The sequence below is a fragment of the Arthrobacter sp. 05T420 genome, from assembly GCF_056396305.1.
Map to the genome: position 1 here is coordinate 1 of NZ_JBFTLG010000008.1, position 113,050 is coordinate 113,050.

A 113,050-nucleotide genomic window follows, 5' to 3' on the forward strand; every position below is an offset into this window, starting at 1 on the left:
TCACACCCCCGAGGACCTCCGGCAGGTCGCCGCGAAACTCAACCGCCGGCCCCGGCCCACCCTGAACCTGGAAACCCCAGCCAACCGGCTGAACCAGCTGCTGCACGCAGCCTAACCCCCTGCGTTGCTCCCACTGATTGACTTTGCCGTGCCTCCATGGGCCGTATCTGACCCCGCGTTGCTTCTCACGGCTCGAAACGGCCAATGGCGCCGGGGAGACTAAACTCAATCCAAGCCCACCCATCACCATGCGAGGAGCCCCCATGCGCGCCACCATCATCCACGGCCCCGGCGACATCCGAGTCGAAGACCGCGACTACCCGACAATCCAGCTGCCCACCGACGTCGTCGTGAAGGTCACCGCCTCCTGCGTCTGCGGCTCGGATCTGTGGCCCTACCGCGGGGTCAAGCCCACCCACAAGCCGTCCGCGATCGGCCACGAGTTCATCGGGACGGTGGAAAGCATCGGCGAGGACATCAGGGACCTGGCCGTGGGCGACCTCGTGATCGCCCCCTTCGTGGTCAGCTGCGGCAAGTGCCCCCAGTGCCTCAACGGCGTCACCGTCGCGTGCGACCACCTCGCCGGCTGGGGCGGCAAGGATGACACCGGCCACGCGATCGACGGCGGCCAGGGCCAGGCTGTCCGCGTGCCGCTCGCCGAGTCCACGCTGGTCAAGGTCCCAGGCGTCACCGATCCCGACGACGCCCTCCGCGCCAGCCTGCTCACGCTCTCCGACGTCATGGCCACCGGCCACCACGCGGCCCTCGCCGCCAAGGCCGGCCCCGGCCGGACTGTCGTCGTCGTCGGCGACGGCGCCGTCGGCCTCTGCGGCGTGCTGGCCGCCAAGCGCCTCGGCGCGGAGCGGATCATCGCCATGTCACGGCACGCCGACCGGCAGGCGATCGCCCGCGAATTCGGGGCCACCGATATCGTGGCCGAGCGCGGGGACGACGGCGTCGCCAAGGTCCGCGAACTGCTCGGCGGCGTCCTGGCCGACTCCGTGCTGGAGTGCGTGGGGACCAAGGAATCCATGGAGCAGGCGCTGCACAGCGTCCGCCCGGGCGGCGCCCTCGGCTTTGTGGGCGTCCCCACCGGCGGGGCCGAAGCCCCGCTGCGCTTCCTGTTCGACACCAACATCTCGATCGGCGGCGGCATGGCCCCGGCCCGGACGTACATCCCGGAACTGCTGGCCGACGTGCTGGACGGCACCATCAATCCGGGCCGCGTGTTCGACTCGGTCATGCCCCTTGAGGAGGCGCCCGAGGCCTACCGCGCCATGGACGAAAGGCGCGCCATCAAGGTCCTGCTGACCCCGTAGCCGGACTCCCGACGGCAGCGGCGCCGGATGCCGCGCAACTGCTTGCCGCCGCCCTTGCACGGGCAAGGGCGAAGGTCTAGCGTGAAGCGCATCAGCATCCGCCGCCGTCGAGGAGCCGTCATGGCCAGGTTTGTGCAGATCATCGAATTCCAGACCTCCCGCATCGAGGAGATCGAACAACTCGGCCGCCCGTCAAGGACCGAGGGGTCCACGGCCCCGACCTTCCGCCGCATCATGGCCGCCGCCGACCGCGACCGCCCCGGCACCTACCTCACGATCGTTGAATTCGACTCCTACGAGTCGGGCATGGAGAACTCCAACCGGCCCGAGACCTCCGAATTCGCCGCGAAGATGGCCGCCCTCTGCGACGGTCCTCCGGTCTTCCGCAACCTGGATCTCATGTGGGAGGACACCGGCGAGGCCGACGCCGGCCAGTAGGCCGGCAGCCGCTCTCGTCAGAGGGACTACCGAAGGGACCGCACCGGGCCCAGGACCGGCAACCGGCCATGGCGTGAAGCCATGGCGTGAATACGCGACTTGGATACGCGGACAGGACGTGGGAGCAGGGAAATGGGTTCTGCAGAGGGCAGGGCGCCGGAAAGCTTCGTTGCGGATCAAGGGCTCGTCATAGATCTCAGCGCGCTGGGCTCCGCTCCCCTGCAACTCGTGGGCGGCAAAGCCGTAAACCTCGGCAAGCTCACCGCGGCCGGGTTCCCGGTGCCGCGCGGCTTCTGCCTCACCACCGCCGCCTATCGGAAGGCCGCCCCGGCCGAACTGGACGCACTGGCGGCCAGCCTGGACGCCGCGCAGCCCGCATCCTTGAACGGCGGAGAACCGGGCGGCGGCCCGCCAGGCCACGACGAGCCAGTCCACGGCTTGAACCACCCCGAACCTGACTTGGGCGAACTGGCGAGGCAGGCGCGGGAAATGATCGTAACCGCGCCGATTCCCACCGACGTTGATGCCGCCCTCCGCGCCGCCTATGCCACGCTCGGCAGCGCCGCCGCCGTGGCGGTCAGGTCCTCCGCCACCGCCGAGGACCTGCCCTTCGCCAGCTTCGCCGGACAGCAGGATTCCTTCCTCAACATTTCCGGAGCCGATGCCGTGGTGGAGTCGGCCCGGCGCTGCTGGGCCTCACTCTGGACCGAACGGGCCGTGGCCTACCGCTGCGCCAACGCAATCAGCCACCGCGACGCCGGACTCGCCGTCGTCGTCCAGGACCTTGTCTCCGCCACAACCGCCGGCGTGCTGTTCACCGCCAATCCCGTGACGGGCACCCGGAGCGAAACGGTCATCGATGCGAGCGCCGGGCCCGGCCAGGCGGTGGTCTCCGGCAGCGTGAACCCTGATCATTTCGTGGTTGAAACGGCCACGGGACGCATCCTGCTCCGCTCGCCGGTAGGGACCGCGGCCAGGCGACGGCCGAGCCTGAACGACGCGCGGATCCGCGAACTCACGGCGCTGGGCGATACCGTCCAGCGGCTGTTCGGTGCACCTCAGGATGTGGAATGGGTGATCGACGCCGCGGGCAAAATCTGGGTCACCCAGTCCAGGCCCATCACCACGCTGTATCCCCTGCCGGACCCGGCCGCCGCCGAACCCCTTGGCGCGGAGTCGGGGCCCGCCGCTGAGCCCCGCGTGTACCTGTGCGGCACCTTGCTTCAGGGCCTGACCAGGCCATTGACTCCCATGGGGCTCTCCGTGCTGGGCTCAATGCGGAACCGCAACGGGCCCTGGGCGTACGTCAACCCCGGCCTGCGCATGTACGTGGATGTGACGGCCATGGTGCGCAACAGGTACGGCCGCCGCTACTTGCTGCGGATGCTCCCGCTGGCAGACGGGAGGTCCGGCGCGGTTTTCCCGGCGCTCCTGGCTGATCCGCGGTTCAGCGTGCGCCTACGGCCGCCCCGGCGGAAACGACCCGGCGCAGCCATCCGGCGGGTCCGGCAGAAACCGGAGCCCGGCAGCCCCGCAGCGCACAGCACCGCAGGGCGCAGTCCCAACACTCTGGCCGGCCTGGGCCTGACGGTCCGGCTGGTTCCGTCCCTGCTGCGGGCCGCGGTGCGGCCGGCCGCCGAACTGCGCCGCGCCTTCGATTACGGAAGGCGCCTCGAAGCCGAGCTTGTCCTGTCGGAGCCGGTCACCGCCTTCGGCCGGCTCGATCACGCCCAGCGGATCCTGGACCGCACGGTGGACGGTCTGATCCTGGCGACGCTGCCCGGACCGTCCGTCGGTTACCTCATGCTGGCCTGGGCCCGCAGGCTGTTGCGCGGCATCGCGGAACCGAGGGAACTCGAGGCAGTGTTGCGGGGGCTGCCCAACAACGTCACCACCGAGATGGACCTTGAGCTCTGGCATCTGGCCGTCACGATCCGCGCGAATGACGCGTCCCGTGAAGCGTTCCTGGCCCACGGCCCGAAGGAACTGGCCGCCCTGTACGCGGCCGGATCCCTGCCCGCAGTGGCGCAGACCGGCCTGCGTGTGTTCCTGGACCGGTACGGCCACCGCGCCGTGGCGGAGATAGACCTTGGCATGCCGCGGTGGGCGGAGAAACCGGACCATATCCTCGGCATGATCTCGAACTACCTTCACGTGGAGGACCCCGAGCAGGCCCCCGACCGGCAGTTCGCCCGCGCCGAGGAACACGCAGAGGCGAGGATCCGCAGCCTGGTGGAACGGACCAGGACCCGGAGCCAGCTCCGCGCCCGGCTGGTGGAGTTTTGCCTGCGCCGGACCCGGCAGCTATCGGGACTGCGCGAACTGCCCAAGTTCTATATCGTCCTCGCCCTCGCGGAGATGCGCCGGCAGTTGAACGCGATCAGCACCGAACTGGTCCGGACCGGTGCGATCGCCGCGGCGGCCGATGTGTACTTCCTGGAATTCGATGAGGTCCGCGTGGGTTTGCGCGGTGCCGACCTCAAGGGCATCGTCGCGGCCCGGCGCCGGCTCTACGACGTCGAAATGCGCAGGCGCCGGATTCCCCGGCTGCTGCTCTCCGACGGTACGGACGTGGAGGCTGCCGTGATGGCCAAGTCCCCCGCCTCCGGCGCCCTCGCCGGGACTCCGGCGTCGGCCGGTACCGCCACCGGAACGGTCCGGGTCATCCTGGATCCGGTCGGCGCCCACCTCGAACCCGGGGAAATCCTCGTGGCGCCTTCCACCGACCCCGGCTGGACACCGCTGTTCATGACCGCAGGCGCCCTCGTGATGGAGATGGGCGGCGTGATCTCGCACGGCGCGGTGGTGGCCCGCGAATACGGCATCCCGGCCGTGGTGGGCGTGCCGGATGCCACCACCCGGCTGCGGACGGGCCAGAGGGTGACCGTGGACGGGTCCGCCGGAACGGTCCGGCAGGTGGATGCCCCGCTCTCCCCCGCGAAGGCCGCCGGCAGCCTGGCCAGCTGAGCACACGAAAGGGCTATGTTAGGGCTATGGTGTCTGTTGGCCGCAAGGCACATGGCACCCCGTTTCCCGAGCCCGAGGGCTTCGGTTCGGGGCTGGTGGACGACGCCGCCCGCCGGGACTCCACGCTGCCCGACTTCGACTGGGCCGTTCTTCCCGAAGGCGTGGTGCGCGGTGACTTCGCGGCGCCCAGCGGCACCCTGGCGACCATCTCCACCGGAGATCCCGGGAAGCCTCGAGTCCTGCTCATCCCGGGCGCCACCGGCTCCAAGGAAGACTTCATCCTCATGCTGCCGGAGCTTGCCGCGGCCGGCTATTTCGTCCTCAGCTGCGACATCGCCGGGCAGTATGAATCCGCCCAGGCCGGGCCCGAAAACCTCGTTCCGCCCCGGCGCCGCTACGACTACGAGCTCTTCCGCGACGACCTCCTCGCCATGCTGGACGCCGAAGACGGCGCGGTGCACGTTGTGGGGTACTCCTTCGCGGCGATCGTTGCCCAACTGGCCTTCGCGCAACGGCCAGAGAAGTTCCGCAGCCTGACCTTGATCAGTTGCCCGCCCGAGCCGGGGCAGAGTTTCCGCGGCCTGCGCCTCGCCGGCTGGTTCAGTGGCTGGGTCAACAACAGGGTGGGCACCGCAGTGATGATTTGGGGTATCCGCAGGAATGTTGCCCGTGTGGCGCCCAAACGGCTGCGGTTCGTGAGGAGCCGGTTCGCGTTCACGCGCCGCTCCTCGGTCATTGACATCATCGGCCTCATGAAGCACACACCGGATCTGCGGCGGGTCCTGGCCGCCGCGACGCTGCCAAAGCTTGTCGCCGTCGGCGAAAAAGACCTCTGGCCGCTGGCGCTGCACCGCCATTTCGCGCAGTCGATCAATGCACGGATTGCCGTCTACCGCGGCGGCCACAGCCCGTCCGAGACCTCGCCGTACCAGATAAGCCGGGACCTGATTGCGCTCTTCGACGCCTCCGTCTCGGCGTGACTGAAGCCACCTGCCGAGACGAAGACCCGCACTAGACCCTTGCACCGCGGCCCGTGGCACCGTACGTTGGGGACAGCGGACGAATGTCTCCGCAGCCGTTGGCCCCAGGGCCGCCGGAGATCAGCAGCATTTCAGAAGGATAAAGGCATGGCTACAGGCACAGTTAAATGGTTCAACGCCGAAAAGGGTTTTGGCTTCATTGCCCCGGATGACGGGTCGGCCGACGTTTTCGCCCACTACTCGGCAATCGCCAGCAGCGGCTACCGCTCGCTGGACGAGAACCAGAAGGTCGAATTCGACGTCACGCAGGGCCCGAAGGGCCCGCAGGCTGAGAACATCCGCCCGCTCTAAGTACTCAGGAAAAAGCCCCGGCCGCCCGGCCGGGACACTTTCCCCGAAGACCACAACGCCCCTCCGGAGGATTCCTCCGGAGGGGCGTTTGTGTTTGCCGGGCGGCTCACGGGCACCGCTGCCGGGCGCCCTGCTGCAGAGTCCCCGGCGTCAGCCGACGTGGACCCACGGGCGCCGCGTGACGTCCGGTTCGGCCTCGCGCAGCACTTCCCGCGTCACCGGGGCGATCTCGCCTTCGCCGAAGGCCAGGAACCGCAGGAGGTTGGTGAACGGGTTTCCCTCCGTCCAGCGGAAGTAGATGTGCGGCATCAGCCCGGTGACATCGCGGATGTGCAGCAGCACGGAGGCGATGGTGTTCGGCACGACAGGCCCGTGGACCTCCAGGATCTGGTACCCGTGCCGGGTCACCCCACGGACCTCAAGCGCGGTCTCGAAGTCCGACGAGTCGTCCACCACGACTTCGAGGAACAGGGCCTGGTAGTCCACCGGGAGGTGGCTGACCTCGATGGCGGACGTGAGCTTGTCCTGGTACGCCTCGGCGCTCAGCCGCCGTGGCTCGTGGGCAATGATCGCGATGGGACCGGTTTCGTTGGCGGCCAGGAACTCCAGGGCCGGGGTGTCCATCCGCACGTGCGTCGCGTGGAGCTCGAAGGAGCGCCGCAGGCGCGAGAGCAGCGAGATCAGGATGATCCCGAGGATGAAGAGCGCCGCGATCCGGATGCCTTCGGGCCGCTCGAAGATGTTGGCCACCGTGGTGTAGATGAACACGACGGCGATGACGCCGAACCCGACTGTGCGCTTGCGTTGCCGCCGTCTGCGCGCGGAGAAGGTTACGGCAACCGCCGCCGATGTCATCAGGACCAGGACGCCGGTGGCGTAGGCGCCGCCCTGGGCGTCGACGTCGGCGTCGAAGAGCCAGGTGATCAGGAACCCCACGAGCGTGAACACCAGGACCAGCGGCCGCACGGCGCGGGCCCACGACGGGGCCATGCCGTACCGGGGCAGATAGCGCGGTACGAGGTTCAGCAGCCCGGCCATGGCGGAGGCGCCGGCAAACCACAGAATCGCAATGGTGCTCAAGTCATAGACGGTGCCGAAGCCGTTCCCCAGGTATTCGTGGGCCAAGAACGCCAGGGCGCGGCCGTTGGCCGGGCCGCCGGGCTCGAAATCCTGCGCCGGGATCAGCACCACCGTGGTGAAGCTGGTGGTGATGAGGAAGGCGCTCATGATGACGGCGGCCGTGGTCAGCAGGCGGCGTGCGCCCTTGATCCGGCCCTCGGGGTTGTCCTCGGTGTCTGTGGCGTGACCGCGGATCTGCGGCATGACGGCGACGCCGGTCTCGAAGCCCGAAAGGCCGAGGGCCAGCTTCGGGAAGACCAGCAGCGCGATTCCCACCACCATCAGCGGGCTGCCGTGGGCCGTGGTCAGCGCCAGCCACCAGTTGCTCACGGCAACGGGGTGGGCGAAGACCTCGAAGATCGTTGTGACGACGACGATGACGTTCAGCCCAAGGTAGAGCCCCACGAGGACGACCGCGACGCCGATCGCCTCCTTGAAGCCGCGCAGGAACACGGCGGCGAGCAAGGCCAGCAGGAACAGGGTGACCGCGACGTTCTGGCCCTGCATCCAGGCGGGGGCGAAGGGGTTCTCGATGGCGTGGGCTGTTGCGTCGGCTGCGGAGAGCGTCATGGTGATCATGAAGTCGGTGGCGGCGAAGCCGAGCAGTACCAGAACGAGTAGTTTCCCGCCCCAGCGCGGCAAAAGCCGCTCCAGCATGGCGATGGACCCTTCGCCGCGCGGGCTTTCGCCAGCCACCCGGCGGTACACCGGCAGCGCGCCCAACAGGGTCACGGCGACCAGGACCAGGGTGGCCAGCGGCGAAATCACCCCGGCCGCGAGAGCGGCGATGGCGGGCTGATAGCCCAGCGTGGAGAAGTAGTCCACGCCTGTCAGGCACATGACCTGCCACCACGTGTGTTTTTTCAGGTGGCTGTCGCTCACGGCCCCGGGTCCCTGATGGATTCCCTTGGCATCTTGGAGGCCGAACAGCAGCCAGTTCCTGAAGTGCTCCCCGGCGCCGGGCCGGGGCGCCGAAGGGTCTGCCGGAGGCCGGCTGAGGGTGGTCATGATGTCCTTTCCACGCGGCGCACAGCACCGCTTCCATCCGGGACAGTACCAGCGCCCGCCGCCGCCGCACCCGTCCGGCGGGCAATCCTGATGCTTCCTTAACGCGGCCCTTAGCCGGGCCTAACGCGTTCTTCGGGCCCGCGGGGGTCCCAGGCGGTCGCTCCGCTAAGGCCGCGTCAAGATCCGGGCCACAACCATCAAGGAAGCGTTAAAACCGGCGCTGCGGGCCGGCGTCAGGGTTTGACTGGAGCTGTCCCCGCAACGGGGTACCGAAGAAAGGAACTTGCAATGGCCGACCTGGCTGTAATCGGAATTCTCCTGGTGGCGATGGGGTTTGTGATGTGGATCGGCCACGCCCTGGCCGGGATGGTCGGCGGTCCCGATGACCGGGCGGAGGGCGGGCAATGAGCGCCGATGCGATCATGTGGCTCGTCCTGCTGATTGTTGGGTTGTGCCTCTTCGGCTACCTGCTGGCTGTCCTGATCCACCCGGAAAAGTGGTGAGCGGCACGTGACGTTCAATACTGCATCGTTCTTCACCCAGCTCGCAGCCCTCCTCCTGGTCCTCGCCGCCGTACACAGGCCGCTCGGGGTCTACCTCGCAAACGTTTTCGAGGGCACCACCTCAAGCAGGCCGGAGCGGCTGTTCTACCGGCTCGCCGGTGTCGACGCCGGCACCGAACAGACCTGGTCGGTGTACCTCCGCAGCGTCCTGGCGTTTTCGGCGGTTTCCATCGTTGTGGTGTACGGTCTCCAGCGGCTGCAGGGTCTCCTGCCCGGCCGCGGCGCCCTGACCGGGGTGGACCCGTGGGTGGCCATGAACACGGCCATCTCCTTTGTCACCAACACCAACTGGCAGGCCTATGCCCCCGAAACCACCGTCGGCATTTTCGTGCAGATGTGCCTGCTGGCTGTGCAGAACTTCCTCTCCGCCGCCGTCGGGATCGTCGTCGCCGTCGCCCTCATCCGCGGCATCACCCGCACCCGGACCGACCGGCTCGGCAACTTCTGGGTCGACCTGGCCCGGACCACCTTCCGGGTCCTGCTGCCGCTCGCGTTCGTGGCGGCAGTGGTGATGGTGCTCGGCGGCGTGGTGCAGAACTTCTGGCCCACCGGGGTCACCAACCAGGCCACCGGTGTTTCGCAGCTCATTCCGGGCGGACCCGTGGCCTCCCAGGAAGCCATCAAAATCCTGGGCACCAACGGCGGCGGCTACTTCAACGCCAACTCCGCCCACCCGTTCGAGAACCCCAACGCCATCATCAGCCTGTTCGAGGTATTCCTGATCCTGCTCATCCCCTCCGCCCTGCCCTACGCCTATGGCCGGATGGTGGGCGACCAGAAGCAGGGCTACACGGTCGTGGCCGTCATGGGCACGCTCTGGCTCGCCTCGACGGCACTCACCGGCTGGGCCGTGGCCTCCGCAGAGGGGACCGCGACGGCGGCGGCCGGCGGCCTCGGCGAAGGCTTCGAACAACGCTTCGGAGCCGCCCCGAGCGCGATCTTCGCCGCCTCGACCACCCTGACCTCCACCGGGGCCGTCAACGTCGCCCACGATTCGCTGCCACCGCTGGCCGGCGGAGTGGCCATGGTGAACATGATGCTCGGCGAGGTCGCCCCCGGCGGAACCGGCTCCGGACTGTACGGGCTCCTGATCCTGTCCATCGTCTCCGTCTTCATTGCCGGCCTCATGGTCGGACGCACACCGGAATACCTGGGCAAGAAGGTCGGCCCCACGGAAATGAAACTCACGGCCATGTACATCCTGGTGACCCCGACCCTGGTCCTGGCCCTTGCCGGTATCACCGTCCTGCTCCCGGACATCATGGCCAACGCGCCGGCCACCGGCCCGCACCAATTCAGTGAAGTCCTCTACGCCTTTACCTCAGGCGCCAACAACAACGGCTCCGCATTCGGCGGCATCACCACCTCCGGCCCCTACCTCTCGAGCATGCTCGGTATCGGGATGCTGCTGGGCCGGTTCCTGCCGATCGTCCTGGTCCTCGCCCTGGCCGGGTCCCTCGCCCGGCAGGGCAAGGTTCCCGCCTCCGCCGGGACCGTGCCCACCCACGGCCCGCTCTTCGGCTCACTCCTGCTCGGCGTCACCGTGATCATGACCGCCCTGAGCTACTTTCCGGCCCTCGCCCTGGGCCCCCTCGCAGAAGGACTCCTGAAATGACCCGGCCCAGCACGGCACTAGCCACGGACGCCGCCGTCGCCGCAACCCTCGCCGACGGCAACCCCCTCGGCACCCCCGGCGAACACAAGCACCACACCAAGGCCCCGGCGAAACTGACGCTCGCATCCGTCGCGGCCGCCTTGCCGCTCGCGGTCCGGAAACTCTCCCCGGCCCAGATGATCCACTCCCCGGTCATGTTCACCGTGCTGGTCGGGGCCGGACTGTGCACGGCGATCTCCCTGTACCGGCCTTCGCTGTTCGGCATCGCGGTCACCGCCTGGCTGTGGCTCACCGTCCTGTTCGGAACCCTGTCCGAATCCATCGCCGAGGGCCGCGGCAAAGCCCAGGCCGACAGCCTCCGCGCCAGCCGCAAAGGCGTTCAGGCCAGGCTCCGCCAGCCCGACGGCACCACGAAGGAGGTCCCCGGCACCGAGCTGCGGCTGGGCGACGTTGTCATCTGCGAAGCCGGCGACGTCATCCCCTCGGACGGCGAAATCATCGACGGCCTCGCCAGCGTCGACGAATCGACCATCACCGGCGAGTCAGCCCCGGTCATCCGTGAATCCGGCGGCGACCGCTCCTCCGTCACCGGCGGCACCCGCGTCCTCTCGGACCGCATCGTCATCCGGATCACCGCCGAACCGGGCCAGACGTTCATCGACCGGATGATCAAGCTGGTCGAAGGCGCCGTGCGGCAAAAAACCCCCAACGAAATCGCCCTCCACGTGCTGCTGGTCTCCCTGACCATCGTGTTCCTGGCCGTCACCATGTCCCTGGCCCCGTTCGCCGCCCTCGCCGGCGCCACCCCGTCCCCGATCGTCCTGGTCGCCCTGCTGGTCTGCCTTATCCCCACCACCATCGGGGCGCTGGTCCCCGCGATCGGCATCGCCGGCATGGACCGCCTGGTCCAGCACAACGTGCTCGCCACCTCCGGCCGCGCCGTGGAAACCGCCGGAGACATCACCACCCTCCTGCTCGACAAGACCGGCACCATCACCTACGGCAACCGCCGAGCCGTCAACTTTTTCCCCGCCAGGGATGTGGAACGGACCGACCTGATCGACGCGGCCCGGGTCTGCAGCCTGGCCGACGACACCCCGGAGGGTCGCTCGATCGTGGACCTGGCCGCGGACAAGGGCGTCGCCGGACCCGATCTGGCCGCCCTCGAACGCAGCTCCGCCGATTTCGCCGTCGTCTCCTTCAGCGCCACCACCCGCATGAGCGGGCTGGACGTTGACGGGCTGCAGATCCGCAAAGGCGCCGCCGCCGCGGTATCGGCCTTCGTCGCCGGCTACGGCGGCCACACACCGGCAGAGGTCGAGCACCGGGTGGAAGGAATCTCCGCCCAGGGCGGCACACCCCTGCTGGTCGCCCGGGTGGGTCTCGACGGCCGGGCGGACGTCCTGGGGACCATCCACCTCGCCGACGTCGTCAAACCAGGCATGCACGCCCGCTTCGCCGAACTGCGGAAGATGGGCATCCGGACCGTGATGATCACTGGTGACAACCCCATCACGGCCAAGGCGATCGCCGCCGAAGCCGGGGTGGACGACTTCCTTGCCGAAGCCACACCGGAGGACAAACTCGACGTCATCAAAAAAGAGCAGGCCGCAGGCCGGCTCGTGGCCATGACAGGGGACGGCACCAACGACGCCCCGGCGCTGGCCGCGGCGGACGTCGGCGTCGCGATGAACTCCGGCACCCCGGCCGCCAAGGACGCCGCGAACATGGTGGACCTCGACTCCGATCCCACCAAGCTCATCAACATCGTGGGCATCGGCAAGCAGTTACTCATCACCCGCGGGGCGCTGACCACCTTCTCCGTCGCCAACGACGTCGCCAAGTACTTCGCCATCGTCCCGGCCCTGTTCACGGCCGCCTTCCCGGGACTCGGACTGCTGAACATCATGGGACTGGCCACCCCGTCCTCGGCCATCCTCTCGGCCGTAATCTTCAACGCCCTGATCATCATCGCCCTGGTGCCGCTGGCGCTCCGCGGCGTCAAATACCGCGCGGTCTCCGCCAACCAGGCACTGGGACGGAACCTGCTGATCTACGGACTCGGCGGGCTCATCGCACCCTTCATCGGCATCAAGATCATCGACCTGATCCTGTCCCTCATCCCCGGCATCGGCTAGGAACGCCCCATGAATACACTCACCGGCTATCTCCGGCAGGCCGGGACCGCACTGCGGTTCCTCGTGCTCGCCACCGTGGTCCTCGGACTCGGCTATCCCCTGGCCGTCTTCGGTGCGGGCCAGTTGATCGCCCCTTACCAGGCCAACGGCTCCATCATCAAGGACTCGGCCGGAAACCCCGCCGCGTCGACCCTGATCGTCCAGGCGCCGGCCGACAAAGCCGGCGCCCAGGACCCGCGCTGGTTCCATGCCCGGCCCTCGGCCGTAAAGTGGGACCCGGCGTCGTCGTCGGCAAGCAATCTTGGCCCCAACGACCCCAAACTGGCAGAGGCCATCGCGGCCAACCGTGCAGCCGTCGCGGCGGCAGAATCCGTCCCCGAAGCAGAGGTCCCCGCCGATGCCGTGACCGCCAGCGGCTCCGGACTCGACCCCGATATCTCCCCCGCCTACGCCCGTCTCCAGATCCAGCGCGTGGCCGCCGCGCACGGTCTCAGCACGGAAGCCGTGGCCGCCCTCGTGTCGCGGCAGACCAGTGGCGGCGCCCTGGCGTTCCTGGGGCAGCCTGCCGTGAACGTGACTGCCCTGAACCTTGCAGTCGCCGCCGCGTCGCCCGTGTCCGCCTCCAAGTGACAGAATGACGACATGGCACGTGGAACGCTGCGGATCTTCCTGGGGGCCGCGCCCGGAGTGGGCAAAACCTACGAGATGCTGGAGGAAGCCCACCGCCTCGGTGAGCGGGGCGAGGAAGTTGTCGTCGCCTTCGCGCTGGACCACGGCCGCGCCGACACAAGGGCCCTCATGGCGGGCCTCGAGATCATTCCGCCCCGGCCGCTGAGCTACCGCGGCGCGGAATTCGAGGAAATGGACGTGGACGCAGTCCTGGCCCGCGCCCCCGAAACCGCAGTGGTGGACGAATACGCCCACTCGAACGTCCCGGGCAGCCGCAACCAGAAACGCTGGCAGGACGTAGACGACCTCCTTAACGCCGGGATCAATGTACTGTCCACTGTCAATATCCAGCATCTGGCGTCCCTAGGCGACGTCGTCAGCGCCATCACCGACGTCCGGCAGGCAGAGACGGTGCCTGACGACGTCGTGAGGCGCGCCGACCAGATTGACCTGGTCGATATTCCCCCTGAGCTGTTGCGTCAGCGACTCAGCGACGGAAAAATCTACGCCGCGGACAAGATCGATGCGGCCCTGTCCAACTATTTCCGGCTGGGCAACCTCAGTGCGCTGCGCGAGCTCGCCTTGCTCTGGCTGGCCGACCGGGTGGACGAAGGCCTGGCGAAGTACCGGGCCGAGAACGGGATCCAAGAAAGCTGGCCGGCCCGCGAGCGCATCGTCGTGGGCCTGACCGGCGGCCCTGAGGGCGAGGCACTCATCAGGCGCGGGGCCCGCATCCTGACCCGAGTCAGCGGCGGCGACCTTCTGGCAGTCCACGTGCGCGCCGCCGACGGTGTCGCCTCGGAGTCGCCACAGGCGCTCGAACGGCAACGGCGGCTGATCCAGGAGCTGGGCGGCAGCTACCACATCGTGGCCGGAGAAGACCCTGCCACCGCCCTGCTGGACTTCGCCCGCAGCGTCAACGCCACCCAAATCGTGGTCGGCATCTCGCGGCATAAAAACTTCGTCAGCCTGCTGGGCGGCCTCCTGGGCGGCGGGGTCGGTACCCGTGTGGTGCGGGGCTCCGGGGACATTGATGTCCACATGGTCTCGCATCCGCTCGGCGGCCAAGGCACGGGGGTGCCGCGCCCCCGCGATCTGGGCCGGGCCCGGGTTGCCGTGGGCCTAGTCCTGGCCGTGCTCTTACCTGTTCTCCTGCAACTGCTGCTCGTGGCCGTAAATCCGGACCACAGCGTTGCCACCGCAATGCTCGTCCAGCTCAGCGGCTCCGTGGCGGTTGCCTTGGTGGGCGGGCTGTGGCCCGCGGTCCTGGCGGCCCTGTGGAGCAGCCTGCTGGTGAACTACTTCTCCACACCCCCGATCGGCAACCTGACCATCAGCGATGCGCAGAACTTCCTGGCGCTCTTCGTCTTCCTGACAGTCTCGGCGGCCGTCGCCGTGGTGGTGGACCTGTCCGCCCGCCGCTCGAAGGAGGCCGCCCGGGCCAGGGCCGAGGCCACCACTCTCAGTGACCTCACCCGCGGTGCGGCAGGTTCCGAAGATACCGTCCAGTCGCTGCTCGAGCAGGCCAGGACCGTTTTCCAGGTCCGGGGGACGGCTCTCTTCGGCCAGGGGAACGACGGCGACGCACCCTGGCAATTCCTGGCGTCCGCCGGCGAGGTCCCGGCCGCCGCGCTGCGGACGGCCACGGAGGGGCAGAATACCCAGCGCCAGGACACAGAGCCCCGGGACCCGGCCGCGGGCGAAGGCACGGAAGGCGAGAACATCGAGGAGATCGACCCCACCACCCGGCTGGTCCTCTACGGCCGGATCCTGCCGGCCAGTGACCGGCGGCTCCTCGCGGCATTCGGCGTGCACCTGGCCGCCCAGCTGGAACGCCAGCAGTTGGTGGCCAGCCGACGCGAAATGATGCGCCTGGCCGAGAGCGACACCATGCGCACGTCCATTCTCCGCGCGGTCTCCCACGATCTGCGGACGCCGCTGGCCGGGATCAAGCTCGCCGTCGGGGGCCTCCGCCAGACCGGCGTCCCCTATACCCCGCAGGAAGAGCAGGAGCTGCTGGCCACGATCGAGGAATGCTCGGACCGGCTCGACCTGCTGGTCGGCGACCTGCTGGACATGTCCCGCATCACCTCCGACTCGGTCCGCCCCCAGCTGCGCCCCCTCCGCTGGTATGAGGTCATCCCCGGCGCGTTGCACGGCGTCCCGCAGGGCCGGGTGCGGGTGGAGCTTCCAGCCAACATGCCCGAGATCGATGCCGACCAAGGCATGCTGGAGCGCGTGATCGCCAACATCGTCGAAAACGCCGTAAAGTACGCCCCGGATTCGGACATCGTGGTGGTGGGAACCGCCGGCGGGCTCAGCCCGGCCACGCTCGGGGGGCGTCCCGCCGGCGAGTTGCGCATCATCGATCATGGCCGCGGTGTCCCGGCGGAACGGGTCCTTGACATGTTCCGCCCGTTCCAGCGCCTCGACGACGACGCCCGGGGCGCCGGCGTTGGGCTCGGCCTGGCCGTAGCGAAGGGATTCACCGAGGCGATGGGCGGACGGCTCGCGGCGGAGGCGACTCCGGGCGGCGGCCTGACCTTGGTGATCACCCTGCCGCTCTCCACCGGCGCGCCCTTTGACGCCGCGCCCGGCCAGGCCCCGCTGGAGCCGCAGTCTGCGCTGACGGGCCGCAGCCACCGGCCTCCGCTGGCCGTCACCGGCCAGGAAACCAGCGAAGACGCCGGGCCGGACCCGCTGTGAGCGCGGTCCTGGTGGTCGACGACGACCCCCACCTGTTGCGGGCGCTGCGCATTACGCTGCAGGCCCATGGCTATGAGGTCTCGACAGCTGCGGACGGAAGGACGGCTCTGCTGAAGGCCCGGCAGGAGCCGCCGTCGGTGGTGATCCTGGACCTCGGCCTACCGGATCTGGACGGCACAGCGGTGATCCGGGAGCTGCGCGGCTGGAGCACTGCACCGGTTCTGGTGCTGTCCGCCCGCCACGGCTCAGACGACAAAGTCCAGGCGCTCGACGCCGGCGCGGACGACTACATCACCAAACCCTTCGGCCTGGACGAGCTCCTGGCCCGACTCCGCGCTGTGCTGCGCCGCAGCATCGAACCGGAGCACGACGCCGTGGTCAGCACAGAAAACTTCACCGTGGACTTGGGCAAGCGCAGGGTCATCCGGGATGGCCAGGACGTCCGGCTGACGCCTACGGAGTGGAAAATGCTCGAGGTGCTGGTCCGGAACCCGGAAAAGCTCATCACGCAGCAGCAGTTGCTCTCCGACGTCTGGGGTCCGGCCTATGCCAAGGAGACCAATTACCTCCGGGTCTACATGGCCCAGCTGCGGCGCAAGCTGGAGCGGGACACCGCCAACCCGCGCCACCTGCTCACTGAGGCAGGCATCGGCTACCGGTTCATGCCCTGACAGCTTTCCTGATGGTTTTCCGATGCCGCGGCGCGCCATGGATACTGGGGCAATGACTAATCCCAGCCCGCTTAACAGGGACGACGCCGGCCCGTCGCCACTGCCTGAGATCCCAGCACAGCTGCGGGCCGTCCTCAACGGGATACCAGCACTCGTGGGCTATTGGGACACGGGGCTGCGTAACCGCCTGGCCAACGATGCCTACTGCGAGTGGTTCGGGTTCGGGCCCCGGCAGCTGCACGGCATGCATGTCCGGGACGTGCTGGGCGAGACCGTCTTCGAGGCCAACCGACCGCACATCGAGGGGGCGCTCGCCGGAGAGCAGCAGCAGTTTGACCGGACGCTGGTGGACGCCGCGGGCGAGGCCCGTTTCACCGAGGTGACCTACACCCCCGACAATTGCGACGGCGTGGTCCAGGGCTTCTTCGTCGTGGTCACGGACATCACCGAGCGGGTGCTGGCCGACCGGCGCCGGCAACGGGACATGGACCGGTACCGTACCCTCGCGCGAAGCGTCCCCGGCGTCTTTGTACTCCTCTTCGACGCCGAGCTGCGCTACCTGATCGCCGAAGGCCGGGAGCTGGAGACCTTCGGCTACCGCAGGGAAGAGCTCGAAGGCCAGCGCATCCAGGACGTGCTCAAGGGCGATCTGGCCACTGAGCTGGAGCCGCGCTACCGTGCGGCCCTCGCCGGCCGCGAGGTCTCCTGGAACCGGCAGATCGGGCACCGTACCTACCGGCTGAATGCCCGGCCTGTCTACTCCGACGACGAGGCCGCGGCGGGCATGGTGGTGGCCGTTGACATTACCGAGCGCCTGCAGCAACAGCAGGTTTGGCAGGCCCTGCACGAAATAGCGACCGAAGTCGCGCGCAATGCGGCCCCCGCAGACATTTCAGAACGGGTCGCCGCTATTGTCCGCGATCTGTTCAACGTGGATTCCGCCGCCGTCGTCCGATTCACGGGCGCATCCTCGGCGGAAATCGTCGCCATGGCCCCGACCCTCCCGCCGACCCTGAGCCGGCGCCAGATCTTCGCCCCGACGGACGAGTCCGCCACCGTCCGGGTGGCAGTGACCGGCAAGCCGGCCCTCGTTCTCTACCGGCCGGAGGGCGGACAGGCAGCCAAGGAGATGCGCGCCGGCGGCTTCCAGTCAGCGGCGGCGGCGCCGATTCGGGTCCGCGGCAGCCTGTGGGGTGCGCTCAGCCTGAGCTCAAAATCGCGCACCGGGGTCACGGAAGCGATGATGGAGCGGCTGGCCCAGTTCGCGGAGCTGGTCGAGATCGCCATCGGCAACACGGAGGCATGGACCGAGCTGGAGCAGCAGGCCACCACCGATGCCCTGAGCGGCTTGCCCAACCGGCGGGCCCTGGAACGGCACCTCATCGAACACGTTGCGCAGGCAGGGAGCCGCGGGACGAGGCTGAGTGCCATTGTCCTGGATATCGACCACTTCAAGAGAGTCAACGACACCTATGGTCACTTGATGGGCGACGCCGTCCTGGCGGAGGTCGCGGCCCGGCTCCGGACGGTCGCCCGCGCCAAGGAGGTCGTGGCCCGATTCGGCGGCGAGGAGTTCGTGTGGCTGCTCCCGGAAACCGACGGGGCCGAGGCCCTGCGCGCGGCCGAACGTGCCCGCGAGGCCATCGCGTCCGAACCGTTCGGGAAAGTTGGTTTCCTGACCATCTCCGCCGGAGTCTGCGAGCAGAGCGACGCCGCGGCCGGTTCCCTCCTGGACTGCGCGGACCGGGCCCTGTACGAGGCCAAGAACGGCGGCCGTAACCGCACGTCCCGGTACGGCCACCCCAGCCAGGCGGTTCAGTCTGACCAGGCCGGCCGGGCGCTGGACGGCACTGACACACGGTTAGCCTAGATCACGCGCGGAGCCTAGACGAAGGCTGACTTCCCCGTCACGGCCCGGGCCACGATCAACGAATTGATTTCGTAGCTGCCCTCGTAGGTATAGAGAATTTCTGCGTCGCCGAAGAGCTTGCCCATCTCATAGTCGCTGCTGATGCCGTTGCCGCCCATGAGCGAGCGGCCCATCGCCACCGACGCACGCGCCAGCCGCGTGGTGGTCGCTTTGGCCATGGCGGCCTGGACCATCTCAAGCTTGCCGTCTTCCTGGATTCGCGCCAATTGAGCCATCAGGGCCAGGGAGGCTGTCGCGTTGCCCAGGATCTCGGCGAGTTGCTGCTGGATGAGCTGAAAGCGGGCCAGTTCCTTGCCGAACTGGCGGCGCCGCAGCGAATATGCGCGTGCGACGTCGAAAGCGGCCAACTGGATGCCGGCGCCCTGCCAGCCCACCCAGGCCCGTGAATCGCGCAGCAACTCATTGGCCTTGGAGAAGTCGGTGGCGCCGGGCAGCAGGTTGGCCGCCGGAATGCGGACCTCGTCCAGGACAATGTCGGCGTTCTGCATGATGCGCAGGCCGATCTTGTTGGCGATCTTCGTGGCGGTGTAGCCGGCGCGGTCCGTCTCCACGATGAAGCCCTTGATGTGCTGGTCAGCGACGTCCCGGGCCCAAACGAGGGCGAAGTCCGCGATGGTTCCGGCGCCGATCCATCGCTTGGCACCGTTGAGGACCCACTCGTCGCCGTCCAGCCGCGCGGTGGTTTCCAGGCCACCGGCGATGTCCGAGCCGTGGTCCGGTTCCGTCAGGGCGAAAGCTCCGAGCTGCGTGAACGCGGTGAGGCCGGGGAGCCAGCGCGCCTTCTGTTCCTCCGAGCCCAGCTCATCGATCATGCCGACGATCAGCTCATTGTGGATGCCTACGAGCGCCGAAAGGGAAACGTCGGCGCGGGCCACCTCGACGTACATGAGCCCTTTGAAGAGCTTGGACGTGCCGTCCGTTTGCAACCCGCCCAGCCCGTATTTGCCGAGTTCCGCGAGCAGGCCGAAGGGAAACTCCTCGCGGTTCCAGTAGTCGATCGACGCGGCCCGGATCCGGGACTGCAGGAATTCCCGGACCTCCTGGTAACGGAGCTGTTCGTCCGGCGGCAGCAGGTCCACGATGTACATCAGGTCGGCGTCGGGAAAGGGCGGCAGCGCTGTGTTTGTTTCGACCGCGGCAACGGCTGTTTGGGCTGCGGCTGCTTCGGCTGCGGCTGTGTCCGATTCGGCTGTGTTTGTTACCGCTGGCGCCGGTTGTCCGCTGGCACGTCCTTGTGGCTGCACGGGCACGTTTCCCTTCGTCATGCGCCGCTTGCAGAGCAGCGCCGCTCTTCCAAACCCTTGGATGTCCTAGTATATTGCACAGTGACGGGGATCACTAGCCAGGCACCGTGCCGGGCCGGCGGACCCCAGGCAACGGCGCTGTGCCACGGACCGCCCGGAACGGCAGCGCCAGAGGACTTCGAAAGGTGCACCCATGACCGTGACTGAGGAATTCCGGGCCGCGCGGGACCGGCTGCTGGCCCTGCGGGGGGACTACGACGGCGCCCGCAGCGAATTCCAGTGGCCGCGCTTCGAGGAATTCAACTTCGCCCTGGACTGGTTCGACCAGCTCGCGGCAGACCCGGCAAAGGCGGACAAGCCGGCGCTGGTGATCGTGGAACAGGACGGGTCCGCGACCCGGCGTAGCTTCGCGGACCTCTCCAGGCGCTCGTCCCAGGTGGCCAACTGGCTGCGCGGACAGGGTGTGAGGCGCGGGGACCGGATGATCATCATGCTCGGCAACCAGGTGGAGCTCTGGGAACTCATGCTGGCCGGCATCAAGCTGGGCATCGTCATGATCCCCACCACCACCCTGATGGGTCCCGCCGACCTCCAGGACCGGGTGGAGCGCGGCGGCGCGTCCTGGGCCGCCGTCGGCAGTGCCAACATCGCCAAGTTCGCCGACGTCGCCGGTGACTACATACTGATCGAAATCGGCGGGGGCCCCACCGATCCCGCCGCAGCGCCGGACAACGCCCGGCAGTACGCGGAAGCGGCGGCTGCCAGCGCGGACTTCACCCCGGACGCCCCCACCCTGGCCGACGAGACCCTCCTGCTCTACTTCACCTCCGGCACCACGTCCAAGGCCAAACTCGTCGAACACACGCACACCTCCTACCCGGTGGGGCACCTGTCCACGATGTTCTGGATCGGGATGGAACCGGGCGACGTGCACCTCAACGTGGCGTCGCCGGGCTGGGCCAAGCACGCCTGGTCCAATGTGTTCACACCCTGGATCGCCGAGGCCTGCGTGTTCATCTACAACTATGAGCGCTTCGACGCCAAAGCGCTCATGGAACAGATGGACCGCGAATCCGTGACCAGCTTCTGCGCCCCGCCCACGGTCTGGCGGATGCTGATCCAGGCCGATCTCACGCAGCTGTTGAACCCGCCCACCAAAGTGGTATCCGCCGGCGAACCGCTTAACGCCGAAGTGATCGACCAGGTCCACCGTGCCTGGGGTCAGACCATCCGGGACGGCTTCGGCCAGACCGAATCCACCGTACAGATCGCCAACACCCCGGGCCAGCCGATCAAGATCGGCGCCATGGGCAAGCCACTGCCCGGCTACGACGTCGTGCTCGTGGACCCCGCCACCGGCGAAGAGGCCGACGACGGCGAGCTCTGCCTGCGCCTCGACCCCCGCCCCGTGGGCCTCATGAAGGCGTACCACGGCGACCCGGAGAAGACCGCCGATGCTTTCCGCGACGGTTACTACCACACGGGGGACATGGCGAGCCGGGACGAGCGCGGCATCATCACGTATGTGGGCCGCGGCGACGACGTTTTCAAGTCCTCCGACTACCGGCTGTCCCCGTTCGAACTGGAGAGCGTGCTGATTGAGCACCCGGCGGTGGCGGAGGCCGCCGTCGTCCCCTCCCCCGACCCGCTCAAGCTGTCGGTGCCGAAGGCCTTTGTGGTCCTGGCGGCCGGGCACCAGCCGGGCCCGGAGCTGGCCGAGGACATCCTGCGGTACTGCCGGGAGCACTTGGCCCCGTTCAAGCGGATCCGCCGGCTGGAGTTTGCCGAGCTCCCCAAGACGATCTCCGGCAAGATCCGGCGGGTGGAGCTGCGGCACAGCGAGGAGCTGCGGCACGGCGGCGGGGCCGTGCCCGAGGGCTTCGGCGTCGAGTACTCCGACTCCGATTTCCCAGGGCTCAAGGGTCAGGGCTGAGCATGGGGACACCGCTGCCGCGAGACCCGATCGCCGACGCCCGGCTGAACTGGGAGCGCCACGGCTGGTCCGACGTCGCCGCCCCGATGGCCGCGATCACCGCCATCATGCGGACCCAGCAGATTCTGCTGGGCCGGATTGAGGCCGTCCTCAAGCCGTTCGGACTCACCTTTGCCCGGTACGAGCTGCTGGCGTTGCTCAGCTTCGCCCGCAGCGGGGCGCTGCCGATGAACAAAGCGAGCGCGCTGCTGCAGGTCCATCCCACCTCGGTCACCAACGCCGTGGACCGGCTCCAGAACGCCGGGCTGGTGATCCGCTCACCGCACCCCACGGACGGCCGCACCACCCTGATCGAGCTCACCCCCGACGGGCGCGCCCTGGCCAAACGGGCGACGGCGGTACTGAACTCAGAGGTCTTCGGCCAGTCCGGCTTCGGGGACCAGGACGTGGACCAGCTGATCCGGATCCTGGGCACGTTCCGCCGGAACGCCGGGGATTTCAGCTGAGCGGCGAAGGCGGGCCCGGCGGTATCGTCGGTGGCGGCGTCTCCCGCGCCGCCGGTTCCCTACGTTCCGGCACGGGCTCGGCCGTGTGAAGCACCCGCCACGCGGTTACCCCGGCGAGCACCGCAGCAATGGCGGCGCCCACGATTAGCCAAGGTTTCCCGGGCCGGCGTCCGTGGGTTTTACCAGTTGCCGGAGTTTCCACCTCGGGAAGGATCCGCGCAATGTGCTCGTGAACCCGCGGGGTCACGGCTTCCACTCCCCCGGCCAGTTCGTCGGCAATGGCCCTCAGCGTGGCTTGGAGTCGGGGCGACGCTACGTCGATGCCGGCATCAACTTGTCCCAGAGCACGGCGGAGGGCGGCTTCGACGCCGGGTGTCGCCCATTCCCTGCCCTTTGCCAGACGGGCGATAAGGTTTTCTTCGAGATGGCGGGCTTGAGCCGCCCGGTCAGTTTTTTCGGACACACGCACAGCAGCCTCCACTGGTTGATAGGTGTGAGGCAAAGCCTAGGGTTTGATCCCGGCGAAGAACAGCCTTGATTTTCAACTGCGGGCCCTTGTCTGGATTCCAAGCTTTATGCAAGGAGGTTCAGGCAGGATACGGGTCTGAGGGTATCCCGATTGAACATGGGGTGGTTGTTATGGGTGCAGACCAAAGGCGGAGCCCGTCCGTCCTGTTTTGGGTTGTTACCGCTGTCATTCTCGGCGCCCTCGTGGCCTTGGGCTCGTATGCGGTGAGCGTCTTGGCTCCCCTGTTCTTCCCTGTCTGAGACAAATCGACGTCATTGTCTCGATAACCAGGGACCACGTGGCAGCGCCTCCTCCAGTGCGCCCACCGGCAGTGCCCCGGCCGTTCAAATGAAAACCTGTTTTGCCCGGGAACCGTCCGGAGTATCGTGGTTCGGAGCCGGACAGTGCCGTCCGTCAGGCAGCAATTAGTGCTCACAGAGCGTCGATTCGCAATCGCCTAGGAGGGGCCATGACTCCGCCCACCATCCCCATCCCCCAGCCTCCCACGAAGCCGGTGGTCGGCAACTTGCCGGACATTGACTCCAGCAAGGGAATCCTGGGAATAGTCGAGGTGGCCGAGCGGTACGGCCCCATTGTCCGCATCCAGTTCTTCAACCGCAGCATCATCGCCATCTCCTCCCAGGAGCTCGTCAACGAAGTGTGCGACGAATCCCGTTTCGGCAAGGTGCTGGGCGTCTCCCTTCGGCAGGTGCGGGAATTCATCGGCGATGGATTGTTCACCGCAAGAACGGATGAACTGAACTGGCAGAAGGCGCACCGGATCCTGATGCCGGCATTCGGGCCGGCGGCGCTGACGCGGATGTTCAGCGGCATGGACGACATCGCCGAGCAACTGCTCCTGAAGTGGGAGCGGCTCGGCCCGACGGCCCGGATCGACGTGCCGGACAACACCACCCGGCTGACCCTGGACACCATTGCCCTGTGCTCGTTCAGCTACCGGTTCAACAGCCTCTACCGGGAAGAGATGCATCCCTTCGTCGGGGCCATGGTCCGTGGCCTGGTCGAATCCGGGGATCGGGCGCGCAGGCTCCCGGTCCAGAACAAGATCATGCTGCGCAGACGCCACCAGCTCGAGGAAGACCATGCCCTGATGTTCGAGGTCGCCGACCAGATGATCAGCGACCGTCGGCGCAACCCCAGCCCGGCGGGCAGCGAGGACATCCTGGACACCATGCTCAACGCCGCGGACCCGGTGACCGGCGAGCGGTTGAGCGAGGAAAACGTCCGCTACCAAATGGTCACTTTCCTGGTGGCCGGGCATGAGACCACCAGCGGCCTGCTGTCCTTTGCGCTGTACGAACTGCTGCGCCATCCGGCCGTCCTGGCCAAGGCTCGCGCCCAGGTGGACGAGATCCTCGGCACCGAGAGCGCCCGGTTCGAACACCTGCCCCGTCTCGGGTACCTGGACCAGATCCTCAAGGAGACGCTCCGGCTGTGGCCCACCGCCCCGGCCTTCAACGTCGCCGCGCACGAGGACACGACGCTTGGCGGCCGCTATGAGGTCCCGGCAGGCCAGCCCATCATGGTCCTGATCCCGCGGCTGCACCGGGACAAGGCTGCCTGGGGCGAGGACGCCGAAATCTTCGATCCGGACCGGTTCTCACCTGTTCGGGCCGCAGAAATCCCGGCCAATGCCTGGAAGCCCTTCGGCAACGGACAGCGCTCGTGCATCGGCCGGGGCTTTGCCCTGCAGGAGGCCATGCTCTTCCTGGCCAAGCTCCTGCAGCGCTTCGAGGTCACGGCGGCGGACCCGGGCTATGAACTGCAGATCAAGCACACACTGACGATGAAGCCCGAGGGGCTGTTCATCCACGTGCGCAGGCGGGACGTCGCGATCGCACCCGGTCCGCAGGCCGCCGTCGAACACGCCCGGCAAACCGAAGCGGCAGCGGCGGCCGCCGCGCCCAACGGTGTCCCGATCCGTGTGCTCTACGGTTCTAATGCAGGCACGTCCAAGGACTTCGCCCAGCGCGTCGCCAACGACGCCGGACGGCGCGGCTACAGCCCCACCATCGGTCCGCTCGATGAGGCGGCCGGCGGACTGCCATCGGAGGGGCTCGTCGCAATCGTGACGTCCTCCTACGAGGGGCAGCCGCCGGACAACGCCCGCAAATTCGTAGCCTGGACCGAGGGCCTGCAGCCGGGCAGCCTCGCCGGGGTACGGTATACGGTCTTCGGCAACGGCAACAAGGACTGGGCGCGAACGTACCAGGAGGTGCCCAAGGCCATCGACGCCCGGCTCGAAGCTGCCGGCGCCACGCGGATCTATGCCCGGGGCGAAGCCAACGCCCGCGGCGACTTCTTCGGCGATTTTGAAGAGTGGTACGCCGGACTTTGGCCCGCCGTGGACGGCGCCCTCGGGCAGCGGACCAGCCCGCCCACCGCGCAGCCCCAGCTTGAACTCCAGTTCGTCGGCAATGTCCGGGATCCGCTGCTGCGCCAGAACGGGCTGGCACTCGGCACCGTCGTCGCGAACCGGGAACTGGTCGATCTGACCAAGCCCGGCGCCCGGTCCAAGCGGCATGTGGAGATCGCCCTGCCCGAGGGGATGAGCTACCAGACCGGGGACTATCTGGCCGTGCTGCCGCTGAATCCCAGCGCCCTCGTGCAGCGTGCCCTGGCCCATTTCAACTTTGACTACGACTCGCATATCCAGCTGAGCATGGAGCGGGGGGACACTTTCCTGCCCACGGGTGCTCCCGTGGCCGTGGGCGAACTGCTGAGCAGCTACGTGGAACTCGCGGTCCCGGCCACCCGCCTCCAACTGGAGGACCTGGCTGATGTCGCGGCGGATCCCGCACACCGTGCCGAACTTGAGGCCCTGGGCCAGGACCGCGGGCGGTACGCGGCCGAGATCCTCGAGAAGCGGGTCTCCCTCCTGGACCTGCTGGAGACATATCCGTCATGCCAGCTGTCGTTCACCTCGTTCCTGCAACTCCTGACACAGCTGACCCCCCGGCGGTACTCCATTTCCTCGTCCCCGCTATGGAGTCCCGACCATGCGACCCTGACCTTCACCGTCATCGAGTCCCCGGCGTGGTCGGGCCGCGGCGTCTTCGAAGGCGCCTCGTCCACGTACCTCGCCCAGGCCAGGCCCGGGTCCAGGGTCGCGGTCACTGTCCGTCCCTCGAATACGGCTTTCCACCCGCCCCCGTCACTGGAGGTCCCGCTCATCATGGTCTGCGCAGGGACCGGACTGGCACCCTTCCGCGGCTTCGTCCAGGACCGGGCGCTGCGGGCCGAGGCCGAGGACACGACGCCGGCGCCTGCCCTGCTGTTCTTCGGCTGCCGGGCCCCGGACACCGACTTCCTCTACCGCGCCGAACTCGCGTCGTGGGCGGAGCAGGCCAACCTGGATCTGCGGCCGGTCTTTTCCACCGCTCCCGAAGACGGCCTGAAATATGTCCAGGATCGGCTCTGGGCCGACCGGGCCGACGTCGTCGAGCTGGTCCGGCAGGGCGCCACGGTCTACGTCTGCGGCGACGGCAAGCACATGGCGCCGCAGGTCCGCGGGACGTGCACCCTCATTTACCAGGAAGCGACCGGCGCTTCCAAGGAGGAGGCCGAGGCGTGGATGGATGAAGTGGAACGCACGCACGGCAGGTACGTGGCCGACATCTTCACGTAGGCCGAGCCCACATATTTGGCGCATATTGCCGCCATTTGGCGCCGCCGCGCCGTGTCCGGTTCCGCCTAACGGTGGTTGAACTCCGGCTGCCGCTTCTCGGTGAAGGCGGCCATGCCTTCCTTCTGGTCCTCGGTGGAGAACAGCGAGTGGAACACCCGCCGTTCAAACAGCACGCCCTGGGCAAGCCCGGTCTCAAACGCCGCGTTCACCGCTTCCTTGGCCACCATCGCCACCGGTTTGGACTTGGAGGCGATCACCTCGGCAGCCTTCAGCGCCTCCTCGACGACGTCCGCGGCCGGGACCACACGGGACACCAGGCCCGCGCGTTCGGCCTCCTCGGCGTCCATGAAACGCCCGGTCAGGATCATGTCCATCGCTTTGGATTTGCCCACGGCGCGGGTCAGCCGCTGTGAGCCACCCATGCCGGGGAGCACACCGAGGTTGATTTCGGGCTGGCCGAACTTGGCGTTGTCCCCCGCGATGATGAAATCGCACATCATCGCCAGCTCGCAGCCGCCGCCCAGCGCAAAGCCGGACACGGCTGCCACGACGGGGATTCGCAGCCTGGTGAAGTCCTCCCAGCCGCGGAACCAGTCCGCCGCGTACATGTCCATGTAGCCCTTGGACTGCATCTCCTTGATGTCCGCGCCGGCGGCGAAGGCCTTCGCGGAACCTGTCACCACCACGGCACCGACCTCCGGGTCCGCGTCCATTTCGGTGACGGCCTTCACCAGCTCCTCCATCGTGGCCTTATTCAGGGCATTGAGGGCTTCGGGCCGGTTGAGCGTCACGAGGCCCACGCGGCCGCGGCGCTCCACCAGGATGTTCGCATACTGTTCTGTCATGAGTGGTCCCCTTAGGTGGTGCTCGTCTGGTTCTGCTTGTGGTTTCTGCGTGTGGCTTCCGGGACTAGTGCCCCGACGTGCCGGATTCTGATGTGCCTGCTTCCGACTTGTCACGGATGTCGGTGATGATGCCGGAGAAGTCTCGGCCGGCACCGCCTTCCGCGGCAAAGGTATCGTAAATTTCGGATGCGAGGGGGCCGAGGCGGGCCGCGACGCCGGTGCTCTGGAGCGCGTTGAGGGCCAGCTTGAGGTCCTTGGCCATGAGCGCCCCGGCGAAGCCGGGCTGGTAGTCCCGGTTGGCGGGGCTGGTCGGGACCGGCCCGGGCACGGGGCAGTTGGTGGTCAGTGCCCAGCACTGTCCCGAGGCGGCGGAGGCGACGTCGAACAGTGCCTGATGGGTCAGTCCGAGCTTCTCGCCCAGCACAAAGGCCTCGCTGACGGCGATCATCGAGACGCCCAGGATCATGTTGTTGCAGATCTTGGCCGCCTGGCCCGCACCGTGGGCGCCGGTGTGGACCACCCGTTTGCCCATGACTTCCAGCAGCGGTTTGATGGCCTCGAAGTCCTCCGGGAGGGCGCCGACCATGAAGGTGAGCGTGCCGGCCTCGGCCCCCACCACGCCTCCGGACACGGGGGCGTCGACGGCGCGGTGGCCCGCCGCCACCGCGAGTTCTGCGGCCTCGCGGGCCTCGTCCACGTTGATCGTGGAACAGTCCAGGAACATGGTGCCCGGGGCGGCCAGTTCAAGCAGGCCGGGCTCACCGCCGGGGCCGCGGTAGGCGTCGAGGAGGTGCTTGCCGCTGGGCAGCATGGTCAGCACGACGGCGGCGCCCGCCGCCGCTTCGGCTGCCGTCCCGGCGGTTGGAATGCCGTGCTCCCGGGCGGCGTCAAGGGCGGCCGGCACCACGTCGAAGCCGGTCACCCGGTAGCCGGCCTTGACCAGGTTGACGGCCATCGGGCCGCCCATGTGCCCCAGGCCGAGGAAGGCGATGGTGCCGGTAACGGCGGCTCCTGCTTCAGACATGGTTCTTCTCCTTGTTCTTCTCCGTCGCAGAGAGCTTCAGTTCGCGCCCGCCCAGCGGGGCGAAGTAGGCCGCGACGTCCTCTCGCGTGACCTCCGCGAGGGTGGCGGGCTTCCAGCGGGGATTGCGGTCCTTGTCCACCACCTGGGCGCGGATCCCTTCGCGGAAGTCCGGTCCGGCGAGGAAGCGCAGGCCCACGCGGTACTCCTGCTCGAGCGCCTGCTCCAGGCTCAGTCCGCGGACTCGGCGCAGGGACTCCAGGGCTACCTTCACCGCCGTCGGCGACTTGGCCTCGATGGTGTCCGCGGCGCCCGCGGCCTCCCCGCCCACCGTGCGCAGCCGGCGCAGGACTTCCTCGGCGTCGTCGCTGGAGTAGCAGGCGTCGATCCATTCCTGCTGTGCGGCGAGGACTGACTGCGGAGCCGGTTCCCCGAAACGGGCGACGGCGGCGTCCGCCGCCTCGGTCTCGAGCGCCATTGCGAGTTCAGCCAGGCTGGCGGAGGGCACGAAGTGGTCGGCGAGGCCCAGGAACAGCGCGTCTGCGCCGCTCAGGTGGGCGCCGGTCAGGGCCGCGTGGGTGCCGGTCTCCCCCGGCGAGCCGGAGAGCAGCAGGGTGCCGCCGACGTCGGGCACGAACCCGATGGTTGTTTCGGGCATGCCCGTGCGGGTGCGTTCGGTGACGATCCGCACGGAGCCGTGGGCCGAGATCCCCACGCCACCGCCGAGGACCAGCCCGTCCATGAACGCCACGTACGGCTTGGGGTATTCAGAGATGAGCAGGTTCAGCCGGTACTCGTCCGCCCAGAAGTCCGCGGTGGCGTCCCCGCCGTCGAGCATGTCCCGGTAGATGGCGACGATGTCGCCGCCGGCGCAGAGTCCGCGGTCGCCGGCGCCGCGGACCAGTACCGTGGCGACGGCGTCGTCATCGGCCCAGAGCGTGAGTTGTTCGAGCATGGCGGCGGCCATCCCGGCCGTCAGGGCGTTGACGGCCGTGGGCCGGTTGAGGGTCACTACGCCGAGGCTGCCGCGCCGTTCAAACAGGACTTCCGCGGCTTCCCCGGGCAGGCGTTCGCCGGCCGCTGCTCCGCTGTCCGCTTCCCGCGAAACTTCCGCCCCCATCAGCTGCCTTCCGGCATGACGAAGCTGCTGCCGGAACGGATGCCGGAGGGCCAGCGGCTCGTGACCGTCTTGGTCTTCGTGTAGAAGCGGAAGGCGTCGGCTCCGTGCTGGTTGAGGTCGCCGAATCCGGAGGCCTTCCAGCCGCCGAAGGTGTAGTAGGCGATCGGCACGGGGATGGGGACGTTGATGCCCACCATGCCCACCTGGACCCGGCTGGCGAAGTCGCGGGCGGCGTCGCCGTCGCGGGTGAAGATGGCCACGCCGTTGCCGAACTCGTGTTCGCTGCAGAGCCGGAGCGCCTCGTCGTAGTCCTCGGCGCGGAGCACGCTCAGGACCGGGCCGAAGATCTCCTCTTTGTAGATCTTCATATCCTTGGTGACGTTGTCGAACAGCGTGGGACCGACCCAGAAGCCGCCGTCGTAGCCTTCCACCGTTAGCCCGCGGCCGTCCGTGACGAGGCTGGCGCCTTCTTCGACGCCGGAGGCGATGTAGCCCTCGATCCGCTCCTTCGCGGAGGCCGCCACCACCGGGCCGAAGTCGGAGTCCTTGGCAAGGCTGTGGCCCACCTTGAGGCCGGCGATCCGCGCCTGCAGCTTCTCCACGAGCACGTCCGCGGTCTTCTGGCCGACCGGAACGGCCACCGAGATCGCCATGCAGCGCTCTCCAGCGGAGCCGAAGCCTGCCCCGATGAGGGCGTCCGCGGCCATGTCGAGGTCCGCGTCCGGCATGATCACCATGTGGTTCTTGGCGCCGCCAAAGCACTGGGCGCGCTTGCCGTTCGCTGCGGCCGTGGCGTAGATGTACTGGGCAATGGGCGTGGAGCCGACGAACCCGATGGCCTGGACCCGGGGATCCTCCAGCAGCGCGTCCACGGCCTCCTTGTCACCGTTGACCACGTTGAAGACGCCGTCGGGGAGGCCCGCCTCGGTGAAGAGCTCGGCCAGGCGCAGCGGCACGGAGGGGTCCCGTTCGGAAGGCTTAAGGATGAAGGCGTTGCCTGCGGCGAGGGCCGGCCCGGACTTCCAGAGCGGGATCATGGCCGGGAAGTTGAACGGCGTGATGCCGGCAACCACGCCGAGGGGCTGCCGCATCGAGTGCACGTCAACGCCGGTGCCGGCGTTGTCCGAGAACTCGCCTTTGAGCAGATGCGGGGCACCCGCGGAAAATTCGACCACTTCGACGCCGCGCTGGATGTCACCTTTGGCATCGAGGAAGGTCTTGCCGTGCTCGGAGGAGAGCAGGGTGGCGAGCTCGTCCATGTGCTCGTTGACCAGGTCCACGAACTTGAGCAGGATCCGGCCGCGGCGCTGCGGGTTCATCGCAGCCCATTCCACCTGCCCCTTTTCCGCGCTGGCAATCACATTGCGCACTTCCTCTGCGCTGGCCAGCGGCAGCCTGGCCTGGACCTCGCCGGTGCAGGGATCAAACACATCGCTGAACCGGCCGGAGGTGCCGTCCACCCGCTGCCCGTCAATGTAATGGGATAGTTCTCGAACCATGACCGAATGCTCCTTTGCATGTGACCTAGATCATCTCTGCAGCCGAATATACTCGGACTTCCTACTAATTTCCAGAGGGACGGACGCCGCCGGCCGCTTTGTCCGGGGGCCAAGTTCGGTAAGTTAGGGACTGTGAAGATAGCTACCTGGAATGTGAACTCGCTCCGTGCCCGCGCCGACCGTGTGGAGGCCTGGCTCCAGCGCACGGACTGTGACGTCCTGGCCATCCAGGAAACCAAGTGCAAGGACGAGAACTTCCCCTGGGAGCTTTTCGAGAGCATGGGCTACGAGGTGGCGCACTTCGGCCTGAGCCAGTGGAACGGCGTGGCGATCGCCTCCCGGGTGGGAATCGACAACGTCGAACGCACCTTCCTGGACCAGCCGGTATTCGGCAAGAACGGCAAGGACGCCGTCCAGGAGGCCCGCGCCATCGGCGCCACCTGCGGCGGTGTCCGGGTCTGGAGCCTCTACGTCCCCAACGGCCGCTCCCTCGATGACGAGCACATGCCGTACAAGCTCAACTGGCTGGACATCCTGAAAACCCAAGCCGGCACCTGGGTCAAGGAGGACCCCCAGGCGCAGATCGCGCTGATGGGTGACTTCAATATCGCGCCGCAGGACGACGACGTCTGGGACATCGATTTCTTCCGCACCAACGCCATGACCCACGTCAGCGAGCCTGAGCGGGCCGCCTTCCACGCCTTTGAGGAGGCGGGGTTCCAGGATGTGGTCCGCCCGCACACCCCGGGACCTGGCGTCTACACCTATTGGGACTACACGCAGCTCCGCTTCCCGAAAAAAGAGGGAATGCGGATCGACTTCATTCTTGCCTCCCCGGCCCTGGCGGCACGGGTCACCGGTGCGATGATCGACCGCGAGGAGCGCAAGGGCAAGGGCGCCTCGGACCACGCCCCGGTGCTTGCGGAACTGGCGGACTAATGGCTGCCGCCCAGGAAGCGTCGTGATCCTATGACGGGGAACATTTACCACGGACAGGCCGGGCTGCCGTTCTCTTCCGCGCTCCGGATCTACGAGCCCCTCGAGGCGTTCCCCGAGAAGCAGCAGGAAACCCTGCGGGCCGCCGGCGTCGGCCAGGCGTCCCGCGCTGCCGTGGAGAACGCCGAGCTCCTGGCGTCCCTGGGCCGCATCACCCGGTCCGACGGGGACCCGTTTCCCACCGGCCGGACGGACCTCGTGCGCGTTGTCCCCGCCCCGGCACGGCGGGCGCCCACCGGCTCAGCGCACGACGCCGCCGAGCCCGGCACCGCCGCCGCACCGCAGGCCGAGCGGCTGCTGTACTGCCCCAGCCAGATGGTCCTCCGCGCCGGGTTGGCCGCCAATGCCCTGATGGAAGGCATCCACGGGCCGCTGGCCCAGCTCCTGATCCCGGAAGAACAGCGGGACAAGCACCAGGAACGCATTGATGAGGTGCGGGCCCACGATGGCCTGAGCCGGGTCCACACCCGGGCGTCCACCTGGGGAATCCCGTTCAGCTGGTTCTGCCTCTTCCAGGAATCGGATCCCACCGACGTCGTCGAATCCGAGGGGCACATCGTGACGGTCCGCATCCGTGCCGGCATCGGCAACGCACTGGAGCGCGTGAGCTACGCGGTGGCGCACCTGGCCTTGGCCGCACCCGATCTCGACATGCTCGAGGACCTGACCCAGCTCACGGAATGGCTTGAGCTGTTCCACCCGGATTCGGCAGTGGAACTCGATTACGGCGGCGTGGCAGACAAGGTCTACCCGGACGATTCGCCGCTGGACGTCCGCCTCGGCATCGAGTGCCTGGCGGAGGGCGACATGACCGGCGCCGCCGCGGCCTACCGCCGGCTGGCCTCGCGCTGGGTGCCGATCCGCCAACTGGCCCGCGCTTCCTAAGCCAGGCCGGACCGCAACCCTGCAGTCCTTGCGGGACGGCCGCCACGGCCGAACGCGCTAGCGGAGCCGCGCGGACGTCCGTACCGGCGGCGCCGTCGTTGTCCGCACAATCAGCCGGTGCGGCGCCACTGCGGACTGCACGGCCCCGGCAATTCCGTCGAGCTCGTCCAGCAGCATCTTGGTGCCGAGTTCGGCTTGCAGGTCCGGCCGCTGCCCGACCGTGGTGAGGCCCATGGCTTCGGCGAAGTCGTGGTCGTCGATGCCGATGACCGACAAATCCTCCGGGACGCGGACACCGGCCTTGTTGGCCTCGAAGATGACGCCCATGGCCATCTCATCCGAGGCGCAGAAGATTGCTGTGGGCTTGGGCCCGTCGGTGGCCCAGAGACGCCGGAACGCTTCCTGGCCGCTGCGGACGGTGAAGTCCCCCCACACGTCCCATTCGGCCCGGGCGGGCAGCCCGGCCTCGCGCATGATGTCGTGGAAAGCTTGGATCCGGACCCGGGGGACGTCGAAGTTGAGGTCGGTTTCGTCGTCACCGTGCAGGAGCGCGATGTCGGTGTGGCCCAGCCCGATCAGGTGGCGGACCGCGGTGGCGGCAGCGGCGTAGTCGTCAATGCCAATGTAGGGGCATTCCTCCACATGGCCGCCCACCACCACGAGCGGGATATCGATCTTCTGGAGATGCTCGATTTCCTCATGGGTGAGCGCCATGCAGAGGACCAGCAAGGCGTCTATCTGCTTATAGACCATGGTCTTGCTGAATAGCCGCTCACGGTTGCTGCCGTGGCCGCCGAGGTTGAAGAGGGACAGGTTGTACTGGCGGGAGTGCAGTTCCCGGTCCGCCCCCTCGATGGCCTTGGAGAAGAACCAGCGGCTGACGAACGGGGCCAGCACTCCGATGGTTTTGGTCCGGCCCGTCGCCAGGCCGGACGCCGAGGACGAGGCGACGTAGCCCAAGGATTCGGCAATACCGAGGATCTTCTCCCGCGTCGCCGGGGAAACGCGGGGCAGTCCGCGGACTGCCCGGGATACGGTGGCCGTGGATACGCCGGCAGCGGCGGCAACATCCTCAATGCTGACGCCGGAGTGGCCGCCGCGCTGCGCCCTTTCTGTCCGTGCCACCTTTGTCCCCTTGTTGACGGTCCGCGGAAGCCTGTCGGCTGCCCGCAGACGTGCTGCGCCTGCCTCCCCCGCGGCAGATGAATAGTCCTGGCCCCTGGCTGCCTAGCGGCGCCGGCTGGCCGTGCGTCCGGGCAGACGCCGGCGCAGCCGGATCATCCCGTAGATGGCCAGCAGCATGGCCAGCAGTCCCAGCGCCCAGAAGAGGGCCGGCTGGGCGGTCACTTCCATCCAGACGGTGACCACCAGCAGCACGGCGGCCCAGAAGCCGAGGAACCCGATGATGATGTCGAAGTCCTCACCGGAGCGCACCTTTCGACGCGTTGCCGGCACGTGGCCCAGATTCTGATCGTCAGTCATGAAAGAACCCTCACTGGACGCCATCCTCACTTGACCGCGCCGGCGGTGAGGCCCGCGACGATCTTGCGCTGGAATACAAGCACCAGGATGACCAAGGGAATGGTCACGATGGTTCCCGCCGCCATGATCGCGGTGTACGGGATCTGGTTGGGCTGCGCACCGGCGAAGCTGGCAATGGCCACGGTGACCGGCTGCGTTGCGTCGGACGAGAGCTGGCTGGCGATCAGGAATTCATTCCACGAGGAAATGAACGCCAGGATGGCCGTGGTGAAGATGGCCGGCGCGGCCAGCGGCATGATGACCTTCCGGAACGCCTGTCCCTGCGTACAGCCGTCCACCCGAGCCGATTCCTCGAGCTCCCACGGCATCTCCCGGAAGAAGGAGGTCATGGTGTAGACCGTCAGCGGCAGCACGAACGAGATGTTCGGGATGATCAGGGCCTGGTAGGTACCCATCCAGCCGATGTTCGTAAAGAGCTGGAACAGCGGAGTGATGAGGGCGACGCCCGGGAACATGGAAGCCCCCAGGATGAAGCCCAGGACGAGGTACTTGAACTTGAAGTTCAGGCGGGCCAGGGCGTAGGCGGCGAAAACGCCGATCACCAGCGAAACAATGGTGACGACGGTACCGATGAACAGGCTGTTGAGCAGTGCCTGGCCAAAGTGGTTGCCGAAGGACGTGTCGAACGCCGTTTTGAAGTTGTCCAGCGTCACGTGGGTCGGCAGGATCGAGGTGTCGTACGTGTAACCGACGTCGCGGAACGCCGTCACCACCATCCAGTAGGCCGGAGCCAGGCACCAGAAGAGGATCACAACCGCACTGATGTACGTGCGGCCCTGGGCCCACTTCTCGCGGTTCTGCGCGACCTTCCGTCCCCGGTCCTGCTCTGCGCGCAGCTCGGTTGCGGCGCTCGTCGCGGCGGTCATTTCTTCCCCTTACCTGCGCCGGTCTGCTGCTCCACCACGTTCGCTCCGAGGAAGCGTACGAAGATGAAAGCCACCAGAAAGATGATGATGAACGTGATGGTGGACAAAGCCGCCGCCGCGTTGAAGCCCTGCCTGATCTGGTTAATTACCAGGATGGAGAGCGTTGTGGTGTTGTTCGCTCCACCCGTCAGGATGTACGGGAGGTCGAACATGCGCAGTGCGTCCAGGGTGCGGAACAAGATGGCCACCATGAGCGCCGGCTTCACCAGCGGGAGGGTGATCATCCGGAACCGCTGCCAGGCCGAGGCACCGTCAACCTTGGCTGCCTCGTACACTTCCGCGGGAATCATCTGCAGGCCGGCAAGAATCAACAGCGCCATGAACGGCGTGGTCTTCCAGACGTCCGCGATGATCACGGCCCATCTCGCCGGCCACTCGCTGCCGGTCCACAGGATGGTGGTGTTGAAGAGCTTGTTGCCGATGCCTTCGAAGGCGAAGATGAACAGCCACAGCTTGGCCGTCACGGCGGTGGGGATGGCCCACGGCACCAGGACAGCTGCGCGGACCAGGCTCCGGCCCGCAAAGGCCCGCGCCATGATGACTGCCATCCAGAAGCCGAGCACCGTCTCCAGTCCCACCGTGACGATGGTGAAGAAGAAGGTGGTGCCAGTGGCAGACCAGAACTGCGCACCGAGGGTACCCGGCGGGCAGTCAACGGTTCCGCCGGACGGAGCCGGGCACTGCTGGAAAATCCAGTTGACGTAGTTCGAGAAGCCGGCCGGGCCACCCTCTACGAAGAGACCCGTGGCGGGGTCCAGACCGGCATCCTTTTGAAATGACATCACAATGGCGGTGATGATCGGGTAAACGATCACGACCGACAATGCGAGAATAGTCGGCGCCAGGAGCCAGGCTGCCCAGCGCCCCTGCGTCGCGATGCGGTTGTCCTCTCCAACACCCTTGGGTGCGTGGTGGATCGGGGCCCCGCCCGACGCCGGTGCCTTGACCGACGTCGGGCCTACTTCAGTTGCCATGATGGACCTACTGTCCCGCGCTAGCGGATTCGATGGACTTCTGCATGTCAGACAGTGCTGCGTCTACGGTCTTCTCGCCCTTGATGGCCGAGTACGCGTTTTCCTGGATGGCCTTGGTGACGGCCGGGTAGAACGGGGTAACCGGGCGCGGCACGGCGTTCTCGATCGAGGTCTTCAGGACCGGGAGGTACGGCAGCTTGGCGACGAGTTCCTTGTCGTCGTAGAGCGTGCCGATCACCGGGGCGAGCGAACCCTGCGTGGCGAAGAACTTCTGGGTCTCTGCCGAGGTGAGGAACTTCAGGAAGTCCAGGGCCGTGGCCTTGTACTTCGAGTACACGCTGACGCCGGCGCTGTGGCCGCCGAGCGACGATGCACCCGGTCCGGTCTTGCCCGGAAGGGCGGCCATGCCCAGGACGCTCTTGACCTTCGAGGATCCTTCGGTGGTGGCCAGGTTGTAGACGTAGGGCCAGTTGCGCAGGAACAGCAGCTTCCCGTCCTGGAACGCCTGGCGGCTTTCCTCTTCCTGGAACGTGATGGCTTCCTTGGGGATCTGGCCGTCGGCGTAGGCCTTGACCAGGTTCGCCATGCCTGCCTTTGCCTCAGTGGTGAGCAGGCTGGGCTTGCCATTTGAATCGAGCACGGCTCCGCCTGCGGAGTTGATTGCCTCCGAGGCGTTGACGGTCAGCCCCTCATATTTCTTGAACTGCCCCGAGTAGCAGCCGATGTTGTTGGTCTTGGCGATGGAGCACATGCCCATCATCTCGTCCCAGGTCTTCGGGGGCGTGGGGACCAGATCCTTGCGGTAGTAAAGGATGCCGCCGTCAGATGATTCCGGCGCCGCGTACAGCGTGCCCTTGTAGGAGGCGGCGTCGACGGTCGGCTTCAGCAAGGCAGAGGTATCCAGCGCCATCTTGTCCTTGAGCGGCTGCAGCCAGCCCTTCGCAGCGAATTCCGCGGTCCAGACGACGTCGACGCTTGCAACATCGTAGCCGGGGTCCTTGGCCTGGAAGTGCTGGACGAGGTCGTCGTGCTGCTGGTCGGCCTGATCGGTCTGCTCCTTGAAGGTGACCTTCTCGTTCGGGTGGGCCGCGTTCCACTTGTCGATCAGCGGGCGGACCACGTTGCTGTTGTCCTTGCCCTGAACGTAAGTGATGGGGCCGCGGCCGTCCAGGCCCTGCGAGGCGGCGTCGCTGCCGCTGGTAGTGCCGCCACCTCCGCCGCCACACGCCGAAAGGGTGATAGCCAAAATGCCTGCCGTGGCGACGGGAAGTAGGAAATTGCGGGTTTTCATACTGGAGTGCTCCTCGCTGAGTACCGGTGAAAAACGGCCGTACTGATGGTGTGCCGACCATCACAGTAATCAACAGACCCTGCTGATGCAAGCGTTTACATCAAACCTTTATGCAAAGGAGATTCCGCGGCCCGGAGGGCAGACGCCTCAGCGGACCCGCTCGGCCCGGCCAAACCGCGACCGCGCCCCGGATCCGATGTGGACCAGGACCGGGGTGCGCTTGCCGATCACCTCGTCGAGCGCTTCGACTAGGGAAGAGATCTCGGCGGCCAGCGCATGCGGGGCGACGCCCTGGCGGGGCTCCACCCGAATCCTGAGGGACGGCTCCCCTTTGATTTCGTAGGCGGCTACCGTGACGCCGGCGAGGTCGGGCCGATCCGCGAGGGCCGCACGGAGCGTCTGCTCCGCCACGCCGTGGCCGATTCCGACATTGCCGGGCGCGTCGCCCGGGTCCTCCTCTGCCACGAGCAGGCTGGTCCGGCCCTTGCCCTGCTGGGCAATCCAGGCCACCATCAGGCCAAGCACCACCACCAGGACAAAACAGATGACAAGCCACAGCCAGCTACCCTGGCGGCGCGGGAACTGCGTCCGTTCGAACAAATCGAGCCAGAAGTTCAGGACGCCCCCAGCCCACTCATGCCACCACACGCCGACGGCGGGGACGGTCGCCAGCAGCACCAAGAGGACGCCAATGGCGAGAAGCGTGATGCCAAGGATGCCGATCAGGATGCGGTTCAGGACCCGGGGAGTGTTGTTCATGCGCCCACCACCCCTGCCGTGGACACCTGGATCCGCACTTCCGGCATCGGCCACGGGCCCATGTCCTGCAGCTCACGCCGAACGGCGTCAAGGACGGCGTCCGGGCGCAGCGGCACGCCGGAGGTCGGCCGGACGTTGACCATGACCCGGTTCCGCGACACGACCACCATCACTTGCTCCTGAGCCACGTTTGCGGCCAGCCGGGCCCGGCGCGCCAGGGCCGCGGCAATCACCTCATCGTCCACCACGACGGCGGCCCGGCGGTCCGGAAGCAGGTGGCGCGCCCGCCGCCCGGGCAGCACGGCGTTGAGGAAGAAAAACAATCCGACCATGGCGATCACGGCGCCGGTGACGACGAGCAGCAGCGGCCCTATTCCGGCCGGCAGCGCGACCACGCGCTCGGCCGCGGTCTGCGGATCCACGAGCCACGGCGGCTGCCCGGTCGCCCGGACAGCGGTCTCGAGCAGCGCATAACCGCACACCGCCATCACCAGGGCGGCCGCGATCACGGAGACGACAGCCCGCGATGAGTGCGTCTCCCGTTTCAAAATACGGTCCATGCCCGCGGCACCTGAACCTAGCGGCCCGCTCCCGGGCGCCGCGTCGGCGTCGTGCGCGCCGGAACCGAGACCGGCGTTCTGGGTATCCTGGCTCAACGCACCCGACCTCCCCCGCGCACGGTGGCCCCGCTGATGCGGATGTCCACGCGGCTCAGCTGCGCCCCGGTCAGCTCGGTCACGCGGCGCAAGATCTGGGCTTTGGCGGCGACGGCCCGGTCCCAGATGGAACCGCCAAAGGCAGCGAGGCGGCCGGGATCCCGCAGGACCATCGTGAGGTTCGGGACCGCGACCGGCATGACCAGCGAGAGCGCGAGCAGCCCGTCATCGTCCGACCACTCGGCCCGCACGTCGTGCGCCGGCACGCCGAGGGCCTCACCCGCGGCCGCCCGGGCCACGCTCGTCAGGGCCTGGGTGCTGATGCGGTTGTGCCCGGCCAGCGCGGTGCGGCGGATCGGCGTTTCAGCCGTCATGTTCATGAGGAGGAACGCCGGCCCGTGAGGGCGTCCAACACGCTGCGCAGGTCCAGCTTCCCCTCTGCGGCGCGGCCCAAGAGGGCGCCGATGCCCATGAAGAGCAACGCACCGAGGAAGCCCCAGACGCCGAACTGGAAGGACATGAAAGCCACGAAGGCCCCCATAGCGATTCCCACTACCGTCAGACTCATTGGATTGCCTCCCTGACCGGCCGGGCCTCGACGGACGCGGCGGGTTTGGCCGGGCCGGGCACATAAACGTCATTGATCTCGATATTTACCTCGATCACCTCGAGCCCCACCAGTTCCTCGACGGCGGAGTAGACGGCAGCGCGGATCTGGTCCGCGAGGGGATGCAGGGGGGTGCCGTACACCGCTACGAGGTCGATATCCACGGCGACCTGAGTTTCGCCGACCTCGACGCGGACGCCCGCCGCGTGATCGGCGCTGCCGACGGCGTCGCGGATGGCCCCGAGGGCACGTGACGGCGCTGATCCCAACGAGTAGACACCGGGTACGGATCGGGCGGCGATGCCCGCGACCTTGGCGACGGCGGCTTCCGATATGACCGTGCGGCCGGTGCCGGCCGGCACGGACAGGCCGTCACCGGGCAGCCCGGCCGCATGATTGGCAATGTGCTGGCCGGCGACGGGCAGACCAGCCGTAGGACCAGCCGCAGGACTAGCCGCAGGTCCGGCGACGGGCTGAGAATTCTGGTATTCCATAAAGCACTCCCCCTTCTCTTTGACACCACCCTAGTCCCTGCCTCGGGCCGCGCGGGGGAATCTTGCGGCGCCCGTTCCCACCGCCGCCGCAGGTGGGGGCCGTGGGAACGGGCCAGTGCATCAGGGAGCAGGCGTCCGGAGCAGGGACTGGCGTCCACCCGTCAGCGGCGCGACATCAACCGGGAGCCAGTGCGGGCGATGGCCCGGTCCAACTTCTCTATTTGCAGTTGGCGGCGATCCAGGTTGTTACGGGCGCCATGGCCGCCTGCAGCTTGCCGCTGGAGAAGACAGTCTGGTCGGTGACGCCCGCGACGGCCACCTCCTTGAGGTTAGCGAAGTCGGCCTTGAGACTGTCCGGGACTCGCTCGGCGGTCTCGGCCAGGTCTGCTTTGAACTGTTCCAGCTGCGCGGTCTTGCCTTGGGCGGCCGACAGGGGCAGGAGCGTGGCGCCGGTGGCCTGCTCGGTGATCTTGGTGCAGGCCTCGGCGGCGCTGGAGAAGCTGCCAAAGGGTCCGGACGAAGCGCTGGGGCTCGGCGTGGCGGAGGCGGAAGCAGCTGGCGAGGCCGCGGCGGACGACGGCGCACTGCCAGCCTGGGGTGCCGAGCAACCGGTGAGGGCGAGGGCGGCGAGGAACGCGGCGGCGGTGAGAGGACGGGCGATATTCTTCGAAATCACGTTGCAGAATCACTTTTCGGTTGAGATTGCGCCGCCTGCCCGGACCGGACTGCCGGCGGCCTTGGTGTTCTTTCCCCAGCGTGCGAGTCTAGCCCGGCCACCGGTCCGGCCCCCAACCGGCCGCCGCCGTCGCCCGCCCATCGACGCAGTCCCGGCCTACCCGTCGATTGCTCCGTAAGTGCCCTTTTGACCCCTCAGAAGGGCACCTGCGGAGCAGTCGATGGTGTTAAAGAAGAAAAGCACCAGTTCTCAATGAACTGATGCTTCCCAGTGGTGGCTCCGACCGGCGTCGATCCGGTGACCTTTCGATTTTCAGTCGAACGCTCTACCAACTGAGCTACAGAGCCTAGGTGACATGTCACCTTGAGAGCCGAAATCTCTTCCGGCAATCAGAGCGACCCTGACGGGACTTGAACCCGCGACCTCCGCCGTGACAGGGCGGCGCGCTAACCAACTGCGCTACAGGGCCTTGCTATTTACTGCTTGTGTTGCGTGCTTCTTGCTGTCTGCGGTATCGCTACCGCAAATTTTCAAGGCCTTTAGCCTACCAGACTTTTCCATCCGGCTTGACCAGTTCCCTGCGTACCCCCAACGGGATTCGAACCCGTGCCGCCGCCGTGAAAGGGCGGTGTCCTAGGCCGCTAGACGATGGGGGCCAGGACGCCATTCGGTTGAACATTTCTGGGCAAAAATTAAGGGCCGAAGCCTGTCGTTTTTGTCCTTTCGGGTTCCTCCGAACTGGACTATAAAACTATAAGGGCAGACCCCCGGATTATCCAAAATCTGACTCGCACCCATGCAGGATGGGTGCGAGGTGGGTGCAAGATGGACGGATGGATGCCGTTGATGCCCTCAATGAGATTGCGTTCTGGCTGGAACGGGAGCTCGCCCCCACCTTCAAGATCCAGGCGTTCCGCAAGGCGGCCGGGATTATCGGCGCCCTGGACCCGGACGAGGTCGCGGCGCGGGCACGCAACGGCAGGCTGAAAAGCATGAAGGGGATCGGGGACAGAACCTTCGAAGTCATCAGGCAGGCGGTCGACGGCGGCGTCCCCGACTACCTTGAGGGCCTGCGCCAGCGCGGGCAGCAGCCCCTCGCGACCGGCGGCGCCGAACTGCGCTCCGCCCTCCGCGGGGACCTGCACAGCCACAGCGACTGGTCCGACGGCGGGTCCCCGATCGGACTCATGGCTGACGCCGCCCGGACGCTGGGCCGGGACTATCTCGCCCTGACGGACCACTCCCCCAACCTCACGATCGCCAACGGCCTGAGCGCCGAGCGCCTTCGGGAACAGCTGGCCGTTGTTGCAGAGATCAACGGCGACGGCGGGGACTTCCGCCTCCTGACCGGGATCGAGGTGGACATCCTGGAGGACGGCAACCTGGACCAGTCCCCGGACATGCTGGAGCAACTGGACATCGTGGTGGCGAGCGTCCACTCGAAGCTCCGTTCCGACCGGCGCACCATGACCGACAGGATGCTGGGCGCCATCAATGATCCGCAGATGAACGTCCTCGGCCACTGCACCGGCCGGCTGCTGCAGGGCTCCAGGGGAACCCGGCCGCAGTCCGAGTTCGACGCCGGGCGGGTGTTCGCGGCGTGCGCCGAGAAGAACGTGGCTGTCGAGATCAATTCCCGTCCCGAACGGCAGGATCCGCCGGACGACTTGATCCGGCTGGCCCTCGACGCCGGCTGCCTGTTCAGCATCGACAGTGACGCCCATGCGCCGGGCCAGCTGGATTTCCTGCAGTTCGGCGCCGAGCGCGCGGCCGCGAACGGTGTGCCCGCCGAGCGGATCGTCACCACCTGGCCCTTGGATCGGCTGCTGGAGTGGGCCGGGCGCGGAAAGTAGCGGCCTTCCCCAGGCCCGCGCCCTAGCGTTCGTCCCGGGGCGGCTCCGGTCCCTCGGGCCGCCACGGCGTGAGCCTGGGCAGCCAGCGCGGGACGTTATGGCGGTACTCCTCGTAGGCCGCGCCGAACTTCCGGGTCAGTGCCGGCTCCTCGTACAGCCGGACGAACGCGACTACCGGGACGGCGCCGATGCCCAGGGCCACAAAGAGCTTCGGCTGGCCAAGCAGGAGCCCCTGCCCGGCAACAGCCGCCGCAATGGACACATACATCGGGTTCCGTACGTACCGGTAGAGCCCACCAACCACCAGCTTCTTGGGCGGGGCGAAGGGCGCGGGAGTCCCGATGCCCTCAACGGCGAAATGCACAAACGAGTTCGCGATCACAGCGGCGCCCGCGCCGATCAGCAGGGCGCCGGTGATCTGCGCAGGCACGCCGCCCGGGACCGGGGAAGCCACTTCCCAGCGGGTCAGCAGCCACGGCACCACACCGGCGGCCGTTGCGGGGGCAACCGCGAAGGCGGCTGTACCGATGGCTGCACGCTTTCTTTCGCGGGCTGACGCTGAGGGTGAGGTCATACCGGCAATCGTCACCCCACCACAGTGCGCGGGCAAGGGCCTACCGGCCCGTGACCTGGGGAGCCCCGGATTAGCTTGGGCTATCCCTAAGCACTGCGTCGGCGGAACAGTAGGCAGCGGCTCAGGTGAGCAGCAGCCCGGCAAGGGTGACCATCACGACGGCGATTCCGGCGTCGAGCACCCGCCAGGCCGCCCGCCGCTGGAACAGGGACGTCAGGAATCGCGCCCCCGCCCCGAGGGCTGTGAACCAGGCAATGCTTCCCAGGCCTGCCCCGGCGGCGAACCACCAGCGGCCGGTTTCGCCCTGGGCGGCGGCGAGGGACCCGAGCAGCAACACCGTGTCCAAATAGACGTGCGGGTTCAGCCAGGTGAAGGCCAGGCAGGTGCCCAGCACGGCAGCCCGGCCGCCGGCCGGCTTGTCGCCGGGATTCTCTAGTTGCTCCCCCCGGACCGCGCGCCAGGCCGCGAGCGCTCCGTAAACGAGGAGGAACGCAGCCCCGACCCACCGGATCACCACGAGGGCAGCGGGCGCCTTGTCCAGGAGGCCACCGATGCCCGCGACGCCCAGCAGAATCAGCACAAGGTCTGAAACTGCGCAGACTGCCACCACCATGACGACGTGGGAGCGCTGGATGCCCTGGCGGAGCACAAAAGCGTTCTGCGCGCCAATGGCAACAATGAGGGACAGGCCGGCGGAGAGGCCGGAAAACAGGGGAAGGATCACCAGTCCACGGTAGGGGCCTGCCGAAGATGAAACCAGTTAAAGTTCCTGCTGATACATAAGATGAGCTAATGATGGATATTTCCCCCGAGCAGGCCCGGACGCTGGCAGCAATCCTCACACACGGGAGCTTCGACGCCGCAGCCGCCCACCTGTCCGTGACGCCCTCGGCCGTCAGCCAGCGTGTCCGGGCCCTCGAGGCCGCCGTTGGCCGGCCCGTCCTGACCCGCGCGCGGCCGCCCGGGCTCACGGAGTCCGGCGAGGCCGTGGTGCGGTTCGCCCGGCAGCTGGAATTGCTCTCCGCGGACCTGGCCCAGGAACTGCAGCCGGAGCAACCCCGCGGCGGAACGCGACTGACCCTGGTGATCAACAGCGACTCACTGCACACCTGGGCGTTGGCCGGGCTCGCCGCGGCCAGTGACAACGTCCAGCTGGAGATCCTGCGCGAGGACCAGGAGCACTCGTTGGACCTGCTGCGTGCCGGCGCCGCTGCTGCCGCCATCACCGAGACAGCCAAGCCCGTGCCCGGCTGCTCGTCCAGCAAGCTGGGCATCATGCGCTATTTTCCGGTGTGCGCTCCGGACTTCACCCGCCGCTGGTTTGGGGCCGGGGTGAGCGCCGCTACGCTGGCCGCGGCTCCCGTCGTGGTCTTTGACCGCAAGGACGATCTGCAGGACCGCTGGCTGCGCCGTGTCGGCCGCGCACCCCTTCAGCCGCCGCGCCACTATGTGCCGGCCGCTCAGGAGTTTGGCGATGCCATCCGCTGGGGCATGGGCTGGGGCATGATGGCCGAGATCGAAATCGGAGAAGACCTGGAGAGTGGGAGGCTCGAGACGCTTTCTGCCGGCGCGCACGTGGACGTCGCCCTCTATTGGCAGCAGTGGCGGCGCGGCTCGGCGGCGCTGGCCGACGTCGCGGACGCTGTCCGGGCGGCGGCGCGGGTCCTCCGCTGAGGCCGTCCGGCATGTTGGCAGGATCTCGACTAGACGCGACCGATTTCCGCCAGTACTGACGGCACGGGAGCGACTAGATTGGCAACATGGCAACAACCGCCGCATCCGGCCCCACTCCGTCCGCAGGCCCCCACGAAGGGTCTCCGCTCGCCGCCCCCGCACCCGCCCCGCAACCCGCGCCCGCCTCTTCCCGACAGCCGGCCCCGATCAGCCGGCTCGGCATCGCCGCCGTCGTCGTCACCGTGGTCCTGTGGGCCTCGGCATTCGTGGGGATCCGGGCCGTGGGCCCGAGCTTCTCCCCCGGCTCCCTGACGCTGGGCCGCCTGGCGGTCGCCGCCGTCGTGCTGGGCCTGCTGGTGGTGCCGAAACTCAAGGGGCTGCCCCGGGGCCGCGAATGGTGGCCCATCTTGGCGTACGGCGTCATGTGGTTCGGCGGCTACAACTTGGCCCTCAACGCAGCCGAGCACATGCTCGACGCCGGCACCGCAGCCCTGCTGATCAACGTCAACCCCATCCTTGTCGCCGTGATGGCCGGAGTGATCCTGAAAGAGGGCTTCCCGCGTTGGCTGATCATCGGCAGCCTGATCGCCTTCGGCGGAGTGGCCGTCATTGCGCTGGGTTCCGGCCAGCGCTCGACGGCGGACGTGGCCGGTGTGCTGCTCTGCCTGCTCGCGGCCGCGCTGGCCGCCGTGAGCGTGATCGTCCAAAAGCCGGTGCTCCGCAAGTTCCCTGCCGCCCAGGCGACATGGTTCGGCATCATGGTGGGCGCCATCTGCTGCCTGCCCTTCAGCGGCCAGTTGATCACCGAGCTGCAGGCCGCTCCCCTGCCGGCCACGCTGGGCCTGGTCTATCTGGGCATTTTCCCCACGGCGATCGCGTTCACCACGTGGGCCTATGCGCTCTCCCTCATTGACGCGGGGCGCCTCGCCGCCACCACCTACCTGGTCCCGGGCACCACAATCTTGATCTCCTGGCTGGTCCTGGGCGAGATTCCGACCATCTGGGGCCTTGTGGGCGGCGTGATCTGCCTCGTGGGCGTGGGGCTGACCCGGCGCCGGTCCCGCTAGAGTTTTCCTATGCCCTCATCCCTCCCGCCCGGCCTGCCGATCATTCCTAACGGCAGCGACGGCGGGGACGGCAGTGACGGCCGGGCTGACGGGCCCTTCCCGATGTCCGAGGCCGATTTCGAGGCTGCGGTGAGTGACGCCCTGGACCGGATCCCGCCGGAGCTGGCGAAGACCATGAGCAATGTCGCGATCTTCATCGAGGACGACTACACCCCGCAGCCCGGCGAGGACCCGGACACCGTGCTGCTGGGGCTCTACGAGGGTGTTCCCCTGACCGAGCGGGACTCCTGGTGGGACGCAGGCTCACTGCCGGACCGGATCACGATCTTTCGCCAGCCCATCCTGGACATCTGCGCCTCCCGGGAGGACGTGATCGAGGAAGTCACGGTCACCGTGGTGCACGAGATAGCCCACCACTTCGGCATCAGCGACGCGCGGCTGCACGAGCTTGGCTGGGGATAGCCTTGTAGGCATGGGACACGACCACAGCCACTCGCACGGCATCACGGGCACTGCCAAGCACCGCAAGCGCCTGGTCGCCGTCCTGGCCATCACGCTCGCCGTGGTGCTCGTGCAGACCATAGGCGCCGTCGCCTCCGGGTCCCTGGCCCTGCTCGCCGACGCCGGGCACATGCTCTCCGATGCCGCCGGCGTCTCCATCGCCCTGCTGGCCGCGTGGATCGCCACCCGGCCCGCCAGCGATCTGCGCACCTACGGTTACCAGCGCGCAGAGGTCCTGGCGGCGCTGGCCAACGCCCTGGTCCTGATCGTCATCTCGGTGGTGATCTTCACCGAGGCCATCCGCCGGCTCGGCTCAACGCCGGAGGTCCACACCGACATCATGCTCGCAGCGGCGGTCCTCGGCGCCGTCGCCAACGTGGTATCGCTGCTGATCCTGCGTGGCGCCCAGAAGGAGAGCCTGAATGTCCGCGGCGCCTACCTGGAGGTCCTGGGGGATCTGCTGGGTTCCTTTGCCGTCATTGCGGCTGCGGTGGTCATCATGGTCACCGGGTATCAGGCGGCCGACACCATTGCGTCGATCCTCATCGCCCTGATGATCCTGCCCCGGGCCTGGCACCTGCTGCGCGACGTCGTGGACGTGCTCCTCGAAGCCACTCCCAAGGGCGTGGACGTTCAGATGATCCGCGAGCACATCCTCTCGGTGGACGGAGTGGTATCCGTCCACGACATCCACATCTGGACCATCACCTCCGGCGTCCCCGTCTTCTCCGCCCACGTGGTGGTGGAGGACACGGCGCTCAGTGCCCGGGGCGCTGACCGGGTCCTCGACAAACTCACCAGCTGCCTGGGCTCCCATTTCGACACCGAACACTGCACATTCCAGCTCGAGCCCGTCACGCATTCGGAGCACGAGTCGCACCAGCACGCCTGAGCCGGCGCCAGCGTGCGGGAGCGTCCCGGGGGTGTGCCCGCGTCCGGGATGGGCAGCGTCCGCGGGGCCGCGCGGCCCGCTGCCAGCACGACACACCCCTCGCGTGCGTGGGCAAATGACACCAGTGTTGTTTATGTTATTCATGTGACTCGTGTTGCCAAAGTGAACTTTGGCACGTAGCCTCATGCCTGCTGGGTGATCCGCAGAGGGGCTTGCACGCGCCAAATCCGACCTCGCTCATTCCAGCCTGAGACTTCGCGAGGTTTGCCCATGAGTTGGACCGGATCCGGTCGCAAGACGGCTGTGCTCTGCACCGCCGTCGTCCTCCTTGGAACGCTCGCGCTCCCGGCACAGGCCGCACCACTGACTTCCGCATTCGGGCGCGTACAGCTGCCAGCGGCCGGCCAGGTTCCGGCGTCGCCGGAGATCCCCTCACCGGAAGAGATCGCGGCCGCCAAGTCCAGTGAAACCGCGACGGCGGCGGAGGTCACCAGGATCGACGGGCTGCTGGCCGACGCCTCAGCGGGCCAGGAAGCCAGCCTCGCCGCGTCCCTGCAAGCAAACAATGCCTACGGCGAGGCCCTCGTGGAACTGGCCACTCGCCGTGACACGGCGGCTGTGGCGGCCGCCAGGGCTGCCGCCGCCGAAGCGGAACAGGCCAAGTCGCGCAAGCAGATCGGCCAGCTGGCCGGGGATCTGTACCGCAACGGCGGATTGAATCCTGCGCTCAGCAGCTTTGTCAGCGGCAGCGGACGGGCCCTCGAAGATGCGGCCACGCTGGAGGCCGTAACGGCCGGGCGCGCTCGGGCGTTTGAGTCCGCGGAAGCTGCGGCCGCCGCTGCAAAGTCACTGACGGATGCCGCGGCGGACGCCAACCGCGCCGCCGACGAGGCCGCCTCGACCGCGGAAGACCGCAAGTCCGACGCCGACCGCGCCACCGCGGCCCAGCGCCAGGCCGTGACGGATGCCAAAGCACAGCGCACCGCGCTGGTAGACCAGCTGGCAAACCTTAGGAACACCACCGCGGCACTGGAATCGGCCCGGGTGGACGCCCTGGACCGTCAGCGCCAGCAGGAGCGGCTGGCGGCACTGACCGCGGCGGCCGCCGCGACGCCGCCGCCGGCCACGGGCTCCCAGCCTCCCCCGGCATCACCGGGAGGGGACGATTCGGCCGCACAGCAGCCGGCAGCTCCGGCTCCGGCCCAGGCGCCGGGGGCTCCCGTTCCGGCGCCGGCACCTGCACCAGCGCCGGCGCCTGTACATGCGTCCGCGCCGGCCCCGATTCACGTTCCGGTTCCGGCGCCTGCACCCGCTCCGGCGCCGATTCACGTTCCGGTTCCGGTGCCTGTCCCAGTACCGGTTCCCGTGCCGGCGCCGATTTCCGGCGGCTCAAACCAGACCGCGATTTCAGTTGCACTCGGCAAGACAGGATCGCCCTACTTCTACCAGTACGGCGGAACCGGGGCACGTGGGTTTGACTGCTCGGGCCTGGTGCAGAACGCGTTCGCCGCTGCCGGCAAATACCTGCCCCGCACCGCCTCCCAGCAGTTCGCGCAGGCCCCCGTCCACGTCCCGCTCTCCCAGGCCCAGCCTGGTGATTTGCTCGTCTGGGGCTCGGCCCCGGGCTTCTACCACGTGGCCATTTACCTCGGTGGCGGCCGTGTGGTCCAGGCTCTCAATCCCGACGCGGGCATCACCGTAACCGACGTTGCCGCCATGTCCGGGATGCAGCTCTACGGCTACGTGGCCCGCTACTGAGACCCTGTCCTGGGACGGCGCGCTGAGACGCCGTCCCGAGTCGCGGTCCTGGCCCGGGACTGGCCCGGCCGTCCCGGCTAGGAGAGCACGTCCTTGGTGATGAACCTGCCGTAGGCCAGTGCGCCGAAGACGGCGATGTAACCACCCTGCAGGAGGGCGTTGCTGGCAAAGGCGTCCCAGGAAATCGGCTGGCGGAGCAGGTCCCCAAAGTCCAGCCAGTAATGCGTGAAGAGCCAGGGATGCAGCCACCCCAACTGCGGCAGCGCGTCCAGGACTTGGGCCACGACCGAGAGCACCACGGTGGCCGCCATGGCCCCCACAGGAACGTCGGTCAGGGTCGAGATGAACAGTCCGATCGCCGACAACCCCAGCAGTGAAACCGCCAGGTAGGCGGCGATCAGCAGGAGCCGGACCACTGCCTCGCCGGGCTCGATCGTGTCGCCGGACAGCAGGGTCACGGGCCCCACGGGAAAGAGCGCCGCGCCGATTCCGGCCCCTGTCAGGGCCACTACGAGCGGGGCAACGAGCACGAACAGAGCCGTCCCGGCATATTTGACGATCAATAGACGGATCCGCCCGGCTGGGGCCACGAGCAGGTACCGCAGGGTTCCCTGCCCTGCCTCCCCGGCGATGGTGTCCCCGGCCACGACTCCGACGGTGAGCGGCAGGAACAGCGGAACGGAAACCACCATGGCCGTGACGCCCACGAACAGGCCGTTCTGGGCGATCCGGTCCAGGAAGGCGGGTCCGCGGCCCGGCGGCACGGCCGAGGAGGCCCGCACCGCCACAGCGATCAGCACCGGGATGGCCGCCAGCGCGCACAACATGGCCCACGTCCGGCGGCGTCGGAACAGCACGCCGAGCTCGGAGGCCAGCAGTCCGCCGGTCAGGGATCCGCGCCGAACCGGCGGCCCTCCTGCCCCGGCGTCGCGAGCTGGGCCTGCGGCCGCTCCACTGCGGCCGCCCTGCGCTGCACTGCGGCCGTCGGCCGGGGCGACTGATGGGCCGGCTGATGGGCCCGCTGGTGGTCCGGCGGGTGGATCGCCCAAAGATGGGCTGTTATTGGACAACGTCGAACCCCTCCCCCGTCAATGCCACGAACCGGTCCTCGAGGCTGGCCTGTTCGGTCGCGAAGCCGCGGACCCGGACCCCGGCCGCCACGAGGGCCGCCACCACAGCTTCCGGCTCCACGGCCAGAGCCGATCCCGCGTCTTCCCGGGCTGCCGCACCTGGCGTAGCCGGAGGCAGTGCCGTGGGCAGTGCCGCGAACAGGGCCACGTCCGTCCCGGAACCAGCGGCACCGGAGCCAGCCACACCGGAACCCGTGCCTGCAGAAGTGCGGCCGTCGGCGCTCACGGTCAGACCCAGGCCGGTCAGCACCTGCGTCGCGGTGCCCGGATCCGGGGTCAGCACACGGATCCTTGCCTGGCCCGCCCCACGCAGTTCCGCCAGGGTTCCCTGCGCCACAAGCCGGCCCGCGCTCATGATGGCCGCATGCGTGCAGATCTGCTCGACCTCGGCCAGCAGGTGGCTGGAGACGAACACCGTGGCGCCGTCCGCGGCGAGCGATCGCACCAGGCTCCGCACTTCACGGGTGCCCTGGGGATCGAGCCCATTGGTGGGCTCGTCCAGCACCAGGAGCTCCCGCGGAGCGAGCAGGGCGTTGGCGATCCCCAGCCGCTGCTTCATGCCCAGGGAATAGGCCCGGACCAGCTTGTCCGCGGCGTGTGTCAAACCGACCCGTTCCAGGGCTGACTGGACCCGGGCGCGGCGCGTCGCCGCCGAACCGTGGGGGTCCGCGGCGTCCATGCGGCGCAGATTGGCCGCGCCGGAGAGGAACGGGTAGAACGCGGGTCCCTCGACCAGCGCCCCCACCCGGGGAAGCACGCCAGCCAGCTTCCGGGGCATCTCCTCGCCCAGGACGCGCATGGAGCCGTCGCTGGCCGTGGCCAGGCCGAGCAGGAGCCTGATGGTGGTGGTCTTCCCCGAGCCGTTCGGGCCCAGAAAGCCGAAGACCGCGCCTTTCGGCACGGCCAGATCGACGCCGTTGACAGCCAACTGCTGGCCAAACCGTTTGGTCAGGCCCTTGGTCTCAATGCTCAGCCCGCTGCTGGTCTCGATGCTCGGCTCGGCCCCCGGCCCGGCGGCGATCACGCGGCCGTCACCGGAGGGTCACCCGGCCGTCGCCGGATACCGCGCCGATCATCACTTCTGCGCGGCAGCGGCCTGGAGCCGCCCCAGTGGCACGGAGCCGGCGAGGACCCGGCCGTCGTCGAGCACCAAAACGTTCACCAGCGCCGTGGACAGGAGGCGGCCGCCCTGGACCGGAACAGCGGCCTGTTCAAGCAGGGCCGGGGCCTTGGCCTCCGAGGCCGGGCCTGCCGTTCCCGCGGGGAACTCAACCACCGAGTCCCAGCCAGAGCCGGTGACGGCCGGCTTGCGGGCGCTGTCCTTGGCTGCCGGCGCCTTAGCGTTCCCGGAGTCCTTCCCCTGCTTGCGCTCCGGTACCGTTGACGGGATTTCCTTGACAGTGGCGCCCGGCGGCGGGCTGAACGTGAAGACCGACGCGTCGGGGGCCCCGAGCGTCAGGCTCGTGTAGGTAACGCGGAAGGCAGGATCCGCCTGTCCGCGCGCCTTGATCTCAACGCCCAGTGGCAGCCCGGTCTGGCCGTCAACGGCTACGGCGATAGAACCGACCAGAGTCGCATCGGATTTCGGCGTCAGCACCAGGTTGTAGGCGGCCCGGCCGGCCACTTGGACGTCGGCGCCCACCGTCACGTCGGTGCCCGGTTCGATCTTGGCGAAGAGCATCGTGGCGAGTTGGTCCGGGGTGGCCGTAGCGTCCCTGCCGTCACCGCGATGGTTGACGCCCGCCGGGTCAGCCGGGAGCCGGAGATGGGAGGCCGTGTTGTCCTTGGAGTTGTAGAACCAAACCTCGTTGCCGTGGCGGACGGCGTTGCGTTCGGCCAGCCGGTCCATCACTTGGATTCGGGCGTTGTCCGGGCCGTCGCGATAGACCCTCGCGGTGTGCGGACCTGCCAGCAATTCGAGCCATGCGATACTGGACGAATCCGGGCCGGTGCCGGTCTTGGGGAGCTCGGGAAGACCGAGCTCGGAGGACTGTTCCAGGGTTCCGGAGAGGGCAGGCGTGCGGTGCTGGGCGATCAACTGCAAGACCTGCTCCGGCGTTTTGGTCGGCAGGGGATCCCCGGCCCTGGCAGGCAGGGATCCGGCCAGCGCGCCGGCGGCAATGACAGCAGGAACGGCGACGGCGGGCAGCCAGCGCAGCCACTTGCGCGTCACCGTGACCGCGCCCCGGGAAGAGATGATCCAAATATCCGTGTCTGAGGAATGCGTGCCTGAGAAATGCGCGCTTCAGTGCAGCTCATAGGTCAACAGTACGCCTGGCCCCGGCAGCCCGGCTGCCCTACTTCAGCACATTAATGGTCAGTTCCACAGCGCCCAGCAGGAGGGCGAGCACGGAGGTGCCCAGGCCCGCCACGAGCAGCAGACCGGGATGGGCGAGGCCCACCACCACCCGCCTCAGCCGAGGCCTGCCCCGCAGGAACTTCTTGGGCACGGCGCCCGGTGCCGGCGCTTGTTTCCAGCCCCGGAGCCGGCGCAGGAACCAGGCGCAGCGGATGATGAAGACCAGCCACAGCACGGAGACCACCAGCGGGATCGCGGCCAGCAAGAGGTTGAAACCCACGGCGGTGACCTCGCGTTCGGACGCACCGACGAGTGCCTGAAGGGTGGTTGAGATCGAGGCGCTCATGACCACGGACACGCCCCACACGAGGAAAGCGGCAACCAGGGCAAGGAAGCGGACAAAGAAGTGGCCCAGGACCGTGTCCCGGCGGGGCAACAGGTAGCTGCGCGGGGTGGCGTGCAGAAGGGCGACGGTTGCCAGCAGCGTCGGCAGGGCGGCCATGCCGACCAGCACATACCAGGACCAGCCGGCCAGATCCAGGAATTCGTCGGCCACGATCAGCACTGCCCAGAACCCTGCCCACGCCCAGCCGGCCGTGAGCGGACGCTCCACGAGCCATGCCGGCAGCCGCGCGTCCGGGTCCGCCTCCGCGGCCACGTCCGGGTTTTTGGACCCGGAAGCTCCGGCAGCGGGACTTTCGGACGCGGGGTTTTCGGAGCCGAGCGCTCCGGCAACGGGACTTTCGGAGCCGGGCTTTTCGGGCGGCCGTGTGTCGGGTCCCGGGGTGCCCGCGGCGGGAACTTCGGTGGCCCCGGCTTCCTGGCCCTCGGACCCGCGAACTTCGCTCATGGCCCGCGTCACACTGCCGGCGTCACCGTGCCGGCGGCGCCGTCGAGCGTAAGTTTGTCGCCGGTGGCGACCCTCGTGGTCGCGTCGGGGACCCCCACCACCGCGGGGATCCCGTATTCCCGTGCCACGACGGCGCCGTGGGAATTGGGCCCGCCCATTTCCATCACCAGGCCGCCGGCGGTCAGGAACAACGGAGTCCATCCGGGATCCGTGGATGGCGCCACGAGGATTTCGCCCGGTTCCAGGTGCGCGCCCTGGGGGTCCAGGATCACGCGGGCCCGGGCCGTGACGGTCCCGGCCGAGGCCGGCGTGCCGGAGAGCTGCCCCGCACCGCCGTCGGCGCCCGCCGGGCCCCGACCTCCGGCGCCAGACCGCACAGCGTTGGTTTGCACTGCGTTGGCTTGCACTGCCTCGGGCTCGGTGCCGTCCGAGAGCAGCACGCGCGGAATGTGCCGGCGGCCAAGTTCAACCGCGTACGCCTCCCGGCGCTGCGCCACCACACCCTGCAGCGCGTCGCCGCCCAGCCCCCGGTGTGCCTCGGTCAGGTCAAGGAAGAAGATATCGTCCGCCGCATCGATGGCCCCGGCCGCGGCGAGTTCGGCGCCCACGGCCGCGAGCTGCTGGCGGACGGCACTGAGCGCTTCCACGAGATGGTACTTGGGCAGTTCACGCAGTCCCGCGAACATGCGGGTCCGGCGCAGCGCTGCCCGCACCAGGGCACCCCGCGGGCGGCTGCGCTGCCTGGCCGAAGCCACAAGCCGCCCTACCTGGGCCTCAGCCTCGCGCGCCGCCTTGCCGAACTGCCGGTCCGGGGCCAGGGCCGGGTCATCCACGCGCAGATAGTTGGCCAGGACCCCGAGGATGTGGGTCGGGTCGTCAGACCAGCGGGGCATTCCGACGTCGATCTCCGCCACGGCGCGGTGGCCGTACCGGCCCAAGAAGTCCGACAGCCCGGACTGCACGGCGCCGGGAAGATCCGCTGCCCGGTAACGCCGGGCTATCTCGGGCAATGCAGCTTCCTTGAACACGGCCGCCGACGCCAGATCGTTGCGGATGGCGGTAGCCAGCGACCAGAGGTCCAGATCCATCTCGGTAGTCACGTTGTTGGGCAGGCCCCGCAGGACTTCCTGCAGCGCCCCGTTCCCGGGGTTCCCCGCGAGTTTTCCGGCCAGGGCGAGCAAGGCGAACCCCAAGGCGGGCAGCGGCAGGATTGCGGGAACCACGGCAAAGACGCGCTGGCCAAGGATCTGCTCAACCTGGTCCAGGCGCTGCGCGGCCGTGGCGCCGGCAGGCACCGCGAGTGCGGCCCTGAGCTGTTCGCCCACACGGTCGGCCCGGCGCAGCGCCGCCTCGGGCCGGATGAGGCCCCGGATCAGGGTCTCCGGGACTCTGGCCCGCGCCGCCACCGGAACAACGTGGCGCAGGAGCGGCCACGGCGACCTTATGGTGACGGAGAATCTGGGATCGGCGAAAAGGTTTCGCAGCACGGCCGCGGAGCGCGCCTCCATAACGTCGAACACCCGGGGGACGATCGCACGCCCGGCCCGGCTCCGGACCACGGGCGTGAGATCGAAGAAAATGCGCTGGCCGGCCTCCGCGTAGGGCGAGGGCCCGTCACGGGGCGCCGGCACCGGGAAATGTGCCGCCCCCGCGACCGAGGACGCAATCAGCCGGATGCCGGCGAGGCCCATCGGCGTCAGCGGCCGGGTCAGCCCCTGGGCCAGGCTGAAGCACAGATAGACGCGCGGCGCTGGCCCGGACGGCGGCCTGTCCGGCATCGAATACAGCGTGGTGATGGGCCTGGACTGGGTCAGCCACACGGCGCCGTCCTGGCCGATGGCCCATTCGAGGTCCTGCGGGGAACCGAAGTGTACTTCCGCGCGGCGGCCAAGGAGCTCCAGCGCGGCCAGTTGGGCATCGTCAAGGCTGGGCGCTAAACCTGCGCCGGGTTGCGCCACCCGCTCGGTTCCGCCGCCGGGCAGGGGGCGGATGAGCATGCCCTTGTCCCCAAGCCGCCGCTCGAGGACCCGTCCTGTGGCGCTGTCGATCACGAAGTGGTCCGGGTTGACGGCCCCGGACACCACCGCCTCGCCCAGCCCCGGGCTGGCGTCGATGACGGCCTCGTGCCGCCGACCGGTCACAGGGTTGGCCGTGAACAGCACTCCGGCCACGGCCGCGTTCACCATGCGCTGGACGACCACCGCCAGGGACACCGCCGAGGGCTCGATCCCCTGCACCGCCCTATACGTCACCGCACGGTCTGTCCACAGCGAGGCCCAGCATTGGCGGACGGCTGCCATCACGGCATCCCCGCCGATCACGTTCAGGAACGTGTCCTGCTGGCCGGCGAAACTGGCGAACGGCAGGTCTTCGGCCGTCGCGGAGGACCGCACCGCCACCGGGGTGTCCGCGCCGAGCGCCGCATACGCGGCGCGCACGGCGGCGTCGATGCCTGCGGGGACATCGGCGTCGAGCACCAGCGTGCGGGCCTTCGCGGCAAGGGACGCCAGCCCTGCCAGGTCATCGGGGGCGGTCGCAGCGAGGGCCCGGTGCACGTCCGCCAGCTCAAGGGATGCTGTGGCGGCCAGGTAGGCCCGGGTGGTCAGGCAAAAGCCGGCCGGAACCGGAAGGCCAGCACGTGCCAGCTCACCCAGGTTGGCCGCCTTGCCGCCGACCTTGGCCAGCATGTCCTGGCCAAGGCGTTCCAAGACCAGGACCGGCCCGTCCTCGGCAGGATCCGACTCCCCGGGGTGCTCCATCCGCAAACCGTCCTTCCGACGCCGGATCTGTGCTCTCGGGACTTTAGGAGTCGCCGAGCATCGGGCCGAAGCTGGCCCTGTCCGCCAGCCGCGGGTCATCGCGGTCCGGCACCACCATGACCGGCCCCTTGGCGTGGTGGAGGACGCCGTCGGACGTGGAGCCCAGCAGCATTCCGGCGAAACCCCCGCGCCCGCGCGTGCCGACCACCACGAGTTCGACGTGCCGGCTGGCGTCGACGAGGATGTCAACGGGAGAGCCGTCCACGAGCTGTGTCTCCACCTGGAGGGCGGGGAAGTGGCTCCGCAGCCAGGCCACGCCGGCATCGAGCTGGATTTTGATGTCTGCGAACAGCGCATCGCGGTCCATCGGGGTGGGCACCCATGCCAGCGAGCCGGTGTACTGCGGCACGGCACACACCACCCGCAGCCGGGCGGAGAGCCGTTCGGTCTGGGCTGCCGCCTCCAGCACCGCGACGCGGGCCTGCTCCGAGCCGTCGACGCCGACCACCACGACGTTTTCAATCGGCTGGCGGCCCATTTTCGCCCGTTCGGCCAGGACATGCTTGTCGTCAGTGGTTTCGCCCAGCCGGTCCGCACAGATCAGCGGCACGGTCACGGTGGGGCACTTCGCGTGGGCGGGCAGTGCACTGCTGACGGAGCCGAGCAGCCGGCCCACAAAGCCGCCGCGGCCGCGGGTCCCGAACACCAGAAGCTCCGCGGTTTCGCTGATTTCCAGCAGCACGCCGGACGCGTCGCCGTTTTCGACCGAGGCGTCGACGTCGATGTTGTAGCCCGCGATCTTGTCGAGGGCGTGCTTGAGGATGGCTTCGGCGCCCTCACGGATCACGGAGTCGTCCACCGTGGCGTAGCCGCCGTCGAGCCCGGACGCGGCGAAGATCGGCACCGAATAGGCGGTCACGATGTGCAGCGGGCGGCGGCGGCGCTCTGCCTCGCGGGCTGCCCACACAAGCGCGCAGTGGCTATGGTCGGAGCCATCCACTCCCACAACGATTCCCCGGGGAGGCGCCGGTTCGCCGCCGGCCTCCCATGCCGGGTCCGGATGCACCTGTTCACGGCCCATTGGGTCCGCCTCCTCGCGATTCTTGCCTGATGTTGCGGCTATTCTGCCAGAAGTACCGCCGCCCGGCGTCCACCGGCGAGGCGACCCGGAATCTGCGTGCAGGAACCCCTGTTTTTCCTCACTATTCTCGGTTAATTGCGAACATACAAGGCGGCGTCCGGGCGGCCCTGGCGGGCCGCGGCCGAAGGATTTACGCAGAGTTAAGACGCCGTTTCGCGGCGCGGATTCCCGGGCTTTTGGGCCGATTCCGCAGGATTCGGGGCACGAAACCGGCCAAAATTCGGCACCACACCCAATGTCCTACCTCCTCTATCCACGGGCGGGAATCTTAGGTATCCTTCGAGGCACTGCTGAACCGAGACTGGTATTTCAGAACGCAACCGCTGGGGTTGCCGAACCAGGCCTTGGTCGGCGTCCGGGGTATTTCTCCGCGACTGGCACCATTTCAAGGAGGTACCCTGCAGTGTCGAGCATGCCTTTGTACGGCGGGATTGAGCGGACCACCGCCGTAGTCATCGGGACGGGGCTCTCCGGCCTGGCTGTGGCCAGCGAGCTCCAACGCCGCGGTGTTGCGTCCATCATTGTGGACGGGCTCGACCTCTTGGGCGCCGGCCATCCGGCCAACACGTCCTCGCTCCAGCGCTGCGACGCGGCCGACGCCGCCAGCCTGAGGGAGCGCAACGAAATCCTGCGGCACCTGCGCAACTATGCCGCAAATCACAAGCTTGATGTACGGAACAACATCCGGGCCCTGCAGCTGGACCTCCTGGAGACCGGCACGGACGGCTCCCCCACCGAGAAGTGGGCCGTCCAGACCCCGGGCGGTCTCCTTTTGGCAGATCATCTTGTCCTGACCCGCTGCGCCCACAGCCAACTGCGCCGCATGCTCTCGGACCTTGGCATGGCAGCCGGAGCGAACCTCATGTCGGCGATGCATGCCCTCGGGATGTACCTCGTGGGCGTAGGCGAGCTGATTACGCCGACGCCCAAGGAAGTCCTGCGCCAGGCCAAAGTGGTGGGGCAAGCGATCTCCGCCAAGGTCTATCCCAACGGCTTACCCACACTGCTGCCTGCCGGCTTTGCCCTGGCTGCTCCCGCTTAGCCGGAACCGTCCTGCCCGCGGGTCACGTGGGCTGCCGAACGCAACGCGGGGTCAGCTACGGCCCATCAGAGGGCTCCGGATGGGCCGTATCTGACCCCGCGTTGCTTTGGTCAGCTGTCGGTGTCGCTGCCTTCGTCCGGCGTGAGGCGGCGTTTGGCCATCAGGCCCAGGGCCACCAAAATGCCGACCCCCACGGCAACAAAGATCATGACGCTCCAGGGAAACTGCTCCGATCCAGCCGGCGCAGGGGCGGGCGCCGGGGTAGTGCCCGGCTGGGCGGTGCCCATCGTCGGGACTGCGGCAGCCGACGTCGGGCCTGCTGCGGCCGCCGTCGCGGTGAAGGTGAAGCTGCCCTCGATGGGGTGGCCGTCGGAACTAGCCACCCGCCAGTGCACGGTGTACTGACCGGCAGGGGCGCCGGACTTCAGCTTCTGCGCGGCGACGTTGTCCACGATCGCCACGGGGCCGTCCGCCCAGTTGGCGCCCGTGGCGTCGTTGACCAGGATCTGCGATCCCAGGGCGAGCGGATTGTGGTTGAAAGTGACCGAAACCTGCTCCGGCGGGGCCGCGACGGTTGCTCCGGAAGCCGGGCTGGTGGACTCCGCTGTGTCGTGCGCCGACGCCGGGCTCACGGCTCCCAGCAGGACGGCCACGAGGACGAAGGCGCCCAGCAGGGCACTAAGAAGCTGGCGGATACGGCGCATGGGCGGGCTACTCCTAGTGTTGGCTTCCTTACAGACTAGGCGAAAACGCACGGTTGGCCGCTGGACGCCAAATAGGATATATGCAACACCCATTACTCCCGGAGGACTAATGCAAGACCTAATGCTCAAGCAAGGCTTCGCACTCGACCGGTATTTCAAGGTCTCCGAGCGGGGGTCGAACTTCTCGCGCGAGATCCGCGGAGGTTTCGCCACGTTCTTCGCCATGAGCTACATCGTGGTGCTGAACCCGCTGATCCTCTCCGGGCCGGACTCCACGGGCGCGACCCTCGGCTTCCCCGCCGTCGCGGCCGTCACCGCCTTCGTGGCCGGCATCCTCACCATCCTGATGGGCGCCTGGGCCAAGCATCCCTTCGCCCTGGCCACCGGGCTCGGCGTCAACGCGTTCGTCGCCGTCACCGTGGCCACGAACCCCGGACTGTCCTGGCCGGACATGATGGGCCTGGTGATGCTCTCGGGCATCACCATGCTGATCCTGGTCCTCACCGGTTTCCGGACGGCTGTGTTCAAGGCCGTTCCCGAGGGGCTGAAGACGGCGATCGTGGTGGGCATCGGCCTGTTCATCGCCTTGATCGGGCTCGTCAACGCGGGCTTCGTGCGCCGCATCCCGGACGTCGCCGGCACCACCGTTCCGGTCGGCCTGGGCTTCGACGGCAAGCTCCTGGGCTGGCCCACGCTGGTGTTTGTCTTCGGCCTGGTCCTGACCATCGCGCTCGTGGTCCGCAAGGTCAAGGGCGCCATCCTGATCGGCATCGTCGCCTCCACCATCCTGTCTGTGATCCTGGAATCCACCCTGCACATCGGACCCAGCTTTGACGGCACGAACCACAACCCCCAGGGCTGGTCCCTCGTGGCCCCGACGTTCTCCAAGTGGGCGGCCCCGGACCTGTCCCTGATCGGCCAGGCCAACCCGTTCGGCGCCTTTGAGCACCTGGGCTTCGTCGCGGCGAGCTTGCTGGCGTTCGTGATCCTGCTCAGCATCTTCTTCGATGCCATGGGGACGATGGTGGGCCTGGCCACCGAGGCCGGCACCATCGACAAGGACGGCAACATCCCCAACGTCGACCGCGTGCTGCAGGTGGACGCCCTGGGTGCGATCATCGGCGGCGGCGCCTCGGTTTCGTCGAACCAGATCTACGTCGAATCCGGTGCCGGCATCGGCGAAGGCGCACGCACCGGCCTGGCTTCCGTCGTCACCGGCCTGCTGTTCCTCGTGGCCATGTTCTTCACCCCGCTGATCAACCTCGTGCCGTTCGAGGCCGTGGCCCCCGCGCTCGTGATCGTCGGGTTCATGATGGTCTCCCAGGTGGGCAAGATCGACTGGCAGGACTGGGGCATCGCGATCCCGGCCTTCCTGACGTTCACCCTCATGCCGTTCACCTACTCCATCGCCAACGGCCTGGGCGCGGGTTTCATCAGCTTCGTGCTGATCCGCCTGTTCCAGGGCCGGGCCCGCGAGGTGCACCCGCTCATGTGGGTCGTGGCGGCCGCCTTCCTGCTGTTCTTCGCGATCGGCCCGATCGAGGCCGCCCTCGGGATTCACTAAGTCCCGCTCCCCCGGTCCCGCCCGCCGAGACGGCACTTCGCGGCAGTGTTTTCTGAAAACACTGCCGCGAAGTGCCGTCTCGGCGGTATTTAAGAGCATTTTCCGGGATTCCGGACAGCCCCACCGCGGCGTTGCTGGTATTCCGGTCCGGGCTGCGGTGAGCTAGGGGCATGGTTTCTCCCGCGCTCCCCGTTGATGTCCCGCCGCAGCCCTGGACCGGCCGGTTCGACGGTGACGGCGACGAGCACCGGCGCTGGTGGCAGGCCGTGAGCCCCTACCCTCCCCGCACGGCTCCGGCGGCTGGCCCCGGTCCGCGCCCCGCCGTCATCCTCGGCTTCGGCAGCGACGCCGGGGTGCGGCGCAACAAGGGCCGGACCGGCGCCGCGGCCGCCCCCGCCGCCATCAGGGCCGCGCTCGGCCCGCTAGCCTTCCACCTGTCGCGGGGCGTGCACGACGCCGGTGACGTCACCGTGGCCGGGGACGCGCTGGAGGCGGGGCAGGCACGTGCCGGGCTCGCCATCACCAGGCTGCTCGACGCCGGCAAGCTCCCCGTGGTGTTGGGCGGCGGTCACGAGACCGCCTTTGCCAGTTACCTCGGCGTGGCCGGATCGGCGGCCGTGCGCGAGGGCCTCACGGTGGGCGTGCTGAACCTCGATGCGCACTTCGACCTCCGCGACGAGGCCGTGCCCAGTTCCGGCACCCCGTTCCTGCAGATGGCCCGCGCGGAAGCCGTCGCCGGCCGCGAACTGCGCTACGCCGTCGTCGGGATTTCCGAGCCGAACAACACCCGGGCGCTGTTCCGGACGGCAGAGGAGCTCGGTGTGGACTACCTGCTGGACGAGGGCTGCTCGGCGGAGGCCGCGCAAGCGTTTGTGGCGGCGTTCCTGGCCCAGGTGGACGCGCTCTACCTGACCATCGACCTGGACGTGCTGCCGGCCTCGGTGGCCCCCGGGGTGAGCGCTCCGGCCGCCTATGGTGTGCCGCTGCCGGTGATCAGCGCCGTGTGCCGGCAGGTGGCCGCGAGCGGGAAGCTCATGCATCTGGATATCGCCGAGCTGAACCCGGAGTTTGATATCGATGCCCGCACCGCCAAGGTGGCCGCACGGCTGGTCAATACGCTGCTCGCGTAGGCTGGGGCGCCGTTAGCCCTCCCGCAGGCGGGGGGCCCAGGCGCTTCCATCCGTGCGATCGCCTGCACATTGCGATCGCCTGCACATTGCGATCGCCTGCACATGGGGCCATGGCCCTGAAACGCAGAAAGTCCCCGCCGCGGCGGGGACTTTCTAGTGAAACGGATCTAACTGCGGCGCACCTGCACGCCGTCGGACTGCAGGAAAAGCTGCGTCTCGGACGGCCCGGCGGGGACCAACCAGAGCACATTTCCGCTCAGTGAGACTTCTTCGACCTCACCGGCTGCAATGACCTGTGCGTGCTTGACGATTTCGACGCGTTCGCCGACCCGGAGGCCGCTCCAGTCGGAAACCGTAGCTGCGGATGCAAGGCGTCTGGACAGTACCGTGCCGCGTGCTTTCATAGAACTTTTACCCCTTTGTATGTGTTCTCTGCCACAACTTCATTGGTGTGACTTTCCATTTGTACTACAGTTCCCGGGCCCCCGCCTTCCGTGTCGCCAAAGATTTCGGGGACGCCGGGAATTGTTCAGCTGTAGTGCATTTTGTTTCTTCTCAGGCGAGATTTCCGACGGCGGATTCGGCCGCCGTGCGGACCTTGCCCGACGCCACCAGCTGGTCCGCCGCTTCAAGCTCCGGCGACAGGAACCGGTCGGTGCCCGGGCCGTCGACGACGGCGCGTAGCGCGGCGATCACGGCCGCGCCCGCAGGCCCCGGCGTGAGTTCGCCGCCGGAGAGCTGGGTGCGGATGTCCAGCGCCCGGGCCGAGGTCACCAATTCGATCGCCAGGACGCGGCGCAGGTTCTCGACCGCCCGGCGGAGCTTGCGGGCCGCGTGCCAGCCCATGGAGACGTGGTCCTCCTGCATCGCGGAGCTCGGGATCGAGTCCACCGACGCCGGCACGGCCAGCCGTTTGTTGTCCGAGACCAGCCCGGCCTGCGTGTACTGGGCGATCATGAGGCCCGAGTCGACACCGGGGTCCGCGGCCAGGAAGGCCGGCAGCCCGTGTGAGCGGGCCGGGTCCAGCATCCGGTCGGTCCGGCGTTCGGCGATGGAGCTCAGGTCCGCGACGGCGATCGCGAGGAAGTCCAGCACGTAGGCCACCGGGGCGCCGTGGAAGTTGCCGTTGGAGCTGACCCGGCCGTCGGGCAGGACCACTGGGTTGTCGATCGCTGCGGCCAGCTCGCGGGAGGCGACCATGGCCGCGTGGTCCACGGTGTCGCGGACGGCGCCGGCCACCTGGGGTGCGCAGCGCAGCGAGTAGGCGTCCTGGACCTTGGTGTCGTTGATCCGGTGCGAGGCCACGATCGGCGAGTCGGACAGCACGCGGAGCATGTTGTCGGCGGACGCAGCCTGGCCCGGGTGCGGGCGCAGCGCTGCGTGCAGCTCGGGCAGGAACACCTGGTCGGTGCCAAGCAGCGCCTCGACGCTGAGCGCGGCGGTGATGTCCGCCGTCGTGAGCAGCTGGCGGATGTCCGCGATGGCCATCAGCAGCATGCCGAGCATGCCCTCGGTGCCATTGACCAGGGCCAGGCCCTCCTTTTCGGCGAGGGTGACGGGTGCGATTCCGTGTGCGGCGAGGAGCTCGGCGACGCTGCGGCCGCCCTTGGCGCCATACAGCTCTCCGTCCGGGCCGGTCGCTTCGCCTTCGCCCATGAGGACCAGGGCGCAGTGCGAGAGCGGCGCGAGGTCACCGGAGCAGCCGAGCGAGCCGAATTCGCGGACCACCGGGGTGATGCCGGCGTTGAGCACGTCCACCATGGTCTGCAGAACGACGGGGCGGACGCCGGTCCGGCCGGAGGCCAGGGTCTTGGCGCGCAGGAACATGATGCCGCGGACCACTTCGCGTTCCACGGCCGGGCCCATGCCGGCGGCGTGGCTGCGGATCAGGGATTTCTGCAGCTGGGTGCGCAGCTCGTTGGGGATGTGCCGGTTGGCCAGCGCCCCGAAGCCGGTGGAGATGCCGTAGGCGGGGACCTCGCTGTGGGCGAGGTCGTCGATGTGGGCGCGGACCTTGGCGACGGCGTCGAGGGCGTCCTGGGCGATGGTCACGTGGGCGTCGTGGCGGGCGACGGCGACGACGTCCTCGGGGGTCACGCCGCTGGTGCCGAGGGTGACGGTGAGCGGTGAGTGAGTGGTGATGGTCATAGTGAAGTCCTACTTTTCATCTGCGGAGTCTGTGGACTCCTGCATGGGGATGCGGACGCCGCGTTCCTTGGCGACCTCGACTGCGCGGTCGTAGCCGGCGTCGGCGTGGCGGATGACGCCCATGCCGGGGTCGTTGGTGAGGAGGCGTTCGAGTTTCTGCGCGGCGAGGTCGGTGCCGTCGGCGACGGAGACCTGCCCGGCGTGGATGGAGCGGCCGATCCCGACGCCGCCGCCGTGGTGCAGGGACACCCAGGTGGCGCCGGAGGCTGTGTTGAGCAGGGCGTTGAGCAGCGGCCAGTCGGCGATCGCGTCGGAGCCGTCGGCCATGGCCTCGGTTTCGCGGTACGGGGAGGCGACGGAGCCGGAGTCGAGGTGGTCACGGCCGATCACGATGGGCGCCTTGACTTTGCCTTCCTTGACGAGCTGGTTGAACAGCAGGCCGGCCTTGGCGCGTTCGCCGTAGCCGAGCCAGCAGATGCGGGCCGGCAGGCCCTCGAACTCGACGCGCTCCTGTGCTGCGTCGATCCAGCGGTGCAGGTGCTTGTTCTCGGGGAAGAGCTCCTTGATGGCCTTGTCCGTGACGGCGATGTCCTCGGGGTCGCCGGAGAGTGCCACCCAGCGGAACGGGCCCAGGCCCTCGCAGAACAGCGGGCGGATGTAGGCCGGGACGAAGCCCGGGAATTCGAAGGCGCGGTTGTAGCCGCCCTTGCGGGCCTCGTCGCGGATGGAGTTGCCGTAGTCGAAGACCTCGGCGCCGGCGTCCTGGAACTCGACCATGGCCTGGACGTGCTTGGCCATCGAGGCCTGGGCCTTCTTGGTGAAGCCTTCGGGGTCGGCGGCGGCCTCGCGGTGCCATTCCTCGACCGTGATGCCCTCGGGCAGGTAGCTCAGGGGGTCGTGAGCGGAGGTCTGGTCCGTGACGATGTCGACGGTGAGCTCGCCGGCGTTGTGGCGGCGCAGGATCTCGGGGAAGACCTCGGCGGCGTTGCCGACGTAGCCCACGGACCAGCCGCGGCGCTCTTCCTTGGCTGCCAGGACCTTGGCGATCGCGGTGTCGAGGTCCGTTTCGACCTCGTCGAGGTAGCGCTTGCCGGCCCGGCGGCGCAGGTGGCTTTCGTCGACGTCGACAATCAGGCAGGCGCCGTCGTTCAGCGTGACGGCGAGCGGCTGGGCGCCGCCCATGCCCCCGCAGCCGCCGGTGAGGGTCAGGGTGCCGGCGAGGGTGCCGTTCTCGTCCCCGGTGAGTTTGCGGGCGATCGCCGCGAAGGTCTCGAAGGTGCCCTGCAGGATGCCCTGGGTGCCGATGTAGATCCAGGACCCGGCGGTCATCTGGCCGTACATCATCAGGCCCTCGGCCTCGAGCCGGCGGAACTCGGGCCAGTTGGCCCAGTCGCCGACGAGGTTGGAGTTGGCCAGCAGCACGCGCGGAGCCCATTCGTTGGTGCGGAAGACGCCGACCGGCTTGCCGGACTGGACCAGCAGGGTCTCGTCCCTTTCCATGGTTTCCAGGGTGCGGGTGATCGCGTCGAACGCGGCCCAGGACCGGACGGCGCGGCCGGTGCCGCCGTAGACCACCAGGTCATCGGGGCGCTCGGCGACCTCGGGGTCGAGGTTGTTCATGAGCATGCGCAGCGGGGCTTCCGTCTGCCAGCTCTTGGCGGTGAGCTCGGTGCCGCGGGCTGCTTTGACCGGGCGGGCACCGGTGGTGAAATCGGCGGGTGCCATGAGGATCTCCTTTGTGGCTGGATGTGTTGCTGGAGGGTGTCTGTGCTGGATGTTGTCTGTGTGGGATGAATCGGGAGGAATGAGGTTCTGTATCAACTAAAGCCCCTTCGCGGCCGTGGAAACAGGCCCATCGAGGGGGTGCTGTCCGGGATTCCAGACCCTCCCCCTCCCCCCGTTGCGCTCTCCCTTCCGGTGGCTAAAACGGGCGAATGGCAGCCCAGGGTGATAGAGCAACCGGGTTTGGATGGAGTGGGTGCGGGGTCAGGCGGGGCGGCCGTGGATCCGGACCGAGAGCTCGTCGGCGACCTTCTGGACCCGGGCGGCCAGGACGGGCCACTGGTCCGGGGGCAGCTTGTCCTCGAGGAAGGTCACGGCGACGGCGGCGGTGGGCCACCCCACGTGGTCGGTCACGGCGGCGGCGATCGAGCCGAAGCCGGGGGTCACCTCGCCGTGTTCGGTGGCGTAGCCGCGCTGCCGGACCTGGTCCAGATGGGAGGACAGTGCGGAGTACTTCATGATGGGCGATTCGGTTTCGTGCCGGGCGGTGAACGCGGCAGCGTTCGGGTACAGCGCCCGCACCTGGGACTTCGGCAGCGCGGCGAGGATGGCCCGCCCGCTGGCGGTCAGATGGCTGGGCAGCCGGACGCCGACGTCGGTCACCAGGGACGGCCGGTTCTTGGCCCGCTCCTCCACGATGTAGAGCACGTCGCGGCCGTGCAGCACCGCGAGATGCGCGCTTTCGCCGATCACGTCCACCAGCGAGGCGAGCATCGGCCGGCCCAGCCGGGACAGCGGCTCCTGCCGGGAATAGGCCGAGCTGAGCTCGAAGGCGCTGATGCCCAGGCCGTAGCGCTGCTCCTCATGCAGATGGAGCACGAAGCCGTTCGCTTCCATCACTCCGAGCAGGTGGTAGACGCTGGAGCGCGGAAGTCCCAGCGCGGTGGCAATGTTCGACGCCGCCATCGGTCCGCGCCGGGAGGCCAGCAGCTTGAGGATGCGCAGGGTGTTCTCGGCCGCAGGTACCTTCGACGCCGCCTTGGTGCCCGCGGTCCGGTGGACGGTTTTGGGCGCAGGCGTGCCGGCGGTGGACTGTGCTGCGGGCGCGTCGGGAACTGAGGGCGAGTCAGGCGCCGCAGACGCGTAGGGTGCGTCAGGCGCGTCCGGCTCTGCTGGCGCAGTCGCGGCGGCATGGCTCGCGGCGGCGGGGCTCACGGCGGTGCTGGTGGGTGGCATGGATCCTCTTCAGGGTCGGGTGGTGTCCGGTATCCCGTACTTAAGCATGCGCCCGGCGCCGGACAACTGACAGCCTCACCCAGGAAGCAGTGTCTGGCATACCGGACACTGCGCGGCTGCCAGCGTACGGGCCTTCTGCCCCTAGCGCGGCCCGGCGGCCGGTGTTCCGATGATCCGGGGGCGCTGGCTGCCACGCGGTACCCCCACTTGACCAGTCCATCGCCGGATACCCCCGGACTCTCCCGGAGGGACGGCAAAGGAGGGAAGGCAAGGACATGGACTCAGCGCTGTCGGGCAGGGTCGCCCTCGTCGCCGGGGCCACACGTGGCGCGGGCCGCGGCACCGCCGTCGCCCTCGGCGAGGCTGGAGCGGTGGTGTACTGCACCGGGCGCAGCACCTCCCGCCGCCGCTCCGACTACAACCGGCCGGAGACGATCGAGGAGACCTCCGATCTGGTCAGCGCCGCCGGCGGCACAGGGATCGCCGTCGCCGTCGATCACCGCCAGGCTTCCGAAGTGGAAGCCCTCGTGCAGCGAATCGATGCCGAGCAGGGCCGGCTGGACATCCTCGTGAACGACATCTGGGGCGGAGAAGACCTCATTGAGTGGAACACTTCGCTCTGGGCCCACGATCTCGATGCCGGGCTCCAGATGCTCCACCTTGGAGTCGACACCCACCTCATTACGAGCCATTTCGCGCTCCCGCTGCTCACCCGCCGCCCCGGCGGCCTGGTGGTGGAGATGACCGATGGCACCCGCGAGTACAACGCGCAGCGCTACCGGGTGTCCGTGTTTTACGACCTTGTCAAGACCGCGGTGCTCCGCCTGGCGTTCAGCCAGGCCGAGGAGCTGAAGCCCTCCGGGTGCACGGCCCTGGCACTGACGCCCGGCTGGATGCGCTCCGAGATGATGCTCGAACATTTCGGCGTTACTGAGGCAAACTGGCGGGAGGCAGCCGGCACCCAACCGCACTTTGCCGCGATCTCGGAAAGCCCACTGTTCGTCGGGCGTGCGGTCGCGGCCCTGGCGGCAGACCCCAACGTGATCAGCCGCACGGGCGGATCCTATTCCTCCGGCGCGCTGGCGCGCGCGTACGGTTTCACCGACACCGACGGCTCGCAGCCGGACTGCTGGAGATACCTGGTGGAGGTCCAGGAGGCCGGGCTCGACGCCGATGCCGATGGCTACCGCTGAGTGCGGCGGCACAAGGTCCGGCCCGGGCGCAAGGACTACGATCTGGAGCATGAAGCAGACGTGGGAGCCATCCCAGAAAGGCGTCCTGGTTCTTCCGTCCGGCCGGAGCGTCCGCGGCCGCGGGCTGCACTATGCGCTGCCGGAGGGCCCGCTTCCGGAATTCGGTCTCTACCTGCTGGGCAAACGGCCGCCCCGGGTGGACTGGGAGTCCAGGTGGCTGCTCTGGCCCGACCTGCGGCTGCCTGCCGACGAGAAGGACGCCCTCGACGCCTTCCGGGAGGCCTGGCGCCGGGCCGAGACGGAACGGGTTGAAGTGGCCTGCTGGCGCGGCATCGGCAGGACCGGAACCGCGCTGGCCTGCATCGCCGTCCTGGATGGAGTCCCGCCCGCCCAAGCGGTGTCCTACGTCCGCCGCAAGTACCGGTGGCGGACGGTGGAGACCCCGGGGCAGCGGCGGTATGTCGCCCGCTTCCACGGGTAAACGCCGCAGGCAAGGCTCAAACGGAGACGTTCAAACGGCCACGCTCACACGGCAAGGCTCAAACGGTGACGACGGCCTTGCCGAGGAGGTGGCCGTCGCGCAGGTCCCGGATTGCCGCCGGCGCATCCGCCAGGGCATAGCATTTGCCGATCACCGGGGTCACCGCGCCGGCCTCAATGAGCCCGGTCAGGAACCGGAGGTCCGCCGCGCGTTCCGCGGACATGACGCCCGTGAGCCGCTGGCGGACAAACACGGAGAGCAATGCCGCGCCGAGTGAGCGTCCAATGCCGCCGGCCAGCCGCCCTCCGCCTTCCCCGCCGACGATCGCGAGGGTTCCCTTCGGCTTGAGCGCCCGACGGAGAACGGAGACCGGGCGGTTGCCGGCGGTGTCGACAATGAGGTCGAACTGCCTGGCCCCGTCCGCGAAATCGTCATGCTTGTAGTCAATGACGTGGTCCGCGCCGATCGAACGGACAAGATCGGTTTTCGCGGTACTGCACACCCCCGTCACCTGCGCCCCGAACGCCTTGGCGAGCTGCACCGCGAACGCGCCGACACCGCCGGCCGCACCGACGACAAGCACCTCCTGCCCGGCCTGGACCCTTCCGGCATCCCGAAGCGCCTGGAGGGCCGTGACCGCGGAGATCGGGACGGCAGCGGCCTGCTCGAAACTGAGGTTCTTCGGCTTCAGCGCGAGCCGGCCTTCCTTGGCGCACGCGTATTCGGCGAAGGATCCCTCGCAGGTGCCGTACACCTCATCGCCAGTCCGAAAGCCGACGACGTTCCGGCCAACAGCCTCTACCCGGCCCGCCACGGCCCGGCCCCGGATGCGGGTCTTGGGTTTCCTGAGCCCGTAGCCAACTGCGCGGGTCAGGTACGGAAGGCCCGTCATGAGGTGCCAGACGCCCTGATCGACGCCGGCGGCCCGGACCCGGATCAACACGTCGTCATCGCCGGGGACCGGGGCTTCGACGTCGCGCAGTTCCAGCACTTCAACGGAACCATAAACGTCCTGAACGATCGCTTTCATGGTGCTTCTCCTTCAAGGTCGGGGTACTGGAAGACGTCATCGAGCGGAACTCTAAGAACGTGGGCAATCTGGAACGCCAGCTCAAGCGAGGGCGAGTAGCGGCCCTGTTCGATGGCGATAACCGTCTGGCGGGTCACGCCGATACGTTCGGCGAGCTCCGCCTGGGTCAGCTCGCCGTTTTCGAAGCGCAGGCGCCGGATGGAGTTCGTGACCCGTGTCGGCTTCACCACGGCTGGAAGCCCTTGCGGTAGGCCACCACCTTGGCCACGGATCCCAGGATCGCCGAAAGGACGAAGGCCAGGTAGATGACGTTGGCGATCCAGAAGTGGTCGAGCTTGGCCATGGCCAGGAGGAGCGCCGCCACGGCCCCCGCGACAAGGAAGGACTGGCCGATGTACTCGCCGAAGCGGTAGATCTCCTTGTCCCGCTGGTCCTTCATGCCGGCGTCCCTGGCGGACAAGGCCCTGATCACTATGTGGAGCACGATCGAAAGGCCGATCGAGGCGCCGACCGTCCACAGCAGCGGCGCCACATACGGCACTTCCGCGAGCGGCATGGTGCCGGCCAGGCCAAAAACGACGACGAGGTACACGGCGTAGGTTGCGGCCGCAAGCACCCCCATGATCCAGGCACTCTTCTCTTCAAATGACATCTGCCACTCCCGGACATCCAACACTATGTAAAACAAACCCGACATCATCAAAGTAAAGAAAACCTGACATGGTGTCAAGAGTTTTCGACTTTCTTGAGATTCGGGTTCGACGGCGACCGCGGCCGGCGCCGCCCGTCCGGCGTCGGCCGCACAGTCTGAAATCAAAGACACGAAGTTCCCGTGAGACTCATCACAGCACGGCCGGACATGGTCTGCTGGATAGCGATCCCCCTCCCAATGACGAGAAGGTATTCGCATGCAACAAGCCCACACCGCCACGAAGCCGGCACCTGACGAAGCAGGCACCGGCCGCACCGTCACCGCCGTCGGCGCAGCCGTCGACTCAGTTCTCAGCCGGGGGCTCAACGTCCGCCACATCCGCTTCATGGCGCTGGGATCGGCGATCGGAACGGGGCTGTTCTATGGCTCGGCCTCCGCCATCCAGAAGGCCGGGCCCGCCGTCCTGCTCGCCTACATGATCGGCGGCGCAGCAGTCTTCATGGTGATGCGCGCCCTGGGTGAAATGGCCGTGCGGCATCCGGTGTCCGGGTCCTTCGGCCAGTACGCGAGCCGCTACCTGGGCCCGCTGGCCGGCTTCGTGACCGGCTGGACCTATGTCTTCGAGATGGCGATCGTTGCCATTGCGGATGTCACGGCCTTCAGTATCTATATGGGATTCTGGTTCCCCGGCGTGGAGCGCTGGGTGTGGATCCTGGCCATCATCTTCTTCCTGGCGGCCCTGAACCTGCTCAGCGTCAAGGTGTTCGGTGAGCTGGAATTCTGGTTCTCCCTGATCAAGGTGGCGGCCATCATCGCCATGATCGCGGGCGGCGCGGCGATCATCGTCTTCGGCTTCCAGGCCGGCGGCGCCACCGTGGCGCCCGGGCTCGGCCACCTCGTGGACCACGGGGGCCTGTTCCCCAACGGGTTCGAAGGGCTCCTGGCCTCCTTCGCCGTCGTGATGTTCGCGTTTGGCGGCATTGAGACCCTCGGCATCACCGCCGGCGAGGCCGCCGATCCGAAAAAGGTCATCCCCAAGGCCGTCAACACCGTTCCCGTCCGGGTCCTGCTGTTCTATGTGCTGACCCTCGGCGTGCTGATGAGCCTGTTCCCGTGGGACGAAATCGGCAGCAACGGCAGCCCCTTCGTGCAGATCTTCAGCGGCCTGGGCATCCCGGCCGCACCCCACATCCTCAACGCCGTGGTGATCACAGCCGCACTCTCGGCCGTCAACAGCGACATCTTCGGCGCCGGCCGGATCCTCTTCGGCCTGGCCCGGCAGGGCCACGCCCCGGCCAGCTTCGGCAAGGTTTCCCGCCACGGTGTGCCGTGGATGACCGTGGTGATGATGACCGGCATCCTGCTGGTGGGAGTGGTCCTGAACGCCGTGATCCCGGAGGACGTCTTCCTGCTGATCGCCTCGATCGCCACCTTCGCCACCGTGTGGGTCTGGGCCATGATCCTGGCCTCCCATGTCGCCATGAAACGCGAGATCGCCCGCAAGTCCCTGCCGGCGTCGGAGTTCCCCTCACCGTGGTGGCCCGCCGCTTCCGTGCTGACCATCGCATTCATGGCCCTCGTGATCGTGATTCTTGGCGTCTTCGAGGACACCCGCGTGGCGCTGTATGTGGGCGCCGTTTGGCTCGGCGTCCTGGTACTCGCCTACCGGCTCTGGGTCCGCGGTCACGGCCGGGCACGGGCGGAACTGGTGGATGAGACGGCCCAGCTCCCGCAGGTTCCCGCCGGGCGGTAACGGTGCCACCCCCTCCCGCAGCGCTGCCGGGAGCGCCCCCGCGGGGTTAAGATCAGGCATGGTCCCCACTACCAACCTCTTGGCCTTTGCCCTCGCCTCCCTCGTGCTGATCGCCGTCCCGGGGCCCAGCGTGCTGTTCGTGATCGGACGGACCCTGGCCCTGGGACGCAGGGGCGGGCTGTTGAGCGTCCTGGGGAACGCGGCCGGGGAGGTGGTCCAGATCGCCGCCGTTGCCCTGGGCGTCGGAGTGGTGCTGGCGCAGTCGGTGCTGCTGTTCAGCGTGGTGAAATTCGCGGGGGCCGCCTACCTTGTCTACCTCGGGATCCAGGCGATCAGGCACCGCGGCGCCGGGCCGGCGACGGCGTCCTCCTCGGCCCCGTCCTCGACCGCCCGCGTACTCCGTGAGGGCTTCATTGTGGGCGCGACAAACCCCAAGTCGATTGTGTTCTTCGTGGCCGTGCTTCCGCAGTTCGTGGACTATTCCGGGGGCGCGATTCCGGTGCAGCTCGGAATGCTGGGGGCCATCTTCTTGCTGATTGCCCTGGTCTCAGACAGTACGTGGTCCCTCGCGGCGGGAACGGCCCGGCACTGGTTTGCCCGCTCCCCCCGGCGGATCGCCGCGCTCAGCACCACCGGCGGTGTGATGATGATCGGGCTGGGCGGCACTCTGGCCCTCGTGGGCAACAAGAACTAGCTCCAGCAGCACAACGCGGGGTCAGATACGGCCATTAATGGCCTCCGAATGGGCCGTATCTGACCCCGCGTTGGTTGAGCGGCGGTGGACTAGCGGGCGGACCAGCCGCCGTCCATTGTGTAGCTGGCGCCGGTGACCATGCCGGCGTCCTCGGATGCCAGCCACGCCACCAGGGACGCTACTTCCTCGGGCTCCACCAGCCGCTTGACCGCCGATTCCGTCAGCATGATCTTGGCGAGCACCTCGGACTCCGGGATGCCATGCACCTTGGCCTGGTCCGCGATCTGCGCCTCCACCAGGGGTGTCCGGACGTAGCCGGGGTTGATGCAGTTGGACGTGACTCCGTGCGCCCCGCCTTCGAGTGCGGTCACCTTGCTCAGGCCTTCCAGCCCATGCTTGGCCGAGACGTACGCGCTCTTGAACGGCGAGGCCCGCAGTCCGTGCACGGAGGACAGGTTGATGATCCGGCCAAAGTTGTTGGCGTACATGTGTGGCAACGCGGCCCGGATCAGCAGGAAAGGCGCCTCGAGCATGAGGGTGATGATCCGGCGGAAGTCGGCCGGGTCGAACTCCTCAATGGGACTGATGCGTTGAATTCCGGCGTTGTTGACCAGGATGTCGCAGTCCAGGCTGAGCGTCTGGAGGGATTCAACGTCAAGGAAGTTGACGGCCCACGCAGTGCCGCCGACCTCGTCGGCGAGCGCTGCTGCGGCGGACTCGTCCACGTCCGCGATCACCACTTTGGCCCCTCGTGCCGCCAGGGCGCGGACGCTGGCTGCGCCGATCCCGCCGGCGCCGCCGGTGACCAGGGCCTTGCGTCCGTTCAGCGTGTGTTCCATAACTCAGCCTTCCATATCAATAAATTCGATGAGGCGGCCGGCTCCAGCGTGGCTGGAGCCGGCCCAAACTCAAGCAGCTCAGTAACTAAGGCTGCCAGTTTCTCAGGCAGCTCAGTGACGCAAGCAGATCAGCGCATGGCTGCTACGGGCAGGCCTTCGCGTTCGGCGTCGGCCCGGTCCACGTCCTCCAGTGCGATGCCCTTGGTTTCCTTCAGGCTCAGCACTGCCACAGTGGTGATGGCGCAGGCGACCACCAGGTAGATCGCGGTGGGCAGCCAGGAGCCGGTGTCCTTGAGCCACTGGGTGGCCAGGAGCGGCGCCAGCGAACCGGCGAAGATCGAGGTGACCTGCGAGCCAAGGGAGACCCCGGCGTAGCGCATCCGGGTCGGGAACAGCTCCGACATGAGGGCCGGCTGGCCTGCATACATGAAGGCGTGCAGGCACAGGCCGATCGTGACGGCCAGGACGATGATCACCGGATTGCGGGTATCGAACATCGGGAAGGCGAAGAACGGCCAGGTGGCACCGGTGATGGCACCGACAAGGTAGACCGGCTTCCGGCCCCAGCTGTCCACGAGGCGCCCGACCTGCGGTATGACCAGGAAGTGGATGACGTGGGCGATCAGCAGGGCCAGCAGTAGTGAGGAGGTGTCGTACTTGTGGACGGACTTCAGGTAGACGATCGCGAAGCTGACCACGAGGTAGTACATGATGTTCTCCGCGAACCGGAGGCCCATGGCCTGCAGGATGCCCTTGGGGTACTTGCGGATGACTTCGCGGACGCCGTAGCTGGCAGACTGTTCCTCTTCCAGCTGGGCCTTGGCCTCGAGGAAGATGGGCGATTCGGAGACGTGGGTGCGGATGTAGTAACCGACGAACACGATCACGGCGGAGAGCCAGAACGCCACGCGCCAGCCCCAGCTGAGGAAGTCGGCGGAGCTGAGCACGTTGGACATGATGAACAGGACCAGGGTGGCCAGCAGGTTGCCCACGGGAACGGCGGCCTGGGGCCAGCTGGACCAGAAGCCGCGGGACTTATTGGGGCTGTGCTCGGCGACGAGCAGAACTGCGCCGCCCCATTCGCCGCCGAGGGCGAAGCCCTGGATGAAGCGCAGGAAGACCAGCAGCGCAGGCGCCAGGTAGCCGAGGGTGGCGAAGCCCGGGAGGCAGCCCATCAGGAAGGTGGAGACCCCGATGATGACGATGGTGAGCTGCAGGGTGGGCTTGCGGCCGAGCTTGTCGCCGATCTGGCCGAAGACAATGCCACCGAGCGGGCGGGCCACGAAGCCGACGGCATAGGTCAGGAACGCCTGGATGATGCCGTCCAGTTCGTTGCCGGTGGGCGGAAAGAAGTACTTGCCGAACACCAGGGTCGCGGCGGTGGCATAGAGGAAGAATTCGTACCACTCGACGACGGTTCCCACCATCGATGCTGCGACGATTTTCTTGAGCCCGGAACCCTTGGATGCGGGTGCTGAGGGCGTTGTTGCAGAGCGTTCGTTTACGCTCATCCGGTTCTCCTTTAGTGTCCACGGTGACACGTGCTGTGATGCACAGCACTGAAATGGCTCCATTGAGTATTGCCGCAGACTCCCGGCGATTCAATGGCCAAAGCGGCACCCAGTATGTGCAGAATTGCAGATATGAACGCCAATCCCGATGACCTGCTGGTCCTGCTCGCGGTGTCCCGTTCGGCGAAATTTACGACGGCGGCCCAGACTCTCGGACTGAACCACACCACCGTCTCCCGCCGGATCGCCGCGCTGGAGAAGGCCCTCGGCGGCCGTGTGCTCTCGCGCGCCTCCGGCGGGTGGGAGCTCACCGAGCTAGGCGCCGAGGCCGTGCGGGTGGCCGAGCAGGTCGAGAGTGCCGTACGCACCCTGGAGCAGCCGGGGCACACCCCGGACCCCATCACCGGCGTCGTCCGGATGACCGCCACGGACGGCTTCAGCGCCTACATCGCCGCCCCGGCCGTGGCCCGGCTCCGCCGCGACCATCCCGGCCTGAGCGTGGAGATCATCACCGTGACGCGCAGGGCTCTCCAGCAGCGATCCGGCCTGGACATCGAGGTGGTGGTCGGTGAGCCGCAGGTGCACCGGGCGGAGGCCGCGCAGCTCGGGGAGTACATGCTGGGAATGTATGCCTCCCGCGGCTACCTGGCCGAGTACGGTAGCCCGGCCACCGTGGAGGAGCTGACCGCGCACTCGCTGGTCTATTTCGTCGATTCGATGCTGCAGGTGGACGATCTGGACGCCCCGCGGCGGCTGGTGCCCACCATGCGGGACGGGCTGAGCTCCACCAACGTCTTTGTCCATGTGGAGGCCACCCGCGCCGGCGCCGGGATCGGGTTCCTGCCCTGCTTCGCGGCCGACCTGCATCCGGACCTTGTCCGGCTGCTTCCCGAGGACTTCGCGGAGCTGCTCCCCTATTGGATGGTGCTCCGGCCCGATTCGATGCGCCGGCCGGCGGTGGCGGCCCTCGTGCAGGCTTTGAGGGAGCAGACCGCAGCCCACCGCGATGCCCTGCTGGGGCGGGCAGGAACCACATCGGTTGCTCCGTAGCCGCCGTTATGGGGCCGCAAAAGGGCCGCTACGGAGCAGTCGGCGATGCAGCCGGCGTCTCAGCCGGGGCGTCAGTCGGCGATGCAGCCGGGGTGTCAGTCGGCGATGCAGCCGGGGCGGAACCTGCCGGGTCGTGGCGGACGGCGGCGCCGGCCGCGAACGCCCGCACCTTCGCGTCGTTCCAGATGTGGGCCGGTACCGCACCGCCGAGCAGGCGACGCGCGAGGCCGGGATCGTCGTCGAACGGGAGGTCGCTGCCGGCCATGATCATGTTGCCGAAGCGCCGGCCCTTGAGCATGGCCGGATCCGCGATGATCACGGTGTGGGCAAAGGCGTCTGCGATGGTGGCGGCGTCTTCGCGGGCATTCCGGAGGTCCGGGGCGTCGCCGGAGTTCACCACATAGATCCCGCCGGGTGCCAGGACGCTCTTGGCGTGCTCGGCAAATTCCCGGGTGGTAAGCGGCCGCGGTGTCAGCGAGCCGGCGAAGACGTCGCGGATAATCAGGTCCCGGGTCTGCGGGGTCAGGCTCTCGGTGACTTCCCTGGCCTCCCCCACGCGCAGCCGCAGCAGCGGCGCCTTGGGCAGATCGAACCAGCCCCGGACATAGTCGGCGAGCTTGCCGTCCAGCTCCACCACCACTTGGCGGGCGTCCGGATAGGCGGCGTGGAAATAGCGGGCCAGTGAGCAGGCTCCCCCGCCAAGGTGCAGGGCGCGCAGCTTGGGCTTTGAATCGCGCGGCCAGCGCGACTCCACAAGGGCAGCGATCCAGCGCATGTACTCGAAGTCCAGGAACAACGGGTCCGCGAGGTCAATGTGCGAGCTCATGACTCCGTTGATGCGCAGGAGCCAGCCGGTGGAATTGTCCTGGTCCGGGATCAGCTCGCAGTCCCCGGTGTCGATGTAATACACCCCGGCCACAGGACCGGCCTGCCGGGTACCCTTGGGCACTTCCACCACCCCGGCCTCGGCGGTTCCGGCGCCCCGGCCCCTGCCCCGCTTGGCCATCAGCTATCCCCTGCATTGTGCATCTTTCAACCCTAGTTCACCGGCAGAGGTACCCCCGGCCCCGGTTCGCCGGATCGAATGCCCCGCACCGCCGGCGGCAGGCCGTCCGTAAGCCGTCCGCGGCCCGTCCGCGGGACCAAAGCCTCTACCCATTCCGGGACCGCAGGGTTGTACTGGGGCTGCACATACTGCCGGGCGAAGGGGTGCGTCCGCCGAGCCGGGAGGAAAAATGTCGGCACCCGCAGGGCAGCAGGGCGGCATCGTGGCGGTCGGTTACGGCGGGTCCGAGGCCGCCCAAATCGCCGTTCGCTGGGCCGCCGGCTACGCGGCCGCCGCAGGGCTGAGCCTCCGGGTGGTCCACGCCTGGGTGTGGCCCGTCTTCACCAAGAACCTGGGCCCCGTCAAAGGCGTGGCCGGCAGCGGGCTACGGCACTCCGCTGAAGCCATCCTCGCCGAAGGCCTCGAACTGGCCCGCGCCGCCCTCGAAGCGGCCGGGGCGGCGCCGTCCGGCGTCCAGCGTGCCGTTGCCGATGCTGCCGATCCCGAAAATGCGCCGGAACACGCGGGGCCCGCCGTCGACGGCGTCATGGAGGCCGGCCTCCCGGCACCGGTCCTGCGCGAAGCGGCCCGGGACGCACGGCTGCTGGTGGTCGGCAGCCGTGGCCTTGGCGCCGTCCTGGACCAGGTGGCCGGCTCGGTCTGCATTGCGCTGGCTGGCTCGGCACCCTGTCCGGTGATGGTGATCCGGCGCCCGCGCCGCCCGCACCACCCCATCGTGGTGGGAGTTGATGCCTCGCCCCGCAGCCCAGCCACCGTGGCCGAGGCCATCGGGCTGGCCGAAGTCTTCGGAGCCCCGCTGCAGCTCGTCCACGTGGATCCGCTCCGGGCCGGGGCACGGGAGGAGCACGGCCGCCACGCAAGGCTCCACGGCCAGGAAGTCCTGGACCAGGCCGTCGCCGAGGCCCGCGGGCTGGCATCCGGTCTGGACGTTTCCGGGGCCCTGCGCGAGGGCCATGCCGCCCGGGGACTGCTTGACGCCGCGGACGACGCCGACGTCCTGGTGCTCGGGACCCACAACCCCTCGGCTGGGCCCGGCAACACGGTCTCCGCAGTCCTGCACAAGGCGCGCTGCAACGTGCTGGTTACCCGCTAGCCGCCGCGAACGTAACCGATTCGGACCTGCGGGAGCTGCAGAAAGGAGGCCGCGGTGCGAGCCTGGAACGTTGGACGTCCGGGGCCCATGTCCGGCGGGCCCCTCGTGGCCGCCGACTTCCCGGATCCTGTGCCGGGACGCGGAGAGGTCCTGCTGAAGGTGCGGGTCTGCGGTGTGTGTCGCACGGACTTGCACCTGGCCGAGGGCGACCTCGCGCCGAAGAACCCCGGGATCATCCCGGGCCACGAGGTGGTGGGTGAGGTAATCGGGAAAGGCCCGGGGGCGGCCAGGTTCGGCCTGGGCGAACGGGTAGGGGTTCCCTGGCTGGGCGGCACCTGCGGCGCCTGCCGGTTCTGTGTGCGCGGCCAGGAAAACCTATGCTTTACCCCAACTTTTACAGGCTGGGACCGCGACGGCGGGTACGCCGAGCTCATCACGGTGGCGGAGAATTTCGCCTACCGGATCCCGGACGCGTTCAGCGACGAGGAGGCCGCGCCGCTGCTGTGCGCAGGCATCATCGGCTACCGTGCCCTGAGCCGGGCGGAGCTGCCGATCGGCGGCCGGCTGGGCATCTATGGCTTCGGCGGTTCCGCGCATCTGGCCGCCCAGATCGCCATGTACCGGGGTGCCTGCGTGTACGTCATGACCCGGTCCACGGAGGCGCGCAAACTGGCCCTGGATCTGGGCGCGACGTTCGCCGGCGGGGCCGAGGAGCAGCCGCCGGATCCCCTTGATTCCGCGATCCTCTTTGCCCCCGCAGGCGGGCTGGTGCCGGTTGCGCTCCGTGCCCTGGACCGTGGCGGGACGCTCGCCATCGCGGGCATCCACCTGAGCGACATTCCGCCTTTGAACTACACCGACGAGCTCTTCCAAGAGCGCCAGCTACGCAGCGTCACGGCCAACACCAGGGCCGACGGGGAGGAGTTTTTCCGGATCGCCGCCGAGATCCCGCTCCGTCCCACCACGGTGGCGTATCCGTTCTCGGCCGCGGACCAGGCTCTCAGGGACCTGGCCGAGGACCGGATCACCGGGGCGGCCGTCCTGCACATGGAGTAGGCCTTGGGCCCAGGCGGTCTGCACCGCCGCCGCCCGCCGCCGCCGCCCGGCCCCGCCGCCGCCGTCGAAATCGCCGGAAGCGTGCGGGCTCGCCGGAACGTTCCGGCGATGTGGCAGGTTCCCGGCGAACTCGCGGCGGCTGGGGGCGGCGGGGCCACTGCGGCGCGTCGGATGGGGCGGCCGAGCGGCACTAACTAGTCGCCGGCAGCGTTGATCCCGAACTCGCTCTTCAGCCGCACGCGGGCGCCGCGTTCCACCAGTGTGGGTATGTATGTCCTGATCCGGCCGGCGTTCAGGGCGTCGAATTCCTCGCTGACGATCCCCGCGATGTGAATCCTCGGAACGTGCGGAAACCTGGCAGCCAAGCGGTCGACAACCTGATCAATGCTGGAGGATTCTTTCGCATCGTCCATCACTCTTTCAGTGTGGAGCGGGCCGGTTCCGGCGTCAATGAATCCTCAGCCGGCAGGCGGCAGCATGTGGCCAAGGCTCCGCAGGTACGTGCCAAAGCCGTGCGGTGCCCGGGCGTGGGTCCGGCCGGAAGTCATGACCCGGGTGCTGTCCGTCGCCGTGACCGTGAAGGCTCGGCTGCGGAGGCTGTGCACCAGCGTCCGGTCCTCTTCGGACGTGATCCGCGCGAACCCGCCGGCCGCCAGATAGGCCGAAGCCCGGACTCCGAAGTTCGCGCCGTAGATGTGGGGATGGTCCTCGGTGAAGGGGTGTCGTTCGCGCCAGCGCCGGAGCAGTTCAGGGTCCATCCCGGCGGGATCCGGTTCCACGGATCCCAGCACAGCGTCAGCCCCGGCTTCGGCGAACTCAAGCTGGCGCACCAGCCAGTTCTCCGGCACCCTGGAATCGGCGTCGGTGTTGGCCAGCCAGGTTTGGCGGGCCCAGGGCGGCGGCGTCCAACGCTGGCCGGGCGGCCGCTGCCGGGGCACGCCGATGCCCGAGGCCCGGACACCCGCGGCTCGGCTGGCGCCGGCGCTGCGGTAGCTGACCTCCAGGGCGCTGATACGCGGGTCCGTGGCGGCGTAGCCAGCCGTGATGGCGGCGGAGCCGTCCGTGCAGCTATCCAGCACCACCGTCACGCGGGTGTCGACGTCGGGCCGGACCCGGTGCAGGGCGTCCGCGGACCGCTGAACGGCCAGCAGCGCCTGCCCAAGGTGGTCTTCTTCGTCATGCGCGGGCATGACGACGGCGACCCGTTCGATCCGGTGCCCACGCGGGAGCGGCAACGCCGCCATCCGGGTCACCTCGTCCGTCCGGGAGTGCCGCGGTCCGGCGCGGTGGGAGGTGCGGTGTCCGGCGCGGTGAGGGTTGCGGTTTGAGATGGGGCGTCCGGCGCAAGGAACACCTCGAGGATGAAGTCGCGCTCCTGGTAGATCCCGCTGCCGGTCCAGCCCGGGCGCCGCCGGGCTGCGGCGTGGACCGCGTCGCCGTCGAGCTCCCAGCCGGAAACGGGGTGCCGCCAGTGGCACAGCACGAGCGTGCCGCCCGGCATGAGCGAGCCCTCAATCCCGTCGAACAGTCCGGCGAGCTCCGCGGGCGAGAGGTAGTAACCCACCTCTGAGACCACGACCAGGTCGAATGATCCGTCCGGCCACTCGTTCGGGACTGTCAGGTGGCGCGTGGTTGCCGCGGGCAGGTGGGCGAGCCGCCGGGCGGCGCGGTCCAGGGCCGTGCCGCTGGCGTCGACGGCGAGGAAGGTTCCGCACCGGGGCGCGAGCTCCGCGCTCAGCGTCCCTATCGAGCAGCCGATCTCCAGCCCGGCCGTGTAGCTGCTGCCGGGCAGCGCGGCGAGCGTCAGCGAACGCTTGCGCTGCTCGTACCAGCTCGAGGTGTAACTCCAGGGATCCTCGTCCCGGGCGTGGACCGCATCGAAGAGTCGCTCCGCGTCGCCCGCGGCGTAAGGGCGTGGGGACCCGGCGTCGGCCGGGGCATTTTTCGCCTGGACATTTTTGGCCGGGGCGTCGGATCCAACGCCGGATCCGACGTCTGCCGGGCCCTCCGCCGGGTGCCAGGCAAAGGTCTCCCAGGTCCGCTCAAAATGCGCCAGGAAAGCCGAAGGCAGGAGCACCTCGTCCCCCGGCAGCCCGGAGAGCGGCTGCACCTGGGACGTATGAGCCGCCATGGCGGCAGCCTTGGCAGCCAGCTCTGCCGGGCGCAGCGGCAGCCGGAACCAGCCGCGCCATGCCGCGCCGGCCGGGTCATCCGGCCCAGCAGGGTCATCCGGTTCCTCTGGCGCCGCCCACAACCAGTACCAGATGGGGTATTCGAGCAGCGCGTGGCCCGCCGCGGTGCTGAGCTCGGCGGCAATGGACCCGAGGACGTCGTGGTCGGTGTGTCCGTCCAACCTGTAGGGCGCCACGAGAACGATCTTGTCGGCGGCGTGCCCGCACGCCGCCACCGCCTCGCGGGCCGCGGCACGGATCAGCTCCCTGTGCCCGGCGAGTTGTCCGTCGGGGAGGCCAAGGCACCGCCACTCCAGGTCCCCGGCCCCGCCCGCGCCCCCGGAAAGTCGTTCCAGGGCGTGGCCGAACTCCTGCAAGCGGACCGCGGCGAGCTGTTCCGGCGTCGTGGTTGGGGAGCCGGGGTGCGATCCTTCCCCCGCCGTGCACAGCAGAACGCGGACCGTGGCGCCGACGGCGTGCAGCCGGGCCAGCAGTCCGCCGGCCCCGAGTGATTCGTCGTCCGGGTGCGCGGCCAGGACAATGAAGGCCCGGCCGGCGAGCGCCGCGTCATCCAGCGGCAGTTCCGGCAGCGCGGCAGCACGGCTGCCGGCCCACGCGGCCTCGGACGTCCCGGCGTCGTTGTGGGTGAAGGTCACCATGGGTTGCTTCCTGTCAGCGTCAGGGTGCCCAGTTGCGCGTCGTCGCGCATGGCGTGGTGCTGGCGGATGTACAGGGCGAGATCGGCCATCCGTTTTCCGTAGCGCTCGTCGAAGGCGAGCGGGGCCGGCCCCAGATTTTGGCTCACGAGGGTCTGGACGCGTTCGACGGCGGCGGCAACGCTTCCCCGCACCCGCAGGGCTTCCTGCCACGCACGGCGGTCCGAGAGCTCCCCTGCGTCGATCCTCGCGGCCGTTCCGGCCAGGTAGGCGGTCAGGGCGGCCAGCGTTCGGTCAATCTCGCCGAGATGGGCCAGTGCTATCTGATCCGGCTCGCGTCCGCCGTCGGCGGCTTGCCGCAGGGAGGCGGTGAAGCTGCGCGCCACGGCGACAGCGCCGCCCAGCCAGCAGGCGGCCACGCCCATGCCACCCCAGGCGAAGCCCGGGCGCTGGTAGTACCAGTCAGCGCCGCCGAGGGGCACGGCGGGGACGGCCTCGAAGTGGACGGTACCGCTGGGAATCTCGCGCAGCCCCCGGCTGGTCCACTCCGGATTCGCGAAGCTCACGCCGTGCGCGTGGAGGTCGACGCCGAACGCCGCCCGGCCACCGGTCTCCAGGTGGGCCGTCAGCACGGCATGATCCAGCTGCGCGGCGAGCGAGCACCAAGGCTTGGACCCCTGGAGGATCCAGCCGCCGGCGGATTCTTTGGCCTCAAGCCGCAGGCCGGGCGCCTCCGCGGCAAACACCCCCCAGGTCCCTTCGAACTCGGCGCCGTCGGGATCCGGGAAGTCCCCGCCGTCCCGTGCCGCCTTGGCTCCGGCCTGGGCGAGGATCGCCACGGCGTCCAGGTGCGGTTCCAGCACGCGTCCGGCAGCGACGTCGACGGCGGTCACGGAGGCAAGGATCTCCCACAGGAACGCGGTCCGGCCGTCCCCGGGCTTGGGCGCCGTCGCCGCTGCCGTCTTGGCCAGGTCCAGCAGCGCCGGGACATCGCCGACGGCGGCGTTCGCATCAGACAGCAGGGGGCTGATCGCGTCCAGGTCTGCGGCCGTGGAGCTGATCCTGACAGGTAGGGGGCGGAGGGAGGTGGGGATCCCGTTCATTTCGACTGCCTGTGTTCCTTCGGGCTGGGCGGATTCTGGCTGAGCGGATCGGGCGTGTGGGCGGGCCATGTGGCTGGAGTCCTGCGCGTCGGCGGCCGCGCCGCCATCGCTGGCGCCGTCGACAAGCAATCTAAGCATACTTAGCACTTGATGCTGGCCGGCCGCACCCGATCAGGCGGCGGGCCCCGGCGCTCGCGCGCCCGAGCGGACAAACTCGCGCGCCCGAGCGGACCAATCTCGTGCGCCTAGCTGACGATCGCGAGGGCGAAGCCGTCCCAGCCCTTCGAACCCACGGTCTGTATGACGGTGCCGTCCAGCCGCGGGTCATCTCCCAGCATCTGGAGAGCGCTGATGATTCCGGGGGCGTTTACCGGGTCCATCGATGCGTCCAGCACGGCGCCTTCCCACACGACGTTGTCCACCACGATGGTGGTGCCGGGCCGGCCAAGCCGGATGGCCCAGTCCAGGTAGCGGGGGTTGTTTTCCTTGTCGGCATCGATGAACACGAAGTCGAAGGGCGGCCCCGCCTCGCCTTCCAGCTCCTGTAGCGTGTCCAGCGCCGCGCCGACCCGGATGTCTACCTTGTGGCCCACCCCGGCTTCGTCAACGTTCGCGCGCGCAACGCGGGCGTGCAGCGGGAGGTACTCGCAGGTGACCAGCCGGCCGTCGTCGGGCAGCCCTTGGGCCATCCAGATGGTGCTGAAGCCGGCCAGCGTGCCGATCTCCAGGACGCGGCGGGCACCGGAGAGCCGGACCAGCAATTTCAGGAGTTTGCCGGCGTTGGGGGCCACTTCGATGGGCGGCATGCCTGCCTCGAGAGCGCTGGTTACGGCGCGTTTGAGTGAACTGTCCGGGCGGACCACTGCGTCGGAGAGGAAGTCCTCGACCGCGACCCAGCCGGGGGTGGACTGATGCTCGATCATGTCCCCAGTGTTCCAGCCGCCCGCGCCCGGCGGTAGCCTCCGGTTGCGGTTTCCGTCCGGGTTTCGGCCTGCGCCCCGCCTTAGGTACCCGGCCGGATTGGAATCTGCGGTCCGGTAGCGCCGTCGCCCTGCCCGTCGATGGCGCTTTCAAGCCGCTCCACCTTGCCGGTCAGCTCGTTGCTGTAGCCGGGCCGGATGTCCGCCTTGAGCACCAGCGAAACGCGGGAACCGTAGGCGCCCACGGCATCCGTGGCTCGTTTGACGACGTCCATGACCTCGTCCCACTCCCCCTCGATCTCGGTGAACATGGAACTCGTCCGGTTGGGCAGGCCGGACTCCCGGACGATCCGCACCGCGGCGGCGACGGCGTCGTGGACCGACGCGTCGCCGGGCGCCTGGCCGTTGGCGGGGTCACCGGAGGGTGCTACGGAGAATGCGACCAGCATGTGGTGGTTCCCTTCACTCAGTCCGGACAGCGGGCAAAATACAGGCCGTCCGGCACTAGTCTTTCACGCGATTTTGCCCTTGCAGCGTCCGGGCGTGCCTTAGAAACCGTCACATTAATCACTACCCGCCGGTAACAGGTTCGTGCACCCCTCGCGTTGCTAACCTAGGCAAATGAACCGGGCAGTAGACCGCAGGCCGCTCCGCGCAGATGCTGCGCGTAACGTGGACAAAATCATCGCCGCTGCCCGGCAGTGCTTCCGCGAGCACGGCCCCGAGGTGCCGCTGCAGACCATTGCCGTTACCGCCGGGGTGGGCCCTGCCACCCTCTTCCGGAATTTCTCCGACAAAGAAGAGCTGGTGCTCGCTGCCCTGAACCGGCAGCTCCGGCTGGAGGTGGATCCGGCCATCGATCAGGCGCTAGCGGATCCGGACGCCGCTGCCGGACTCTTCCGGGTCATCGATGCCACGATGCATGTTGCCAGCGAAGAGGCCAACCTTCTAAGTGCTGTCGCGGGCCGGCGCGGGCTGCTGGCCGGCATTACGGGCGGCCTGATTGAATCCATCGCCGTGCTGCTGGGCCGGGGCCAGGGCCAGGGCAGCCTGCGCAGCGATATTTCCATGACGGACATGATCCGCCTGCTGGCCATGCTGATCGGCGTCGTGGACACGATGGAACCGGGCTCCGACGCGTGGCGGCGGCCCGTGGCGCTGGTGGAGGACGCCATCCGGACGGAACGGCCGGACCGGGCGTTGCCGCCTCAGGCCCCGCTGGCAGGCACCGCCTTCGACGCCCTACTCGGCTAGAAAGCGTTCAAGGCTAGCCAGCCTTCCGGCTAGCCAGGCCGCGCTAGTCCTCCGCCGGCTTGTCTTTAGCTTCGAGCAGGTGCTGCTGCAACTTCTCTTCGGCGTCCCGACGGCGACGGGACACTTCACGCATTTCCCTGCTGGACTCAGTCCCGCCAGAATCAAACGGCTCCTGCTGCTGCTTGGAGCGCTGCACCTTGCGTGGGTCGGCGGTTTCCTGCTCGGCGGTTTCCCGCTCCGCGACTTCTGGCTCCGCGGCCTCCTGCCACGCAGCAGGCTGGTGGCCGTCCTGTTCGCTCATGTTCGAATGCTCCCACGCGATCCGCACGTCAAGTAGAGACTAAAGACCATTCCAGCCACGCCCACAGTCGGCGCTCGGAGCAGCCCTGGAGGGGTCCGCAGGGGGTCAATCCCAGCCCAGTAGCCGGAGCCCGGCGGCGGCAGCCGCGCCGGCGATCACCACCACCAAAAACGGCGCCCGGAACCACAAGGCGATGCCCGCGGCCGCCAATGCGCCCAGCCGCGCGTCCAGGACGAGCGACTGGCCGGAGGCGACGGCATTGACCGCCGTCAGGGACGCCAGCAGCCCGATCGTCATGGTCCCGGCAATCCTGGACATTCGGGGGTTGCGGAGCAGGCTGGCCGGCACCAGGTAGCCGAGCAGCTTCCACGCGTAGGCGAGCAGGCAGGAGAGCAGCAGCCAGATCCAGAGGTTCATGCGTCGTCTCCGTTGCGGTCGCCCCGGTGGTCGCCGGCAGGGCGGTGGTGGTGTTGCGCGTGCTGCTCGGCGTAGGGATCGACGTCCGGTTCCAGGCCCTCGTCGCTGCGGGCGTGGCTGAACCAGCCGATTCCGGCGGCGACCAGGGCGGCGACGAGAATGGGCACTCCCGGGGGCGCGAACGGCACGGCCAGCACGGTGGCCAGCGCGCAGACAACCGCTATCGCCACAGGTTCCCTGCCTTTCAGCCGCGGCCAGAGCAGGCCCAGGAAGGCCGCCACTGCGGCGCCGTCGAGCCCCCACTGTTTGGGATCCCCAAGTGCCCCGCCGGCCATCGCGCCGAGGGCTGTGAACAGGTTCCAAAGCACGAAGACACCGATTCCGGCGGTCCAGAAGCCGCGCTTCTGCTCGTCCGGGTCCGTCTGCCCCGTGCTGGTAGCGGTGGACTCGTCGATGGTCAGCTGGGCAGCGGCAAACCTGCGCCACCCCCGCGGCTGCAACAGGGCGTTGATTTGCATGCCGTAGATTCCGTTGCGCATGCCCAGAAGGGTCGCGGCGCCCATCGCGGCGACGCCGGACCCGCCGCCGGCCACGACGCCGATGAAGGCGAACTGCGAGCCACCGCTGAAGAGCAGCAGGCTCAGCGCCATGGTCTGCCAGAAATCCAGGCCCGAGGTGACGGAAAGCGCGCCGAAGGAGACGCCGTAAAGACCGGTGGCGATGCTGATCGACAACCCGATCCGCACTGCCGGCGACTGCAGGATTTTCACGGACGCCGGTTCTGCCGCGTCAGAGTCCAGGCCCACGCGATGAGGGGCGCCTGAAGTGGGAGCCTCAAGGTATGCACGCGTCGCCGCCGCGGCGTGCCCTCCGGTCCGTAGGCCTTGCGAAGGGCGTCGACATGGCCGGAAAGAAACGCGGTGAACAGTGCCGTGACGCAGCCGGCGGCGGCCCTGCGGGTGGCCGGGATCAGGAGCCCGACGGCGGCGGCGGCTTCCAGCAGCCCGCTGGCTGCCACCCATTCCTCACGGGACAGGACGGCCAGCGGGCCATTCGGCTGCCCGCCGGAGTCGTCCCGGCAGAGGATGTCGGGAACTACAGGGTGGAAAAATTCGGGCTCGCGGAAGTGCTTGGCGGCGCTGGTGAGCAGCAGCGCGCTCATCGCTGCCGCGGACAGCGTTTGGAGGTCCCGGCCGGACCAGCGAATTGGCATGCAACCACTCAACCACAGGGGGCACGCCGGCCGTAATCCGCCGGGGAGCCTCGGCGCCACAACGAATTCCGATCGGATCCGCCCAGTTCCGCCGCGCGGCCGGGCAGTTAGCGGAGGGGCTGGCGGTCCGTCATTAGCTGGGTCAGGACCTGGGCGGGCCAGTTCGTGGTGACCTCGTGGACCCCGAGTTCCCTGCACCGCTCGACGTCGACCTCGGCATCGACCGTCCACACCCGGACGCGTCGGCCCGAGCCAATCCAGCGCTCAACCGTCCCGGGGAACGCGCGGACGTACCCGATGCCAGGGCCGGCCATGCCAGCCTCGCCGGCGGCCAGGATCCGCTCGCCCTCCGCCTGGGCGGCCTTCATCACATTGGCCAGCGCCCCACCGGTCAGGGCACCGAGGCGCAGCTCCTCTCTGATTTCCGCCACATTGACGTCGTCCACGAGTTGGCAGACGGCCGCCGCCGGCACGGACTCAAGAAGGTGCATAACGGCGTCGGGGCTAAAGCTCATAAAGGAAACCATGATGCTATCCAGCATCGACGTGACCGGATTCCACCCCCTGTCCCTGAGGACGTCGAGGACCCGGTCCTCCAGTCCAAGATGGAACGAGCTGGGGTGTTTGAACTCAATCGCCAGGCCTATGGGGCGGCCCGCCGCCCGCAGGATCTCGAGCAGTTCCGGCAAGGTCAGGAACTGCTCAGACTTGGCGCCGTAGGCTTCCGGGATCCGGGCTCCTTTCCAGGAGGAGAAGTCCAGCCGCCGGAGCTCTTCCAACTTCCGGTCCGCGACCTGCCCGGTGCCGTCCGAGGTGCGGTCCAGGGTGGAATCGTGCAGGAGCACCACTTGCCGGTCCCGGGTCAGGTGGACATCGCATTCCACCCCGTCGGCGCCGTCCGCAATTGCCTGCAGGTACGCGGCCCTCGTGTGCTCGGCGAATGCACCGCTAGCGCCCCGGTGGGCATAGACCAGAGGACGGGCGGCGGCGGACTCGTCTGTCGTCATGGTGCCACGTTAGCGGACGGCCCGTTTCCTTGGCGGGACTAGGCTGGGCACATGCAGGTCAATACTGAGCCAACTTCCCTGACAGGTGCCTCTCCGGGCGGCGTCCGGCCGGACGGTCCTCCCGGGCAGCGTTCCGCAGCGTCCAGCGACGCCGAGAAGGCTGCGGCGCTGCGCCGGATGAAACTCCTGGCCCTCGCGCTCCTGATCGTCATGGCCGTGATCTTCGTCGTCGCGTTCGCCCTGCAGAAGCAGTATCCGGGGCTCGAATACGTCCGCGCGGCGGCCGAGGGCGGCATGGTCGGAGCCCTCGCCGACTGGTTCGCCGTTACCGCACTGTTCAAGTACCCGATGGGAATCAAGATCCCGCACACGGCGATCATCCCGCGCCGCAAAGACCAGATCGGCGCCTCGCTGGGCGAATTCGTGGAGACCAATTTCCTCTCCGAACAGGTGGTCCAGGAAAAACTCGCGTCCGCTGACATTGCGCGCAAAGCCGGCGCCTGGCTCTCCAGCCCCGGCGGCCCTGACCGCGTCGCCAAAGAGGGTGCCGCCGTCATCCGCGGCGCGTTCAAGGTCCTCAACGACGACGACGTCCAGGCCGTGATCGAGTCCATGGTCCGCAAGCACCTGCTCACTCCGCCGTGGGGACCGCCGGTGGGCCGGCTCGCCGAGCGGATCTTCGACGACGGCCACCACCACGCCCTGGTGGACCTGCTGGTAGACCGCACCGTGGACTGGGTGCGGGACAACCAGGAGACGGTCAACAGACTGGTCACCGACCGTTCCCCGACGTGGGTGCCGTCGTTCGTGGACGGGCTCGTGGGCGACAAGGTGTATGTGGAAATCCTGAAGTTCACCCGCGCCGTGCAGTCCAATCCGCAGCACCAGGTCCGCCAGTCGATCGACAAGTACCTCAAGGAACTCGCGCAGGACCTGCAGCACGACCCTGTCATGATCGCCCGTGCCGAGGGCATCAAGGCGCAGGTGCTCGGCGACCCTGAGATCCGCGAGCTCGCATCCCGCACCTGGGACACCATCAAGACGGCCCTGCTCTCCGCCGTCGATGACCCGCACAGCGAACTGACCGTCAAATTCAAGGCCGCCGTGCATGACTTCGGCACCCGGCTGCTGGTCGATCCCGATCTCGCCGGCAAGGTGAACGCGTGGATCGGCGACGCGGCGGGCTACCTCGTGAAGACCTACCGCTCGGACATCGCGGGCGTCATCACGGACACCGTGGCCCGCTGGGATGCTGAGGAAACGTCGCAGAAGATCGAGCTGCAGGTGGGCAGGGACCTGCAGTTCATCCGGATCAACGGCACCGTGGTGGGCGCCCTGGCCGGGCTGGCCATCTTCACGGTGGCCAGCATGCTGTTCGGCTAGTTACGTACCGGCCCGCGGGTCAGGCGAAACTCTCGAGCTCCACGCCGGCGGCCTCCAGCCCGGCCCGCACGGCGGCGGCAACGCTGACGGAGCCGGGAGTGTCGCCGTGCAGGCAAAGCGACTGCGGCTCGATCCGGAGCACTGTGCCGTCCACCGCCTCCACCTCGCCCTTCGTGGCGAGCCTGACCGCCCGCTCGGCGACCTGTCCGGCGTCGAGCAGCACCGCCCCTTCCTGTGCGCGGGGCACCAGCCTTCCGTCAGGGAAGTAGGCGCGGTCCGGGAAGGCTTCGGCGACGACGGGGTGCCCGGCGTCCCGGGCGATTTCGAGCAAGGCCGAGCCGGGGAGGCCCAGGACGGGCAGTCCGGGATCGTAGGCCTGGATGGCGGCAATGACTGCGGAGGCCTGCTCGGCGTCGCGCACGGTGCGGTCGTAGAGCGCCCCGTGCAGCTTGACGTAGTCCACCGAGGCGCCCACGGCATGGGCAACGCCGTCGAGCGCGCCGAGCTGGTACAGCACCGCGCCGAACAGGTCATCAAAGGTCATGTCCAGCGAGCGCAGGCCGAAGCCGGCCAGATCGGGGTAGCCAAGGTGGGCGCCGACGTTGACGTCGAGCTCGTAGGCCGCCCGGCAGGTGTCAAGCATTGTCACGGGGTCCCCTGCGTGCATCCCGCAGGCCACGCTGGCGCTGGTGATGAGCGGAAACATCGCGGCATCGTCACCCCTGGTCCAGGTTCCGTAGGCCTCCCCCAGGTCAGCGTTCAGATCCAAAACGTGCCGCCGTCCTTCGTTGTCTTCGGGGCGCCGTTGTTTTGTGGCGCATCCGGTGCCGCGTCCAGGGCCGACTCCGGCGCAGACTCGTAGAGCGCGGCCGTGCCGGTTGTTTCGGCAAGGGCCTGCAGCTCCCCCGGGATCGTGTCCGGGATGGGACCGAACGCTTCCCTGGCATTGGCGACGACGGCGCGGCCCATCAGCCGGTTGCCGACGCCGCCCACGACGGCGCCGATGCCGAAGGGAAGGGCGCGGCCCAACAGGGCCGATCCCTGGGTCTTGAGCAGGGAGCGGAGGAACATCGTCTGGATCTTGGCCCGCACTGTGCCAAAGCCGGCGAGCGGGACGCTGCGGGTGAAGGCCGTGGTCCAGGCCTGGGTGGGTCCCCTGCCCCGTCCTGCCGCCTGTCCGCTCAACGAGCTCAACAGTTCGGTGCCTTCCTCGCCCAACATGATCGCCATGACCAGGGTGCTGGCCCTGTCCGGGTCCACCATCCGCACGCCATGCAGTTCGGCCAGCGCTGTGGAGAACAATGCGGTGGCTTCGAGGAAGCCGACGGCCGCGGCGGCCGAAAGACCGAGGGCGGCCGCCGTTCCAACGCCCGGAATCACGGCTGCCCCGCCCACCAGCGCCCCGCCGCCGGTGACGGCCAGCAGGTAGTCGCGCTCCATGATGGCGGCGAGCTGAGCTGCCGTGGCGTGCGGGTGCTTGCGCTGGAGCCTGCGGATATTGGCCAGCACCAGCGGCCGCTGGACTTCAACTGCCCGCAGGAGCACCTTGTGGAGGCCTGGCCGGGGGTTGCCGGCGGCGTCGAACATCGCACTGTGGGCTGTCTGCTGGGCAACCTTAATTGCCGGGTTGCTGCGCTTGGCCATGATCGCCTCTCATCGGAACCAGAAAAGTAAGTTCACTTAACATTAGGGCACGGCCCGGCAAGCCGGGGTCCCGCTGGACCGCGGCGGGCGCCAGCCGGCCGCGTGGCCTGCTATTAGACTGGGCCCATGCCCGCCCTGCGAGCCCTCCGCCCCTTCGCGCACCGGGAGTACCGGGTGCTGATCACGGCGCTGGCCATCTCCATCTTCGGTTCGGGGATGTGGGCCGTTGCGATGGTCTACGAGGTCATCTACCTGGGCGGCGGTCCACTGGAGCTCTCGCTGGTGGCTGCGGCGGGCAGCGTTGGGCTCGTGGCGTTTCTGCTGGCCGGCGGCATCGCCGCGGACCGCGTTCCCCAACGGCTGCTGATCATCGCGGTCGAGGGCGCCAACCTCGCCGTCATCGCCAGCATCAGCGCACTGGCCCTGGCGGGCTTGCTGCAGCTCTGGCATCTGGCGCTGGGGGCCTTCGTGCTCGGCGTCGGGGCTGCCTTCTTCTTCCCCGCCTATTCCGCCATTCTGCCGCGGATCCTGCCGCCCGAGGACCTGCTGGCGGCCAACGGCGTGGAGGGAACCATGCGGCCAATCCTGCAGCAGGCGGCCGGGCCTGCCGTCGCGGGCGTCCTGGTGGCGGCCATGTCCCCCTCGTACGCAGTCACCGGCGTGGCGGCCTGCCACCTGCTGGCTTTCTCCATCCTGAACTTCCTCCACCGACAGCCCGCGGCGGGGGCGCCGAGCGCTGCGGGCAGCGCCGGCGGCCGGAGGCGGGCGAAGACGTCCTTGCGCCATGACCTCCGCGAGGGCGTCAGCTATACCGTGCGCACGCCCTGGCTGCTGTGGACCCTGCTCTGGGCCTGCATTTCAGTGCTGTTCCTGATCGGCCCCATCGAGGTCCTGGTCCCGTTCGTGGTCCGGGACCAGCTCGGTGGGGATGCGCGCATGTTCGGCTTCCTGCTCGCCGTCATGGGCGTCGGCGGCGCCGCAGCCTCGCTGGCAACGGCCTCTTTTCCCCTTCCGCGCCGCTACCTCACCGTCATGATGGTGTCTTGGGGAGCGGGCAGCCTGCCGATCGCCGCCATCGGAATTATGGACAGCTTCTGGGCCCTGGCAGCAGCACTGTTCATCTTCGGCGCCACCGGCAGCGTGGGCATGGTGATCTGGGGAACCCTGCTCCAGCGCCGCGTGCCGCCGCATCTGCTGGGCCGCGTCTCCAGCCTGGATTTCTTCGTGTCGCTGGCGCTCATGCCGGTCTCCATGGCACTGGCCGGACCGGCCGCCGAGGTGCTGCCGCTGTGGCTGATCTTCCTCGTCGCGGGGACCGTGTGTCCGGTGATGGCCGTCGTCGCGATGGTGGTGGCGCGGATGCCGTCCGATGAGCTGGCCAACCCGCTCGTCCGCGGCGCGGAAGTGTCCAGCGGCGCAGAAGAGGCCAGCGGCGCGGAAGAGGCCAGCGGAGCAGAACACGCCGGCCGCGCCGACGACCCTGCCGAAGCCCTCGGATCAGGGGAGCCCGGCCAGAAGTAACGCGGGGTCATTTAGCGCCCATGTCCGGGGGGATCATGGGCGCTAAGTGACCCCGCGTTGCTTTGGCGGTGCCTCAGACTGCGGCGCGCACCACCGGGATCGACGACGTCGGAAGGCCGCTGGGGAAGATGGTCGGCTCAGGGGCCGTGACGGGCGCCAGCGGGACCCGGACCGGGCCGCCGTCGACGGTGAGCAGTTCCCCGCGCACGTCGATCTCCAATGGGGCGCCTTCACGGACCGTCAGGCTGATCGAATCCTGTTCCAGCACGACGTGCAGGAGCCTGCCCTGGATTTTCAGGTGGAACTCAAGTCCGTCCCATTCGGCAGGCAGCCGCGGATCGAAGTACGGCACCGCGCCCTGGTCCCGCAGACCGGCGAAGCCGCTGACCAACGAGCTCCACACCCCGCCGGTGGAGGCGATGTGGACGCCGTCGATCGTGTTGCCGTGGGTGTCGTCGAGGTCGATGAACAGGGCGTGCGTGAAGTGGTCCAGCGCAGCCTTCCCGTAGCCGACCTCGGCCGCCATGATCCCCTGGACACAGGCGGACAGCGTGGAGTCGCCGGTGGTGATGGGATCGTAGAAGTCGAATGCGCGGCGCTTTTCCTCGGCGGTGAAGTCCTGCCATTGCAGGAACATGGCCAGCACGGTGTCGGCCTGCTTCAGGACCTGGTGCCGGTAGATCACCAGCGGGTGGAAGTGCAGCAGCAGCGGGTACTTGGACCGGGGCGTGGTCCAGTCCCACGGCTCCAAGGCCATGAAGTCGTTGTCCTGGGAGTGGACCTGGAGGTCTTCGTCGTAGGGCAGCTGCATGCGGTTGGCGGCCTGCTCCCAAAGCTCGCGTTCGGCGTCGTCGATCTCCGGGTGATCCAGGGCCGCGGCGGTGCGCAGGTTGAAGCGCGCCATGACGTTTGTGTACAGGTTGTCGTTGACGACGGCGGTGTACTCGTCGGGGCCGGTGACGCCGTGGATGTGGAAGAGCCCGTCCTTGCCGAAGAAACCCAGCGAGACCCACATCCGGGCGGTTTCGATCAGCAACTCGGAGCCCAGGGTGTCCTGGAACTCGGTGTCCCCGCTGGCCCAGATGTACCGGTTGGTCGCGAACGCGATCGCGGCGGCGATGTGGAATTGCGCGGTGCCGGCCGCGTAGTAGGCGCTGGCCTCGAGTCCGTTGATGGTGCGCCAGGGGAAGAGGGCGCCGTCCACGCTGAGCTCCTTGGCGCGGATCTTCGCCTCGGGCAGGAGGTTGTGGCGGAATTCCAGGACCTGGCGGGCGTTGCCCGGGTTCGTGTAGGTCAGGTAGGGCAGCAAGTACACTTCCTGGTCCCAGAAGTAGTGGCCGTCGTAGCCGGAGCCGGACACGCCCTTGGCCGGGATGCCGGCCACGTCGGCGCAGGCGGTGGCCTGTGCGAGCTGGAAGAGGTTCCACCGGACACCCTGCTGGAGCTCGGTCTGGCCTGCCACCACGATGTCGCTGGTGCTCCAGTAGGCGCGGTAGTGGGCCTCGCTCTGGGCAAAGACCTCGCTGACCGGCAACAAGGCCGCTTCGGCGTCGTCGGCCAAGTCCGCCGAGGCCTGGCCCACGGCGTAGGTGACGCTCTTCTCCAGCACGAACGGTGCGTCCGCGCTGACGGCGAGCACGTAGCGGACGCTGCTGTCGTCCTGGTCCACCAGGGTATCGAAGGGCTGGACCCCGGCCGAGGTCCAGTGGTCCACGGCCATTCCGAGTCGCTGCTCGGATTCCGCAGCTTCCCACGCGAGGCGCAGGGAGCCGTCGCCGCCTTCGAGACGCAACGGAAGCAGCACGCGTCCGGCGTGGCGGCCGGCACGGCGCGGGTCATGGGCGGAGTGATCGTCCACCGGCTGGTCCTGGCGGTTGATAACCGAGGACGTGACGTCCGCGGAGATATCCCGGTCGGCCGCCACTTCGAGGCTGATGCCCAGCGCCCCGCGGGATTCGTAGCCGACGGCGCGGCGTTCGGTAGTGGTCACGGTCGCGCCGGAGCGGCACTGCCAGGTGATCCGGCACTCGTAGATACCGGTGGCGAAGTCCACCGAGCGGCGGTAGTCCAGCACCGTCGACTCGTCCAGGCTCAACGGCTCGCCGTCGATGATGACGGTGAAGTTGTTGGCGTCCGGGACGTAGAGGATCCGCTGCCCAGTGCGCGCGAAGCCGTAGGCGTTTTCCGCGTGCTTGATGTCCCAGGTCTCGTGGAAGCCGTTGATGAAGCTGCCGGGAAGTTCGGCGTCAGCGGCGCCCCAGTGCGCGCCGCGGATGCCCAGGTGCCCGTTGCCGAGGCTGAACAGGGTCTCCAAGGTGCCGGCGTTGCCGGGCAGGTGGACGGTCTCGACCAGCTGCCAGGGATCGTTGGGGAACCGGGCGCGGTCCGAGGTGATGAGGGCCATGGTTTAGGGGTTCTTTCGGCGGGAGTAGGCAGTGAGCTAGGCGGTGGGAGATGGCAGCCGCAGGGGCTGAGCTTATGGCGGCGGAAGCCGGCGCTGGGTTAGAGCAGTTCGGCGAGGTCGTTGACCACTACCGTGGCCCCGGCGTCGAGGAGGGTCTGCCGGCCGGCGCCGCGGTCGACGCCGATCACCGACCGGAAGTCTCCCGCACTGCCGGCCTGGACGCCGGAGACGGCGTCCTCCACCACAACGCAGTCCTGGCTCGGCAGATCCAGGAGCCGGGCGGCGTATTCGTAGGTGGCAGGGCTGGGCTTGCCGGGTAGGCCCTCGGCGACTGCGACGACACCATCGACCACAACGGGGAAGTAATCGGAGAGCCCGGCGGCTTTGAGCACGGCCGGGGCGTTGCGGGAGGAGGAGACGACGGCGAGCTTGAGTCCGCGGGCCAGCGCGGCGTCGACCAGCCGGACGGAGCCCTCGTAGGGCTGGACTCCGCCGGCCTCGACGATGTCGTTGAAGACCTTGTTCTTGCGGTTGCCCAGCCCATGGACGGTGTCATGCGCGGGCTCGTCGTCCGCCGGGCCCTCGGGCAGCACAATCCCGCGGGAGGCCAGGAAGTCCCGGACGCCGTCGAAGCGCGGCTTGCCGTCGATGTGGTCGAAGTAGTCGCTCTCACGGTACGGCGCGGCATCAGGGACCGAGGCCAGGAATCCGTCGAAGAGCTGCTTCCAGGCCTGCTCGTGCACCACCGCGGTGGGCGTCAGGACGCCGTCGAGGTCAAAAAGGATGGCGGATGCGCCGGAGAGTGCACCGGCGAGGCCGGAGGTGTCGGGAACTACAGTCATGAGTCAGGGGCCTTTCAGACAACGGGCAAGCTAGACGGTTTGCTCAAAGCGGCGGTTTAGGGCAGTCAGTTCAGGGCAGTTCCGGTGCGACGGCGGCTCTGCCTTTGCTGCTCTGTTTGGGGACGTTCCGGTAGGGTCGCCGCCCGGATCAGCGGCGGCGCGTGCTGGTGCGCTCTACCAATTTGGTGTCCAGCAGATGGTTCGACGGCGGACTGGCAAGCGGCGGATTGGGAAGTCCCGAGCGATGAAGTCTTTCAATCAGCAGGTTGGCCGCGAGAGCGCCTTGGTCGGCCACAGGCTGGGCCATAGTACTCAGGCCCAGGAACCAACTCATCTGATGATCGTCTATTCCTATGATGGACACGTTTTCCGGCGCTGACAAACCGAGCTCCCGTAGTGCCATGAGCGCGCCGAAGGCTGTCTCGTCGCAACCGGCGAAAACCGCGGACGGCATTTTGCGGTTTTCTGCGAGCTCTGCCATGGCCAGCCGGCCGCCTTCGATGCTCGAGCCAGCGTCGATCACGAGGCCCGGATCTACCCCGAGGCCGTGGCCGGCCAGGGCCTCTTCGAAGCCCCGCCGCCGCTCGCTGGCGGTCACGAGGGAGGGTGCACCGGTTTCGCTGCCGGCGAGGATCGCGATGTCCCGGTGGCCCAGTTCCAGCAGGTGGTTCGTGGCGGCGCGGGCGGCCTCCGCGTTGTCAATACCCACGTTGTCCCACGGCACGCCGTGCATCCCGACGCTGGCCACGGCGAGGCCCGACGCGGCGAGGGCGGCCAATTCGGCCTTACTGAGGCCGATGTTGAGCAGCAGCACGCCGTCCACGCGCTGGGCCAGGGCCGCGAGGTCGCCGAAGAGCTTCTGCTGCACGCTGGGCCGGTTCCGGAGGCTGATCAGGACGGTGTCGTAGCCGCTGTCCGCGAAGACTTCCTCGGCCGCTTCCACCGCGCGGGCAAAGAACCATGCTGTGGCAGTCGGGGCGATGATGGCCACGGACCCGGTGTTGCCGCCGGCCAGCCTGGATGCTGCCGACGAGGCCTTGTAGCCCAGCTGGGCCGCCGCGTCGCCGACCCTTGCCTTGGCTTGCGCGGAGACGTTGGGAAGCTGCCGGAGTGCACGGGAGACAGTGCAGATGGAGAGCCCGGAGAGCGCGGCGACGTCCTGGATTCTCACGCGCGGGGTTTTGGCCTGCGGCACGGGCTCAGCCCTTTCTCCCCCCGAAGTAGTGGGCCCGGTGTTCATGGCCGAGGTCGATTGTAAGCGCTTACAAATTTGGCATGCAAGTGGATGGTCCCATGTCGGGCGAGTGTTTGGCCGCGCGTTCGGACGGCATCTGGTCAGTGGCTGGTCAGTGGCCGCCCGGCGGAGGCCCGGCGGCCGCTCTGGATCTGGTCAGCGCAGGACGTAGTGCCGCAGGAAGGCGCTGACGTCCACCAGTTCGGCCTTCGAAATCGAATGGCCCATGCCGGGGTAGGTCCGGGCCGTGAGCTGCGTGTTCCGGTCCAGCCACTCCTCGGTGTGTTCGGCAGCGGCGTCGTTAATCACGACGTCGGCCCTGTCCCTGCCCCAAAAGAATGGCGGCCGGGAGGTGAAGGACTCACTCATGGTCAGGAGCTCGTTGTCCAGGACAAAGCCCGAGAGTCCGACCACCGCGCGGAACTGGTCCGGCCGGAGCCGTAGAAGCGTGCTGGCCATGGCCATGCCCTGCGAAAATCCGAACAGGCTGACGCTGCTGTGCCGGGACTTGACGGACTCGATCCAGGCGAAGACACCGTTCGTGGAGGCGATGACGTCGGCAAAGTCGTGGGTGAGGAAGTAGTCCAGCAGGAACCAGCCGTGGTGGTCGCCGATGTCCTTGGGGCCGCGCAGCGCGGCGCAAGTGAACTCCGGCGGCAGGGAACTGAACAGCTTGGACATCCGGGACTCGTCCGTGCCATAGCCGTGCAGCATCACAAGCAGCGGCGTGCCAGCGCGCTCGTGTTCGGGTCGTGACCAGACGACAGTCTCCATGGGCTCAGCCTATCCAGAGCGGGCGCTTCCTCGGCCAGCATTCCTGGCACTGGCACGGCGGCATTGCACTCAGGGCCGGCCTCCTGCGCCGGCCGTCGGCTCCGCCGCGGAATCGGAGACCTACTCTGGGACCCGCGGCGCGCCCGTGGGAAACCGGGGCGGACGTCCTAGCACGGGCCGGATGCCGGAACCTGGTGCGGAAATATCCCGGCCGGACCGAGGGGGATTTCATTGAAACGGCAGGGTCGGGGTTGTAGCGTGACGCTGGACAGCATGCTTAGCATCACCCATCCGTCCCCCGGGACACCAAGGAGCACGTCATGAGAATCGGTTCCGCAATCTTCCTCATTGCCATCGGCGCCGTCCTTGCCTGGGCGGTTGCCCCGGGGCTGATCCCCAACGTGAACCAGGCCATGATCGGTTACATCCTGATGGCGGTCGGCGTTATTGGACTCATCGCCTCCCTGGTCCTCGCCTCCCCCGGACGCGGCCGCTCGCGCCGGGTCAGCGAAAGCCGCACGGTTGTTGACCCCAACACCGGCGAGACCATCACACGCAATGAGAGCCGCGACGCGAGCCTCTAAGCTCCGCCCACGCCCCCTTCGCGGCGTGGAATCCAACGTCCCGGAAGCCGGGCCGGGCCTTGAGGTCAGGCCCGGCTTCTGCCACTTATGCCGCACGCCCCACGCGGAGCACATGCCCAGCCCCCCGGAGCGGACCATGGACATAACCCCGACCCGCCCATCCCCTGGCCCCACCACTGGACATGTCCCCCCGGCACCCGGCCCGACCCCTCCGCGCGCGCGGAGCACATGCCCAGCCCCCGGAGCGGACCATGGACATAACCCCGACCCGCCCATCCCCCGGCCCCACCACTGGACATGTCCCCCCGGCACCCGCCCGCAGCCACCCCAACCAAGGGACATGTCCCCCGAAACTTACCCATTTTCTGCGTTCATGTGGTTTTTCATTGACAAACCCACATGAACGAAGATAAAGTCAAACAATTCCACTTCATGTGACGGGAGTCACCGAAGCGGCGACAGCGGGTTCGGCATTTCAAAGGCCCGGAAAGAACAGAAGCCAAGACCGGCGCAGTACGCAATGGAGGGTAAGTGTTTGCCGAAGAACGCCAGCAGCTGATCGTGGGGCTCATCTACGCCAGCGGCCGGGCCAGTGTCACAGACCTGGCCGAGCGCTTCAGCATCACCACCGAAACCGTCCGAAGGGACCTCGCCGCGCTGGAAACCGCCGGCAGTGTCCGCCGGGTGCACGGCGGCGCTGTCTCCCCGGACCGCTTCAGCACCACGGAGGAAAGCGTTCTCGAACGGACTGTCCAGCGCCAGTCCGAGAAGACCCGGATCGCCGAGGCCGCCCTTGCCCTCATGCCCCCGGGCCTCACCGGCAGCATCCTGATCGACGCTGGCTCCACCACAGAAGCCCTCGCCGAACTCCTGTCCGCCCGGGCCGCCGCAGCAGCCGCCGCCGGCAACCTGCCCGGCCCTGGGTCCGACGCCGAACTCGTCGTCATCACGCACTCCCTTCCCATCGCGTCCAGGCTGTCCGGCGAACCCGGCATCGCCCTGCATCTGCTCGGCGGCAAAGTCCGCGGCCTGACGCAGGCCGCCGTCGGCCAGTCCACGGTGGAGGCCGCCCGCCGGATCCGCCCGGACATCGCCTTCATCGGCACCAACGGCATCCATGCAGCCTTCGGGCTGAGCACACCCGATCCTGAAGAAGCCGCGGTCAAGGCTGCCTTCGTCCAATCAGCGCGCCGCATTGTGGTGCTGGCTGATTCCTCCAAGCTGGACGCGGAGACGCTGGTCCAGTTCGCCTCGTTGAAAGATCTGGACACCGTGATCACAGACACCCAACCCAGCCGGGAACTCGCGGACGCCCTTGCGGAAGCCGGAGTGGAGGTGGTGGTCGCGTGATTGTCACCCTTACCGCCAACCCCAGCCTGGACCGCACCGTGGCGCTGCCCGGCCCCCTCCTCCGCGGAGAAGTCCAGCGGGCCATTTCCGTCCGCCAGGAATCGGGGGGCAAGGGAGTCAACGTCTCCCGCGCCCTCGTTGCCTCGGGGCTCAAGACAGTCGCCGTCCTCCCCGGCGCCGAGGCCGACCCTGTCCTCGCAGGCCTGCGGGAGACCGACGTTCCGTTCGCGGCCCTCCCGATTGACGAGCCGCTGCGCAGCAATGTGGCCCTCACCGAGCCCGGCGGCGTCACCACCAAGATCAATGAACCCGGACCGGTCCTGAGCGCGGATCAGCAGGAGGCCCTGATCAGCCTGCTGCTGGACCACGCCCGCGGCGCCGCCTGGGTAGTCCTGGCCGGCTCGCTCCCACCAGGGGTTCCAGCCGACTTCTACGCGACCGTCACCCGGCGGCTGCGTTCCCTGTTCGACGGCGAGGCCGCACCTCGGGTCGCCGTCGATTCATCTGGCGAACCCCTCGCCGCAGCGGTCTCCGGCGACACCTCGGGAAAACCGGACCTCTTGAAACCCAACGCCGAGGAACTGGTGGAACTGGCTGCCGCAGCAGGTTTCGCCACGAACAAGTCCGCCGAGGAGCTCGAAGCGGACCCGGAGGCTGCAGCAGCGGCCGCCGCCGCCGTCGTGCGCTCCGGAGTGGGTGCCGTACTGGCCACCCTCGGTTCCAAGGGTGCCGTTCTTGCGACGGCCGACGGCGCGTGGCTGGCCACGCATCCGCCGGTCACCGCGGTCAGCACTGTCGGCGCCGGCGATTCCTCGCTGGCCGGATACCTGCTCGCATCCAGCCAGGGCGCCGCCCCGGTCGATTGCCTCCGTCAGGCGGTGGCCCATGGTGCCGCCGCCGCTTCCCTGCCTGGCTCCACTGTCCCGGCAGTCAACCAAACCACCCCTGATGCCGTAACCATCACGGCCCTCCGGAAGGATTGACAGTGACACAGCTCATTACTACCGAACTGGTCGAGCTCGACCAGAATCTGGGCAACTCGCCCGAGGACGTGATCCGGCATCTGGCAGGCAGAGTTGCCGCCACCGGACGCGCCACCGAGGCCGAAGGCCTCTTTGCCGACGCCTTTGCCCGGGAATCCAAGACCGCCACGGGCGTCCCTGGCGGCATCGCGATCCCGCACTGCCGCTCGACGGCGGTCACCGAGCCCACCCTGGCGATGGCGCGGCTGTCCCAGCCGGTGGACTTCGGTGCCAAGGACGGCCCTGCGGACATCATCTTCTTCATCGCCGCTCCTGAGGGCGCGGACCAGGACCACTTGAAGCTGCTTTCGAAGCTGGCACGGTCGCTGATCAAGAAGGACTTCACGGCCAGCCTGCGCGCCGCGACCTCCCAGGCGGAGATCGTCGAGCTCGTCGATGGCGCACTGGCGGACAAGCCGGCGGCCCATACCCCGGCCGAGGCGACCGGCGCAGCTTCCGCGGCCGCCGCCTCAGCCGCTGCCGGCGCCGGTGAAGGTGCGGGCGCAGCGAAGGCCAAGGGGCCCAAGCGCCTCGTCGCCGTTACTGCCTGCCCCACCGGCATTGCCCACACCTACATGGCCGCCGACTCGCTCGTTGCAGCGGCCAAGGAGGTCGGCGTGGACCTGCAGGTGGAAACCCAGGGGTCCTCCGGAGCCAAGGCACTTGACCCCGCCGTGATCGCCGCCGCGGATGCCGTGATCTTCGCCGTGGACGTAGACGTGCGCGGCAAGGAGCGCTTCGCCGGCATGCCGGTGATCAACGCGCCGGTCAAGCGGGGCATCGACGAGCCGGACAAGATGGTAGCGGAAGCACTCGCCGCCGCAGACAACCCCCATGCCCGCCGCGTGCCGCACTTCGGCGCCGAGGAGCAGGCCGAACACGAGGCCGAGGAAAAGGGCGAGCACCTTGGCACAAAGCTGAAGAAGGCCCTCCTGACCGGCGTCAGCTACATGATTCCGTTCGTGGCGGGCGGCGGTCTGCTGATCGCCCTCGGCTTCCTGTTGGGCGGCTACGACATCACCGCCTTCGCGGACAAGATCCTGGCGGAGAACAGCCTCTTCAACTTGCCCACCGCGTACCCGGAACTGGCGTGGGGCCCGCTGGGTGCCTACCTGGGGGCCGTGCTCTTCAAGATCGGCGCCCTGTCCCTGGGCTTCCTTGTGCCCGCGCTGGCCGGCTACATCGCCTACGCCATCGCTGACCGGCCGGGCATCGCCCCGGGCTTCGTTTCCGGCGCCGTTGCCGTCTTCATGGGTGCAGGCTTCCTCGGCGGCATCGTGGGCGGCCTGATCGCCGGCTACGTGGCGCATTCCATCGGCAAGCTCAACGTGGCCCGCTGGCTGCGCGGCCTGATGCCGGTGGTCATTATCCCGCTCGTGGCGTCGCTTGCGGCTTCCGGCCTGCTGTTCGTGTTCCTGGGCGCCTACATCGCCCGGGTCACCGTCGGGCTCAACGAATTCTTGTCCGGCCTTACCGGTGCCAGCGCCGTCGCACTTGGCATCATCCTGGGCCTGATGATGTGCTTCGACCTCGGCGGTCCGGTCAACAAGGTTGCCTACTCCTTCGCCGTCGCTGGCCTGAGCGCCGCCTCCATCACCAACCAGGCTCCGTGGCAGATCATGGCGGCCGTCATGGCCGCCGGCATGGTCCCGCCGCTGGCCATGGCGCTGGCTGCGACCGTGCTGAACAAGAAGCTCTTCAGCCTGGCGGAACAGGAAAACGGCAAGGCCGCATGGCTGCTGGGAGCCTCCTTCATCACCGAAGGCGCCATCCCCTTCGCGGCCGCGGACCCGCTGCGCGTCATCCCCGCCAGCATGCTCGGCGGCGCCGTAACCGGTGCCATCTCGATGGCGGCAGGCGTGGGGTCGAAGGCCCCGCACGGCGGAATCTTCGTCTTCTTCGCGATCGATCCCTTCTTGATGTTCGTCGTCGCGATTGCGGCCGGTACGGTCGTAAGTGCCTTCGCCGTGATTGCGCTCAAGCGCTGGGCAGTCAAGAAGCCGGTTGGTACGGTGGAAACGGTTCCCGTAGCCGCCTGAACCAGTGCACGATTTTCCAAGCAGATACTCACAGCTGATGAATACCCAAGCTGACTTCAAGGAGCAGAAATGACCGAACGTAACGCCACCATTGCCAGCCGCGTTGGGCTGCATGCCCGTCCGGCCGCCATCTTCGCCGAGGCTGCAGGCGAGTTCGACAACCTCGAGATCACGATTGCCCGCCTGGGCGAGCCGGAGGACGAGGCCATGGACGCCGCCAGCATCCTGTCGCTGATGAGCCTGGGCGCCTCCCACGGCGAGGTTGTGGTGTTGCGTGCCGAGGGTGAAGGCGCCGACGCGGCACTGGACCGCCTCGTGCAGATCCTTGAGACGGATCACGACGCCGAATAGCCTCACCTTCCGGCCCCGCGCCGGAACACGGCAGCACCAGAAGGCCCGGCCGCCCCCGAGTAAGGGGCCGGCCGGGCCTTCGCGTTTTCCACCGCCTAGTTCAATGGCAACGCGGGGTCACCTACGGCCCATTCCGTTGGGGAACATGGGCGCCAAGTGACCCCGCGTTGCTCTGGCGGCGGCCTGTCAGTGACCGCTTTTTGTCAGTGACCTTAGTAAGTGCTTGTCACCGCCCTGCGGCGCGGCTAGTTTGGAATCCCCGGCGGCACCGTCCGCGCGCCGCCGCCCAAGTGGTTCCCGGCCGAAGGAGATGACCTCGCAGCCATGCCAACGACGAAGGGCGAGCCCCGCGGCTCAGAAAGCCCCAGCATCAAGGACCCCGAGCTCTACGAGAAGCTGGTAGAGGACGGCGCCTCCAAGCAAAAAGCCGCCAGGATCTCCAACGCCGCCGCCAAGCGGGGCCGTTCCTCAGTCGGCCGCAAGGGCGGCAAGGCCGGTGACTACGAGGACTGGACGGTGCCGCAGCTGAAGGAACGGGCCAAGGAGATCGGCCTCAAGGGCTACTCGGCCAAGAAGAAAAGCGAGCTCATTTCCGCCCTGCGGAACTCCTGATCAGGGTGGGCGACGGCGCCAGGCGACAGCCGGGCTCAGGCACCCTTTCGAGCCGCAGTCTTCGCGGCCGGCGCCTTGGAAGCCGCCGCAGTCTTGGGAGCCTCCGCGGTTTTGGAAGCTCCGGTCTTGGAAGCCGCCGCGGTCTTGGTGGACGCCGCCTTGCTTGCCGTGGACTTGCTGGCGGTGGACTTGGCCGCCGTCGTCTTGGCGGGCGCCTTCGGGGCAGCCTTGCCGGCGGATGCGGAGGCCTCGGCGGGAGCTTCCGCGGCCCCTCGCCCGCCGCCGCGCTTCTTCTCGATGCTGCGCTTGAGGGCTTCCATCAGGTCGATAACTTCGCCCTCGCCCGCCTCGGCCGGGGCACCGAAGGTCTCCTCCGTGTCCAGCGACTCCCCCTTGTCCAGCTTCGCCTCGATCAGCTGGCGCAGTTGCTCCTGGTATTCGTCCGTGAACTGGTCCGGCACAAAATCGGAGGCCATCGAATCAACCAGGGCGGCGGACATTTCGCGTTCCTGCGCGGAGATCCGGATGGAGGTCTCGAGTGCGGGAAAGCTGGCCTCGCGGACTTCGTCGGCCCACAGCAGCGACTGCAGCACCAGGACCTCGTCGCGAATCCTCAGCGCACCAAGCCGGGTCTTGTCCCGGAGCGCGAACTGCACAATTGCCACACGGTCCGTGTCCTCCAGGGCGCGCCGCAGCAGCACATAGGCCTTGGGCGACTTCGAGTCGGGTTCAAGGTAATAGCTTTTTTCAAACATCATGGGATCGAGCTGATCGACCGGAACGAACTGGACCACTTCGATTTCGTGGCTGTTTTCCGCCGGGATGGACTTCAGCTCGTCGCGGGTCAGGACCACCGTGCGGCCATCGTCCTCATACGCCTTGTCGATGTCCTCGTAGTCGATGACCTTGCTGCAGACCTCGCAACGGCGCTGGTAGCGGATCCTGCCGCCGTCGGCGTTGTGAACTTGGTGGAGACTGATGTCGTGGTCCTCAGTGGCGCTGTAGACCTTGACGGGCACGTTGACCAGCCCGAACGCTATTGCGCCTTTCCAGATGGCTCTCATGGATCAAGTGAACATCACAGTTGCGCGGAGGTGAAGGGTTTTGCCCAACGGTAAGGAACGCGTCCGGGTGGACGGACGCGAACTGGTGCTCACCAACCTGGAAAAAATCATGTACCCGGAGACGGGAACCACCAAGGCCGACGTCCTGGCCTACTACGCCGCCGTCGCGCCGGTGCTGATCCCCGCTGCCCGCAACCGGCCGGCCACGCGGAAGCGCTGGGTCCACGGCGTCGGGACCGCCGACGCCCCCGGGGAAATGTTTTTCCAGAAGAACCTGGACCATTCAACGCCAGGCTGGGTGCCCCGCGCCGCCATCACGCACAAGGACCGGACCATCCAATATCCCTTGGTCAATGATCCCGCCACGCTCACCTGGCTGGCCCAGATCGCAGCCCTGGAGATCCACGTGCCTCAGTGGCGGGTGGACTCCCACGGCAACGCGCTGCCGCCCGACCGGCTGGTGCTGGACCTGGACCCCGGCGAGGGCGCTGGGCTGGAGGAGTGCGTGGAGGTGGCCAAGTTGGCCCGCACCATCTTGCAGGATGTGGGCCTGGACCCGGTGCCCGTGACGAGCGGCAGCAAGGGCATTCACCTCTACGCGCCTTTGGACGGGTCCCAGAGCTCGGACCAGATTTCCGACTTCGCCCGCGAACTGGCCCGCTCGCTCGAAGCAGACCACCCGGATCTGGCCGTCAGCGACATGAAAAAGACACTGCGTACCGGCAAGGTCCTGGTGGACTGGAGCCAGAACAACGCCGCCAAGACCACTATCGTGCCGTATTCGCTGCGCGGCCGGCTCCGGCCCACAGTGGCCGCACCGCGCACGTGGCGCGAACTCAGCGCCCCTTCACTGCACCACTTGGACTTCCAGGAGGTGATGAAGCGCGTCGCAGCCGGCAAGGATCCGTTCGCTCTGGTCTCCGGCGGCCGGCACGACGCCGGAGCCGAGGCAGCCCACGCGGCGGTCAGCAGCCCCAGCGGACGGGCTGAAATGCCGCCCGAGCTGGCCGGCGACGGCGGCGACACCGACCCGCGGCTGGAAAAGTACCGGACCAAACGGGACAGGGCAGGAACGCCAGAGCCCTTCACCGCGGAGCGGCACCACGCCGACGGCGACGGCGGCGGGACACGGCAGGAGAAGTTCGTCATCCAGGAGCACCACGCCAGGCGGCTGCACTACGACTTCCGGCTCGAACGCGACGGCGTGCTCGTGTCCTGGGCACTGCCCAAGGGCGTCCCGACCAGCAAGGCAAAAAACCACCTCGCGGTCCAGACCGAAGACCACCCGATGGACTACGCGGACTTCGAAGGTGACATTCCCCAAGGCCAGTACGGCGCCGGGGTCGTCAGCATCTGGGACAGCGGATACTACGAATGCGAAAAGTGGATCGCCGGCAAGGAAGTCATTGCCACGCTGACCGGGGCAGAGGGCGGCGGCCTCGGCGGGACCCGCAGGTTCGCCCTGATCCACACCGGCCAGGCCAACGACCAATGGCTCATCCACCTGATGGACCCGGCCGGCCCGAAAGACTCCCCGGCCGGGCGGCGCCCCTCCGGCACAGAAGACGACGAGGACGACGTCGGCGGCAGCGGAAGCGAGGACGGCGGCCGCCAAGTCGAAAGCGAAAGCCAGGACCAGGGCCAGGTCGACGGCGGACCGGAAACCGATACACGCCACGAACCAGCCCCCGACGCCTCCGCGTTCAGCCCGATGCTGGCCACGTCCGGGACCCTGGCGGACCTCCCGGACCTGGACTGGCAGATCGAGCTCAAGTGGGACGGGGTGCGGGCCCTGGTCATCGGCGATGCCACCAGGATCCGGCTCATTAGCCGCAACGGCATCGACATGTCCCTGAGCTACCCCGAACTAACGGACCGGTCCCACTGGCCGGAACAGGACTTCGTCGCCGACGGCGAGATCATTGCCGTCGGGCGCTCCGGCCGGCCCGACTTCGGCCTGCTGCAGGGCCGGATGAAACTCACCAAGTCCGCGGACGTCAGCAAAGCGCGGGCATCGACGCCCGTGCGGCTGATGCTGTTTGATCTGCTCTTCGACGCCGGCAAGGATCTGCGGCGCCTGCCGCTGAGTGAGCGCCGCCGCGGGCTGGAGCAGTTCTTCCGCCCTTCCGCCGGCCCGGTGGAACTCTCGGGCGTGATCGACGGCGACGCCGAGCACATCCTCGAGAGCGTCGCCGAACTGGGGCTGGAGGGTGTCATGGCCAAGCGCACGGACGGGCGCTACGTCGGCCAGCGCAGCCGGTCCTGGCTCAAGCTCAAGGTTGAACGGACCCAGGAAGTGGTGGTGGGCGGCTGGCGGCCCGGAAAGGGCGGGCGCCGGGAATCCGTGGGCTCGCTGCTGCTGGGGATTCCGGACGGCGCCAAGCTGCGTTACGTCGGCCGGGTGGGGAGCGGCTTCAGCACCCGTGAACTCAAGGAACTCAGGCAACAACTGGACGCCCTGCCACGGAAGACCTCCCCGTTCCGGGACGTGCCGCACGCTGACGCCGCAGACGCCAACTGGGTGAGTGCAAAACTGGTGGGCGAGGTCACTTTCGGTGAATGGACCGGCAGCGGGAAACTCCGGCACCCGGTGTGGCGCGGCTGGCGCCTGGATAAGACGCCAGCCGACGTCGTGGTGGACCCTGCCGGCGGCACCTAGTTAAAGGACCGGTTGTGATGGGCTAGTCGTGGTGGGGCATCTGCGGGCGGCTCTGCCGGTGCATGGCTCCGGCGGCCATTTGCTGGCCTTGCCGCCCGCGGGCGGTATCGCGGTCCTTGGGGTGGCGCTGCTTGCCGCTTCCGTCCGGCCACTGCTGTCCCTGGCCCGGCCCGGGGGGAGCATGGTGCAGTGCCTCCGGTCCGGGGGCTTCAGCCATGGACTGCCCCAGGTGGCTCGCGACCTCGGGCTCGATTTCTTCTCCGAACTGATGATCCGCCATTGATCTTCCTTTCCGCTGAAATAACCGCTGTGAAATGAAGTGTCCATCAATCGTAGGACCGCACCGATGAGATGTCTGTAGTGGCTGTGGCGGGCCTCTCGTTTCGGCCCGATTCCCACCCAATAACCCGCGTTTGCGCGGGCCGGTGGGGAAAACTTTGGCCTCGGCGCCGCAGGGCTCGCCGGTTCCCAGTAACCGCGCGGTGAAACAGGGCAAAAGAAATTCGCCGATCGGGCCCAAATACCGCCGAAACTCGGGATGATACGGCACGAAACTCGGAAACTCCAGAGAAATCCCGTAAAATTGAAAGCCTGCCCAGAGCGGGGCAGCTACAAGTCGCAAGCAAATGATCTCCCTAGGAGCTTCCCAAATGCCCACAGACCGAAGCATGACCGACTCTTCAGCAGGCGTTATCAACGCCAGCGGAACCAACCAAGGCGCGCCCAAGGGTGTGAAGAAACCGAAGCTACGCCGCCGTCGACTCCGCGAGTCCGACGTCAACGTAGTCAACCAGCCGATGCTTAAGAAAGCACTCGGCGGCACCATCGTGGGTAACACCATGGAGTGGTACGACGTCGGCGTGTTCGGCTACCTGATCACCACCATGGGACCGGTGTTCCTGCCGGAGGCGGACAAGTCCGTCCAAACCCTGTTCCTGCTGGGAACTTTCGCCGCCACGTTCATCGCCCGCCCCCTCGGCGGAGTCGTGTTCGGCTGGCTTGGCGACAAGATCGGCCGCCAGAAGGTCCTTGCCGCGACCCTCATGATCATGGCCGCCAGCACCTTCGCCGTCGGGCTCCTGCCCGGTTACGCACAGATCGGCATCTGGGCCGCGGTCCTGCTGGTCCTGTTCAAAGTTATCCAGGGCTTCTCCACCGGTGGTGAATACGCCGGCGCCACGACCTTTGTGAGCGAGTACGCCCCTGACAAGCGCCGCGGATTCTTCGCCAGCTTCCTGGACATGGGCAGCTACCTCGGCTTCGCCCTTGGTGCAGCCCTCGTTTCGGTGCTGCAGCTGACCCTCGGCCAGGACACCATGGAGCAGTGGGGCTGGCGCATCCCGTTCCTCCTTGCCGGCCCGCTTGGCCTGATCGCCGTGTACTTCCGGAGCAAGATCGAGGAATCGCCGCAGTTCCAGGCAACCCTGGATGCCCAGGAGAACCTCGCCAAGGACGCAACCGCCTCGGACACCGCAGCCTCCAAGGGCCCGGTGGGCATCGTGAAGGCCTACTGGCGCTCCCTCATCGTCGCGATGGTCCTGGTAGCGGCAGCAAACACTGCCGGCTACGCACTGACCTCCTACATGCCGACGTACCTGACCGAGTCCAAGGGCTACGACGAGCTCCACGGCACATTGCTGACCATCCCCGTGCTGGTCATCATGAGCCTCTGCATCCCGCTGACCGGCAAGCTCTCTGACCGGATCGGCCGCCGCCCCGTGCTGTGGATCGGCGCCATCAGTACAGTAGTCCTCGCCACCCCGGCGTTCCTGCTGATCGGTATCGGCGAAATCTGGTCCACGTTGGCCGGCCTTTCGCTGATTGCTTTCCCGGTGACGTTCTACGTGGCCAACCTGGCTTCGGCCCTGCCGGCCCAGTTCCCGACGGCAAGCCGCTACGGCGCCATGGGCATCGCGTACAACTTCTCCGTGGCCATCTTCGGCGGCACCACGCCGTTCATCGTTGCCGCCCTGATCACCGCCACCGGCAACGACATGATGCCGGCCTACTACCTGATGGCCACCTCGGCGATCGGCGCAGTCGCGATCTACTTCCTCAAGGAATCGGCCCAGATGCCGCTGCCCGGCTCCATGCCGAGCGTGGACACCCAGGCTGAGGCCCGCGAACTGGTCGCGACGCAGGACGAGAACCCGCTGATCGACCTTGAGCACATGGACATGCCGATGGTCGCCCAGGCCGATTCCACCGCAGGGCGCGGGGAAGCCGGGAAACTCCCGACCCCAGCCTGAGACTGCCCGGTCCGACCGGACCCGGCAGCAGTAGTCCAGGCTACGTAGCTGACAGCCCCGCCCTTTGAGGCCTGTTCCGTATGCTTACCCGTTGGGAAGTATACGGAACAGGCCTTAGGCGTGTCCGCACGCTTTTCAGTCCCAAGGAACCCTGGGAAGCCCGGGCACCCGGGCACCCGGGCACCCGGAAACAACTAATCCGGAGAGAGGCAGTTGTGATGTCCCTGCTGCACCACATCCGTTCGCTGCACAGCTTTGCCCCGGCCAACAAGGACCACGTGTCGGCTTGGCGGGTGGCGATCAGCGTGGCCGTTCCGTCCCTGGCGCTGTTGGCAGCCGGGCACCCGGAGCTGATCGGCTACGCTGTTTTCGGCGCGCTGACGGGCATGTACGGCCGCACCGAGCCTCATCAGCTCCGGCTCCGGCATCAAGGCCAAGCGGCCATCCTCCTGCTCGCCGGGGTGGGAATCGGCGTCTTCCTCTCTGTCCATCACATTCATTCGTGGGCCCTGGTGGTCGTGGAGGCCGCGTTTGCCGGCGTGGCGTCGCTGTTCACGGACAGAACGGCCCTGAAACCCGCCGGGCCGTTCTTCGGTATCCTGGCCCTGGGCGCGTGCGCGTCTGTTCCCGCCGCAGTGCCGTGGCACACCGCCGTCCTTATCGCCGCGGGATCGGCCGGGTTCTCAATCCTGATCGGCTTTGGCGGCTGGTTCCGGGGCCGCACCTGGCAGCGAGGTCGGCGGCGGGACGTCGAGGCGTTGCGCGGCGCAGGTCGCAGGGCGGCGTGGCTGCATGCCGGCCGCTACGTGAGCGCCGTCGGCGCCGCCGGCACGCTGGGAGTCCTCAGTGGCAGCGGCCACCCGCATTGGGCCATGGCCGCGGCGGCGGTGCCGCTTTCCGGCGCGGATCTGCCCAGCAGCGTATACCGCGGTGTCCACCGAATTGTCGGCACGCTTCTGGGCCTGGCGGTGGTTGCGGCCATCCTGTTCCCGTGGCCGGGGTCGCCGTTGCTGGCCTTCCCCGGCCATGAGGCCGCGGTCCTGGCGTGCCTGGTGATCGTCCTGCAGTTCAGCACCGAGCTGTTCATGGCCCGGCACTACGGCCTCGCCATGGTTTCCTTCACCCCGGTGATCCTGTTGATCGGACAGCTGGCGGCGCCTGCCGATCCCGGCGTCCTCATCGCCGAACGGGCCGTCGAGACCGGGGTGGGCGCCGCCGTCGGGATCTTGGCGGTCGTGCTGATCCGGCGACGGCGTGTGGCCGTTTCCTGATGTGCCCGGCGGCTACTTGGCGCGCCGCGGCGGCCCGGCAACGAGCCGCGGCGGCAGTACCCGCGAAACCGATGTCAGGACCTTGTAGCGCTTGCTGGGGATCGAGACGGCCTTGCCCTTGGCGTTGTCCGCCAGACCCTCGCTGACCACCTGCCGGGCTTCGAGCCACATCCAGCGCGGCGTCACCGTCTTGTCCATCCCCATCCGGTCGTGGAACTCGGTGTGGGTGAATCCGGGGCACACGGCGGTGACCTTCACCCCGCGGGCCGCGTAGGCCATGTTGGCCGAGCGCGAGAAGCTCAGCAGCCAGGCCTTCGCTGCGGAGTACGTTCCGCGGGGCAGGAAGGCGGCCACGCTGGCGACGTTGATGATCCTGCCGGACTGGCGCGCCAGCATGCCCTGCAGGGCGGCGTGGCTCAGTTCCATGGCTGTTTCGACATGAAGTTTCAGGTGCTTCTTCTCCTCGGCAATGTCGTTGTCCTCGAAGGACCGCAGCAAGCCGATTCCCGCATTGTTGACCAGGATCTCCACCGGCCGTAAGGGATCGGTGAGGCGCGCGACGACGGCGGCAATCCCGGCGTCGTCGGTCAGGTCCGCGGCAATTGTCTCTGCCGCAGTCCCGTAGCTGTTCTCCAGCTCCGCCGCCGTGGCCGCGAGGCGGCCGGCGTCGCGGGCCACGAGCACCACGCGGTGGCCATCTTCGGCGAGCTGGCGGGCGAACTCGGCGCCGAGGCCTGCCGTCGCGCCCGTAATGAGAGCGGTGGTGCCCGGCGTGGACGCTGTTTGTGGGTTCATAGCCACAGCCTAACGGTGCAGCGGCTCAGGCCAAGGCCGTGTCCGGCGCCAGTTCCTCCCCGTCCGCCAGACCGTCGCCGTCGCCGCCCGCCTGGTCGTCCCCGTCCGCCTGGTCGTCACCGTCCGCCAGGTGGCGGTTCTGAAGCTCTTCGGCCGCGAGCTCGTACCAGGTGTGGGCTCCGTACAAAGGGGTGCTCGTGTCGAGGTGGCGATACAGGGCGTCCGCGAGCCGGCACAACGCGGTGTCGGACAGGGCCCGGACCGTGGCCACAGGATCAAGGGTGTCCTCGAAGTACTCCGAAAGCGCCAGCCCGTCCATGCTGCCAAAGTCAGTGGCGCTGCCGGTTTCCGTAGCCAGCGGAACGTGTGCTGCCCCCAGCTCGGCGTCCAGACCGACCCGGAGTCCGGGGCCGATTCCGGCGTCCAGCACGGTCTCGAATCCGGCGTCAGGTCTTGTCGCGACGCGGGTGTCGAGTCCGGCGAGGACCACGGCGTCGGAACCGACGTGCAGGAGGCAGATAGGCAGCTCGGCCGGCTCGTCGAGGATCAGGCGGAACGGCACAGCCGCTCCGGAGTGCCCGGCGTCCGGTGATGGCGCCGGTCCCGGCGAGTGTCCGGCCTCTGCGAGCCGACGAAGGTCCAGCAACAGTTCCGGGTCCAGGTGGGACGTGCCGTGCAGGTCGATGACCACGTCGGCCCCCGCGGCGACCCGGGAGGCCCGACGCACGATGTGCATGAGGGCATCCGAATCCGACGGGGTAACGCAGCCGGTAATTTCGAGCGTGACATTGGCGGGATCGACGTCCATACGAACGAACACTCGCAGCTTGTGGTTCATGGGGTTCTCCAAAAAGGGACCTGTCCAAGAGCCAACTGCATAACTCTGCTCAAACTTTACGAGGTTGTTCTCCGGCTCACAAGCGGACCCGGCGCCCGCGCCAGTCCAGCCTGCAGTGACAGGCGCTCAAGCCCCCTCAGGCACCCGTTCCGGCCAGTCCACGTACTGGTGGTATGACTCATGTTTGCGCAGGTAGCGGTACATGAACGGGCAATTCGGGATGATCCTCTTGCCGGATGCCACCACGTCATCAAGGGCGAAGTGCGCCAGCACCTTGGCAAGCCCCTGGCCCTGGAACTGCTCTG

At 68.1% G+C, this 113,050-nt stretch carries 103 protein-coding genes and 3 tRNA genes (1 of these 106 cut by a window edge); 45 read left to right on the forward strand and 61 right to left on the reverse strand.

Annotated elements, in window-relative coordinates; translation table 11 throughout:
* The first annotated feature begins 263 nt into the window (after positions 1-263).
* The 5 genes from AC1DEM_RS09320 to AC1DEM_RS09340 all read left to right on the forward strand — a co-directional run bounded on the left by AC1DEM_RS09320 (position 264) and on the right by AC1DEM_RS09340 (position 6,055).
* On the forward strand, positions 264-1,319 hold the full coding sequence (locus tag AC1DEM_RS09320; RefSeq protein WP_476884094.1) for a zinc-dependent alcohol dehydrogenase family protein: 1,056 nt from the start codon (positions 264-266) through the stop codon (positions 1,317-1,319).
* An 81-nt stretch (positions 1,320-1,400) separates the two neighbouring features.
* Positions 1,401-1,757: a hypothetical protein gene (locus AC1DEM_RS09325; RefSeq protein ID WP_476884095.1), complete on the forward strand. Its 357-nt coding sequence runs from the start codon at positions 1,401-1,403 to the stop codon at positions 1,755-1,757.
* Between the two features lie 132 nt (positions 1,758-1,889).
* Entirely contained in the window at positions 1,890-4,724 is a 2,835-nt protein-coding gene (locus AC1DEM_RS09330) for a PEP/pyruvate-binding domain-containing protein (RefSeq protein WP_476884096.1), read from the forward strand.
* A gap of 26 nt (positions 4,725-4,750) precedes the next feature.
* A complete protein-coding gene (locus AC1DEM_RS09335) occupies positions 4,751-5,704 on the forward strand; it encodes an alpha/beta fold hydrolase (protein ID WP_476884097.1) in 954 nt (317 codons plus the stop codon).
* Positions 5,705-5,851: 147 nt separating this feature from the next.
* Positions 5,852-6,055 (forward strand): cold-shock protein, encoded by a 204-nt coding sequence (locus AC1DEM_RS09340; protein WP_013599688.1) that lies wholly within the window; start codon positions 5,852-5,854, stop codon positions 6,053-6,055.
* A gap of 150 nt (positions 6,056-6,205) precedes the next feature.
* On the opposite strand, the gene AC1DEM_RS09345 is transcribed toward AC1DEM_RS09340, so the two are convergent.
* Positions 6,206-8,182 (reverse strand): APC family permease, encoded by a 1,977-nt coding sequence (locus AC1DEM_RS09345; protein ID WP_476884098.1) that lies wholly within the window; start codon positions 8,180-8,182, stop codon positions 6,206-6,208.
* A gap of 404 nt (positions 8,183-8,586) precedes the next feature.
* Between AC1DEM_RS09345 and kdpF the strand changes: the two genes are divergently transcribed.
* The 7 genes from kdpF to AC1DEM_RS09380 are packed head-to-tail and all read left to right on the forward strand — an operon-like array spanning position 8,587 to position 18,414.
* Positions 8,587-8,685, forward strand: a complete 99-nt coding sequence (gene kdpF / locus AC1DEM_RS09350; protein WP_476884099.1) for a K(+)-transporting ATPase subunit F — start codon at positions 8,587-8,589, stop codon at positions 8,683-8,685.
* Positions 8,686-8,692: 7 nt separating this feature from the next.
* A complete protein-coding gene (gene kdpA / locus AC1DEM_RS09355; protein WP_476884100.1) occupies positions 8,693-10,360 on the forward strand; it encodes a potassium-transporting ATPase subunit KdpA in 1,668 nt (555 codons plus the stop codon).
* On the forward strand, positions 10,357-12,498 hold the full coding sequence (gene kdpB / locus AC1DEM_RS09360) for a potassium-transporting ATPase subunit KdpB (RefSeq protein WP_476884101.1): 2,142 nt from the start codon (positions 10,357-10,359) through the stop codon (positions 12,496-12,498). Before kdpA ends, kdpB begins: the two co-directional genes overlap by 4 nt.
* Before the next feature lie 9 nt (positions 12,499-12,507).
* Entirely contained in the window at positions 12,508-13,128 is a 621-nt protein-coding gene (gene kdpC, locus AC1DEM_RS09365) for a K(+)-transporting ATPase subunit C (protein ID WP_476884102.1), read from the forward strand.
* A 12-nt stretch (positions 13,129-13,140) separates the two neighbouring features.
* Positions 13,141-15,873 (forward strand): DUF4118 domain-containing protein, encoded by a 2,733-nt coding sequence (locus AC1DEM_RS09370; protein WP_476884103.1) that lies wholly within the window; start codon positions 13,141-13,143, stop codon positions 15,871-15,873.
* The gene (locus AC1DEM_RS09375; protein WP_476884104.1) at positions 15,870-16,544 is read left to right on the forward strand and encodes a response regulator; all 675 of its coding nucleotides are present in this window, start codon (positions 15,870-15,872) and stop codon (positions 16,542-16,544) included. The genes AC1DEM_RS09370 and AC1DEM_RS09375 overlap by 4 nt, the downstream gene beginning before the upstream one ends.
* A 52-nt stretch (positions 16,545-16,596) precedes the next feature.
* The gene (locus AC1DEM_RS09380; RefSeq protein ID WP_476884105.1) at positions 16,597-18,414 is read left to right on the forward strand and encodes a sensor domain-containing diguanylate cyclase; all 1,818 of its coding nucleotides are present in this window, start codon (positions 16,597-16,599) and stop codon (positions 18,412-18,414) included.
* A 14-nt stretch (positions 18,415-18,428) separates the two neighbouring features.
* On the opposite strand, the gene AC1DEM_RS09385 is transcribed toward AC1DEM_RS09380, so the two are convergent.
* Positions 18,429-19,562 (reverse strand): acyl-CoA dehydrogenase family protein, encoded by a 1,134-nt coding sequence (locus AC1DEM_RS09385; protein WP_476884241.1) that lies wholly within the window; start codon positions 19,560-19,562, stop codon positions 18,429-18,431.
* A 349-nt stretch (positions 19,563-19,911) separates the two neighbouring features.
* Here AC1DEM_RS09385 and AC1DEM_RS09390 point away from each other — a divergent pair, with 349 nt between their 5' ends.
* The 3 genes from AC1DEM_RS09390 (at position 19,912) to AC1DEM_RS09400 (ending at position 26,314) form a co-directional block, all read left to right on the forward strand.
* A complete protein-coding gene (locus AC1DEM_RS09390; protein ID WP_476884106.1) occupies positions 19,912-21,651 on the forward strand; it encodes an AMP-binding protein in 1,740 nt (579 codons plus the stop codon).
* 2 nt (positions 21,652-21,653) lie between these two features.
* Positions 21,654-22,157 carry a MarR family winged helix-turn-helix transcriptional regulator gene (locus AC1DEM_RS09395; RefSeq protein ID WP_377984616.1) on the forward strand — a complete coding sequence of 168 codons (504 nt, stop codon included), beginning with the start codon at positions 21,654-21,656 and terminating at the stop codon, positions 22,155-22,157.
* 977 nt (positions 22,158-23,134) lie between these two features.
* Positions 23,135-26,314 (forward strand): bifunctional cytochrome P450/NADPH--P450 reductase, encoded by a 3,180-nt coding sequence (locus AC1DEM_RS09400; protein WP_476884107.1) that lies wholly within the window; start codon positions 23,135-23,137, stop codon positions 26,312-26,314.
* Between the two features lie 65 nt (positions 26,315-26,379).
* Here the strand turns inward: AC1DEM_RS09400 and AC1DEM_RS09405 are convergent, their stop codons facing one another.
* From AC1DEM_RS09405 to AC1DEM_RS09420, 4 genes are all read right to left on the reverse strand, one after another.
* On the reverse strand, positions 26,380-27,159 hold the full coding sequence (locus AC1DEM_RS09405; protein WP_476884108.1) for an enoyl-CoA hydratase: 780 nt from the start codon (positions 27,157-27,159) through the stop codon (positions 26,380-26,382).
* 64 nt (positions 27,160-27,223) lie between these two features.
* Positions 27,224-28,183 carry a 3-hydroxyisobutyrate dehydrogenase gene (gene mmsB / locus AC1DEM_RS09410; protein ID WP_476884109.1) on the reverse strand — a complete coding sequence of 320 codons (960 nt, stop codon included), beginning with the start codon at positions 28,181-28,183 and terminating at the stop codon, positions 27,224-27,226.
* Positions 28,176-29,300, reverse strand: a complete 1,125-nt coding sequence (locus AC1DEM_RS09415; RefSeq protein ID WP_476884110.1) for an enoyl-CoA hydratase/isomerase family protein — start codon at positions 29,298-29,300, stop codon at positions 28,176-28,178. Before AC1DEM_RS09415 ends, mmsB begins: the two co-directional genes overlap by 8 nt.
* The gene (locus tag AC1DEM_RS09420; protein ID WP_476884111.1) at positions 29,300-30,799 is read right to left on the reverse strand and encodes a CoA-acylating methylmalonate-semialdehyde dehydrogenase; all 1,500 of its coding nucleotides are present in this window, start codon (positions 30,797-30,799) and stop codon (positions 29,300-29,302) included. The genes AC1DEM_RS09415 and AC1DEM_RS09420 overlap by 1 nt, the downstream gene beginning before the upstream one ends.
* Before the next feature lie 132 nt (positions 30,800-30,931).
* Between AC1DEM_RS09420 and AC1DEM_RS09425 the strand changes: the two genes are divergently transcribed.
* Both AC1DEM_RS09425 and AC1DEM_RS09430 read left to right on the forward strand, forming a co-directional pair.
* Positions 30,932-31,738 (forward strand): exodeoxyribonuclease III, encoded by an 807-nt coding sequence (locus AC1DEM_RS09425; protein WP_476884112.1) that lies wholly within the window; start codon positions 30,932-30,934, stop codon positions 31,736-31,738.
* A gap of 30 nt (positions 31,739-31,768) precedes the next feature.
* Entirely contained in the window at positions 31,769-32,680 is a 912-nt protein-coding gene (locus tag AC1DEM_RS09430) for a DUF8083 family protein (protein WP_476884113.1), read from the forward strand.
* Positions 32,681-32,737: 57 nt separating this feature from the next.
* On the opposite strand, the gene AC1DEM_RS09435 is transcribed toward AC1DEM_RS09430, so the two are convergent.
* The 14 genes from AC1DEM_RS09435 to AC1DEM_RS09500 all read right to left on the reverse strand — a co-directional run bounded on the left by AC1DEM_RS09435 (position 32,738) and on the right by AC1DEM_RS09500 (position 41,261).
* Entirely contained in the window at positions 32,738-33,805 is a 1,068-nt protein-coding gene (locus AC1DEM_RS09435; RefSeq protein WP_476884114.1) for a LacI family DNA-binding transcriptional regulator, read from the reverse strand.
* A gap of 102 nt (positions 33,806-33,907) precedes the next feature.
* Positions 33,908-34,162, reverse strand: coding sequence for a hypothetical protein (locus AC1DEM_RS09440; protein WP_476884115.1), 255 nt, complete (start codon positions 34,160-34,162; stop codon positions 33,908-33,910).
* Positions 34,163-34,188: 26 nt separating this feature from the next.
* Positions 34,189-35,088, reverse strand: coding sequence for a carbohydrate ABC transporter permease (locus AC1DEM_RS09445; protein ID WP_476884116.1), 900 nt, complete (start codon positions 35,086-35,088; stop codon positions 34,189-34,191).
* Complete coding sequence (locus AC1DEM_RS09450; RefSeq protein WP_476884117.1) at positions 35,085-36,122, reverse strand: carbohydrate ABC transporter permease; 1,038 nt, start codon at positions 36,120-36,122, stop codon at positions 35,085-35,087. The genes AC1DEM_RS09445 and AC1DEM_RS09450 overlap by 4 nt, the downstream gene beginning before the upstream one ends.
* Before the next feature lie 7 nt (positions 36,123-36,129).
* Positions 36,130-37,413, reverse strand: coding sequence for an ABC transporter substrate-binding protein (locus AC1DEM_RS09455; RefSeq protein ID WP_476884118.1), 1,284 nt, complete (start codon positions 37,411-37,413; stop codon positions 36,130-36,132).
* 147 nt (positions 37,414-37,560) lie between these two features.
* The gene (locus tag AC1DEM_RS09460) at positions 37,561-38,172 is read right to left on the reverse strand and encodes a hypothetical protein (protein WP_476884119.1); all 612 of its coding nucleotides are present in this window, start codon (positions 38,170-38,172) and stop codon (positions 37,561-37,563) included.
* Positions 38,169-38,828 (reverse strand): hypothetical protein, encoded by a 660-nt coding sequence (locus AC1DEM_RS09465; protein WP_476884120.1) that lies wholly within the window; start codon positions 38,826-38,828, stop codon positions 38,169-38,171. Before AC1DEM_RS09465 ends, AC1DEM_RS09460 begins: the two co-directional genes overlap by 4 nt.
* Positions 38,825-39,208: a hypothetical protein gene (locus AC1DEM_RS09470; RefSeq protein ID WP_476884121.1), complete on the reverse strand. Its 384-nt coding sequence runs from the start codon at positions 39,206-39,208 to the stop codon at positions 38,825-38,827. The genes AC1DEM_RS09465 and AC1DEM_RS09470 overlap by 4 nt, the downstream gene beginning before the upstream one ends.
* Positions 39,205-39,396 (reverse strand): hypothetical protein, encoded by a 192-nt coding sequence (locus tag AC1DEM_RS09475; RefSeq protein ID WP_056427875.1) that lies wholly within the window; start codon positions 39,394-39,396, stop codon positions 39,205-39,207. The genes AC1DEM_RS09470 and AC1DEM_RS09475 overlap by 4 nt, the downstream gene beginning before the upstream one ends.
* Entirely contained in the window at positions 39,393-39,929 is a 537-nt protein-coding gene (locus AC1DEM_RS09480) for an Asp23/Gls24 family envelope stress response protein (RefSeq protein ID WP_476884122.1), read from the reverse strand. Before AC1DEM_RS09480 ends, AC1DEM_RS09475 begins: the two co-directional genes overlap by 4 nt.
* Positions 39,930-40,146: 217 nt before the next feature.
* Positions 40,147-40,605 (reverse strand): hypothetical protein, encoded by a 459-nt coding sequence (locus AC1DEM_RS09485; RefSeq protein ID WP_476884123.1) that lies wholly within the window; start codon positions 40,603-40,605, stop codon positions 40,147-40,149.
* A gap of 271 nt (positions 40,606-40,876) precedes the next feature.
* Positions 40,877-40,952, reverse strand: a tRNA-Phe gene (locus AC1DEM_RS09490).
* A 48-nt stretch (positions 40,953-41,000) separates the two neighbouring features.
* Positions 41,001-41,074, reverse strand: a tRNA-Asp gene (locus AC1DEM_RS09495).
* A 114-nt stretch (positions 41,075-41,188) separates the two neighbouring features.
* Positions 41,189-41,261 (reverse strand) — tRNA-Glu (locus AC1DEM_RS09500).
* 177 nt (positions 41,262-41,438) lie between these two features.
* Between AC1DEM_RS09500 and AC1DEM_RS09505 the strand changes: the two genes are divergently transcribed.
* Positions 41,439-42,458, forward strand: a complete 1,020-nt coding sequence (locus tag AC1DEM_RS09505) for a PHP domain-containing protein (protein WP_476884124.1) — start codon at positions 41,439-41,441, stop codon at positions 42,456-42,458.
* 22 nt (positions 42,459-42,480) lie between these two features.
* Here the strand turns inward: AC1DEM_RS09505 and AC1DEM_RS09510 are convergent, their stop codons facing one another.
* Together AC1DEM_RS09510 and AC1DEM_RS09515 are read right to left on the reverse strand one after the other, a co-directional pair.
* Positions 42,481-43,032, reverse strand: coding sequence for a methyltransferase family protein (locus AC1DEM_RS09510; protein ID WP_476884125.1), 552 nt, complete (start codon positions 43,030-43,032; stop codon positions 42,481-42,483).
* 121 nt (positions 43,033-43,153) lie between these two features.
* Positions 43,154-43,756 carry a LysE/ArgO family amino acid transporter gene (locus AC1DEM_RS09515; protein ID WP_476884126.1) on the reverse strand — a complete coding sequence of 201 codons (603 nt, stop codon included), beginning with the start codon at positions 43,754-43,756 and terminating at the stop codon, positions 43,154-43,156.
* A gap of 68 nt (positions 43,757-43,824) precedes the next feature.
* Between AC1DEM_RS09515 and AC1DEM_RS09520 the strand changes: the two genes are divergently transcribed.
* From AC1DEM_RS09520 to AC1DEM_RS09540, 5 genes are all read left to right on the forward strand, one after another.
* Positions 43,825-44,706 carry an ArgP/LysG family DNA-binding transcriptional regulator gene (locus tag AC1DEM_RS09520; protein WP_476884127.1) on the forward strand — a complete coding sequence of 294 codons (882 nt, stop codon included), beginning with the start codon at positions 43,825-43,827 and terminating at the stop codon, positions 44,704-44,706.
* Positions 44,707-44,792: 86 nt separating this feature from the next.
* A complete protein-coding gene (locus AC1DEM_RS09525; protein ID WP_476884128.1) occupies positions 44,793-45,773 on the forward strand; it encodes a DMT family transporter in 981 nt (326 codons plus the stop codon).
* A gap of 9 nt (positions 45,774-45,782) precedes the next feature.
* On the forward strand, positions 45,783-46,235 hold the full coding sequence (locus AC1DEM_RS09530; RefSeq protein ID WP_476884129.1) for a metallopeptidase family protein: 453 nt from the start codon (positions 45,783-45,785) through the stop codon (positions 46,233-46,235).
* 10 nt (positions 46,236-46,245) lie between these two features.
* On the forward strand, positions 46,246-47,166 hold the full coding sequence (locus tag AC1DEM_RS09535) for a cation diffusion facilitator family transporter (protein ID WP_476884130.1): 921 nt from the start codon (positions 46,246-46,248) through the stop codon (positions 47,164-47,166).
* Between the two features lie 270 nt (positions 47,167-47,436).
* Entirely contained in the window at positions 47,437-48,924 is a 1,488-nt protein-coding gene (locus AC1DEM_RS09540; RefSeq protein WP_476884131.1) for a C40 family peptidase, read from the forward strand.
* 77 nt (positions 48,925-49,001) lie between these two features.
* On the opposite strand, the gene AC1DEM_RS09545 is transcribed toward AC1DEM_RS09540, so the two are convergent.
* The 6 genes from AC1DEM_RS09545 to AC1DEM_RS09570 all read right to left on the reverse strand — a co-directional run bounded on the left by AC1DEM_RS09545 (position 49,002) and on the right by AC1DEM_RS09570 (position 57,043).
* A complete protein-coding gene (locus AC1DEM_RS09545; RefSeq protein WP_476884242.1) occupies positions 49,002-49,814 on the reverse strand; it encodes an ABC transporter permease in 813 nt (270 codons plus the stop codon).
* Between the two features lie 169 nt (positions 49,815-49,983).
* Positions 49,984-51,078: an ABC transporter ATP-binding protein gene (locus tag AC1DEM_RS09550; protein ID WP_476884132.1), complete on the reverse strand. Its 1,095-nt coding sequence runs from the start codon at positions 51,076-51,078 to the stop codon at positions 49,984-49,986.
* A gap of 51 nt (positions 51,079-51,129) precedes the next feature.
* Positions 51,130-52,227 (reverse strand): LolA family protein, encoded by a 1,098-nt coding sequence (locus AC1DEM_RS09555; protein ID WP_476884133.1) that lies wholly within the window; start codon positions 52,225-52,227, stop codon positions 51,130-51,132.
* A 124-nt stretch (positions 52,228-52,351) separates the two neighbouring features.
* A complete protein-coding gene (locus tag AC1DEM_RS09560; RefSeq protein ID WP_476884134.1) occupies positions 52,352-53,203 on the reverse strand; it encodes a hypothetical protein in 852 nt (283 codons plus the stop codon).
* Between the two features lie 8 nt (positions 53,204-53,211).
* Positions 53,212-55,962: a PEP/pyruvate-binding domain-containing protein gene (locus tag AC1DEM_RS09565; RefSeq protein WP_476884135.1), complete on the reverse strand. Its 2,751-nt coding sequence runs from the start codon at positions 55,960-55,962 to the stop codon at positions 53,212-53,214.
* A gap of 43 nt (positions 55,963-56,005) precedes the next feature.
* Positions 56,006-57,043: a universal stress protein gene (locus AC1DEM_RS09570; protein ID WP_476884136.1), complete on the reverse strand. Its 1,038-nt coding sequence runs from the start codon at positions 57,041-57,043 to the stop codon at positions 56,006-56,008.
* Between the two features lie 472 nt (positions 57,044-57,515).
* Between AC1DEM_RS09570 and AC1DEM_RS09575 the strand changes: the two genes are divergently transcribed.
* On the forward strand, positions 57,516-58,145 hold the full coding sequence (locus AC1DEM_RS09575; protein ID WP_476884243.1) for an FAD-binding protein: 630 nt from the start codon (positions 57,516-57,518) through the stop codon (positions 58,143-58,145).
* Between the two features lie 110 nt (positions 58,146-58,255).
* On the opposite strand, the gene AC1DEM_RS09580 is transcribed toward AC1DEM_RS09575, so the two are convergent.
* Positions 58,256-58,849 carry a copper resistance CopC family protein gene (locus AC1DEM_RS09580; RefSeq protein WP_476884137.1) on the reverse strand — a complete coding sequence of 198 codons (594 nt, stop codon included), beginning with the start codon at positions 58,847-58,849 and terminating at the stop codon, positions 58,256-58,258.
* Between the two features lie 121 nt (positions 58,850-58,970).
* Here AC1DEM_RS09580 and AC1DEM_RS09585 point away from each other — a divergent pair, with 121 nt between their 5' ends.
* Positions 58,971-60,413: an NCS2 family permease gene (locus tag AC1DEM_RS09585; RefSeq protein ID WP_476884244.1), complete on the forward strand. Its 1,443-nt coding sequence runs from the start codon at positions 58,971-58,973 to the stop codon at positions 60,411-60,413.
* A 170-nt stretch (positions 60,414-60,583) separates the two neighbouring features.
* Positions 60,584-61,543, forward strand: a complete 960-nt coding sequence (hutG, locus tag AC1DEM_RS09590) for a formimidoylglutamase (RefSeq protein ID WP_476884138.1) — start codon at positions 60,584-60,586, stop codon at positions 61,541-61,543.
* 167 nt (positions 61,544-61,710) lie between these two features.
* Here hutG and AC1DEM_RS09595 read toward each other — a convergent pair whose 3' ends face one another.
* The 4 genes from AC1DEM_RS09595 to AC1DEM_RS09610 all read right to left on the reverse strand — a co-directional run bounded on the left by AC1DEM_RS09595 (position 61,711) and on the right by AC1DEM_RS09610 (position 66,649).
* Positions 61,711-61,947, reverse strand: a complete 237-nt coding sequence (locus AC1DEM_RS09595) for a hypothetical protein (RefSeq protein WP_091562768.1) — start codon at positions 61,945-61,947, stop codon at positions 61,711-61,713.
* Between the two features lie 151 nt (positions 61,948-62,098).
* Entirely contained in the window at positions 62,099-63,691 is a 1,593-nt protein-coding gene (gene hutH, locus AC1DEM_RS09600; RefSeq protein ID WP_476884139.1) for a histidine ammonia-lyase, read from the reverse strand.
* Positions 63,692-63,700: 9 nt separating this feature from the next.
* On the reverse strand, positions 63,701-65,416 hold the full coding sequence (locus AC1DEM_RS09605) for a urocanate hydratase (protein ID WP_476884140.1): 1,716 nt from the start codon (positions 65,414-65,416) through the stop codon (positions 63,701-63,703).
* Between the two features lie 261 nt (positions 65,417-65,677).
* A complete protein-coding gene (locus tag AC1DEM_RS09610; RefSeq protein WP_476884141.1) occupies positions 65,678-66,649 on the reverse strand; it encodes an IclR family transcriptional regulator in 972 nt (323 codons plus the stop codon).
* A 275-nt stretch (positions 66,650-66,924) separates the two neighbouring features.
* On the opposite strand from AC1DEM_RS09610, the gene AC1DEM_RS09615 reads away from it, so the two are divergent.
* Both AC1DEM_RS09615 and AC1DEM_RS09620 read left to right on the forward strand, forming a co-directional pair.
* Entirely contained in the window at positions 66,925-67,842 is a 918-nt protein-coding gene (locus AC1DEM_RS09615) for an SDR family oxidoreductase (protein WP_476884142.1), read from the forward strand.
* A 49-nt stretch (positions 67,843-67,891) separates the two neighbouring features.
* A complete protein-coding gene (locus AC1DEM_RS09620) occupies positions 67,892-68,323 on the forward strand; it encodes a protein-tyrosine phosphatase family protein (protein ID WP_476884143.1) in 432 nt (143 codons plus the stop codon).
* A gap of 58 nt (positions 68,324-68,381) precedes the next feature.
* Here AC1DEM_RS09620 and AC1DEM_RS09625 read toward each other — a convergent pair whose 3' ends face one another.
* From AC1DEM_RS09625 to AC1DEM_RS09635, 3 genes are read right to left on the reverse strand one after another with little or no spacing between them, the layout of a single operon-like run.
* Positions 68,382-69,353 (reverse strand): NAD(P)-dependent alcohol dehydrogenase, encoded by a 972-nt coding sequence (locus AC1DEM_RS09625; protein ID WP_476884144.1) that lies wholly within the window; start codon positions 69,351-69,353, stop codon positions 68,382-68,384.
* Positions 69,350-69,583, reverse strand: a complete 234-nt coding sequence (locus AC1DEM_RS09630; protein ID WP_476884145.1) for a helix-turn-helix transcriptional regulator — start codon at positions 69,581-69,583, stop codon at positions 69,350-69,352. Before AC1DEM_RS09630 ends, AC1DEM_RS09625 begins: the two co-directional genes overlap by 4 nt.
* Positions 69,577-70,005: a hypothetical protein gene (locus AC1DEM_RS09635; RefSeq protein WP_476884146.1), complete on the reverse strand. Its 429-nt coding sequence runs from the start codon at positions 70,003-70,005 to the stop codon at positions 69,577-69,579. The genes AC1DEM_RS09630 and AC1DEM_RS09635 overlap by 7 nt, the downstream gene beginning before the upstream one ends.
* A 256-nt stretch (positions 70,006-70,261) precedes the next feature.
* Between AC1DEM_RS09635 and AC1DEM_RS09640 the strand changes: the two genes are divergently transcribed.
* Positions 70,262-71,758, forward strand: a complete 1,497-nt coding sequence (locus AC1DEM_RS09640; protein WP_476884147.1) for an amino acid permease — start codon at positions 70,262-70,264, stop codon at positions 71,756-71,758.
* A 58-nt stretch (positions 71,759-71,816) separates the two neighbouring features.
* Positions 71,817-72,452, forward strand: a complete 636-nt coding sequence (locus tag AC1DEM_RS09645) for a LysE family translocator (RefSeq protein WP_476884148.1) — start codon at positions 71,817-71,819, stop codon at positions 72,450-72,452.
* An 89-nt stretch (positions 72,453-72,541) separates the two neighbouring features.
* Here AC1DEM_RS09645 and AC1DEM_RS09650 read toward each other — a convergent pair whose 3' ends face one another.
* A complete protein-coding gene (locus AC1DEM_RS09650) occupies positions 72,542-73,291 on the reverse strand; it encodes a 3-hydroxybutyrate dehydrogenase (protein WP_476884149.1) in 750 nt (249 codons plus the stop codon).
* 128 nt (positions 73,292-73,419) lie between these two features.
* Positions 73,420-74,802 (reverse strand): MFS transporter, encoded by a 1,383-nt coding sequence (locus AC1DEM_RS09655; RefSeq protein ID WP_476884150.1) that lies wholly within the window; start codon positions 74,800-74,802, stop codon positions 73,420-73,422.
* 132 nt (positions 74,803-74,934) lie between these two features.
* On the opposite strand from AC1DEM_RS09655, the gene AC1DEM_RS09660 reads away from it, so the two are divergent.
* Entirely contained in the window at positions 74,935-75,852 is a 918-nt protein-coding gene (locus AC1DEM_RS09660; RefSeq protein WP_476884151.1) for a LysR family transcriptional regulator, read from the forward strand.
* Positions 75,853-75,880: 28 nt separating this feature from the next.
* Here AC1DEM_RS09660 and AC1DEM_RS09665 read toward each other — a convergent pair whose 3' ends face one another.
* Positions 75,881-76,858, reverse strand: coding sequence for a fused MFS/spermidine synthase (locus AC1DEM_RS09665; RefSeq protein WP_476884152.1), 978 nt, complete (start codon positions 76,856-76,858; stop codon positions 75,881-75,883).
* A 229-nt stretch (positions 76,859-77,087) separates the two neighbouring features.
* On the opposite strand from AC1DEM_RS09665, the gene AC1DEM_RS09670 reads away from it, so the two are divergent.
* Positions 77,088-78,011, forward strand: coding sequence for a universal stress protein (locus tag AC1DEM_RS09670; RefSeq protein ID WP_476884153.1), 924 nt, complete (start codon positions 77,088-77,090; stop codon positions 78,009-78,011).
* A gap of 54 nt (positions 78,012-78,065) precedes the next feature.
* A complete protein-coding gene (locus AC1DEM_RS09675; protein WP_476884154.1) occupies positions 78,066-79,067 on the forward strand; it encodes a zinc-dependent alcohol dehydrogenase family protein in 1,002 nt (333 codons plus the stop codon).
* A gap of 194 nt (positions 79,068-79,261) precedes the next feature.
* On the opposite strand, the gene AC1DEM_RS09680 is transcribed toward AC1DEM_RS09675, so the two are convergent.
* The 6 genes from AC1DEM_RS09680 to AC1DEM_RS09705 all read right to left on the reverse strand — a co-directional run bounded on the left by AC1DEM_RS09680 (position 79,262) and on the right by AC1DEM_RS09705 (position 84,366).
* Positions 79,262-79,480: a three-helix bundle dimerization domain-containing protein gene (locus tag AC1DEM_RS09680; protein WP_476884155.1), complete on the reverse strand. Its 219-nt coding sequence runs from the start codon at positions 79,478-79,480 to the stop codon at positions 79,262-79,264.
* Positions 79,481-79,525: 45 nt separating this feature from the next.
* On the reverse strand, positions 79,526-80,311 hold the full coding sequence (locus tag AC1DEM_RS09685) for a glycosyltransferase family 2 protein (protein ID WP_476884156.1): 786 nt from the start codon (positions 80,309-80,311) through the stop codon (positions 79,526-79,528).
* Between the two features lie 5 nt (positions 80,312-80,316).
* Entirely contained in the window at positions 80,317-81,897 is a 1,581-nt protein-coding gene (locus AC1DEM_RS09690; RefSeq protein ID WP_476884157.1) for a PIG-L family deacetylase, read from the reverse strand.
* Positions 81,891-82,997, reverse strand: coding sequence for an acyl-CoA dehydrogenase family protein (locus AC1DEM_RS09695; protein WP_476884245.1), 1,107 nt, complete (start codon positions 82,995-82,997; stop codon positions 81,891-81,893). Before AC1DEM_RS09695 ends, AC1DEM_RS09690 begins: the two co-directional genes overlap by 7 nt.
* 245 nt (positions 82,998-83,242) lie before the next feature.
* Positions 83,243-83,920 (reverse strand): O-methyltransferase, encoded by a 678-nt coding sequence (locus AC1DEM_RS09700; RefSeq protein ID WP_476884158.1) that lies wholly within the window; start codon positions 83,918-83,920, stop codon positions 83,243-83,245.
* Between the two features lie 80 nt (positions 83,921-84,000).
* The gene (locus AC1DEM_RS09705; RefSeq protein ID WP_476884159.1) at positions 84,001-84,366 is read right to left on the reverse strand and encodes a thiamine-binding protein; all 366 of its coding nucleotides are present in this window, start codon (positions 84,364-84,366) and stop codon (positions 84,001-84,003) included.
* A gap of 172 nt (positions 84,367-84,538) precedes the next feature.
* Here AC1DEM_RS09705 and AC1DEM_RS09710 point away from each other — a divergent pair, with 172 nt between their 5' ends.
* Positions 84,539-85,171, forward strand: a complete 633-nt coding sequence (locus tag AC1DEM_RS09710; RefSeq protein ID WP_476884160.1) for a TetR/AcrR family transcriptional regulator — start codon at positions 84,539-84,541, stop codon at positions 85,169-85,171.
* Positions 85,172-85,214: 43 nt separating this feature from the next.
* Here AC1DEM_RS09710 and AC1DEM_RS09715 read toward each other — a convergent pair whose 3' ends face one another.
* From AC1DEM_RS09715 to AC1DEM_RS09735, 5 genes are all read right to left on the reverse strand, one after another.
* Entirely contained in the window at positions 85,215-85,472 is a 258-nt protein-coding gene (locus tag AC1DEM_RS09715) for a hypothetical protein (protein ID WP_476884161.1), read from the reverse strand.
* Between the two features lie 105 nt (positions 85,473-85,577).
* The gene (locus tag AC1DEM_RS09720) at positions 85,578-85,889 is read right to left on the reverse strand and encodes an AzlD domain-containing protein (RefSeq protein WP_476884162.1); all 312 of its coding nucleotides are present in this window, start codon (positions 85,887-85,889) and stop codon (positions 85,578-85,580) included.
* Positions 85,886-86,659, reverse strand: a complete 774-nt coding sequence (locus AC1DEM_RS09725) for an AzlC family ABC transporter permease (protein ID WP_476884163.1) — start codon at positions 86,657-86,659, stop codon at positions 85,886-85,888. The genes AC1DEM_RS09720 and AC1DEM_RS09725 overlap by 4 nt, the downstream gene beginning before the upstream one ends.
* Positions 86,656-87,102: a DoxX family protein gene (locus tag AC1DEM_RS09730; protein WP_476884164.1), complete on the reverse strand. Its 447-nt coding sequence runs from the start codon at positions 87,100-87,102 to the stop codon at positions 86,656-86,658. The genes AC1DEM_RS09725 and AC1DEM_RS09730 overlap by 4 nt, the downstream gene beginning before the upstream one ends.
* Positions 87,103-87,209: 107 nt before the next feature.
* The gene (locus tag AC1DEM_RS09735; protein ID WP_476884165.1) at positions 87,210-88,109 is read right to left on the reverse strand and encodes a glycerophosphodiester phosphodiesterase; all 900 of its coding nucleotides are present in this window, start codon (positions 88,107-88,109) and stop codon (positions 87,210-87,212) included.
* Between the two features lie 51 nt (positions 88,110-88,160).
* Here AC1DEM_RS09735 and AC1DEM_RS09740 point away from each other — a divergent pair, with 51 nt between their 5' ends.
* Positions 88,161-89,492, forward strand: a complete 1,332-nt coding sequence (locus AC1DEM_RS09740) for a DUF445 domain-containing protein (RefSeq protein ID WP_476884166.1) — start codon at positions 88,161-88,163, stop codon at positions 89,490-89,492.
* 19 nt (positions 89,493-89,511) lie between these two features.
* On the opposite strand, the gene AC1DEM_RS09745 is transcribed toward AC1DEM_RS09740, so the two are convergent.
* Both AC1DEM_RS09745 and AC1DEM_RS09750 read right to left on the reverse strand, forming a co-directional pair.
* Positions 89,512-90,261: a LamB/YcsF family protein gene (locus AC1DEM_RS09745; protein ID WP_476884167.1), complete on the reverse strand. Its 750-nt coding sequence runs from the start codon at positions 90,259-90,261 to the stop codon at positions 89,512-89,514.
* On the reverse strand, positions 90,252-91,136 hold the full coding sequence (locus AC1DEM_RS09750) for a hypothetical protein (protein WP_476884168.1): 885 nt from the start codon (positions 91,134-91,136) through the stop codon (positions 90,252-90,254). Before AC1DEM_RS09750 ends, AC1DEM_RS09745 begins: the two co-directional genes overlap by 10 nt.
* A 126-nt stretch (positions 91,137-91,262) precedes the next feature.
* Between AC1DEM_RS09750 and AC1DEM_RS09755 the strand changes: the two genes are divergently transcribed.
* Complete coding sequence (locus tag AC1DEM_RS09755) at positions 91,263-92,657, forward strand: MFS transporter (RefSeq protein WP_476884169.1); 1,395 nt, start codon at positions 91,263-91,265, stop codon at positions 92,655-92,657.
* 73 nt (positions 92,658-92,730) lie between these two features.
* Here AC1DEM_RS09755 and AC1DEM_RS09760 read toward each other — a convergent pair whose 3' ends face one another.
* From AC1DEM_RS09760 to AC1DEM_RS09775, 4 genes are all read right to left on the reverse strand, one after another.
* Positions 92,731-95,061, reverse strand: coding sequence for a glycoside hydrolase family 65 protein (locus AC1DEM_RS09760; RefSeq protein ID WP_476884170.1), 2,331 nt, complete (start codon positions 95,059-95,061; stop codon positions 92,731-92,733).
* 98 nt (positions 95,062-95,159) lie between these two features.
* Positions 95,160-95,903 carry an HAD family hydrolase gene (locus tag AC1DEM_RS09765; protein ID WP_476884171.1) on the reverse strand — a complete coding sequence of 248 codons (744 nt, stop codon included), beginning with the start codon at positions 95,901-95,903 and terminating at the stop codon, positions 95,160-95,162.
* A gap of 148 nt (positions 95,904-96,051) precedes the next feature.
* Positions 96,052-97,074, reverse strand: coding sequence for a LacI family DNA-binding transcriptional regulator (locus AC1DEM_RS09770; RefSeq protein ID WP_476884172.1), 1,023 nt, complete (start codon positions 97,072-97,074; stop codon positions 96,052-96,054).
* Positions 97,075-97,293: 219 nt separating this feature from the next.
* Positions 97,294-97,911 (reverse strand): alpha/beta hydrolase, encoded by a 618-nt coding sequence (locus AC1DEM_RS09775; protein WP_476884173.1) that lies wholly within the window; start codon positions 97,909-97,911, stop codon positions 97,294-97,296.
* 320 nt (positions 97,912-98,231) lie between these two features.
* On the opposite strand from AC1DEM_RS09775, the gene AC1DEM_RS09780 reads away from it, so the two are divergent.
* From AC1DEM_RS09780 to AC1DEM_RS09805, 6 genes are all read left to right on the forward strand, one after another.
* Positions 98,232-98,495 (forward strand): DUF6458 family protein, encoded by a 264-nt coding sequence (locus AC1DEM_RS09780; RefSeq protein WP_476884174.1) that lies wholly within the window; start codon positions 98,232-98,234, stop codon positions 98,493-98,495.
* Between the two features lie 531 nt (positions 98,496-99,026).
* Positions 99,027-99,845, forward strand: coding sequence for a DeoR/GlpR family DNA-binding transcription regulator (locus tag AC1DEM_RS09785; protein WP_476884175.1), 819 nt, complete (start codon positions 99,027-99,029; stop codon positions 99,843-99,845).
* Positions 99,842-100,828 (forward strand): 1-phosphofructokinase family hexose kinase, encoded by a 987-nt coding sequence (locus AC1DEM_RS09790; protein WP_476884176.1) that lies wholly within the window; start codon positions 99,842-99,844, stop codon positions 100,826-100,828. Before AC1DEM_RS09785 ends, AC1DEM_RS09790 begins: the two co-directional genes overlap by 4 nt.
* A gap of 2 nt (positions 100,829-100,830) precedes the next feature.
* On the forward strand, positions 100,831-102,906 hold the full coding sequence (locus AC1DEM_RS09795; RefSeq protein WP_476884177.1) for a PTS fructose transporter subunit IIABC: 2,076 nt from the start codon (positions 100,831-100,833) through the stop codon (positions 102,904-102,906).
* A gap of 69 nt (positions 102,907-102,975) precedes the next feature.
* A complete protein-coding gene (locus tag AC1DEM_RS09800; RefSeq protein ID WP_018774864.1) occupies positions 102,976-103,257 on the forward strand; it encodes an HPr family phosphocarrier protein in 282 nt (93 codons plus the stop codon).
* Positions 103,258-103,581: 324 nt separating this feature from the next.
* The gene (locus AC1DEM_RS09805) at positions 103,582-103,869 is read left to right on the forward strand and encodes a DUF7218 family protein (RefSeq protein WP_476884178.1); all 288 of its coding nucleotides are present in this window, start codon (positions 103,582-103,584) and stop codon (positions 103,867-103,869) included.
* 35 nt (positions 103,870-103,904) lie between these two features.
* Here AC1DEM_RS09805 and ku read toward each other — a convergent pair whose 3' ends face one another.
* Positions 103,905-104,933 (reverse strand): non-homologous end joining protein Ku, encoded by a 1,029-nt coding sequence (gene ku, locus AC1DEM_RS09810; RefSeq protein ID WP_476884179.1) that lies wholly within the window; start codon positions 104,931-104,933, stop codon positions 103,905-103,907.
* Positions 104,934-105,042: 109 nt separating this feature from the next.
* Here ku and AC1DEM_RS09815 point away from each other — a divergent pair, with 109 nt between their 5' ends.
* Entirely contained in the window at positions 105,043-107,592 is a 2,550-nt protein-coding gene (locus AC1DEM_RS09815; RefSeq protein WP_476884246.1) for an ATP-dependent DNA ligase, read from the forward strand.
* Between the two features lie 22 nt (positions 107,593-107,614).
* On the opposite strand, the gene AC1DEM_RS09820 is transcribed toward AC1DEM_RS09815, so the two are convergent.
* Positions 107,615-107,872, reverse strand: coding sequence for a hypothetical protein (locus AC1DEM_RS09820; protein ID WP_476884180.1), 258 nt, complete (start codon positions 107,870-107,872; stop codon positions 107,615-107,617).
* A 370-nt stretch (positions 107,873-108,242) separates the two neighbouring features.
* Between AC1DEM_RS09820 and AC1DEM_RS09825 the strand changes: the two genes are divergently transcribed.
* Positions 108,243-109,841 (forward strand): MFS transporter, encoded by a 1,599-nt coding sequence (locus AC1DEM_RS09825; RefSeq protein ID WP_476884181.1) that lies wholly within the window; start codon positions 108,243-108,245, stop codon positions 109,839-109,841.
* A gap of 218 nt (positions 109,842-110,059) precedes the next feature.
* Positions 110,060-111,112, forward strand: a complete 1,053-nt coding sequence (locus AC1DEM_RS09830; RefSeq protein ID WP_476884182.1) for an FUSC family protein — start codon at positions 110,060-110,062, stop codon at positions 111,110-111,112.
* A gap of 12 nt (positions 111,113-111,124) precedes the next feature.
* Here the strand turns inward: AC1DEM_RS09830 and AC1DEM_RS09835 are convergent, their stop codons facing one another.
* The 3 genes from AC1DEM_RS09835 to AC1DEM_RS09845 all read right to left on the reverse strand — a co-directional run.
* On the reverse strand, positions 111,125-111,907 hold the full coding sequence (locus tag AC1DEM_RS09835) for an SDR family NAD(P)-dependent oxidoreductase (protein ID WP_476884183.1): 783 nt from the start codon (positions 111,905-111,907) through the stop codon (positions 111,125-111,127).
* A gap of 25 nt (positions 111,908-111,932) precedes the next feature.
* Positions 111,933-112,745, reverse strand: a complete 813-nt coding sequence (locus tag AC1DEM_RS09840; RefSeq protein ID WP_476884184.1) for a hypothetical protein — start codon at positions 112,743-112,745, stop codon at positions 111,933-111,935.
* A 126-nt stretch (positions 112,746-112,871) separates the two neighbouring features.
* Positions 112,872-113,050, reverse strand: partial view of a GNAT family N-acetyltransferase gene (locus AC1DEM_RS09845; protein ID WP_377984537.1) — the 3' portion only. 166 nt of this gene lie beyond the right edge of the window; the window shows 179 of its 345 coding nt (coding positions 167-345); its start codon lies off the right edge, out of view; the stop codon is at positions 112,872-112,874.

Bases quoted from the DNA above. Each gene is read 5' to 3' on its own strand.
- AC1DEM_RS09405 (WP_476884108.1), bottom strand. From the start codon at position 27,159: ATGACAGAACAGTATGCGAACATCCTGGTGGAGCGCCGCGGCCGCGTG.
- AC1DEM_RS09520 (WP_476884127.1), top strand. From the start codon at position 43,825: ATGATGGATATTTCCCCCGAGCAGGCCCGGACGCTGGCAGCAATCCTC.
- hutG (WP_476884138.1), top strand. From the start codon at position 60,584: ATGGTTTCTCCCGCGCTCCCCGTTGATGTCCCGCCGCAGCCCTGGACC.
- AC1DEM_RS09510 (WP_476884125.1), bottom strand. From the start codon at position 43,032: ATGACCTCACCCTCAGCGTCAGCCCGCGAAAGAAAGCGTGCAGCCATC.
- AC1DEM_RS09730 (WP_476884164.1), bottom strand. From the start codon at position 87,102: ATGCCAATTCGCTGGTCCGGCCGGGACCTCCAAACGCTGTCCGCGGCA.
- AC1DEM_RS09320 (WP_476884094.1), top strand. From the start codon at position 264: ATGCGCGCCACCATCATCCACGGCCCCGGCGACATCCGAGTCGAAGAC.
- kdpB (WP_476884101.1), top strand. From the start codon at position 10,357: ATGACCCGGCCCAGCACGGCACTAGCCACGGACGCCGCCGTCGCCGCA.
- AC1DEM_RS09340 (WP_013599688.1), top strand. From the start codon at position 5,852: ATGGCTACAGGCACAGTTAAATGGTTCAACGCCGAAAAGGGTTTTGGC.
- AC1DEM_RS09780 (WP_476884174.1), top strand. From the start codon at position 98,232: ATGAGAATCGGTTCCGCAATCTTCCTCATTGCCATCGGCGCCGTCCTT.
- AC1DEM_RS09525 (WP_476884128.1), top strand. From the start codon at position 44,793: ATGGCAACAACCGCCGCATCCGGCCCCACTCCGTCCGCAGGCCCCCAC.
- AC1DEM_RS09620 (WP_476884143.1), top strand. From the start codon at position 67,892: ATGAAGCAGACGTGGGAGCCATCCCAGAAAGGCGTCCTGGTTCTTCCG.
- AC1DEM_RS09640 (WP_476884147.1), top strand. From the start codon at position 70,262: ATGCAACAAGCCCACACCGCCACGAAGCCGGCACCTGACGAAGCAGGC.
- mmsB (WP_476884109.1), bottom strand. From the start codon at position 28,183: ATGTCTGAAGCAGGAGCCGCCGTTACCGGCACCATCGCCTTCCTCGGC.
- AC1DEM_RS09470 (WP_476884121.1), bottom strand. From the start codon at position 39,208: ATGAACATGACGGCTGAAACGCCGATCCGCCGCACCGCGCTGGCCGGG.
- AC1DEM_RS09540 (WP_476884131.1), top strand. From the start codon at position 47,437: ATGAGTTGGACCGGATCCGGTCGCAAGACGGCTGTGCTCTGCACCGCC.
- AC1DEM_RS09750 (WP_476884168.1), bottom strand. From the start codon at position 91,136: ATGGCCAAGCGCAGCAACCCGGCAATTAAGGTTGCCCAGCAGACAGCC.
- AC1DEM_RS09715 (WP_476884161.1), bottom strand. From the start codon at position 85,472: ATGAGCGAACAGGACGGCCACCAGCCTGCTGCGTGGCAGGAGGCCGCG.
- AC1DEM_RS09625 (WP_476884144.1), bottom strand. From the start codon at position 69,353: ATGAAAGCGATCGTTCAGGACGTTTATGGTTCCGTTGAAGTGCTGGAA.
- ku (WP_476884179.1), bottom strand. From the start codon at position 104,933: ATGAGAGCCATCTGGAAAGGCGCAATAGCGTTCGGGCTGGTCAACGTG.
- AC1DEM_RS09695 (WP_476884245.1), bottom strand. From the start codon at position 82,997: ATGAACGGGATCCCCACCTCCCTCCGCCCCCTACCTGTCAGGATCAGC.
- AC1DEM_RS09635 (WP_476884146.1), bottom strand. From the start codon at position 70,005: ATGTCATTTGAAGAGAAGAGTGCCTGGATCATGGGGGTGCTTGCGGCC.
- AC1DEM_RS09455 (WP_476884118.1), bottom strand. From the start codon at position 37,413: ATGAAAACCCGCAATTTCCTACTTCCCGTCGCCACGGCAGGCATTTTG.
- AC1DEM_RS09440 (WP_476884115.1), bottom strand. From the start codon at position 34,162: ATGACTGACGATCAGAATCTGGGCCACGTGCCGGCAACGCGTCGAAAG.
- AC1DEM_RS09570 (WP_476884136.1), bottom strand. From the start codon at position 57,043: ATGGGCCGTGAACAGGTGCATCCGGACCCGGCATGGGAGGCCGGCGGC.
- AC1DEM_RS09720 (WP_476884162.1), bottom strand. From the start codon at position 85,889: ATGAACCTCTGGATCTGGCTGCTGCTCTCCTGCCTGCTCGCCTACGCG.
- AC1DEM_RS09735 (WP_476884165.1), bottom strand. From the start codon at position 88,109: ATGACGACAGACGAGTCCGCCGCCGCCCGTCCTCTGGTCTATGCCCAC.
- AC1DEM_RS09385 (WP_476884241.1), bottom strand. From the start codon at position 19,562: ATGTACATCGTGGACCTGCTGCCGCCGGACGAACAGCTCCGTTACCAG.
- AC1DEM_RS09830 (WP_476884182.1), top strand. From the start codon at position 110,060: ATGTCCCTGCTGCACCACATCCGTTCGCTGCACAGCTTTGCCCCGGCC.
- AC1DEM_RS09760 (WP_476884170.1), bottom strand. From the start codon at position 95,061: ATGGCCCTCATCACCTCGGACCGCGCCCGGTTCCCCAACGATCCCTGG.
- AC1DEM_RS09565 (WP_476884135.1), bottom strand. From the start codon at position 55,962: ATGGAGCACCCCGGGGAGTCGGATCCTGCCGAGGACGGGCCGGTCCTG.
- AC1DEM_RS09815 (WP_476884246.1), top strand. From the start codon at position 105,043: ATGTACCCGGAGACGGGAACCACCAAGGCCGACGTCCTGGCCTACTAC.
- AC1DEM_RS09535 (WP_476884130.1), top strand. From the start codon at position 46,246: ATGGGACACGACCACAGCCACTCGCACGGCATCACGGGCACTGCCAAG.
- AC1DEM_RS09660 (WP_476884151.1), top strand. From the start codon at position 74,935: ATGAACGCCAATCCCGATGACCTGCTGGTCCTGCTCGCGGTGTCCCGT.
- AC1DEM_RS09370 (WP_476884103.1), top strand. From the start codon at position 13,141: ATGGCACGTGGAACGCTGCGGATCTTCCTGGGGGCCGCGCCCGGAGTG.
- AC1DEM_RS09475 (WP_056427875.1), bottom strand. From the start codon at position 39,396: ATGAGTCTGACGGTAGTGGGAATCGCTATGGGGGCCTTCGTGGCTTTC.
- AC1DEM_RS09665 (WP_476884152.1), bottom strand. From the start codon at position 76,858: ATGGCCAAGCGGGGCAGGGGCCGGGGCGCCGGAACCGCCGAGGCCGGG.
- AC1DEM_RS09605 (WP_476884140.1), bottom strand. From the start codon at position 65,416: ATGGCACCCGCCGATTTCACCACCGGTGCCCGCCCGGTCAAAGCAGCC.
- AC1DEM_RS09775 (WP_476884173.1), bottom strand. From the start codon at position 97,911: ATGGAGACTGTCGTCTGGTCACGACCCGAACACGAGCGCGCTGGCACG.
- AC1DEM_RS09420 (WP_476884111.1), bottom strand. From the start codon at position 30,799: ATGGTTCGAGAACTATCCCATTACATTGACGGGCAGCGGGTGGACGGC.
- AC1DEM_RS09690 (WP_476884157.1), bottom strand. From the start codon at position 81,897: ATGGTGACCTTCACCCACAACGACGCCGGGACGTCCGAGGCCGCGTGG.
- AC1DEM_RS09835 (WP_476884183.1), bottom strand. From the start codon at position 111,907: ATGAACCCACAAACAGCGTCCACGCCGGGCACCACCGCTCTCATTACG.
- AC1DEM_RS09710 (WP_476884160.1), top strand. From the start codon at position 84,539: ATGAACCGGGCAGTAGACCGCAGGCCGCTCCGCGCAGATGCTGCGCGT.
- AC1DEM_RS09700 (WP_476884158.1), bottom strand. From the start codon at position 83,920: ATGATCGAGCATCAGTCCACCCCCGGCTGGGTCGCGGTCGAGGACTTC.
- AC1DEM_RS09650 (WP_476884149.1), bottom strand. From the start codon at position 73,291: ATGGAACACACGCTGAACGGACGCAAGGCCCTGGTCACCGGCGGCGCC.
- AC1DEM_RS09460 (WP_476884119.1), bottom strand. From the start codon at position 38,172: ATGAACAACACTCCCCGGGTCCTGAACCGCATCCTGATCGGCATCCTT.
- AC1DEM_RS09450 (WP_476884117.1), bottom strand. From the start codon at position 36,122: ATGGCAACTGAAGTAGGCCCGACGTCGGTCAAGGCACCGGCGTCGGGC.
- AC1DEM_RS09825 (WP_476884181.1), top strand. From the start codon at position 108,243: ATGCCCACAGACCGAAGCATGACCGACTCTTCAGCAGGCGTTATCAAC.
- AC1DEM_RS09415 (WP_476884110.1), bottom strand. From the start codon at position 29,300: ATGGGGGCGGAAGTTTCGCGGGAAGCGGACAGCGGAGCAGCGGCCGGC.
- AC1DEM_RS09670 (WP_476884153.1), top strand. From the start codon at position 77,088: ATGTCGGCACCCGCAGGGCAGCAGGGCGGCATCGTGGCGGTCGGTTAC.
- AC1DEM_RS09480 (WP_476884122.1), bottom strand. From the start codon at position 39,929: ATGGAATACCAGAATTCTCAGCCCGTCGCCGGACCTGCGGCTAGTCCT.
- AC1DEM_RS09345 (WP_476884098.1), bottom strand. From the start codon at position 8,182: ATGACCACCCTCAGCCGGCCTCCGGCAGACCCTTCGGCGCCCCGGCCC.
- AC1DEM_RS09610 (WP_476884141.1), bottom strand. From the start codon at position 66,649: ATGCCACCCACCAGCACCGCCGTGAGCCCCGCCGCCGCGAGCCATGCC.
- AC1DEM_RS09615 (WP_476884142.1), top strand. From the start codon at position 66,925: ATGGACTCAGCGCTGTCGGGCAGGGTCGCCCTCGTCGCCGGGGCCACA.
- AC1DEM_RS09585 (WP_476884244.1), top strand. From the start codon at position 58,971: ATGCTCAAGCAAGGCTTCGCACTCGACCGGTATTTCAAGGTCTCCGAG.
- AC1DEM_RS09755 (WP_476884169.1), top strand. From the start codon at position 91,263: ATGCCCGCCCTGCGAGCCCTCCGCCCCTTCGCGCACCGGGAGTACCGG.
- hutH (WP_476884139.1), bottom strand. From the start codon at position 63,691: ATGACCATCACCACTCACTCACCGCTCACCGTCACCCTCGGCACCAGC.
- AC1DEM_RS09820 (WP_476884180.1), bottom strand. From the start codon at position 107,872: ATGGCGGATCATCAGTTCGGAGAAGAAATCGAGCCCGAGGTCGCGAGC.
- AC1DEM_RS09840 (WP_476884184.1), bottom strand. From the start codon at position 112,745: ATGAACCACAAGCTGCGAGTGTTCGTTCGTATGGACGTCGATCCCGCC.
- AC1DEM_RS09765 (WP_476884171.1), bottom strand. From the start codon at position 95,903: ATGACTGTAGTTCCCGACACCTCCGGCCTCGCCGGTGCACTCTCCGGC.
- AC1DEM_RS09505 (WP_476884124.1), top strand. From the start codon at position 41,439: ATGGATGCCGTTGATGCCCTCAATGAGATTGCGTTCTGGCTGGAACGG.
- AC1DEM_RS09330 (WP_476884096.1), top strand. From the start codon at position 1,890: ATGGGTTCTGCAGAGGGCAGGGCGCCGGAAAGCTTCGTTGCGGATCAA.
- AC1DEM_RS09580 (WP_476884137.1), bottom strand. From the start codon at position 58,849: ATGCGCCGTATCCGCCAGCTTCTTAGTGCCCTGCTGGGCGCCTTCGTC.
- AC1DEM_RS09645 (WP_476884148.1), top strand. From the start codon at position 71,817: ATGGTCCCCACTACCAACCTCTTGGCCTTTGCCCTCGCCTCCCTCGTG.
- AC1DEM_RS09445 (WP_476884116.1), bottom strand. From the start codon at position 35,088: ATGACCGCCGCGACGAGCGCCGCAACCGAGCTGCGCGCAGAGCAGGAC.
- AC1DEM_RS09380 (WP_476884105.1), top strand. From the start codon at position 16,597: ATGACTAATCCCAGCCCGCTTAACAGGGACGACGCCGGCCCGTCGCCA.
- AC1DEM_RS09530 (WP_476884129.1), top strand. From the start codon at position 45,783: ATGCCCTCATCCCTCCCGCCCGGCCTGCCGATCATTCCTAACGGCAGC.
- AC1DEM_RS09595 (WP_091562768.1), bottom strand. From the start codon at position 61,947: ATGAAAGCACGCGGCACGGTACTGTCCAGACGCCTTGCATCCGCAGCT.
- AC1DEM_RS09800 (WP_018774864.1), top strand. From the start codon at position 102,976: ATGACCGAACGTAACGCCACCATTGCCAGCCGCGTTGGGCTGCATGCC.
- kdpC (WP_476884102.1), top strand. From the start codon at position 12,508: ATGAATACACTCACCGGCTATCTCCGGCAGGCCGGGACCGCACTGCGG.
- AC1DEM_RS09705 (WP_476884159.1), bottom strand. From the start codon at position 84,366: ATGCTGGTCGCATTCTCCGTAGCACCCTCCGGTGACCCCGCCAACGGC.
- AC1DEM_RS09740 (WP_476884166.1), top strand. From the start codon at position 88,161: ATGCAGGTCAATACTGAGCCAACTTCCCTGACAGGTGCCTCTCCGGGC.
- AC1DEM_RS09395 (WP_377984616.1), top strand. From the start codon at position 21,654: ATGGGGACACCGCTGCCGCGAGACCCGATCGCCGACGCCCGGCTGAAC.
- AC1DEM_RS09680 (WP_476884155.1), bottom strand. From the start codon at position 79,480: ATGGACGATGCGAAAGAATCCTCCAGCATTGATCAGGTTGTCGACCGC.
- AC1DEM_RS09390 (WP_476884106.1), top strand. From the start codon at position 19,912: ATGACCGTGACTGAGGAATTCCGGGCCGCGCGGGACCGGCTGCTGGCC.
- AC1DEM_RS09805 (WP_476884178.1), top strand. From the start codon at position 103,582: ATGCCAACGACGAAGGGCGAGCCCCGCGGCTCAGAAAGCCCCAGCATC.
- AC1DEM_RS09430 (WP_476884113.1), top strand. From the start codon at position 31,769: ATGACGGGGAACATTTACCACGGACAGGCCGGGCTGCCGTTCTCTTCC.
- AC1DEM_RS09400 (WP_476884107.1), top strand. From the start codon at position 23,135: ATGACTCCGCCCACCATCCCCATCCCCCAGCCTCCCACGAAGCCGGTG.
- AC1DEM_RS09685 (WP_476884156.1), bottom strand. From the start codon at position 80,311: ATGGCGGCGTTGCCGCTCCCGCGTGGGCACCGGATCGAACGGGTCGCC.
- AC1DEM_RS09560 (WP_476884134.1), bottom strand. From the start codon at position 53,203: ATGAGCGAAGTTCGCGGGTCCGAGGGCCAGGAAGCCGGGGCCACCGAA.
- kdpF (WP_476884099.1), top strand. From the start codon at position 8,587: ATGAGCGCCGATGCGATCATGTGGCTCGTCCTGCTGATTGTTGGGTTG.
- AC1DEM_RS09335 (WP_476884097.1), top strand. From the start codon at position 4,751: ATGGTGTCTGTTGGCCGCAAGGCACATGGCACCCCGTTTCCCGAGCCC.
- AC1DEM_RS09575 (WP_476884243.1), top strand. From the start codon at position 57,516: ATGCCTTTGTACGGCGGGATTGAGCGGACCACCGCCGTAGTCATCGGG.
- AC1DEM_RS09655 (WP_476884150.1), bottom strand. From the start codon at position 74,802: ATGAGCGTAAACGAACGCTCTGCAACAACGCCCTCAGCACCCGCATCC.